This is a genomic window from Lacticaseibacillus rhamnosus (assembly GCF_900636965.1).
In the GTDB taxonomy this organism is placed as follows: Bacteria; Bacillota; Bacilli; order Lactobacillales; family Lactobacillaceae; genus Lacticaseibacillus; species Lacticaseibacillus rhamnosus.
This window is the reverse complement of record NZ_LR134331.1, coordinates 57,672-173,014: the sequence shown is the minus strand read 5'-3', so window position 1 is coordinate 173,014 and position 115,343 is coordinate 57,672. Positions and strand designations below refer to the sequence as shown.

The window sequence follows — 115,343 nt, the reverse complement described above, 5'->3', positions numbered from 1 at the left end:
GCCCATTTAGCAACGCTTGTCACGAATATTCTAAAGCTTAACAAACTACAAACCCAAGTCACGGCACCTGATTACCAAAAATTCGATCTCAGTGCGCAACTGACGCGCTGCTTACTGGATGATGCCAATGCGATTGATGCTAAACAGTTACATCTAACAATTGATTTACCCGACTCACTGCCAATTATCAGTAATCCCCAACTCCTCGAGATCGTTTGGCACAATCTCATCGGCAATGCAATTAAATTCGCACCGCCACGTGGTCACCTGTCGATTCTCGCAAAAGCTGACGATACCACGCTACGTGTCCATATTCACGACGATGGTCAGGGAATTGACGAAAATACGCAGGCACATATTTTCGACAAGTTTTACCAAGGCGATACATCACATGCAAGTGCAGGAAATGGCCTTGGGCTCGCCATTGTGGCGCAGGTTATTCGCTTGCTTAATGCAAAAATCAGTGTCCAAAGTAACCCTCACCAAGGTACTACCTTCACCGTATCTCTTCCGCAAAGTGAAAATTAACAATTCAGCAACATTTCATGAATAATTCAAAAACACGCCCTCCGTATGCTTAAACCATGAGCAGTCGTTAGCCACCCGAAATCGGCTTGGCAAACGCCTATAACAAGATATGGAGGGTTTCTCTTTATGCAAAAAAACAGTTTTATCGCCTATGAATATTTGACCCAGACGGTTTCTCCCAGTATGCAAGCCACCTATGTAGACGGTTATGCAAACTTCGGCTGGCAATTACAGGAGTCAAAAGAAGGACTGCACGGTGTCACTTTAGCATTCAAGCGCGATCGCTCCATTACCCACAAAAGCGAACTTAATCGGCTACAGAAGCAATTTGAACAACAAATGGCTCATGTTGTGCGCTTGGAAAAATCGAAACAATCAAGTGCAACCTCACTGAGCCTGTTGATCGGCATCGTTGGCACAGTATTCATGGCTGGCTCGGTTTTTGCCTGGGAGGCCGCATTGATTTTGCTATCGGTTATGTTAGCTATTCCCGGTTTTCTTGCCTGGGGAAGTGCCTATTTTGCTTACCGCTGGTGGCAGGCCCGCCGTTCGGCAAGAATTGATCCTCTGATTGATCAACAATTTGATGCCATTGCCGAGACAAGCAAGGCCGCTTTTTTACTGCTGAACTAATAATGCGCCCTCCAGATTCCTTTTTGATCGTCACACTAATATTCAGATTAGAGGCTAAAAAGAATGAAACAATCTGCACCCAAGAACCGAAATTTGATTTTTGCTGTATTATTGACAGGTACCCTGATTTCGTCTTTACTGCAAACTGCGCTGACAACCGCATTACCCGATATCATCAAGACTTTCGGCGTAACTGCTAACGCCGGCCAGTGGCTCACCAGCGGCTTTTCCTTGGCCATGGGGATTATGATTCCTGCAACGGCATTTCTGATCAAAAGAATTCCGACCAAGGCCTTGTTCATCGCCAGCATGCTCTTGTTTGCTGGCGGTTCACTGCTGGCTGCACTTGCACCAACTTTTGCCATTTTATTGGCAGGCCGAATTATTCAATCACTCGGAACCGGTATCCTGCTGTCGTTAACGCAAGTCGTCATTTTAACTATTTTCCCCGTTTCGAAACAAGGTGGCATTATGGGCATTTACGGCTTGGCTGCCAGTGCCGCCCCGATTATTGCGCCGACGATTACCGGCCTCTTAATCGATTACATGAGCTGGCGGGTCATATTCTGGGTCGGCGTCATCGTTGCCGTAGCGGATATTATTTTTGCTTTAATCGTTATCAAAGATGTCTTGCCGACCGAAAAGCTGCAATTTGACTGGCAGTCTTTCTTGCTCATCAGTATCGCCTTTACCGGTATTACCGTTGGCTTCGGTAATCTTGGTACCGCACCGTTTCTGAGTTTGGCAATTGCCGCGCCGCTAGCGATAGCAGTTGTGGCCGGGATGGCATTTATCTACCGTGCCTTGCATGTTGATCAACCATTACTTGATTTACACGTCTTTAAAGATCCGGTCTTCCGGACTGCAGTGATTCTAAGCGCGTTAATGTATGCCGTTCTCATGGCGGTTTCCACAGTTTTTCCCATCTACGCACAAACCGTCCATCACCTCTCCGCCACCATGTCTGGCCTGATCATGATGCCCGGTTCGCTTGCCATGGCAATTATGAGCCCGATCACCGGCCGATTATACGATCGTTACGGCATCCGCCCGCTTGCAATTATCGGCGTTCTGCTAGTCCTAATTAGCAGTCTCGGCACCAGCTTTTTGACGACTTCAACTTCAATCATCTATCTGACCGTTGTATGGGCCATGCGAAGTATCGGCTTATCCTGCTTAATGATGCCACTGGTCACCTGGAGTGTCACCCAGCTAACCGGCAAAGCTATTGCCTCGGCATCTGCCGTTTTGACCACCTTACGAACCGTTGCTGGAGCAGTCGGGACATCGGTTAGCGTAGCGTTAATGTCGTTTATCGCCAATCGCGGTGCAGCACAGCAAACTGTGGTGGCATCGGTTGGTGGCGTGAATGCTACTTTTATTAGTATGTCGATCATCGTCGTCTTGATGCTGATCATCATTCTAAAAAGTGTTAAATCTTCTAAAACGCCAGAAGTGGTTGTCGCTGAAGACCAAAAACATTAGTTAATTGGAGGGTTACCATGCAGCGATTACGCCGGTTGTTTCATCGTCATGCCAGTACCCCGGCGGATCGAACCGCACTCATGGGAACTTTGGCTGCGGGTATTAATTTTATTCTTGCACTCGTCAAGTTGGGATTGGGTCTGGTCACCGGTTCTTTATGGCTATTATTGTTTGGCGGCTATTACCTCATCTTATCGCTTGCTCGCTCAAGTTTTCTACACCACTATTCGCGATCTCGTCAATATGATGAGCTACCTGAAACCAAGGTATTTGTTCAAACCGCTGGCCTCGCTTATGTTGTTTTAGGACTGGCCTTTACGATCTGTGCATTCATCATGTATCACGATGGCTATCAGGCACGGTTTGGTAAAATAACCGCCATTACAGTTGCAACCATTGGCTTTTACAAGCTTACCATGGCAATCATCGGCTTCTTACGAGTCCGGCGGCTTCACCATGGCGCGTTATTTTTCCTAAAAACATTTAATCTGGCAGATGGCGCCATGGCCATTGTCTTGACGCAATATGCGTTGTTGTCAGCTCAACAGGAAATGGCGAATCAGGTAACCGGCATTTTCGGAATGGGCGTTGGCAGCTTACTGGTTTTGATCGGTTTGGGAGCATTGATCAGTACCAGATTCACTGATCAAACGCATGATTGATTATCACAATCATGCTGGGTATCACTTAACCGTAAAGCATACAAATAAACAGGTATTGACGGTTGCGCAATGCATCGCCAATACCTGTTTTAGTTTGGTTATTTGTTTGGTTCAGGGTTGCAGTTTATCTCTTGAAAGCAGGAAATAGGATTGCTACAAGCAGACTACCTAACGCAACTAGCCCACCAACAATGTGTTTAGACTGAAGACTATTCGCTCTTTTTTTCACAACAAAAACCTCTTTCTATCTCAAACGGCGACAACTACCCAACGATCTGCCGGGATTATTAAGTATTTAGAACAACTTCATACACCAATACATTGAAACCCACATGCCAGCTTCGAAGATCACGGCGGCTATTATGGTAAAAAGTCCCGTCAACAGCATCGTGACCACGCGTCTTCTTTGCTTCATTCTGAATGTCTCCCTTAATTGGTGGAACCTAGACGAAACCATTTCTTGCCTGCATAAATCACAACAAACGCAAGCACAATACCCCCAACAATTGCCGGTACAATTTGGCTACCAAACAACTGCGGACCTTCATACAGCAACTGATCAGCAGCCTGAGCACCTAAAGCGCCAAAAGTGATGCCAAGCGTGTTCGTGACGATGCCGCGGGTTTTCGTCGCTGGCCTGTTAATGCGATTAGCGACTATTGCGACAACAATCCCCCCTACAATCCCGATCATCATATTCAATCCAGTGGCGATAGTCGTTCACCTCCATTTCTCATTGGTTATCACTAAATATGCCAAGCCATTGTTTATAAGTTGCTAATGAAATGTTGCTATGATGTTAATTTGAAACTTTGGATGGCAGCTGGTCCGACTCGCTCAAATTTGGTAAATATCAGCGCCTAACCGTATTAGCCACGGATGTTAATTTTTGCTACAATTCAACGCGTCCTGATAGCGGTTGCGCCTTGATTGTGCTACACTTTAGTTTCTATCAAACTCGGATAATACGCGGAGGTACTATCACATGAAAATTGTCGTTTTAGCAGGCGGCCGGAGCACGGAACGCAATGTGTCGATTTCCAGCGGCTACCGGATCACGAACGCCTTGCGACAAAAAGGGCAACAGGCCACCTTCATTGACCTGTTTCTTGGCTACGACCTTGAGGGAAAAACGGTTGACCAAGTGTTTGACGATGCCAACACCAGTAAGGATCTGAAAATTTCAGATGCCATTCTGACTGACGCCGACATCAACAAGTTACGGACAGACGGCAGCACGCAACTGTTTGGTCCTAACGTTTTGGCGATCTGCAAGGCTGCAGATATTGTGTTCTTGGCACTGCATGGTGGTGATGGCGAAAATGGTAAGGTTCAGGCAACGTTGGATCTGAACAACGTCAAATATACCGGTTCCGGTCCGCTGGCTTCCGGCATTACCATGAACAAGGTCTTCAGCAAAGAAGTTATGTTATACCACGGCATCCAGACTGCGGCGTTCAAAGAATTCAAACGCAATCAAAATGGTAAACATACGGTACCGTTTGACTTTCCGGTTGTCGTTAAGCCTACATCAGGCGGCTCTAGTGTTGGCACGCACATTGCGCACAATCAAGAGGAACTGGAAAATGGCATTGCAGATGTTTTCCGGTTCGATAACAGCGCGATTGTCGAAGAATTCACCCCTGGCCGCGAATTTTCTTTAGGCGTTGTCAATGGCCGGGCGTTTTCTGCCATTGAGATTAAAGTGCATTCCGGTTGGTACGACTTCAAGCACAAATTCCAAGCGGGCTACACCGACTTCATCACGCCGCCTAAGAATCTGGATGAATCAGTTCATCAAGCAATGAAGGATGTCTCGTTACAAACCATGGACGTTTTGGGATTGCAAAACTATGGGCGGATTGACTTCTTTGCCAACGATAAGGGCGTCTGGGTGATCGAAGCCAACAACCTGCCTGGCATGACACCACTTTCGCTCTTACCACAGGAAGCCGAAGCAGATGGCGTAGAATATGGCGATCTCGTTATGGACATTATCAACGGTAAACTGAAACTTTACGCAGAAGGCATGACGGAAGCCGGCATTATGACCACAGCCAATCACTAGAACAAGTAAACGAAAAGCGTTGCGACTGTCAGCTTTCATCTGACAATTGCAACGCTTTTTCTATGTAGGTGTGTGGTCAGGGCGGTTATGGCACGAAGATCCGTTACCCACATAAAAGAAATATGATGCCTAATGCCAACATTGTGACTTAGGGAACTCAATGGTATCGCCGACCTCCACCGGTTCCGTAATCAGTAGGCTCAGGCACGGCTGATTGTTACTATGATGCGGATGGCGGGCCTTTTCAAGCGCACACACCTTGCCGACTGTTGCGCCATTCAGCCGAACGGGATCACCGGCTCGAATGCGCTCAATCGGCGGAGCAATCGTAATTACAGTACCGCGGCCGGCAATGGTTGCAGCAGTTTGAATGGTGTACATGGCTCAATCCTCCATTAAATCCTGGCAAAAATGGTCAATTTACTTTTTTAAAATCAGTTCATTCAATCCTCTATTCGATCGTACCAGCTTACCGGCTTGGAAAACAAGCAACTGGTTCACAGTTTGAATATCGGCATCGGTCAGAAGCACGGCAAGCTTTCAAAAAATGATACAAGACAAAGGTTAGTTTAAACGATACACTAAAAAGAAAGCTATCCACGAAAATCAATTTTTCACACTAGAAAGTAGGGATACCCTTGAAAAAACCACAGACTTTAAAACCGCATGATCAAGTCGCTATTGTCAGTCTCAGTGCCGGCACACTTGGCGAGGCGTTTGCTGCCCATCAACGAAAACTTGGCATTAAGCGTTTGGAGGATATGGGGCTGACACCTCGGTTTATGCCAAATGCTTTACGCGGACGCGATTATTTAAACGCACACCCGGAAGCCAGAGCCGCAGATTTAAAAACAGCGATGACCGATCCCGACATTAAGGGCATCATTTGTGCCATCGGTGGCGATGATACTTACCGCATTGTTCCTTACCTACTTGACGATCCGACATTTATCAAGTCTGTTCAAACCCAGCCTAAAATTTTTACCGGCTTTTCCGACACCACCATTGACCATCTCATGTTTTATCAGCTAGGCATGACCACTTTTTACGGACCGAACTTCTTGAACGACTTGGCTGAGCTGGATACGCACTTATTGCCATATACTGCTGCCAGCTTCCGGCACTATTTCGAGAATCCGGCAACGACTGCCATCACTTCCAGTCCAACTTGGTACGAAGAGCGGATCGACTTTTCCGCGGATCAATTAGGGGTGCCGCGGAAAGCGCATCCGGAGCAGCATGGCTATTTAGCGCTGCGTGGGCATGGTCAGGTTACCGGAACATTGCTAGGCGGCTGTTTGGATAGCCTTCACGACTTGCTCTACCCGGTGCGTTACGACGATGAGCCGCAAGTTGCCAAAAAGTATCACCTCTTCCCGCAAGATTGGACTGACAAGATTCTCTTCATCGAGACTTCAGAAGATAAAATTTCACCTGCCACCTATCGTGAGTACCTAGGGCATCTGGCTGATCACGGTGTCTTGCAACAAGTGAAGGCCATCTTAGTGGGTAAGCCTCAAAACGAAACCTATTTTGCGGATTATCAGCAGGTGCTCTTGGATGTCACGCAACCTTATCAAACGCCCATTCTCTACAACTTAAACTTCGGCCACGCTTATCCCCGCACCCTTTTGCCATATGGTTTGCAGGCAACCATCGACTTTGATCACCGCCAGCTAACCGTTGACGAGCCTTACTTTAGCAACCCTCTGTAAATTTCGTATCGGCAGCTTAAATGTTACGTACAGGTACCGTAAATCCGGCCATTTTCTGTAAACTATGTGCTATTTTCAAAGTACATGGGAGGGAAAAGATATGGACCAAACGCAAAAATTAAACGCTCCGATCCGCAAACATATTTTTCTGATTGTTGCTGGTATCTTACTTTTATTGTTGGCTGCAGCTGCTGGCTTTGATTGGCAGATTTCTCAAACGATCGGTAACATGAACGATCCGTTTGCCACCCTTTTTCAAGACGTTGGCCTCTGGACTGCGCCACTGATTATTATGTTGAGTTGTAATGTTGTTTGTCACTATGCGCTGCGATCATCGCAACTCGCATGGTACATTCGCGGCTTGATGGTGATCGGTAGTGTCATCTATGCCGGCTGGGAACTGTGGGCTGGTTATCTGAAATACGCGATGACGATGGTGATCACTTCAATCAACGACATCAACGCCGGCAAGCCAATGGGAATGGCCAATTCTGATGGCAGCAAGCTGGCTCTTCCGGGTGGGCTAAGCGTCATCTTGTTCCTAGTGCTCTACGTTGCTGTGTTTGCTGGCAGTCAATACTGGCTTTCACGTAAAAGCGACGAACAGCTTCATTACTTATTAAAAGTGGCGGTAGTTGCCACTTTGGTTTGCATCATGTCCGACCAAATTGTGAACGCCATGAAAACCTTCTGGGGTCGTTTCCGCCCTTACGAATTAAATGGTAACCCGGCTCACTTCACCAGCTGGTTCCAGCCAAATGGTGCTAACGGTCACATGAGTTTTCCGTCCGGCCATACCCAAACCGCGGCGACCATCCTCACGTTGACTTGGTTCGTTGATCGTGACCAGCCGAAGCGTCAACGGTTAGTCTTCTGGCTCACTTTCGCTTACGGTGCTTTGATGGCTTATACGCGGGTCCGGATTCTCGCGCATTTCACCGGTGATGTGACCATGAGTCTGATTCTCACCTGGTCAATGATCTTGATTCTGGGTGCGGTGGCGCAATTGCCATTGGTTGACTGGGAAGCGTTGACAATGCGTTCAAAATCAAAGAAGCTTGATACAGAGCCGGCCGCTTGAAGTTTACTTTATCAGCGTCGGTGGGTGAAACTTAGTGATATGTTTAACCGCAGCCGTTTTTGAGATGGCTGCGGTTTTTTGGTGTTGTGACATTGTGGGTGGAGACTGGAATGCGTTCTATTTGGGAGCTTTGTTTGCCTTTGCGTTCTATAACGCGCTCCCCGGCGCAGAAGTCTGCGTGTAAGGACCTCAGGCGCAATTGCCAAAGCCCGGCCATCACGCCTGAGGTCCTTACACTCCGACTTCTAACCGCGCCGGCTCGCGCTCATAAAAAAATGGCGAGCCGCTTCGACCTTCTGAACGCATACGCGCCGATCGTTACGAACTCACCGTGGTTTGGCACCGAATGGAGTATAGCATGAAATGTGCGGTGATCACAAGCATGATGATTTACTTGTCAAACATTATGGTGATTAGTGCAAGAACAGAAACTGCTAACAAATCGCCATTTATTTTAATTTTTTGCTTTGGTCATCGGTTTTCACCAGCCACCGAATGCAAAATTCCCCGGGTAATAGTCCTGTCTCGAATAACGCGCGCTGCGGATCTTCTCCTTGCCTTGCTGTTTCTGACCTCCTCTGCCACAATCAAACCAAGCGAGGTGGTTATCTTGAACTTTTCAAAACAGCTTCAGCAGATTCGCATCGCACACAGCATGACGCAAGCTGACTTGGCACAACAATTACACGTTTCGCGGCACACGGTATCTAACTGGGAAAATGAACGCAACTTACCGGACTTAGAAACAGTGACTCAAATTGCCCGGATCTTTTCGGTGTCGCTTGATACCCTGATCCTCGACGATTCTGAGTTAAACGAAAAACTTATTAAGGATAGTAAAGTGAGCCGACATCAGCTCGTTATGGCTGTTTTGACAACTGCTGATGCCATGATGGCTGGTATGGCGGCAACGACTATGTTTGGCTTTTTCCCGCGATGGCTTGCAGAGCTCATATGGTGGGTATTCGTTGCTGTCCAATTTAGTTTCAGCTATGCGATAACGCCAAAATCGGTGGATATTTTTGCCGACTGGTCTGTTAGAAGTCGCCGTTTCATGGGTGTCGGTTTCTCTGCACTAGGATTGCTCAATTTACTAACAGGACTCGTCCTCGTCTGGTTTAACGGCATAGACCTTCAATTAATCTTGATCATCATCGCCGGCGCAGGCTTGCTTATCCTAACAAAGCCCATCTGGCCAAAACGCCAGCCTGCAAAATGACTGCGCAAACTTTTCACTTTCGGTAGACCTTTTCCGTCGTCCATTCACCATCCATCTTCTCGAGTGTCACGACGACCTCCTTAGACGGATGGTAATGCTGCTCAATCCGATTTCGCGGGATCACTAGAGCGGCTGTAAAATTCTTGGATGGATTTATGAATCCCATTTGAGTATAGCCGCGATCCTTTAACCGAAAACGATAACCGCTTAAAGCCGCCTGTTCGCCGATCTGTATTGGTCCGGAATAACGATAAACTAAGCCGTCTAACTTAAAGTAGCGCGCATTGTCATCACGCCCAAGATAGACCACTGATGCTATAACTCGGTGACGCGTATACATGGGTAAGCTTGTAAGCGCCGGGTAATCATTTAATGCCCGATACCCTTTAACTTCACTTTCCGGGACGGAGACATAAGTAAATAGAGCCGCTTTCTTAGTGCGGATCTGCGGTGTGATTTTTGCGGCCCATTGATTAAATTGGTAATTAGCCGCATTGTCCCTTTCGCAACCAGCTGTAAACCGTCAAACTCATGCAAATAAGGATAGCAGGTACGATAATCCGCCGCTTCCAGGGATTGGGTACATAAAAAGAAACGAGTAGGAGGCAGAAGATAATGAATAAAATGACAATAATCGCAACAATCAGCCACCCGTTATTCCATTGCTCCGCTGTTTGCCATTGTTTAACAGTAAATACACCAGCTATCATGGCACACCTCCAATCACGCTAGCCTAACCGTCAGCAAGAACTTGCCTTGGATTCTACACGCGAATGGGCGGAATGAAAAGTCTCCGATTACTATTTATATTCAGTCTCTAGAAAACAAAAACGACCGTCTGATCTCCAGACGATCGCTCCTATTATCTTTTTCCATGCCACTTTGATCAACCCTACTTATCGCGGCGATTGGCCACCTGATTCAGGCTGAACGTAATATGTTTCTTGCGGTGGATGATTTCTTCCTGCCGTCCGTGGACCATTGGCCGCTTGTTGGGATTTCCAAGGTAACCGCAGAGCCGCTTGACGACATCGCAGGTAGCCGGGTCGTGGTTGCCGCATTCCGGGCATTCATATCCCTTGGCTGTCGCTGTGAACTCGCCTTTAAAACCGCATTTGAAGCATTGATCAATCGGGGTGTTGGTGCCAAGATAACCGATTTTATCGTATGCATAGTCCCACACCGCTTCCAGTGCCTTAGGATTTTGCTTCAGGTTCGGGTATTCGCAATAGTGGATGAAGCCACCGGCACTGTATTGCGGATAGTCCTTTTCAAAGTCGAGCTTTTCAAATGGTGTGGGTGACTTGCGGACGTCATAGTGGAAACTGTTGGTGTAGTATTCCTTGTCGGTGATGTCCTTGACGATGCCGAACTTCTTAGTGTCTTCGCGGCAGAAGGTGTCAGTCAGTGATTCGCTTGGAGTGCCGTAAACCGAGAAGTGATAGCCGTATTGTTTCTCCCAGGCCTTGCAATGATCATCCAGCGCCTTCACAATCGAAACGGAAAAGGCCTTGGCATCAGGATTCTTCTCCCATGCGGAGCCATAGAAAACCGTTCCGACCTCATACAGACCGATGTAGCCAAGTGATACGGTGGCGCGACCATTTTTGAAAAGATCGTCAATGCTATCGGTATCGGCTAAGCGGTGGCCAAATGCACCATACTTGTAAAGAATCGGGGCACTTTCCGGCGTGGCTTGTTTGGTTCGTTCAATCTTGTAAAGCAAACCTTCCTTGCAGATGCGCATCCGTTCTTCAAAAATCTTCCAAAACTTATCTTTATCGCCTTTGGACTCCATAGCAATCCGCGGTAGGTTAACCGTAATAACGCCGAGATTCATGCGCCCGGCATTGACTTCCTTACCTGTTTTCGGATCAGTCCAGCCTTGCAGGAAACTGCGACAACCCATCGGCGCTTTGAAAGAGCCAGTCAGCCGCTTGATTGTGTCATAGGAAACCACATCAGGATACATCCGCTTGGTGGCGCACTCAATCGCCAACTGTTTGATGTCGTAGTTCGGGTCTTCCGAATTAAGGTTCAAGCCGCGTTTTAACGTGAAGACAAGTTTCGGGAAAATCGCTGTCCGGCGTTCCTTGCCCAGACCCAGAATTCGGATTTTCAAAATATCCTTTTGAATTTCACGTTCAATCCAGCTAGTGCCAAGACCAAAGCCCACGGTCACAAACGGGGTCTGTCCTTGCGTTGAATAAAGGGTGTTAACCTGATATTCCAGCGTTTGCAAGGCATCATAAATATCCTTCTTAGTCTGCTTCACTGCCAACGCTTTGAGGGTGGTGGGATCATCAATCACATCGCCGAATTCACGCAAATGCTTCTGGTAATTTTTCTCGGCAAACGGCGCTAGCACCTGATCTGTCCGGTCACTGGAACAGCCACCATATTGACTGGAGGCCACGTTGGCAATGATTTGTGTCATCTGGGTCACCGCCACCTGAATCGAGTGGGCCGGCTCAACCTCGGCGTTCCCAATGGAGAAGCCGTGATTCAACATATAGTCAAAATCAATCAGGCAACAGTTGGTTTCCGCCATGAACGGGGTATAGTCAAGATCATGCCAATGAATGTCGCCACGCAAATGCGCATTGGCAACGGCTGGCGGCAACATTTTCAAGCCAATCGCTTTAGCCACCGCACCGGCTGTCAAATCACGTTGGGTCGAGAACACCCGACTATCCTTGTTAGCATTCTCGTTGACGACGCTCTTATCGCGATTGACCAGTCGCGCAACATTGTAATTAACGTCTTGCTTCTGTTTGCGCGCTAAATCACGCTTCAGCCGATATTGCGTGTAGGCTTCTGCCCAGTCGTACTTTTCGGCGGCAATGAGTGTCTGCTCGACAACCGTTTGAATTTCGGCAATCTCAACATCATCATGATACCGATCGCGAATCTTAGCCGTAACCGTATCCGTCAAGTGGTCAATGGTTAACACATCGCGCGGTGACAGTTTCGCCACACTTTCTGCCGCTTTGGTTATCGCGGTGCTGATCTTGGTCGCATCAAAATCAACGATCCGCCCATCCCGTTTCTTGATTTGTGTATAAAATTCGATCATGGCTAGTCCTCCTGTACCCTTACTTGCAAAACTTGTAACAATGTATTTAGTATACAAGATTCAGAAGCAAAAGTAACGGAATATCTACCAAATTTTGTGGTTTGTTAAAATAAGCATACACTATATAGTGGTTTTACATCATTTGATTGTTTGCGATTTGTTTTTAAAATAACACCATTTTAGCAGCGAGTTATAACCTCCGCGCATGTTAGCCATTCATTCCTTAGCCATAAAAATAGCTGCTTACCGAGAAAACACTTCTTCACTAAGCAGCTTGTCCTTTTTTAAAGTCGCTTTAGATTCAAGACCTTGATTGCGGCGAAAAATAAGCCACCGCCGATCACCAAGGCCACCACCATTGCAGGCCAGAGTTTAGCAAAATCAGCTGCATCTACCAGAATTTTCATGTTGTCGCTGATCAAACTGATCGGATTCAGATTGTGTCCTTTTTTAATCATCTGGGCCACGTACAGCAACGCCACGATGATCACCGTGAACAACAGGCCACCGTACTGATTAGTTGCCAGCGTCGAACCGAACACAATGAGACTCAAAAAGAAAAACCCGAAGATTACCAGTGGCAGTACTGCTAATAACACATGGGGGCTGTGTGTATCGGGGAAATAATAAGCGGTATAAGCCCAGGTCACCGCAAATGCAAGGCCGATACACCAAAGCCACTGCAATAGGCCAACCACGGATTTGGCAACAATCACCGACCAGCGGGGCAATCCTTTTGTCACCAGATTGATAAGCGTCCCTTGTTGAATCTCCTGACTGACACAGCCGCCCAGCATCAGTGCAAAGACATAAATGCCCATCTGCGTGAGGTTCTTATAATACTGGGTCCAGGAATCTAAGGAAGTCGGCGTCGGTACGGTCACCTTCACGCCACCTAGTCCACTTTTTAATAACTCCGGCAACAATTTTGCCATCAACGGGCTTAGAATGCCGAAAATCAGAAAGACAACCGTCAAAATCAAAAAGCGGTGCGTGCGCCAACTTTCGATCAGTTCCTTCTTGGTAAAAACCATCGCGGCAGTCATTTGATCACCTCCATGAAAACCTGCTCAAGATTCGCTTCCCGCCGTCTAAAGCTGCTGGGTACTAGTTGCGCGGTCAACAACGCCGTCAAAACCCGATCAGCCGTTGCAGCGTAACTTTCCGAGTAAGCAACTGTTACCTCAGATCCACTTGTCCTCACCTGTTTTACGTAACCGTCATGTTGCTGCGATGCTAACAAAGCCGCTGCTTGTTGTGCTCGCGATGGCGTTTCAAACGTTAACTGCAATTGAGGTTTGGCGTATTGTTTTTTTAAGTCGGCCAGCGAGGCACTCACTTGTAGCCGCCCTTGATGCAAAATGCCGACGTGATCACAAATACGTTCCACATCGCTTAAAATATGCGTGGAAAATAAGATCGTTGTCTGTCCGCGCAAACTTGCCAGTAGCGCTAGAAATTCCGTGCGCCCTTGCGGATCAAGGGCGCTAGTCGGCTCATCACAAATCAGCAACTGTGGTGTATTGAGCAGCGCCTGCGCAATACCCAGCCGCTGCCGCATCCCCCGTGAAAAACCGCCAACCCGCTGCTTAACACCCGCCAAACTTACCCGATCCAACATCGAAGACACACGCTTAGTTAACACCGCCCCGCGCAACCCGGTCAGTTCACCGCATAAGCGTAAATACTCCGGCGCCGTCATATAAGGATAAAATGCGGGCACATCCGGTAAATAACCAGTGACGCTATTGGTTGTCGTGTCACCAAAACGAACTGGTTTGCCTGCGACTTCAATCTTCCCCTGATCCGCGCGCACCAAGCCTAAAATGAGCTTCATCGTGGTCGTTTTGCCTGCACCATTTTCACCGACAAAGCCGTAAATAGACCCAGTCGGTAAGGTTAGATTAAGATCCTTAAGCACCTGTTTGCTTCCGAAACGCTTGCTAACATGCTGCAATGTCAAAATGGTCACGACTGATCCTCCCGTCCAAAGACAAAATAAGCAATGGGCCCAATGATCTGAATGAAGATCACAATCACCAGCCATAGTGTACGGTTGCCGATCCGATAATGCGGATGTCTCAACACATGAACCACGGCCGTAATCATTAAGCCAAACTCCAAAATGATTAACGGGACTAAAAACGGCCAATACGTACCAAAAAACGCCCAATTTGTTTGCATTCTAAATCCTCCATGATGTGTCCACCGAAAATGGCTTCGATAAACGCGTTATTTTTGTGTCTTAAGTTGTTCTAATTCCCGTAGCAAAGGTCGAATCCCAGGCCGCTGTCGTAAAGCTGCCAGTGTTGGACTTTCCAAGATAAAAGTAATCACTTGTTGCTTAGCATGACTCGTAGCTCGCGGCATTTGCGGGCCTAAGTCCAACTGATTCAGCCAGGGGTCAATAGCATCAAAATACGCATCGCCATGCAGTGTCCAGGTTAACTCGCCTGTCATCAGAGCCCGCACAAAGCGGCGTAATACTGCTTCGGCATTGTCTGCTTGCACTTGCTGGGCAAAGCTCGTTAACGCAGCCAGCTGAAAGTTCGCCCAAACCGCCGTATTCAGGTGCACCAAATCAAACGCCGCGGCAATGGCTTGGCCGCGCTGATACGTTTTCTTCAACCTCTGGGGATCGTCACCAAGCAACGTCATATAATTCGTCAGCTGACTCATCATGATACTCAAGTCCTGCATCAACCCACTCTGACTCGTCGCAATGGCCCGTTTCAAATCGCCTTTTTGTTGAAACGCTCCGGCAATTAAACTATCTGCCGGTAATTGTTCAGGGACATATTCGCCCAACAACGCCAATACCTCATCAGGCCGTTTGAGTAATAGCAGGCTATAACCTTCCAACTCAACGGCTTTAGCAGTCAACCGCAGATCGCCACTGTTTTGGTGCACACGGACGAATAATTGCTGTGCTTCAGTCACATAAGTTTTCATTTTGGCTGTTTGTGATTCACCAGGTAACAAGTCATAGTTATTCAACAGCAGCAGCCCCATTTGCAAAAGGAACGGATAACACGAATAATAACGACGAATTAAATTACGAATGGACGTCAACACCCGAGCAGGCGGCTGAGTTTCAAATGCCTGCTTCAGTGACGTATAAATACGCCTGATTTCACTTGGCTGCAATTGAGCATCATATGCCATCAATTGATCGATGCTAACATCAAAATAAGCAGCAAGAATTGGCAGCAGCGTAATGTCAGGGTAACTTTGGCCAGTCTCCCACTTTGATACCGAGGCTTTGGAGACCCCGACAAAATCAGCCAACGCCTCTTGTGTCACGCCCTTTTGCTTCCGAAAGGCACTGATGACAGCACCGACATTAATTTCCATTCGGCTTCCTCTTTTCTGTTTCTATAATAATTGTAATGGTCGCATTGGGTTATGTATATCGAGCTTGGGTAAACTTACGGGTATCAAAATCAACTGCTGCGATACAATGATTCTCAATATCTTGTTTATGCGCAAAAATGACTTTGTATATAAGCGTTAATGTAACGCATATATACAAAGTCATTTACTCATTTCCTGGCGCGACAAAGGGTGAACTGTCCACAACATTTTATTCGCTTTCTTGCGGTTTTGATTTTAGACTAAAATGAACGAAAAAAAGGATCATGACAATCGCGAACATTGAAACCATCACTAGCATCGGAATGGTTCCATATACTTGAATCAACATACCGATTAACGGATTGAGCAGCATCGTCACCAAACTAGTAGCAAATGAAAGGCCTGAGATTAAAGTTGCCCGCGCAGAGTCTTTCACCCACAGATTCAACATTTCCAGAACAATCGGATCTAGAATATCCACTGTTATGTACAACAAGCAAACACCTGCAGAGAAGAAATAAATACTTGCTTGCATCTGAAGGATCACCCCCAGCCCTAAAATACCGGCTACGATAAGCGCCAATGTTTTAGAACTGACCTTGGTAAGCCGATAAGCCTGAGCTGCCACCAATCCGCCCACAAAACTAAAGAGCATAAATATCAGTCCATTTGCAGAGGAAGAAAAGCCGAGTTTGGAAAAATACGCCGGCAACATCGCAAAAATGGCATTTACCATTGCAGATATCAAAGCCGTAAAGATAAATAAGGACAGAACATTGGTCGATGCTTTAATTTCCGCAAAAACGGTGAGGATATTCTTAACTTGACTAGGTTCCTTAACTTTTTCAATTGTTGCAGTGACACGTTTATCTTCCCGCACAGAAAAGATAACCAGACCCGCAACTGCCACCATTAACGACTGAAAAAAATACGGTAACACGCGATTAATTGCATATAAAACGCCGCCTAAAAAAGTTGCCGCGCCTACAACAATGGCCCCGATAAACTGTGCCTCACCACGAATCTTTGCGTACTGTTTGGCCAGACCGTCTCTGCGAATGGCTTCAAAGAAAAGCGCCTCATCCGCCCCACTAAGCAAAGCGTTACCCACGCCTTCCAATAAAAAAGCACCTAACAAGGTCGTAAACATAAAATTGTGACCTACCAAACTGGCCGATATCATGACCATAGGCGAAATTGTCAGTAAAACCAAGCCCCAAATAATAACCGCTTTTTTTCGAAAAAGATCGCCTAAAACACCACTCGGCAATTCCGATGCAAACTGCGATAACAAAAATACCGACTGCAAAAGTCCGAATTGTACTAAATTGAATTTTAGAAATTGGACAACAAAGATGATATTGATGATTCTGGTAAATCTAAGTTGCGTGAAGACTGTATACCAATAGTACTTATATCTATTACTTATGGGCCGCCCAAACATATAACACCTCCATAACACCTTTAAGTTTCGAACGCTTTCATTTTAAATTTCGTTCGGTCAAATCCCTAGTCTACAAATGAAAAGAGACGCTGGCTCGCCAATGCTTAAGTCGGACGTATTAGCTGTCATGAGTGCTACCATTTAGCAAACTGCCCGAGCGCAGGGATTTAATGATGGTATCATTTGCTTCTAATAATGTAAATATCAGCTTTTAGACGCAGCCCCTTCTTCTGCTAAGATAAACGGCAATAAACGCAAAAAGACAGGTGCCTTCCTGATAGCCGGAAAGACACTTGCCTTTACAAAAGATAATGCCAGGCTGCACGTTGGCGCCGCCTGTTATCGCACCTCATCACTGCCCATGCTGCTTTTCTTCAATATGCGCCTTGGTCAACGCATAAATCTCCAACACATGGTCATCGACTAAATGATAATAAATCTGCTTGCCGGATCGCTCACCGGCGACTAATCGAGCCTGCTTTAATAACCGTAACTGATGCGACACTGTCGACTGGCCAAGATCCAGCATGGCTGCAAGATCGTTAACGGTAATGGGTCCTTGTGCAATAGCGAGAATAATTCGCATTCGCGTGGGATCGCTCATGGTTTTGAATACATCAAGAACATCTCGTAAATCGGCGTCATCCGGAATTTCACTGTTATTGGCAGCTACCGCATGAACATCATTCGTTGTCATCGCAATGCGCTCCTTATGATACTTAAGCCTCATTTTAGCAGACTTTGGTATTAAAAGCGCAGTTTGTTATGCAACGATTCACCGAGCCGAACCCGTTACCCTAGCTGTGGTTGCACATGCGGTGTTTGTGAATGTGTTCCTTCTTCCGTTAGCAAAAGCCGCAAACCGTTGAGAATCACCATGAGCGTGCTGCCTTCGTGAAGAAAGACGCCCCAGGCAATGTTGGTTAACTGCAGCACATTTAGCGTGACTAAGAGCAACACCACGGCCATTGAAAAGACAAGATTTTCAACGACAATACGGTTCATTTTGGTTGAAACCTGATGGGCAAATGCAAGTCGGGAGAGATCGTTTTTGATCAACACCACATCGGCAACGTCAATGGCGACATCGGTTCCTGAACCCATTGCAATGCCGACTTCTGCGTTTGCCAAAGCCGGCGCATCATTCACGCCATCACCCACCATCGCTATTGGCCGCATTGTTTCCTGCAATTGCTTAACCACCGCTACTTTTTGATCTGGCAGCACGTTGGTCACAACCTGTTTGATGCCTAAATCGGCGGCAACAGCCTCACCGGTTTGTTTCGCATCGCCGGTAATCATAACCGGTTGAATATCATGATGTTTCAAGTAAGCAATGGCCGCTTTAGCACTGCTTTTGGCTTCATCCATCAACGCGATTAGGCCCACCACCGTTTGATCGACTGCCACAAAAATCACGGTTTTCCCTTGCTGCCCCAACGCCATGGCGCGCTGCCGGAAAAGCGCAGGCGCATGCGTAAAACGTTGCGGTTTACCCACTGTATAGGTATGGCCTTGATAATCGGCAGTTAACCCTTTGCCGATTTCGTTGTGAACGGTGTCGATCACCACATCAGTCGCCGGATAATGAGTCACGATCGCATTGGCTAACGGATGGTTACTTTGCTTTTCCATCGCCGTGACAACTGCCATCACCGCTGCTTGATCAACATCGGCAGCAAATTCACTATCAGTCACAGTTGGCGTCCCTTTTGTCAGGGTGCCGGTTTTATCAAACGCAATCGCCTTTAATTGCGTCAGGTTTGCCAAGTACCGGCCGCCTTTGAAAAGCACGCCATGCCGCGCCAGATTCGAAATCCCCGCCAAGGTTGCAGGCACGGCACTGGCTGCCAAGGCACAAGGCGAAACCGCCACCAGAAAAACAATGGTGCGATACACACTCGTCATCCATGGCCAATGGAGTAATAACGGTCCCGCCAGAAACACCAGGGGTAATGCTGCCAAGACGACTTTGACGTAAAGTGGTTCAAAGCGCTGAATCACGCTGGCCATTTTAGTCGGTGTCGCTTGTGCTGTTTGAACCATTTGAATGATCTTGGCAAAAACCGTTTCGTCACTGGCCTTGGTCACCCGCATATCAAAGGTTGACTGGCCGTTAAGCGTCCCACCGAAGACTTCATCGCCGACCTGCTTTTCCCGTGGGATACTCTCCCCGCTGATCGCCGACTCGTCAAGGCTGGCAGTCCCGGCAATAATCACGCCATCTGTCGGCACCTGAGCACCATTGAGAATCTGCAGGCGGTCGCCGATCTTCAATGCGGCAACTGGCACAACTTCAAACTCGCCATCATGCCCATAGCGTCGGGCCTCAAGTGGTGCCATTGCCAAAAGTGCGGTAATCTCTTTGCGACTCTTATTCTCGACATAGTCTTCAAGAAAGTCCGCGCCAGCAAAAATCAGAATCAACATGGCCGCTTCTTCATAACTGCCAATCGCAATCGCGCCGACTGCTGCCAATGCCATTAGAATATGAATGTTCGGCGCAAATCGATGTTGCTTTTTGGAGTCCTGAATCGTTTCAATCACGCCTTCTGCAATCACGTGATAGCCGGCAGCGACTGCAGCAGCAATCAAGAGCCCTGCGCGTGCCAACGGTTGGGTGATGAATAAGCCGCCGATAAAAGCAGCCACACCTAACAAATAAAAGCCAATTGGTTTGTTTGTTATCATCAATAATCCCGCCCTTATATTTAATGTTCATATGAGCATGTGTTCATATAACAACTTGAATATACCGGGTTTGGGTTCGGAAGTCAATTAAAAATGCTTTTTTAAATGTGGCAAAGCATTTGCGCTCACTTTCGATAACGCGCTCCTTGGCGCAGGGACCTGCATGTAAGGACCTTGGTCGCAATGGCCAAAGTCCGGCCATCACGCCCAAGGCCACTTACACTCCGGTCCCTAACCGCACCAGGTCACGCTCACATCATAACGCGCTCCCCGTCGCAGAAGACTGCGTGTAAGGACCTCAGGCACAATGGCCAAAGCCCGGCCATCACGCCTGAGGCCGCTTACACTCCGACTTCTAACCGCGGCGGCTCGCGCTCAGCAAAAAAAGCCATCAGCGCGAGAAAACTCACCTGACAGCTTCTTTAAAATTTTAGTTAATTAAATCGGTTACTTCACTTTATCCCACACGTTCGCAATTACGTTGGTTTGATCACGATCCGGACCAACAGAGAAGGTCAAAAGATCCACTCCGAGCAGCTCGGTGATGCGCTCAACATAATGCCGTGCGTTTTCTGGCAAATCGGCTAGTGTCTTGGCATGGGTGATGTCTTCCTTCCAGCCCGGCAATTCTTCGTAAACCGGCTTGCATTCACTCAGGAACTTCAGCGATGCCGGATAATTTTCAATCCGTTCACCGTCACGCTCATAAGCGACGCAGATCTTAACAGTGTCCAAACCGGTTAGCACGTCAATTGAGTTGAGGCACAAGTCGGTAATCCCGGCAACGCGGCGTGAATGGCGCACAACCACCGCGTCAAACCAACCGATTCGCCGCGGCCGGCCGGTAACGGTCCCAAATTCATGCCCAGCATTCCGGATGAAGTCGCCGGTTTTATCAAGCAATTCTGTCGGGAATGGGCCATCGCCAACACGCGACGTGTATGCCTTGGCAACGCCGACCACGCGATCAATCTTGGAGGCCCCAACGCCAGCACCGACCGTGACACCGCCAGCTGGGTTCGATGAGGTGACAAACGGATACGTTCCTTGATCAATGTCCAGCATGATCCCTTGAGCGCCTTCAAACAACACATGCTCACCTTGATCAATCGCGTCATTTAACACAATCGAGGTATCGCAGACATATTGTTTCAACTGTTGGCCGTAGTTGTAATATTCTTCAAAAATTTCATCAAACGTCATTGGCGTGCTGTTATAGACCTTGACGAATTCTTCGTTCTTAGCTTTCAGGTTTGCCTTCAGCCGTTCTGCGAAGATATCCTTATCCAAAAGGTCCGCCATTCGAATGCCGACCCGGGCAGCTTTGTCCATATAGGCCGGACCGATGCCGCGATTCGTCGTCCCGATCTTATCGGCACCTTTTGCTTCTTCTTGTAATTTATCGAGTTTAATGTGGTAAGGCAAAATAACGTGGGCGCGATCTGAGATTCGTAGATTTTCACCAGTTACCCCTTGTTCGGCAAGTCGAGCCAGTTCGCCGACTAAGCTCTTAGGGTTGACCACAACGCCATTACCGATGACGGATAACTGATGCGGATAAAGAACACCAGACGGAATCAAGCGTAATTTATAGACTTGACCATTGGCATGAATGGTATGGCCTGCATTGTCACCGCCTTGATAACGGCTAACCACCTTGGCGCCTTGGCTCAAGAAATCAGTAATCTTTCCTTTACCTTCGTCGCCCCATTGTGTGCCGACAATAACTACAGTTCCCATTAATTAATCGCTCCTCACGAATTAGTGCGGGATTTTGCCCGCCAATTGGTAGTCTAACAGGATCGCAAGGTGATGACAAGCAAAATACGAACTTTAATAATGGATAAAACCACTATTCGCGAAAAATCCGAACGAAATTATTTATATTTTTAAATTCAGCGGCTCGAAACGAATGATCCCGCCACCGCATAAGGCATATTACGCTTTAACCCGGTCAAATTTTACCGAGCAGCCGTTGCCCGTTATTGACCAAAATATCCTGCGCCATTTCCGGTGACAAAATTTCCGCACCGGTCAGCATTTTACTCGACATGTTCAGCACGGTTGGTAGTGCACGGAACTTTTTAAAATGCGTCATAACCGGATCAAAGTGTTTTAATTTGGTAATCCGGTTTGCCATTTTGGCGCGGTATGTCTCAGGCTCAAACAGTTTCAACATTTGTGCGGCGATCATCGGAGCTGTGTACGGAATATCACTGCCATATAGCACATGGGACTCATCCGCCAGTGTCAGCAACATCGGTAACTGACGTGGGAAAACCGCGCCAGCAGTGTCGAAATAAACATGGCGCAAAATTGCATACATATCGGCGTTGTATTGCTGCTTCACAAAGGCAGCATCACGATCAGCCAAAATACTGAGAAAAGCCCCTGCATGCGGTACAATCAGTTTAATATCCGGATAGCGATCAAAGAAGTGATACCGGATAAGGTTCATAAATGTCATGGTGGTATCCATGAAGAAACCCATCAGCGGTGTGGGCATGTCAATGTTGACGTTCAACGGTCCTTGCGATGGCCGGTTCGGGTGCATGAGGACAATTGCTTTCTTTTGATTAAGGCGTGCATAAATTGGGTCAAAAATCGGCGTGCCGAAATAAAGACCCCGCGTATTGGTTGGCACGGTGAAGCCCAGCGCATCATGGTCTAAGGCAAAGTCAATCTCCTCAAGCGTTTCATTGAGATATGGCAATGGCAAAGAGGCAAAGTAACCTAATTTATCGCGGTGCCGTTGAGTGACTTGCGAACCGGTCTCGTTAGCATCCCTGGCAATCTCAACGGTTTCGTCCTTATCCCCAAAATTGAAATGCGGGGAAGACAACGACAGAATTGAATAACTAATGTGGTTCTTGCGCATGAACCCAAGTGTCAGGTGTTCATCCCATCCCGGCGTCGGCCAGCCGTCCGGATCACCGGGAATGTGCTTTTTAAGTGCCTGTGCGTATTTTTTCGGTAAAAAGTGTGTGTGAAAATCAATTGTGCCATCCATGTTGTTCGTATCTCCTTTAGTTTATCTGTTCTTTTTCCATTGACGATCACGAAAATCGAGCAACCTCAACGCAGGCACTGCGAGGAGACTGCTCGACACCGTTTCCGATGCGATAGCGAAATCAATGGTCTTTTTCCAACTTAAGCCACCTGTTTCTTTTTAGAACACTTGGGGAAAGACCTCAAGCCACATCAATCAACTGATTGCAGCGCTTCTAACATATTCACTTTCTTCAACGAGTAATTGACGAAGAACCCAAGTGCAACGGTGATAATGGTGATCACGATGGTTGGAATAATGAAAGTTGGCGCTGAAAGGGCGGGATTGAACATGACGTTATTTGGCGGAACGACGGTGATAATATACTCATGCAAGAGTTCACCAAAGCCCCAGCCGACGAAGATGCCAATAATCGAAAGCAGGATCGTTTCACGGTAAATATAAAGCGTGACTTCCTTATCATAAAACCCTAGGACCTTGATAGTTGAAAGTTCCCTCATCCGCTCAGCAACGTTAATGTTCGTCAGGTTATACAAGATCACGACGCCGAGAACAGCTGCCAACACAATCAAAACGCCCATAATCTTGTTCAACGATTTCACAACTGTCGTAATTTGATTCCTCAAAGAAGAATTCTGAACCACGCCTTTAACGCCATCTTCTTTCATGAATTGCGCGGCATGGGCCCGGGTATTACTGATAGACCGATCATTTAAGGTAACCAAATGCCCATTGACCTTGTAATTGGTATTAAAGGCCTTTTGGTAAGCTGTTTTGTTCATGAATAAGAAGTGACCCATATACATTTCGGTAATGCCGGTTATCTTGACTTTGCGACGGGTACCATCTGCCTCTTTAACGGTGATCGTATCCCCAACGTCAACATTTAACAGTTTCGCCAGCCGCTCGGAAATAATGCCGCCATTATCTTGAAGGGTCAGTTTATTTTGACGTTTGCGCGTTGCTAAATGAATGTAGCTGTCAAAATTCTTCGTTGACTGCGGCACAATCATGGTGATATCTTGCCGATCATGATTGGCGCCGGCATTTTTGGTGACGGTTTCGTAGTGAACTGATTTCGTCTTCTTAACCGCGTTTTCGTTAAAAAGCTTATCCAGACTTGTTTGTTGATTCTTGGTGATATTGTCTTTTTGTGCCACGATCATATCGTATTTGATAATATCGTTGAACTGCCGATCATTAACCCCGCCGATGCTGTGCTGAACCGCTAAACCGGAAAACAGCAAGGTCACTGATCCGGCAACCCCGAAGATCGTCATAAACATGCGCTTCTTATACCGGAAAATGTTCCGCGCCGTCACTTTATGCGTAAAGCTCATGCGCTTCCAGATAAAGCCGACCCGTTCAAGCAGAATCTTTGAGCCGTTTGCAGGCGGTTTTGGTAAAAGCAGCTGAGCCGGCCGTTCTTTCAGTTCACGCCGGGCAACCCACCATGCAGGCAGAACCGCACTGATCATCGCAAGTAACAACGCCGCGATGCTAATGCCTGGATAGAAATGCAATTCGATTGGCGGAACATTAACCCCGCCATGGTAGGCATTGTACACAATCAATGGCAGTAAGATATGTCCATTGATGATCCCTAATATCGAACCAATTAAGCTGGACAGGAAACCATACACTGTAAACTTTTTGATGACATCATGCCGACTATACCCTAGTGCAACCAATGTACCGGAATTGATACGTTCTTCATCAACGAACCGCGTCATAGTGGTAAAAGTAACCAACGCTGCGACAAAGTACATGAAGAATGGGAAAATATTGGCTAGCGAATCAATGATATTTGAAGTGTTGTCATAAACCATGTAGCCTTGCCCACTTGGAGTTTCACGCCGAGTGTCAACCGTGTACGTAGGTGCTTTAAGATTTTTCAGCGCTTCTTTAGCATCCTCAAGTTTAAGACTGTTACTTTGGATTTCTTTTTCTGCGTTTGGTGCTTGCTGATCATATTCAGCCTGCTTGGTTTTGAGCGTTGCTTCGTTTGAGGCCATTTCTTGCTTAGCTGCCTCAATTTGTTGCTGTCCCGACTGCTGCTGAGTCGCCAATGACTGCTTAGCTTGTTCTAATTCTTGTTGCTTAGCCGCATAGGATTGCTGGCCTTGTTGGAATTGACTCGCGCCAGAATTATATTCTTGGTACTTTTGTTGAAGCTGGTTATTGGCCGTATTCCAGGCTGCAACTTGATTGTTATAGGCCTGTAAATTATTTTGATATTGTTCAAGGCCTTGGTTATACTGCGCGATACCATTTTGATATTGCGCCTGTTTCTGCTGGAATGCTGGCAGCTGAGCGATTTGCGGGTTATTCGCCAGCGCTGCTTCAATTTCTTGTTTAGCGGCAGCCAACTGCGCCTGACTGTTAGCAAGCTGCTGATTGGCAGTATCCAATTGTTGCTTGGCACTGGCAAGATCTTGCTGTTTGGCATCCAGTTGCTGCTGACTGGCTTCAAGTTGTTGTTTGGCACTGGCTAGTTGCGACTCGCTTTGTGAAAGTTGAGTCGCTGCTTGTTGTAACTGTGCTTCCCCGCTGGCAATTTGTGCTTGGCCATTTTTAACGGCCGTATCAAGTTCCTGTTGCTTTGCCGTAATTTGCTGCTTGGCACTGGCTAATTGCTGCTGGCCGGTTGTCAGCTGTTCCTTAGCCGAGTCTAACTGTGCCTTAGCTTCATCAAGCTTTTTTTGACCCGCGTCAATCTTCTTTTGGTATTGCTTTTTGATAGCCGCCAAGCGATCTGTCGGCGCATCTTTCAATCGTTTGTTCAAAGCCGTTTTATGACTTTGAATCCGATCGGTATATTGATCGGAATACGGATCCAGCTTCTGGGTATTTTGATACGTGATCCGCGCCATCATATAAAAGTCGCTATCGAAGTTATTCGCTGTGACGACCCCGTATCCTTTGAGATCACCGCTACCCGAAGTACTGTCGCCTTTGTTAATGGCGGACAGGACTTCAGGCGAATAGACAAACCCGACAATCCTGAATTGCGTCCGCTTAAGCACCTTGCTGCCGGTTTGATCCGCTCGTTGCACAAACTTAATCGTGTCACCTAACTTATATTTGCCTTTGTAGTTAGCATCGATTGCAATTTCATTCGTCTTAGTCGGCATGCGTCCGGAAGCAAGCTTATATTTTGAGATCTTATCCGGTTTTGACATAATCCGAAAACTAGAATGCGTGCCTTTGAGCGTGACATCTTTAAGATAACCGAATTCAACCTGCTTTGCACCAGTTGTCGCCCGAATCGTCTTTTGATCGTGGCTATCCAAACCATCTTCACCAATGACGGTTAAATCGGCCAAATTATATTGTTTAAAATAGGTTGCGCCTGTTGCTCGCATATCCGGACCGGCAACCCATAACCCGACCAAGGCAAATGACCCAAGCATCATCAAAAGCAAGATCGAGAAAAATCGGCCCCATGACGTTGTAAAGGATTTGCGTATATCCTTCCAAAGCATTTTTTTGCTCAAACTGTGTCACCTACCATTTCAATTGTTCGACCGGTGTGGGCTGATCATTGTGATAGTCATCTTTGACCTCGCCATCATGAATCTCAATGACGTGATCGGCCATGGGCTTAATCAACGAGTTATGCGTCACAATAATGACATTCTTATCAGTTTGGTGGGAAAAGTCTTCAAAAAGTTTCAAAATGCTTTTCCCGGTCTTATAATCCAGCGCCCCGGTTGGCTCATCTGCCAATAACAGTGACGGGTTCTTGGCAATCGCCCGCGCAATCGCCACCCGCTGTTGTTCCCCACCAGAAAGCTGAGCTGGGAAGTTATTCATTCTTTTGCCCAACCCGACGTCCACCAACGTCTTTTGCGGATCTAATGCGTCCGGCGCAATTTCGCTGGCTAGTTCAACATTTTCCAGTGCGGTTAAGTTCGGTACCAGGTTGTAGAATTGGAAGACAAACCCAACCTGCTCGCGCCGAAATGTTGTCAACTGCCGCGCATCATATTGAGAAATGTTCTCACCTGCCACTGTGACCTGACCACTGGTGGCTTTATCCATCCCGCCCAGAATATTCAGCAAAGTTGATTTGCCTGCACCTGAAGCCCCTAAAATGACGGTGATCTCACCTGAATTGATTTCAAACGAAACATTATGATTGGCATAAACAGTACTTTCACCTGAGCCATATTGTCTGGTTTCATCTTTTACCGTGATAAATTTTGCCATGCCGATGACCTCCAAAAAATAATTATGAACATCGTGTTAATCATCTTACAAAAATAGCTTAAACCCGTCAGGCTCAGGAAACTATAGGCAATTTTTTCAGATGTGTTCAGTGATATTTCTACGCAGGCCGTTGACATACCGACTCATTCACGTATAAACCAGCATATAGGCAATTTTAAAATGAAGTCGCTCAATAATCTTTGTATTCCCTACCAAAATGGTTTATGATGAACATCGTGTTAATCATCTTTAAAACCAACTTGAATGTTAAACGGTTGTATAAAGGAGCGAGATCATGAAGAAAGCCGAACAAACTGCGCAAACCAAACAGGCCCTCGTTCGTTCTTTGATTGCTGTAGGGCGTAAAAAAACGTTAGCAAAGGTTTCAGTTGCCGATCTCACTAGAGCAAGCGGAATCAGTCGTGGGACTTTCTATTTGCACTATCTCGATAAAGACGATCTGGTGGCTAAAACCGAAGCCGCGTTGCTTAAGGAATTAACCGATTGCCTGGACTTCGGGATGGACACTTCGATGGATCCCAGCACCCTTGCTACCGGCCAGCGATCTCCATTGATGGTCAACATGGTGCATTTAATTAACCAACAGCGCGATCTGTGCCAATTTCTGCTTAGTCCAGCAGGTGATCCAAGCTTTTTAGGCCGAATCGCCAAACTTTTACGGGATAAAATTCTCGGTCACCTCGCTGAATTGAAAGGTGAAGCGCATTTTATCCACGACATCCCCGACCCATACGTCAGTCAGATCATCGTGTATGGCATCATCGATATCATCCAATTGTGGTTAAATGAAACGAACCCGCGCTCGGAAGCAGAGATTGTCGATATTTTGATGAAAACCCGCTTTCTATCGCCGTACCAATTATTGGCGCTGGAAAAATAACCGTTCATTAACGCCGCGTCCATTGGCAGCACCGTTTATTCATGCCATAATGGTTTGCCGGCCTAAGTTGATCGGCAACATTACTACGATGATCCAAGGAGGCTAGCATGAGTGTTGAAGGTAACTACCAAAGTACCCGCGGAGAACTTTCGGAAGCGGAAAAGAAAATTGTCGACTATGTTTTAAACCATACGCAAGACGTGTTGACCATGAGTGTTTATGAATTGGCCAAAGCCGCCGGAACAAGCCCGGCCACTGTCAGTCGGGCAGCCCAGCGTTTGCAATTTAACGGCTATAACGAATTAAAAATGCAATTAGCCGCCGATTTGAATGGCGAAGTCGGCGAAATCAATCATCAGGAAATCCAAAAAAATGAAAGCCTGACAACGATCAAAACCAAGTTGAAAACCAATGCAACCCGCTCTTTAGCCGAAACAGTTGATCAGATTAACGAAAACACGGTTCAAACTATCATTGATTTGATTCACCGTAGTCGCCAAATCCTGCTATTCGGCGTTGGTGCCTCTTATCTATCCGTACAAAACATCGCTCAAAAATGGAGCCGGCTGGGTTATGCTTGCCACTTTAGCGATGACTTAAACCTTTTCCTGCCAGTCGCGGCCACTGCCGATCCGAAGCATACGCTCACGTGGTTCATCTCCAATTCCGGCGAATCACCCGAGGCTGTCTTAGGGGCCAAATTAGCTAAGAAAGCCGGTTTACCGGTAGTCGCCACGACCAAACTTGGCAGTAACGCCCTCACCCATTATGCCAATATCGTGATTCAAACGTCACAACCGATGGAGGCGCCCAATCGTTTTGCCGCGACGCAATCCCTACATGCCCAGTTTATGTTAATTGATATTTTATATTACGCTTACGTTAGCCGTTACTACGATGCCGCTAAGAAGCAAACCGATGATTCCAAGGCGGCAGTCACAGCGTATAAAGAATTCATGCGGCACGGTTTCAAATGATCCTGCCTTTACGTACCGGCCAACGGTGCGTTATTTTTTGCTCCCTTTTGAAACTTTATTTCAAATAATTTAGAAATATGTTGAAATATCATCAAAGATCATGTACGCTAAGTTCACGAAAGGGCTTTCAGATTTTCGCTATTGATCGACACTTGCCCGCAAACCACTAACAGCTTCTGCGGGCGTTTCTTGATGGAGGAATTGGGATGATCGGGTTTTCCTGCTATTTAAATGATTCGGCAACCGAACAGCAAGCGGCTTATCTGAAACAGATGCAGCAAGCCGGATTCACTGGGGTCTTTACCTCATTGCAATTATCCGAAGCCAAACCGGAAATCATCCGCCAGCGTTTGGATCAATTGGTTGCCAATTGCCATCAGCTTGGACTGACAATTATGGCGGATGTCTCTGCTGCAAGTTTGCAACGTTTGGGAATCGCACTGCACGACGGAAAAGCAATTCAAGCGTTGGGATTAGACGGTTTGCGCATTGATGACGGCATCGACATGACCACAGTAGCCGCGTTGTCACACACCATGGCAATTGCGCTCAATGCCAGCACACTTTCCGCTTGCATGATTGATCAGCTTGCCAACGCTAAGGCCAATCTTTGCCATATCGAAGCTTGGCACAACTTTTATCCACGACCGGAAACCGGACTGGATCCGGCATGGTTTGCGCAAAAAAATAAATGGCTGCACGCACTTGGGTTTAAAACCATGGCATTTATTTCCGGCGATGCGCAACAACGCGGACCTTTATTCGCTGGTTTACCAACACTTGAAGCTCACCGTGGCTTACTTCCGCTTGCTGCCTATCTGGAACTCAGGCAACTGGCGATCGATCATGTTTACGTCGGTGATCCGCAACTCAGCCCGCGCAGTATTGCCGCGTTTCAGTCATATGTTCACGATCAGGTACTTTTAATCCAGGTGCAGACTGACGATGAACGCCTTCTCCACCTAACATGGCACAGCCGCCCGGACATCGCGCAAAAAGTCGTGCGTTTGGCCGAGGCACGGCTGGAACACATTTTCGCCACGCCACAACCAGCACAAACCGATCCCCGTCCCCGCGGCAGCATCACACTTGATAATAGTGCGTATGGTCGCTATGCCGGCGAGCTTCAGTTGACACGCTGCGACTTGCCAGCCGACCCGCGGGTGAATGTGATTGGCAAAATTGAACCATCTAATTTACCGTTACTTGACCAAATCGGACCGCATCAGGCGATTCGATTCAAAATATCATGATGTGCGCTGGCTCGCGCTCACACTATAACGCGCTCACAAAGAAAGAGGACCTTAACATGGCGACTATTAACTTAGACCAAATGACCACTGAAACCCGTAATGAAAAGACGATGCAACTCGATACCATGAGTGTTCATGATTTTGTCACGGTCATGAATGCCGAAGATCAAACCGTTGCGCAGAGTGTTAGCCATGCTTTACCTGCGATTGAAGCCGCAATTGAAACGATCACGACTTCTTTCAAACGCGGTGGCCGCCTTTTTTACATCGGTGCCGGAACTAGCGGACGTCTTGGAGTATTGGACGCGGCTGAATGTGTCCCGACTTTTGGCACCGCTCCAGAAATGGTTCAAGGATTGATTGCTGGCGGTATGAAGGCGATGACTGTTGCGGTTGAAGGCGCGGAGGATTCGGTTGCGCTTGGCCAGTCCGACTTAAAGGAGCGGCATTTGACCCAAAATGATACGGTCGTTGGTATTGCCGCCAGTGGCCGGACGCCGTATGTCATTGGCGGGCTAGACTATGCACAATCCATCGGCGCCGCTACTGTCAGCCTAGCCTGCAACCATAACGCCGCGATCAGCCAGCATGCTCAGATTGCCATCGAGGTGCCAGCGGGTCCGGAAGTCTTAACCGGTTCCACCCGCTTGAAAGCTGGCACCGCGCAGAAACTGGTTTTGAACATGCTGTCAACCGGTGCGATGGTGGGCATCGGCAAAGTCTATAAGAATCTTATGGTCGATGTTCAGCCCACCAACGAAAAACTGGTTGTCCGCAGTCAGCGCATTATTCAGCAGGCAACCGGATGCGATGCCAAAACCGCACAAACAGCCTTTGAAGCGGCGAATCGCCATGTCAAATTAGCCATCGTCATGATCTTAACGAATCAACCTAGCACCACCGCTCAAACATTACTCAATCAAGCAAATGGCTTCATTAGTAAAGCCGTTGCGTTAAGTCAGGAGGAAACAGAAGATGGGGCAAGATAAGTATCAAGCAATGGGTGACGGCATCTACGCACAGGTGGGTGGCCCACAAAACGTCGCAAAATTAATCCACTGCATGACCCGAGTTCGGATGACCATTAAAGACGAAGCCAAGGTCAATGTCGCAGGCTTGAAAAAAGTTCCGGGCGTCCTTGGTGTCGTTCAGGAAGAAACCTTACAAGTCATTGTCGGCCCGGGAACCGTTAACAAAGTCGCGCAGGCCATGGTCGCAAAAGTCGGCGTTGGCTTAGGTGATCCTTTCCCGGGAAGTGCTTCGGTTGGCAATGACCATCAAGATAACAAGTCTGCGGTTGAAGCCAAGGCCGCCGAAGTTCATGCCGCTCACAAAGCCGCACTGAAACAAACGTGGTGGCGGGCCGCTTTGAAGCATATCTCCGCCATTTTCATCCCGTTAATTCCGGCATTTGTCGGCGCCGGCTTAATTTCCGGGGTTGCCGGTATTTTGGTCAACATGATGGCCGCTGGTGATCTGCCGAAAAGCTGGACCGAATTCATCACGGTATTAAAGGTTATCAACGGCGGTCTTTTCACTTTCCTAAACATTTATGTTGGGATTAATGCCGCAACGGAATTTGGTGCCACAGCCGGACTAGGCGGGATTGTCGGCGGACTGATTTACCTGCCAGGGGTTGTTGCGCCCGTGACCATCACCAACATCTTCACTCACCAACCGTTAGCAGCTGGCCAAGGCGGCATCATCGGCGTTATCTTCGCAGTTTGGCTGCTTTCACTGGTTGAAAAGCAACTGCATCGCTTCATTCCTGATGCCATCGATATTATTTTCACGCCGATGCTGAGTCTGCTGTCCATCGGGGTGCTGACGATTTTCCTGATTATGCCATTTGCCGGCTGGCTTTCAACGTCACTGGTCGGCTCGATCAACTGGATTCTTCAAGTCGGCGGTCCGTTCTCAGGATTTGTTTTGGGCCTTGCCTTCTTGCCAATGGTCATGCTGGGATTACACCAGATTCTCACGCCAATCCATCTGGAAATGATCAAAAATCTCGGGTTTACCGCCTTGCTACCGATTCTGGCAATGGCAGGCGGCGGCCAAGTCGGTGCTGCGTTAGCCTTGTGGGTCAAATGCCGCAAAAATAAGCAACTCACCCGATTGATTAAAGGTGCCTTGCCAGTCGGAATTCTTGGCGTTGGCGAACCGCTTATTTACGGGGTCAGTCTGCCACTTGGACGGCCATTTATCACCGCTTGTGTGGGCGGCGGCATTGGCGGTGCGGTCATCGGACTGTTTGGCAATGTCGGTGCGATCACCATCGGGCCATCCGGAGCAGCGCTTATCCCGTTGATCGCTAACCACCAGTGGCTGGGTTATGTCTTTGGCCTTTTAGCTTCATACGTGGGCGGATTCATCGCCACCTACTTCTTCGGGGTTCCTAAGAGTGCGATGGTCGCAACCACAGCTGACGGCACGGTCATCGAAACAGCTACCCCGCAACCTGAACCGGTCAACCAACCAGCCGCAACTCCTGTTACCACTCAACCTGGCACCACTGAATTTGTCGCACCGGCCACTGGGCAATTAGAAGCCCTTTCCGCCGTTGAAGATGACGTTTTTTCTCAAAAAATGGTCGGTGATGGCTTCGCAGTTGAACCGACATCCGGGACGATTGTCGCCCCAGTATCCGGCACCATCGTTAGTGTGCTGCCATCCAAGCACGCGTGGACCATGACAACCGCAACCGGCTTGGAAATTCTGGTTCACATGGGCCTAGACACCGTTGAACTCAACGGCGCACCGTTCACCTTCAGCGTTAAGGATCAAGACACGGTCACAGCCGGTCAGCCAATCGCCACCATGGACTTAGCCGCCGTTCAAGCCGCGGGCAAAAAGACAACGGTGATGACCATCATTACCAACATGGATCACGTCGCATCACTAACCGACTTCGCCCCGCGCAACATCACAGCGGGCGATGATGTTCTTGCCGTTACTAGCAAATAGTGGTGTAATCGGTAGAAAAATAAAAAGCATGATTTTCACTTTAACCGTGAAAACCATGCTTTTTTAATTGCCCTACGCTGATATTCAAACCACCAACATCCGCGCCGTTAACAAACTGCCATTAACGGTCAGCATTTTTCAACTGTGCCTCTTGCAGATAAGCAAAAATATGTCCGAATGCAATCTCACGAATCTGTCCATAACGAATGCGAACCGTTTCACCGCTGTCTGGGCCAACCAGATTCAAGTCGAAGTCGGTTTCGTCAACATGTTCCGGATAGCCTAGAAAATGCTCATCACTATCCGCAACCTTGATGCGTACCACCCGTTCAAACCCGGCTGCCTCGGAGATGATCGCCTTAACCAGATTATCGTTAGGGTCGAATTCCCGATCAGCATTTAACACTGGCTGCTGGCTGAAATGATGGGTTTGGTCCCACTGCTCGTAAAAGCCGATCGTCTGCAAATAATCCGATGCGGTGGCCACATTTTGAATACTTGGTAGGGTCATCAGAATGTAGCCGCCAAACTGGCCCGCCATATCCTTGAGGCTGAGGACAACCACATGCTCATTAACCGCTTTGACGCGCCCGACGAAGAATTGATCCTCAGGCCCTTTTGGCACCACCGAAATCAATCGATTCTCCGCCAAAGCATTCTGAAATACCCCTTCAAGTTGACCGTCGTTTTGATACAGCTTGGTCGGGACGTGGTGTAGTTGATCGCGCTTGCGGACTAGCTCGGTTTCCAGCTTCAAATCCAAGCCGTGAAATTCCATCACTAAAATATCGGAAAAGTCGACTTGCAAGGCACGGACATCCGTATAGTTAAACTTGTTGAAAATCGCCATACTAAAGCGATCATCTGCCACCGCGGTGACCCGGCCCTCGAGATAAGCGTCATCGTCAGCAACAACCACCATGATCATCTGCCCGCTTGCTTTTGCCTGCTGCGCCAATTGCCAGATCAAACTCTTGGTGGCGTCAAACTTGTACGGCGTTTCTTTCCCTTGAAGCGTCAAAAAATGCTCCGACTGTGCTAAGTCAATCCGAAAATTCATGTTGTCGAGATCATCCCCGGCAAATTCCACCTGATCAATCGCTGAAAAGGCAATCAAAGCGCAGCCATCCGCAATCCCTGAATCGTTATAAGTTCCCAGAACAACCGCATCGTGACCCAGTACCTGCACATATCCAGTGTAAAAATCATCGGTATCACGCTGGTAAACGTTGATCAGCAGGTGTTCATTGAGTGCTGTCATTAAACTCATTAAAATGGCATCCATGCGGCATCCCTCACTTTCTTGTTCGTCAATGGTCGTTATTTATCCAATCTTTTAAATACAATTTACTGATCCGGGCCATTATAGGCGATATTTGTGAATTTATTGTACGATTTCACAAATAGCAGTTTAACCGTCCCCCGCGGACCAGAACGGTTCTTCTCAATGATGACTTCAACTTCACCAACATTGTCATCACCCTCATCGCCGCTGTCTTGATCTTCATCGTCATCGCCTTCAGCATCACGATAATAATCGTCACGGTATAGGAACGCGACAATATCGGCATCCTGTTCGATGGAGCCGGATTCACGAATATCGCTCAGAACCGGGCGCTTGTCTTGCCGCTGTTCCACGCCACGACTCAACTGCGATAGAGCGATAACGGGCACATGTAATTCTTTGGCCAGTTTCTTAAGCTGTCGTGACACCGCGCTGACTTCCTGTTGACGATTTTCTTGGCCGGAGCCTTCAATCAGCTGCAAATAGTCAATGATGATGAGTCCCAAGTCGCCTTGTTCCCGGGCTAGTCGCCGACACTTAGCACGAATCTCGGCCATCCGGATCCCCGGGGTATCGTCCATATAAATCTTAGCCTTGCTCAGGCTCCCCATTGCAATAATCAGGTTCTGCCATTCTTCTTCATTCAATTGGCCGGTTCGCAAATGATTGGCGTCAATGCTGCCTTCCGAACACAACATCCGGTTGACCAGTTGTTCAGCCCCCATTTCCAAACTGAAAATGGCCACACTCTTGTCCGTTTTCGTCCCGACATTTTGGGCAATATTTAACGCAAAGGCAGTTTTCCCGACAGCTGGACGTGCCGCCAGAATAATCATTTCATCTTCATGCAGGCCGGTTGTAATCTTGTCCAAGTCGCGAAAACCGGTTGGCAAGCCTGTGATGGTTTGGTCGTTTTGATAGAGCTGATCGATCTGCGCCATCGCCTGATTCAAAACATCTTTAATCTGCTTGAACCCTGCCTGATTGCGATTCTCAGAGACGTCCATGATCTGGCGCTCGGCGTCTTCAACTAACCCTTCAACGTCGTCTTGTTCCGTATAACTGCGGCTGGCAATGCTTTGCGCGGTGCTGATGAGCTTACGCAAGGTGCTTTTTTGCTGCACGATTTTAGCATAATACACAACGTTGCTGGCAATCGGCGTCGATGCCACCAAGTCGGTAATGTAGCCAGCTCCGCCAATGTCATCCAACTGATTGTGATTGTCCAGATAATCCGTCACCGTGACCGTATCAATCGCGGTACCATTATCCTGCAAATCCGTCATCGCCTGAAACAACAGCCGATGCGACTTTTTGTAGAAGTCATCTGCCGTCACGTATTCCTGGGCATCCGGCAATGTGTCGGCATTCAGAAAAATACCGCCAAGGACGGCACGTTCCGCTTCATCACTATGCGGCGGCTGCTGTTCAATTAACTGGTTATCCATGCGCGTCCTCCTTCAATTTAATCGGCTCATTTTTAACCGCTTATCCCTAACAGTCTACGTTAAAATGCTGACCGAAACAAGCGTTTGCACATCTGTATCGCTCATCATATGTTGATACATTGGTAGCGGTCATCTAACGCGTTCTCCGGTCCCTAACCGCGCCGGCTCACGCTTCTCCATAACGCGTTCGCCAGCCCAGAAGTCTGCGTGTAAGAACCTCAGTCGCAATGGTCAAAACCCGACCATCACGCCTCAGGCCACTTACACTCCGACTTCTAACCGGGCTGGCTCGCGCTCACCATAACGCGCTCCCTGGCGCAGAAGTCTGCGTGTAAGAACCTCAGTCGCAATGGCCAAAGCCCGGCCATCACGCCTGAGGCCACTTACACTCCGACTTCTAACCGGGCTGGCTCGCGCTCACCATAACGCGCTCCCTGGCGCAGAAGTCTGCGTGTAAGAACCTCAGTCGCAATGGCCAAAGCCCGGCCATCACGCCTGAGGCCACTTACACTCCGACTTCTAACCGCGCCAGCTCGCGCTCACAAAAAAAGAACCGCCGAAGCAGTCCCTTTCTTGCTACAAATTATTTCTGTTCAATCACATGCACGCGAATTCGCGCATCGATGCCGGGAAATAGGTTGACCATCACATTGGTGAATCCTAGCGAACGAATTGGCTGTTTCAAGTCGATTTTGCGCTTATCGACCTTGATCTGATACTGCTTGTCCAAAGCGGTTGCGATTTGCTTACTAGGAATGGAACCGAACAATCGGGAATCCTCACCGGCCTTGCTTTGGATCTGAACAACTGTCTTGTCGTCTTCGATCTTGGCTTTAATTGCTTCAGCTTCGGCCTTCTTCTCGGCTTCTTTCTTTTCTTCAAGCCGTTGCTGGCCACGCAAGGCGCTCATGGCTTGCGGAGTCGCTGCCTTGGCTAAACCCTTGCGAATCAAAAAGTTCTCGGCATACCCGTCAGGCACTTCTTTCACCTGACCGCGATTACCTTTGCCACGAACGTCTTGTGTAAAGATGACTTTCATCACTAATCCCTGCTTTCTATGCGTCTTCGTCTGCTTTCTTAATCTGGGCAAGCAATTCGGTCCGCGTTTCGGCGATGGTTTTGCCTTTGATCTGTGTTGCGGCGTTGCTTAAATGACCGCCGCCGCCCATGGCTTCCATAATAACCTGCACATTGACATCCCCAGTGGAGCGGGCGGAGATGCCGACATCGCCGCTTGGCCGTTTGGTGATGACAAAACTGGCATCGACACCGTTTAGTGACAGCATCGTATCAGCCGCTTGTGCCGCAATAACCGGATCGTAACGCTTGTCCTCTTCCCCAGTACATAGTGCCATATTTGGGGCAATCATTTCAATTGTATCAATCAAATGGTTGCGCTGGATGAAGCTGTCGATATTTTCTTTCAGCAGGTTCTGAGCCAGCATCCCGTCTGCCCCCATGGAGCGCAGATAACTGGCAGCATCAAATGTACGGGTTCCGGTGCGTAAGCTAAACGACTTGGTGTCCACCGTAATCCCGGCCAACATCGCTGTCGCTTCAAGCTTATCCAGACTCGGCACATTGGTTGGCTGATATTCAAACATTTCCGCAATCAGCTCACAAGTCGAACTTGCATACGGTTCGATGTAAACCAACATTGGATTGTCCGGAAATTCCTCACCGCGTCGATGATGATCGATAATCACGGTGCGGGCAGCCAGACGTTTGTACAAATCAGGCGCGGCTGAAATCGATGGCTTGCTATGATCAACCAGAATCAACAAACTCTGATCGGTAGCCTGTGACAATGCTGCTTCCGGCGTCACAATGGCGTTAGCAACTTCCGGATCCTGACCAACCTGACCCATTAAGCGTTCGACATCGGAATGCAGGTGATCCGGGTCAATGACAATGTAACACTCCTTGCCGTTCATCTGGGCAATCCGACGAATCCCCATGGCGGCTCCAACCGCATCCATATCCGGCCGTTTGTGACCAACCACGAAGACTTTATCCGTTTGCTTAAACAGCTCTTGCAAGGCCTGCGCCACCATCCGGGCACGTACCCGCGTCCGCTTCTCCATCGGGTTGGTCTTGCCACCATAGAAGCGCGCCTCGTGTCCTTTTGCCCGCACAACGACCTGATCACCACCGCGGCCCAGCGCCAAGTCTAGGTTGCTTTGCGATGTGACGGCCAATTGTGCCAAATCTTCATCACCATACGCAATCCCGACAGATAGCGTCAATGGATAATTCTGCTTCGAGGTTTCTTCCCGAATCACGTCCAAGATCTTAAACTTATCGCGTTCAACATCACGTAACGATTTGGCATAAGCCAGTAAGAAAAAGCGATCATTGTCAATCCGCTTTAAGAACATCCCAAACTGATTGGCCCAATCTGTCAGTTGATTCGTCACGTAACTATTCAAGTTGGTGACAACCTGATCATCCATCGTCTGGGTGATTTCATCATAGTTATCAATGAAAATCTGGCCAATCGCGATCTTCTCGTCTTCGGCCCGTTCCTCAATCTCGGCATAACGCGTGATATCCATCAGATAAACAACGCCAATGCTCTTTTGGACAATGATTTCGAATTGATGCTGGCCCCATGTCACCATCTTGGTTTCGTTGGTGTCTTCATGGCTGCGAATAAGTTCCGCCAATTCAGCATCGACTTTTTCCAGCGGCTGCCCAAGCACATCCGTATCGCCAAAATACTTCTGCAGAAACGGATTTGTCCACTCGATATTCAAGTCTTCATCATAAATCATGATCCCAATCGGCATTTTAATCAGCGCTTCTTGTTCCCCGCGCTTAATCCGATAACTGAGATCTGAAATATACTGATTCGTATTCTTGGCAATCGTCTCAAGGGCATAAAAAATCGTTGCCACCAGACTGATCAAAATCAGCAGCATCAACAAAGCCAACCAAGGCCGAATCAACGCGCCAATTAAAATACCGATGACTGCCAAAACAACCATCGCAATCGCTGCATACCGCATCCGCATGTCTTCCAGAAACTCAGGCATACGGATCCGTTCAAACAATTTCTTCATATAGAAAAACTCGCTTTCACTTCGCGCAGATACTTAAGGATTTCTTTAGCTATTCTACCATACTGTGCAAGCGGATTCTGGCAGCAAGGAAGTAAAAGAGCACGCAGGAACTGATTCATTTGGGCCTTGACGCTTTAATAGCTGGCTTTTCGCGTTTTCAAAGGGTTTAGGAGAACTTATCCGTTCGTGACAGGCAATTTTTACCAATTTATTACCAACTTTAGCTAGCTAATTTTCAAACATAAGATTACACTGTAAACACGGAATACGACGTAAACAATGATGTATCGCTAACTCCCCCCAAAATTAAGGAGACTTGATCAATGACTATTTTAAAAGTTGAGCATTTGTCAAAAACCTATAAAACCGGTAAACAAGCACTGGTCGACTTGAATTTCGCTGTTCAAGACGGTGAAATTCTTGGTTTTCTTGGACCAAACGGCGCTGGTAAAAGTACAACCATTAACATTATTTCAACGCTACTCAAAGCGGACTCAGGCACGATTGTATATTTCAACAATCCACAAATGCCGCGTAAAGAGGTTAAGCAAAAACTGGGCATCGTCCCCCAAGACATTGCGCTTTATGAGGATATCTCTGCCTACGAAAACGTCAAATTCTTTGCTGCACTTTACGGCGTCCACCGCCAAGAGATGCGTAAAAAGGTCGAAAATGCATTAGCTAAAGTCGGTCTTTTGGAAAGACAAGCTGACAAGCCGGCCACTTTCTCCGGTGGAATGAAACGACGCTTAAATATTGCTTGTGCTATTGCACATGAACCTCAACTCATTATCTTCGATGAACCAACAGTCGGTATTGATCCACAATCACGTAACCACATTCTTGAGTCCATCAAAACATTACGAAACCATGGTGCCACTGTGATTTACGTCACGCATTACATGGAAGAAGTCCAGCAAATCTGTGATCGGGTCATCATCATGGATGGTGGCACGATTCTACTTAATGACCAACTCACCGCTATTTTAAAAAAATTCGGTGATGACAGCTATCAACTCACACTAACCGGACACCCAACTGCAGAAGATGCGGTGATACTAGAGCAAATGGCCGGCATTAATAAAGCCGTATCGGTTGGCCAAAACAGCCTGCTATTAAGCATGGCAAATACCGGTTCCCTTAATCAAGCCCTCACTTTTCTAGCCGAGCATGGACTGGCGCTAACCGATATTTCTAAACAAGAACAGAATCTTGAAAATGTGTTCTTAAATCTCACTGGAAAACAATTACGCGACTAAGAGGAGGTTCGCCATGTTCACAATTATGCGTTTGGATTGCTTGCATCTTCTGAAAAACAAACCGATTATGACCTATCTCTTACTTTACCCGCCTTTGCTAATCTGGGTAACAGGTTTTGTTTTTAACAGCATCTTTGGCGATGATGTGCTGACCTCATATGATTATTATGGTGTCACCATGATGATTTACCTATCCATGGCAACGGTTGTCATTTTGCCAGACATGCTATTCGGTAGTCGTGTAAAAAACGCCAACAATCGTATCATTTATACTCCCATTGCGCGAACAAAAGTTTATCTTTCTAAATTACTAGTTGCTACCGGCTTTTCTTATGGCATATTGGCAGCTTACATGTTACTGTTCAACGCTATCAGATTCGTTAATTTTGGCGGCAGTCAGATTCTTCCGTTGCTATTGCTGGATCTCGCGTTTGTTATTTTCGCAATTACGTTCGGCGGCGCATTCTGCGTCATCTTGCGAAACGAGGATCTCTCAACGAATCTGTTAAACCTTGTCATTAACGTATTTGCTATCGTCTCCGGACTCTTCTTTCCAATGAAAATATTCGGCAAAAAAATTGCAGCAATTGCCGACATGTCACCGATTGCAAAAGTTTCTGACGTCTTCTTTGCAATCATTTACGACCATAACTTTCAGGAGTCGATTACGACATTTGCAATTCTAGTGGCCGGCTCGTGTGTCTTTTTGATCATCATTCATATGCTGTATCGGCCAGAAAAATTTGAGGGATAAAGATGAAACTTTTAATTTTCAAAAATAATACCATGCGTTTCCTGAAAGGACCTGCATATTTGTTCATAGCTGCTCTCGTTCTCATTGTGATGACAGCCGCAACGGCATTTGCAGTGACCATGAAAGCACCCAAAGTTGATGTCGGCGTATCTACCAGTGCCTCGGAACTGCTGCAAGCGGCCCCAATTGAAAAACGGCAGCTAGTGTTCACGAAAGTCACTGATTCCAGCGACATCACCGAGAATCTAATTATGGGAAAATATGATGCCTATGTTTCCAAAAAAGCGGGACATTACACAGTAACCTCCGTTCGCAGCTCAGCTTTGAAGCGACAACTAACTGCCTATTTGAATAACGGCACCTATTCCAAAGTTGCTGGTTCAGGCACTCATCATTTCAAGATCTTCCTGAGTATGTTGGGAATCACTGTCATGATGTTGTCGCTAATTCTGTATAAGTTCTATTTTGACGACTGTGCCGGTATTGACCAGCGCATCTATTTAAGCGGGCTTTCTCATCAAAGCTATTTACTTCAGCACATTATTTTTAATGCAGCCATTCTCATCTGCTTGAGCATACCCATCACGGCGCTTATATTGCCACTATTTGGTATTAAACTCTCCGGTACACTGTTCGCAACGATACCCCTTGTTTGTATCTTCGCATCCACATTTGGCATTATGATCGCGACGCTGACACGTACCAAACAAGGAGCTATGGGCATTGGAACAATTCTAGTCGTCCTTTCATTCATGTTATCAGGCGCCTTGTTCTCAATTAAAAAAGCCACGCTACAGGCCCGCCTTCAATACCTTTTCCCTCAGCATTACATTGCAACTTTGGGAAAATATCTGGATGGCGCTCGCACACTTGGTTCAGCGCTCATCATGCTCCCTATCTTTACTATCATCTGTGTATTCACGGCCTTGATCGCCCAAAAAAAGCGCAGTATTGTCTAGGCGCACGGTCAACCCATACCATCTCCGATCACATCGATTCTGCGGCTGACCTCGCCAGCACCAATAAAGGAAAGTGGTTTGGTTACATATACCTGCTACATCAAATAACCCTGACACTCATCGTACGCTCTGGCTTCACGACCATCTACGTGAACGCGAGTCTTGCTTGATTGTCAGGGTTATATTGGGTATATTTTCACTGATCGGGTCTTAAATTGAAAGAAGGAACATCAACCGTGAAACCTGTCAAACCAACCAAACCGACATTAAGTCATGCCTATATTCTGCAAGTCGCACTGGGGTTGCTAGATCGCGAGGACCTGCAAAAGTTCAGCATGCGAAAATTAGGACAGGAAATGGCCGTTTCGCCAATGGCCGTTTATCGGTATTTTCCTAATCAGGAAGCCCTTTTTGATGGCGTGGTAGAGATGCTTTGGCGAAGCGTATTAACCATTGACCCCGCAACTGCCGATGAACCTTGGCAGCAACAAATCATTCACTTAATGACCCGTTTACGCCAAACCTTGCTAGCGCATCCGCATGTCCTGCCATTAATTTCAAGCCGTCCGTTAGCAACTAGGTCTGAGTTCGCATTAGTCGATAAAATTTTAACAGCCTGGACAAAAAAAGGCTTCAAGATTCAGTCAACTACCGTGTTCCTGATTAATTCGCTCACCGCCTATACTGTTGGCTTTGTTTGGACCGAAGCCGTTAATCCTCAGACTGTAGATAATTCCGAATCGCAAGGACAAGTGACACCACGTCACCCTTCAAAAACACTGCAAACATTCATGCAACCGATAGAAAATCAGAAGTTTACCGACGACGAGCAGTTTTTGATGGGCATTCATGCAATCCTGACTGGATGGGGAAAATAGGCCGTCGCGCTTTTTTCAGCGAGGGAAGACGGATCACAGTTCACACGCTATCAATCATATATCAGACGAAAGCGGCGAATAATTCTTGCATTCCTTGACTGAACACCGAAATTATTCACCGCTTTTTGAGTGCCCGTTAATGGCAGAATTTTAAGCTAATTCTCCCGTTGTGATACAATCTTTTTTTAAACCATCGTTCAGTCAATCAATCGAAATGCCCCATGAACATCATGTTCTCTTTCGGTGTAAATATTGAACTAAAGAGTGAAAGCACAAAAATGGCTCTGACTGCCGCTGCGTCAGAGTGTATCCACAAAATCATATTCAAATTCTATCTATGCCGCGCTGCCGAAGAGATCTGCAAGACTCTTCGGCAGTTTTTGCATGAATTCACTCATGATCTGATTAATGACCACTTGGGCTTCATGATAAGTTGACGCTATACCAATTAATTGTGTCATGAGCCAATCCAAGGCTTGCGAAATGCCGATATCAGGTAGAGCTTTTCCATAGTAGAAGAACAAGTCACCCAGCGTGCGTTCGTCAGTTTCTTCACGTTGACATAAGGCAGGTAGATCATAGCTCATCATGACCATTGCCATATGTGCGCAAAGGCCGTCATAGCCACGTACTTGTGTCGCATCAAAGCGCAGATATTGTTTAGCAACCTTGAAGTAGCCTTCGATTTGCCAGCGTCTGCCGTACATCTGAATGATGCGTTCGGGGCGCAAATTAGTCTTTGTGGTTGCTAAAACCAAGAAGCGACCCTTGGCACCTTTTTTAGTCACGAAAACCAGCTTCATGACCATCTTTGTACCGTCCATATCGTATTGCACAATGGGACTGTACAGATAATGCTGATGCGTTGGCCGTTTACTCTGCTTTAACGTGGCGTAGAGTCGCTTAACATCCATTTCTCGTCCACGATAACGAAAATACACTTTCTCCGTCTGCTTGATCATGCCGATGCCATTGATCCCGCGTTTAAGCAGTTCATGGAATATCTTGGGATAAGCAAACCAGCTATCAAATAAAGCATAATGTGCCTTGGCACCTGCTTTAATCGCCTAATCAACCAGTTCAAGTGCCACTAGGTTCATTTTGCGATGGGCTTGCTGGCATGCTTTGCCGCAAGTGATCGACCATCATAAGGCTTTTGCAGGCCAACTTGGTTCTTTGTCTTGCTTGAGGCCATCAGCGCAAAGTTGAGCGGCAGAAAGGTATTGCCATCACTCCAACCTAGTGTCAAAGCCCGAAGGCCGGTATAGTACCGTTCATGGTCATGATCGAATACTTTGGAGAGTAATTCGGTCTTCTTGGAGAACTCGCGCTTAAATAGTGAGTCGTCAATGACGAAGGCTTGATCACGACCGGCTGCGGCAAATTGATGGAAATATTGAATCAGACGAACCGCTACCAGTAGAACCAGCCGCTGCCAATTGATTCGAGCATCATTCAAGCAATTACGGGCTGTCCGTTTTGAAAAGTTTGGATTGGCTTCAGCTCGATGCAGTGAGTAACGTTGAAAGATGGACAGGATAATCCACTGAAACAAGCTGGCAATCTTGATACCTTTGTGTTTTTGCGCGTTTGCTTGCCGAAGCGCCTCAGAAAGATGGACCAATTTGAAGAAATGTTTTGTTTTGAGCTAAATATTATGGGTTGATTGTTGTATAGTAAACATGGATGTAAAGACTCCGTTGTATGTTGGTTTTGGTCAACTTAATTATACGACGCGGAGTGCTTTGCGTCTTTTTTGGTGTCAAAAAGTCCCGATTTCTCGGGACTTTCTGCGGATATTCAACTTTCACTCTTTAGGTCTTACTCTGTACATTCTTGAATGTACTGAAATGACGATTTCATGTTAGAATTCACTTAACTCGAGTTGCATTAACTTTACCCTTTGCCTCTTTGACGGCGTGTTCCTGATAAATCATCTGAATAGCCGAAGATGCCACTAATCAATGAGCTAAGTCTAAATTGTCATATATTCGATAAGCGGAATCATTTCTGCTTAAAAAAGGGGAGCTAGTATTGTTTGTCTCAAATATCTCTTTCAAAGATTACATTGGTATCATTCACCAATCTATGGTTTTGTTAATGACAATTCCTTTCGAAAAAAGGATGATATTAATTATCAGAATCACCCTAGGCGTTTACGCAAGTTTAATGTTACTGGGTGAAGTGTTTGCTGGAAACATGTTTGATAGACTGTCAACTATTCTGAGTTTTATATTCTTTCTTATATTTGTCTTTTCACCAGCCTCAGTATTAACCATTCTTGGAATATTTTTATATGGATGTCCTGGTTATTCGTCTAGACAAATTCTTTTTTTGTCCTCTCCCAAAATTAAAAAGCTTGCAAAGTTACGGGCACAATACAATATCGAAAAAGTAATTAAACTAGATTTCCCTCAAATTCTCCGTCTAAGAGTCCCCTTTTTAAAACCGCAACGTCATTTAGTTCTTACCCATAGACCAACAAAAAGGCAATTGAGGAAACTTAAAAAGAAATACCCAAACGCAAAAATCAGTTACGTTCATTCCTACCCTCGAAAAAAGAAGGCCGCTGCGTACAGCATGGCCTTCACGTATAAACATTATTTGGTTTTCTTTAAATCAATCCCCTTTTCAAAACAGCCTTATTCAATCATTGATCTAAGCAATGAAAGCAACGCTAAACTTTGGGGTGATATTAAATCTAACAAAAGATATTATCAACGGTTAGTATCCGACAACGTAAGATTTCACGTTAACGCTTCGTTGTGAGACAAGTGATTTTTGAAACCATCGTTCAGTCATCCCTCAAGACTCCTCATGAACATCATGTTTTTTACGGCATAAATATTGAACTAGTAACATAATCACGAAGAAAAGCAGCCCCGTGAACAGATTTCTAATAATCTGCAGCGGAGCCTTTAGGATTATATCAACGCAAAATAGAAATACCGTAAAAACGCAAGTAGCGATGATGTCTTCCCTTAAATCAACGATAAGTATTCATCTCCAAAAAACGTGACACCTAACCCAACCATACTGTGAGACGGACCGATCGAGTTACCTGCTGACAAGCATAATAATAAAGATATATTTTTGTTGTTTCCAACTTAAACTTCTTCAAGATCGAGCCTGTCTTTTCTTCCAAGATGACTAGCCAGTTCAACAACCGCTGGCTCTGTTAAACTGCTTTTTAGGTACCCTTTTTCCCTAACTATCCCTAGTGTAAAATAATTCCATGAAGTTGTGGCATCGTCCAAATAAACGTCGGGTTTTTCCAATTTAACGTTGATTTTCAGAAAAGCCTAGCAAAAATAGCGGTCTCACTGTCAATTTTCCTTCCCAATCGCTGGGCGTTTTTTCACCGGCAAAGACATCCAGACAATTGACAGGACAATCAACCCGCCGCCTAGTATAAACGCCGGCGTCATTTGAATCCGGAAAAAAGGTAATGAGTATACGAGAACAAATACTGGGTTTAGTGCGCGAATTAAATTGGCATCGCGAAATGAGATGAACTTAAGTCCGCGGTAAAACAGCAGCAGTCCCAGAAACCCGGAGCAAAACGCCGAAACCGCAACGGCACCAATACCCACGTTGGGCGAAAAAGCTAACTTGCCACTGCCGGCTGCAACAATGCCGAGTATGATCACTGCGGTTGCTTGGTTGTACAAAAGCAAAATTTTTTCATTGACACGCGCCAATGCTTTTTTCGCCAGCGTGTTGGTTAACGCAAAACTAAACGTGTAGCCAAACGCACAAACCAGTCCGAGCATGTCAGTCATACGCCCGGAGAAATCGGATACCAACGCTGTTCCGGCAATACATAACCCAATCGGCACTATTTCTCGGCGATCAAACCGCTCATGCAACAAGAATACAGACAATAAAATCGCAAAAACAATATAGAAGCGGCCGATCAATCCGACACTCACCGGATCAAGAAAGAAAAGACTCAAATACTGCAAAACAATGCCTAAACAGTTGGTCAGTCCCAATACCCAAATAACGGGACTTTTCACCCATATCAATTTTGTATGGGTTGCACCAATCGTGATAAAAGTCAAACCGAGTGAAACAAGCGCGTTATAAAAACTTGCAGCTAGCGGCGACAGGGTGTTCATCGACCATTTGTTCATCACCGGTGTCACTGCCATCACAGCCACTGACAAAAGATTAAGTAACAAGCCCACGCGCCGCTTACTCATGGGGCCACCCAATGTGCTGAAAAATTTGCCGATAAATATGATCATGAAAAGATTGTTCCGCATCCGGTAATGGTGCAAAGAGTAAACGGCGATCATCGGTTTCAGAAGTCATCGGGATCGCCTCTAAACGTAAAACCTCTGCTTGTACAACTGCCGTTACATGGCCGGTTGGCAAAACATAGTAGCCCAACGACGAAATCGCACTGGGTTCGACGATTGCGCCGGATTCTTCGTAAGACTCACGAACCGCCGCCTGAATAACCGTCTCGCCTGGCTCCAATTTACCACCGGTCAGCTCCCATTTCCGTTTCACATTATGTACCCAAATGAGTCTGCCATGATAAAACTGCAACACCAGCACCGAGTCTGGTCTCTGCGGGATTGGGCCAAAGTAAACGTTTACCATATCAAATCACCTCTTCATTTTTTAAAGTCGGAGTTTGATTGTATCGTTCACAGTCAGGCAGGTCAACAATTTTTATATACCAATTCTAGTCAAAAAGAAAAATCCGTACAGATTCACGCAATCTTAGCTGCGTTGCTACACGGATTTCCCTGATTTTGAAGACACAGTTCACGATCGCGTCAAGTCGCTGCCTTTCACCCAACCGTGCCCGGACACATAGTAAAAAGTCTGCGTGGCCGATCCTTTCAACTTAGCCTTGGCTGTTATCTTACGCGTTACTCGATAATCTTTATGATTGGTCAGGTTGCCGACCTTTTTGAAGCTTGCTGTCGGTGCGTCTGCCGCGAAGGAGCCTTTATAAACTGCGGCGGTGCTTTTCGTTCGATAGGTGCGCGCCTGGTTGAAGATGACTAGCCCCTTGCCATTCAACGTGTATTGGACAACCTGCTGATCGATATTGGCTTGCGTCATATCGACGGCAACAGTGCTGCTGACTGCGAAAAGTGATAAGCCGATCAATGCGATGACGAAACGATGCTTTTTCATGTAACATGCTCCTATACTCGTTTTTCATCAGTATAGTTATTTTAAGAAATCCGTCAATCAATTTGGCAGCATCTTAAGCTTCTAGCAAGAATTAGAGGCGTTATTTACAGAGGACGCTGGCATGTTACGTCTGTTGTCCCCCCGCTGCAAAACAAAAAGCCGTTTGCCTAGTGTTTTGACGTGCACTACGCAAATGGCTTTATTAAACTTATTCGTTATTTCGGTTGAATTAACCCCATGGCATCCATCGTTTCGGCAATTTGCATGGAGTTCCATGCCGCTCCTTTAAGAAGGTTGTCGGAAACATCCCACATGTGGAAGAACCGAGAATTTTCAGCATCCGGGCGAATACGGCCAACGAAGACCTCTTTGCTGCCGACTGCATTCATAGCTTGCGGATAGAGCTGTTGACTTGGATCATCTTGCACCACAACGCCAGGCGCATCGTTTAATGCAGCGCGAATGTCGTCGGCGGTGGCGTTAGCGTCTTCAATTTCAAAATAAACTTCTTCGGAATGGGCAATTGGTACTGGAATCCGAACACAAGTGGCGGTGACTTTGATCGCATCACTGTTCATGTCGCCCGCCATAATCTTTTTGGTTTCGTGAATCATTTTCCACTCTTCATGACTATAGCCGTCTGGTTCGAAGACATCGATTTGAGGCAAGGCGTTGAAAGCAATCGGATAGTGCTTTTTGTCGCTAGCAGTTGGCAGAATTTTAGGCTCTAAGGGTTTATCGTCCAAAGCAGCCTGGGTTTCATCAAACAGTTCATTCATGGCTGACTGTCCGGCGCCGGAAACTGCCTGATAGGTTGAAACAACGACTTGTTTCAAGCCGAATGCTTTGCGGATCGGCTCAAGTGCGGTCACCATTTGAATCGTCGAACAGTTCGGATTCGCGATGATGCCGTGGTGGGTGCGCAGGGCTTCCGGATTGACTTCGGGGACAACCAGCGGAATATCGGGTTCCATACGAAAAGCGCTGGTGTTATCAACGACCACGGCGCCGGCTTTAACAGCTGCAGGGGCAAAACGTTTGGAAACCGAGCCGCCTGCTGAAAATAATGCAATATCAATCCCCTTGAACGCATCATCAGTTGTTTCATGAACTGTTAACGTCCCGTCACGAAAAGGTACCGTCTTACCTTCTGACCGTTTGCTGGCCAAGGCAAGGACTGACGCAATTGGCAGCTTGCTTTCTGCGACCATCTTCAACATCCGGGTTCCGACCGCGCCGGTTGCCCCTACAACTGCTACGTGATAACCACTCATGATTGATTTATGCTCCTTCTATTAATGTGTCTGCCAAATCTCGATGCGGCAATGAGTCAATGAACTGCTCATAAGCCGCCTGCTCGCCAGTGGGTTGGAAAGTTGCTTGTGTCAGTTTACCACTTTCAAGCGCTTCATCCGGTACGGTGATTGTCGCCGTCACGGTTGCGTTCCCGATGAGTTCGATCCAGTAACGCCCATGGTCATGATGAACCATCGTCTTCACCATGCCGCCTGGATTATACACGGTATTCACGCACTCAAACGCCGCCTCCTGGGGATGAGTCAGAATAAACGCTAAGGTCGTTGCGGACATCCCGGTGCCACATGCATTGGTGAACCCGACGCCGCGTTCATAAGTCCGGGCAAACAAGGTGTCCTTACCTAAGATTTCGGCAAACGTTACGTTAACCCCTTCCGGAAAATACGGATTTTTGGCATTTAACATTTTGCCAATTCGCTCCAGATCAGGACTGACCAGTTCTTCTTTAGACACAAATGCAATTAAGTGCGGGTTGGGTACTGCCACTGCGGTAAACTTCAAACTAGGATGGATAGCCGGCAAGACAGTGTCAACGATGCGGTCAACGCCAAGATTGGCAAATGGCAAGTCAGCAGCGGCAAAACTGACTGGCGAAATTTCAACTGAATATGCCGGAACACCGGAAGCTAATGGCGACTGTTTTGCAACGGCCAGGTCGGCAAAATCCGTGTGCACCTTGAATGCTGATTGACCGGTTTTTTCACTTAGATAGCGGGCAACTGTCCGTAAACCATTGCCACACAATTTAGCCAGGCTGCCGTCCGTATTCACCACCGTCATTTTCCCAGCAGTCCCGGGCGCATCCGTTATTGCCAAAACGCCATCTGCTCCGCCTAACCAGCCAGTTTGGCGATTCGTCACCTGCTTGGTAAAAGCTGCCAGTTGGCTTGTGCTCAATGGCTGTTTCAATTGCGTTTCATCTAATAAAAAGAAACTATTTTCAGAGCCATGAACTTTTTGTAATGTCACCATACTCACTGCACCTCCAAACGCTGATTGATCGGAATGAAAAAGGCGTTATAGATGGCCTTGACTGCTCGATTCGCCGATTCCCGCGATGTGCCAAGCATCAATGAAATCTGGGAGGCCCCTTCATTAATCATCGACACATGCACGCCGGCGCTCGCTAGCGGCTGCAAAATCGTCTGAATCAATCCGGTTCGTTGTGCCATCCCTTCACCTACCACCATGATAATCGCATAATCGTCAATCCACTTCAAAACGTCCGGGTGTACAACTTCCTGAATTTCAGCACAAATGGCCTTACGTTTCGCCTCTGTGAGCTGCCGATCATCCAAAATAATGGTCAAATCGTCAATCCCGCTTGGCATATGCTCATAACTGATGCCATGTCGCGCCAAAACCTGCAGCAGCTTGAGCGTAAATCCGACTTCCTTATTGAGTAAATAACGATGCAGATAGATCGCGCCAAAATGTTGTGAGCTGACAATGCCGGTAATCGCATGTTTCGGCACAAAATGTTGTTCCGGGACAATCATCGTCCCAGGGGCAGAAGGATGATTCGTATTTTTTAAATTAATCGGAATCTGTCCCGCAATGGCCGGTAGAATCGCTTCATCATGAAAAACGCCAAAGCCGCCATATGACAACTCCCGCATTTCCCGATACGTCATTTCTTGAATCATCTGCGGATTTGCCACCACCCGTGGATCAGCAGCCGCAACGCCATCTACATCGGTGAAGTTTTCATACAGGTCGGCATGAAACCCGTTTGCTAAAATCGCACCGGTAATATCCGAGCCGCCACGTGAAAAAGTAGCAATATCACCATCACTGGTATAGCCATAAAATCCCGGTACCACCAGCACACCCAGTGGCCGCCGAAATGCCGCCAAACGATCGTAAGTTTCACGTGAAACCTCAGCATCATTGGGATGATCAGTTACAACAATTCCTAAAGTTTTCGGTTCACCATACGTGGCTTCGATACCTTCGTGGTTCAAAACTGCCGTCATGAGAAAAGCATTTAATTTTTCGCCTCGTGCCTTGAAGCCAGCCATTAGGTAGTCGGCATTTTTAAAGCTGGTATTCGGTAACTGGTATAGTTCATTTTCGATTTTTTCCATAACTTGCGCGTCAAGGTTGAACGCCGTGGCAATGGCCTGATACCGAGCCACAATTTCAGCAACGATTGCAGCCGTTTCACCCTGCTGCAACACCGCTTGGGCGTACTTGATTAGCAGGTCTGTCACCTTGACATCGCCGGGATGCCGTTTACCAGGCGCACTGGTTACGATAACCTGCCGATCCGGATTCGCCTTCATAATCGCCACAACCTTGGCAAACTGCGCTCCATCTGCTAATGACGAACCGCCAAATTTTACGACACGCACGATAAACTGCCTCCCTAACCCCATTTTCCAGTGTATCCTTGACGCCAACAACCTTGCCAATCACCAACCGACAGCGATTGCGTAAGTGATTTTCATCTGGCATCAACAGACGGCAATGCAAATGAGAACTCTGTCATTTTATTCTGTACTTTAACAGACTCCCAGAGAAACACAAGCCCCCACCATCCCGCCAAAACAGCATTTTTTGACGCCATTGCATAGTAATAATGAGCTTAAAAATGTTTTTAATTTTTTGCTAGGTATTGGGGTGGCGGATTGAAAGTGGGTTGTTGGGAATCAGGCTTTCAAGATGGTTCTTTGGAATACAGTCACACTGTTCGCGCTGAAGAAATAGAAAGTAAGCGTCAGCCACCATGTTTGAGGCTCTTATATTTGGTCTCTGAGTAAGAGATACTCTCGCTCACCATAACGCGCGTTCCGCTGAGCAGGCATGTAAGGACCTTGGTCGCAATGGCCAAGAGCGGGCCATCACCGTCTAAGGGCACTAGTTCGCTTTTACTCCCATAACGCGCTCCCGAGCGCAGGAGTCTGCGTGTAAGGACCTTGGGCGCAATGACCAAGCCCGGGTCATTGCGCCCAAGGCCACTTACACTCCGACTCCTAACCGCGCTGGCTCGCGCTCACAAAAATTTGACGCGTACCGTTTTTTATTATAATGTGGTGTCAAACAGATAGAGGTTGCAGCCAACATGACTAACCGAATCGAGCGAGATCCTTCGTGGTGACATTCGGTGAAAGGGGCGGTTGCCGAAATGGGTGATCCGGGATCGGTGAGCCTGTTGGGCCAGGGTTAAATAAATCCTGTACTGTCGCTTAGGTATCTAAGCGGGGCGCTATCATTCAAGTAGATTGCAAGTTGGGATCTTTTTGTTTGACGCGCGGCCAAACAAAAGGGTCCCTTTTCGTTTGCCGTTGCCCTGCCATCACTCGGGAGGATGAACTGAATGAATTTTGCCACAAATCACGAAGGTCAATTAACGATTGGCGGGGTTGTTGCCAGTCAACTTGTCCACACTTTTCAAACGCCGCTTTATGTTTATGACGTTGGCGCCATTCGCCATCAGATTCGGGCGTTCAAGCAGGTTTTTGAAACTGCGGGGGTTGCATACGCCGTTAGTTACGCTTCCAAGGCGTTTGCTACCATCGCGATGTACGAGGTCGCCAAAGCCGAAGCCATTCATGTCGATGTTGTTTCCGGTGGCGAGTTATACACGGCTCAAGCAGCGGGCTTCCCTATGGACAAAGTCAGTTTCCACGGTAACAACAAAAGCAAAGCCGAACTGGAACAAGCTTTAGACGCCGGGGTTGGCACGATCATCGTTGATAATTTTCACGAGTTGGACCTGCTTGACGAGTTGCTAAAGGCGGCCGTGGGCAAGCAAAACGTCTTGATCCGGGTGGCACCGGGGATTAGTGCTCATACACACGCTTATGATCAAACCGGCCAAACCGATAGTAAATTTGGCTTTGATCTTGAAAGCGGGCAAGCCGATGAAGCAGCCAAGCGTATTCTGGCGGATGATCATCTTAATTTGCTGGGTATTCACGCCCACATTGGCTCCCAGATTTTTGAAGTCGCCGGGTTTGAAGCCGTCACCCAAAAGCTGCTGGCAGTCCTTGATCATTGGCACCAGCAATTCGGCTTTATTCCTAAAGTCCTCAATGTCGGCGGCGGCTTTGGGATTGCGTATACCAAGCAGGATGATCCGCTACCACCAGAAGCTTTCGTGCAGGCGATTGTGACCACCTTGAAAACCCAAAGCCACGGTTTTAACTGGCCATTGCCTGCCGTTTGGATTGAGCCGGGCCGCTCGATTGTCGGTCCTGCCGGCTACAGTCTGTACACGGTCGGCAGCCGCAAAGATGTCCCGGGCTTGCGGCCTTACGTTGCGGTTGATGGCGGCATGGGCGACAATATCCGCCCTGCCCTTTATCAGGCTCAATACACTGCTGTGGTTGCGGATCACCCGACTGCCCAGCCCACAGAACGTGTCCATTTAGTCGGAAAGTATTGCGAATCCGGCGACATTTTGATTGATGATGCCCCGCTGCCGGCCACACACCCAGGCGATGTGGTTGCCGTGTTCGACACTGGCGCATATGGCTACTCGATGGCGTCCAACTACAATCGCAACCCGCGTCCAGCCGTTGTTTTTGTCGAAAATGGCCAAGCACAGCTAGTGGTCACGCGTGAAACTTACGCCGATTTAATTCAACACGATCAGCACTACACCGCCCCAAGTCAATCAGCGCCGACATCAACCGCCACTACTGTCGCAAAAAAATAGGAGGCCATCATGGCACAACTCGATACCGAAAAAATCATTTCAACCATCGCAAACAGCAAGAAAACCACGCCAGTCAAAGTGTATCTCAAAGGGAAATTAGCCGACTTGCATTTCCCTAAAAGTGTTCATGCATTTATTGGCAAACACACGGGCACTGTCATCGGTGACTGGGCAGAGATTCAGCCCGTTTTAAAAACCGCTAAACTGGATGATTACTATGTCGAGGCTGCCGGTCGTAACACCGGGGTGCCATTATTGGACATCAAAACAACCAATGCCCGTATCGAGCCTGGTGCGATCATTCGCGATCAGGTGCTGATTGGTGACAATGCGGTGATCATGATGGGCGCGATTATTAACATCGGCGCGGAAATCGGTGCCGGAACCATGATTGACATGGGGGCCGTGCTTGGCGGCCGCGCCATTGTCGGCAAACATTGCCATATCGGCGCGGGCACAGTGCTTGCTGGCGTGGTGGAACCACCGTCAGCTAAGCCAGTGACAATCGGTGATCACGTGATGACCGGTGCCAATGCCGTTGTGCTTGAAGGCGTGACCGTGGGCGAAGGGGCTGTCATTGCTGCGGGCGCTGTTGTCATTAATGACGTTCCTGCCCATACAGTCGTCGCCGGTGTCCCAGCCAAGGTGATTAAAAAAGTCAACGATCAAACGGAAGCTAAGACGGTGCTGCTTGATGAACTCAGAAAGTTGTGACATTTAATGAAGGAAGCCGAACTCATTGCTATTCGCCGCCAGCTCCACCAAATCCCGGAATTAGCGCTGCAGGAAAAAGAAACCCACGCTTTCCTGCTCAAAACCATCCAAAGTTTTCCGCAGACTTTTCTCACCATCCGCACCTTACCGAAGTTGCCAACCGCCATTCTAGTCAAAGTCACTGGCTCCGATCCGCAACGCACGATCGGTTATCGCGCCGATATGGATGCGTTACCGGTCACCGAAGCAACCGGTTTGCCGTTTGCCTCGCATCACCTGGGGATTGCGCATGCATGTGGTCACGATATGCATATGACCGTGGCACTTGGCATTCTCAGTTATTTTGCCGTTCATCAGCCAAAGGATCATCTGATTTTCTTCTTCCAGCCGGCTGAAGAAAGCAAGAATGGCGGTAAACTGGCTTATGACATGGGCGCTTTCACCGGTGAGTGGCAGATTGATGAATTTTATGGCCTGCATGATCGGCCTGACCTGCCTGCTGGTACGATTAGCACGCGGCTCGGAACGCTTTTTGCCGGCACCACTGAGATTAACGTTGATTTAATCGGTAAAAGCGGCCATGCAGCGTTACCGCAAAATGCTAACGATATGATCGTCGCAGCGGCCAGTTTCATCAGCCAAATCCAAACGGTTGTCGCTCGCAATGTCGGCCCCACAGACAGCGCCGTGATCACATTCGGCCTCATGCGCGCCGGAACCATCCGCAACGTGATTGCCGGCAGCGCCCATCTAGAAGGCACCTTGCGTGGCTTCACGCAAAAGCAAATTAATTTCTTGCAACAGCGAATTCGGGATATCGGTCAAGGCATCGCGGCTAGTTTCAACTGCGAAGTCAAAGTTGATTTGAATCAAGGCGGTTATTATCCCGTCGAAAATAATCCGCACCTGACAAAAGATTTCATTGATTTCATGCAAGCCGACCCAGCCGTGACCTTTGTGCCAACCGATCCAGTCATGACCGGTGAGGACTTTGGTTATCTATTAAACAAAATTCCTGGCACCATGTTTTGGCTAGGCGTGAATGATCCGGATTCGCAGTTGCACGCCGCTGACTTTTTACCAGATGAAGCAGCTCTAGCGCCAGGTGTGACGGCTATCATTCATTTTCTGACGCATCGGATGGCGGAAGCGGCTTGAGGGTCTTGATTGATAGTGTGCAAGGGCAGTCACGGATTTTTTGGTGATGGCTTGCCAGTTGGATTCAGCATAATGCGTTCGCTGGCGCAGAAGTCTGCGTGTAAGGACCTGGGTCGCAATGGTCAAAACCCGACCATCACGGCTAAGGCCGCTTACACTCCGACTTCTAATCGTGCCGGCTCGCGCTCACTTTAACGCGCTCCCCGGCGCAGAAGTCTGCGTATAAGGACCTTAAGCGCAATGGCCAAGACCGGGCCATCACGCTTAAGGCCGCTTACACTCCGACTTCTAACCGCGCCGGCTCGCGCTCAGGGGGGTTTTTAAATGCAAAGAGCAGAATTAATCACCGCGATTGTGACACCGTTTAACGACCGCGATGAAATTGACTATGATAGTATGCAACGGTTAGTCGATCATCTCATTGATCAAGGTACTGACGGGTTTGTGGTTGGGGCTACGACGGGTGAAGGGCCTACGTTGAGTCATGATGAAAAGATCACCCTTTACACCCGTTTTGTGGCCATGGTTCACGGGCGCGCACTCGTGATTGCCAATTCGGGGTCTAACAACACCCGCGAAACCACTGATTTTACGCATGAAGTCGGTGGAATTGCCGGAATTGATGCTACTTTGGTTGTGGTTCCGTATTACAACAAACCGGATCAAAATGGCATGATCGCGCACTATACCACGGTTGCGGCAAGTGCGCAAAAACCGATCATTATTTACAACATTCCAGGACGGACCGGCGTGGACATGTTACCGGAAACTGTGGCAACGCTGGCACAAAACCCCATGATTCAAGGGATCAAGCAGTGCGGCAGTTTGGCAGCACTCAGCGATATCATCGACCGAACCAAACATGATGCCTTCAACGTCTGGACCGGCGAAGATGCTCAAGCGCTGACGATCAAAACACTGGGCGGGATGGGCGTTATTTCAGTTGCCTCCCACCTATATGCCCACAGCATCCGGGAAATGTATCGTGCGCTTGATCGCGGTGACGTCACCACTGTAGCCGCATTACAACGGCAACTGTTACCGAAAATGGCCGCGTTATTCCATTTTCCATCCCCAGCGCCTACCAAAGCCGCACTTAATGCTTTGGGATTCAAAGTCGGCAGCCCGCGTTTACCGCTACTGCCATTAACAGCGGCACAACAACAAGAATTAGCCCATCTATTAGGGGTTTCGGAACTATCAGCAATTGAAGCGGAGGTGCTTGCATGATTCACGTTCTTGTCGCCGGTTTTCGCGGTGCCATGGGTCAAAAAACAGTCAAAATGGTCCAGTCACAAAAAGATTTCGCATTAAGTGCCGTTTTTGATCCCAAAGCAACTGCCGCTGATGCCCAAAAATATGGACTACCAGCTGATACAAAAGTGCTCACGAGCTATGATCAGCTCAATCCCGACATTGCCGATGTGTGGGTTGATTTTACCAACCCCACTGCCGTCGCTGCCAACATTGAAGCTGCGATCAAAGCTGGCATTCACCCAGTCGTTGGCACAAGCGGCATGACGCAAGCCGATCAAAACCGCTTAATCGAACTCGCCCAAGCCCGTCAGCTCGGCGGTCTAATCGCCCCAAACTTCGGCCTTTCCGCGGTTCTCTTAATGAAGTTCGCACAGGAAGCCGCCGCCTACTTCCCTGATGCCGAAATCATCGAAATGCACCATCAGGATAAGGCCGACGCTCCATCAGGCACCGCCATCGCCACTGCGCACAAAATCGCCGCCGGACGCACCCAAAAGCCCTTGTCCACCATCGACAACGACGCCCGTGGCCAACGCATTGATGACGTCCCGGTCCACGCCATCCGCTTACCAGGTTACATCGCCCACGAACAAGTCCTCTTCGGCGGTCCCGGTGAAGCCCTCACCATCCGCCAAGACTCCTTCGATCGCCAAAGCTTCATGCAAGGAGTCGCCGTTGCCATTCGCAAGGTTCAGGCAGCGGATCATTTGGTTGTGGGGTTGGAAAATTTCCTGTAGACAAAAAGAACGCGCTGACATACCTTTAAAAAAGCTGGGTCAGCGCGTTTTGTTTTATCAAAAGACGTCTCAGGATCACATTTTGTACCTGTCACTTGATAAACTATGTACCCGGGTTGGCAGTCGCTATCCCTGCTAGTTATTCCTTTGGCCGCGTCTCTGCCAGTTGTTTCAGCACTTCCTTCAAAGTAGGCGCCTCGGAATCTTTTTTTGAAATTTGCGCTAAATTATCAGGCTTAATGGCGATCGGCCACTCAATCCCCAAATCAGGATCCAGAGGTGTTAGTGCCACACCGCTCATCCCCTTTTCCCATTCGTTGTCGAAGAAGTAAAGATATTCCGTATCATCGGCAACCGCCTGAAACCCATTACAAACGCCTTGAGGAACAAAAACCTGCACACCGGGCGTTAAACGAACCGTGACAACGGAACCCAAAGTAGGACTGTCCCGTCTTGTATCCACATAGGCACCAAATGCTTCTCCATGGGCAACCGTGACGAGCTTCGACATCGCTTCACCATGCAACCCTCTAACAGCCCCGCGCTTAGTCCGGGTCAAATTGACCTGTTTCCAAGCCATATTAGGGTTTACTAACACTTGCGAATGCTGGCTCTGGCGAAACAGCTCTCGAACCGTTCCGCGCTCATCCGTCACCATCTTCACATGAATAATCTTCAACCCATCAATTTCGGATGATGCGGATGAAAAAGGAACAACTTCTAATGTCATAAGCAATCCACTCCCTTTTTAATGTATTAATAGCGCAAACCGCTCTTACTTACAAGAGCAACTATATGTTTTAATTCGGCTAACACCTTGATACAAAAAAACTGCACAGATGGTCATGGCATGGGAAAGAACGATAAACATGACTGTTAAAAAGCGCCGTCACGGAAATTCAACTATGATTACAGTTTCCGCGTCATTTAATATTGGTAGAAATGTTGAATATTAGCCTATCATTGCCGAAAATGGTGTCATCAGTCTGTTGTCCGTTAAGCATAGTATCTTCGAGAGTAATTCCGACTACGATTTACGTAAAGCAATGATGGAAGAAAGCATCGACGATAATGGCATTTTAGTGGAACGTCTGGGATGAATAACGAGAATCAAAACCCCCTTTTAGAATCGAGTTATCTATTCGCAAGATAAGTGGTTACACCATTTTGACTGGCTTGATCAGTTGTGACTATATTGCACGTTCAGGCAGCGGATCATTTGGTTGTGGGTTTGGAAAAATTTCCTGTAAACAAAAAGAACGCGCTGACTTGGCCTAGAGAGGCTGGTCAGCGCTTTTTTGGTACCACTTGCGCAACCTATCTCCTAGTCATCAGGAGTACCTATTGTTCACGTTTCCGATGGCAGGATTGTATGAACATCAACATTCAGTTCCTTCAAAGCATCAACATTCTTTTTGAAAAGTGCTTCATCAACTATTCGAGTGCCTAATAAGAATACTTTGAGATTCTCATTATTTTGCTTATTTTGGGGATCTAGCCGATAACTCAAAACTAGCTTCAAAAAAGCAACATGATGACGAACATAAAGAACGTAATGATCTACCTTGGATAAATCCAGCGACTGCAGGAGATACGCAGCTGATGACAAATCGTCTTGACTCAAAAAAGAAGCAGCAACATTGTACAAAATGTTGACGAGCAGTTCATCGTACGTGGCCAAGTGAAACTCACGAAAAGAAGTCAACATCTTCTTCCAAAGTCGCAAGTTAACTTCACCGGGTAGTGATGAGGCAAGATTACCAAAAACAACATACTCAAAACTAAACCATTTCCCTGGCTGCAACAAATAATCTTGTACATAATCACAATCTTCGGCTGACAAAAGGGGATCTTCACCTGCCAATTCCTTCACACAACTTTCAAGAATCAACAAGATCAAGCGAACAGGTGCAGTCATAGGGTGCGCTTGTTCAAATGCGGCTGAAAATGCCCTTAAACCGGCGATGTCAAGTTGATCGTAATATTCAGATATATTCTTGAGAATACTGGAAATTGATTCATCCTGACCATTGATAAGTAAACAAAACTCTTCAGGTGTTGTAAAAGTCGGCTGAAGGATCTGAAGTAAATTGCGGACAGTAATGTCATCATGATCGCGTTCGAAGTGCGAAATAGTTGATTGATGCAAATTTCCTCGCACTTGTTCGATTCCTAATTCTCGTCGTTTACGAATCTCTCGAAAATAAGCCCCAACGTTATCATTCTGCATCAGTCATCACGACTCCTCCTAAAATTAGAACTGTTGTTAACTAAATAAATATGATTCTTGTCATATTCTTTGCTGATGGGTTTTTGGTGAGATGTATGCTGTTAATATTAGCATAGTCATACATCAATTAAACATGTGTTATCAGTCACTTTTGCAAATGGTAGCAACCTTTCACCAAACTTATCGTCACGGCTTATCAACGTTGCAAGGTATGTATACCATTACTTTGAGCCTCGCTATGTAACGCATTTTGTTTGGAGGGGACTTATATGCTTTTGGCTATCCACGATCTGACATTTCGATTCCGCGGAAAAACAATCTTTCAACACGCAACGATGCATCTGAAACAACCCGGCGTTTACAGCTTAGTCGCCCCAAATGGCTACGGTAAAACAACCTTACTGAACTTACTCACCGGCTTATTACAACCGCAATCAGGCTTAATCCAGTTGCTGGACAAACCGATAACAAGCCAGTTGATTTTTCAAAAAGTTGCCTATCTCCAAGACAACTCGGTTCTTTATCCCTATTTGACCGGGCAACAACATTTAGATTTCTTAACAGCAGTTCATCGGCTGAATCCCCGGTCTGTTGCTGCCATTGCTGATCAGCTGCAAACGACCGATTTCTTAAACCAACGTGTGGGCAAATATTCTTTAGGGATGAAACAAAGACTACTCCTGGTGATGGCTTTGGTGGTTAAGCCTACCATTCTCTTACTCGATGAACCGCTAAATGGGTTGGATCCTACTAGCCTACAACTGGTCCGTGAAGTCATTCTTACCCTTGCGCACCAAGATGTCGCTGTCTTGATTTCGTCACATAACTTGGATGAATTGATGAAAGTGACGCAGCATTATTTCTTCATTACAGGACAACAAATTCATGAAGAAGTACTGGGGCCAAATGACTCTGCAGAAGCACGCTATAATGCGCTCTTTGCAACATCTCGATGAAACAGGCACTGTTCGTTCTTGAATGGCGACGCTTAAAAGCAAGTTTTGTCCTGAGCTTGGCGCTTGGTCTCGCCGTCATCATTGCCGTTGCTTTCTTCTTAATGAGTCGTGTCCGGCAACATCAAACGTATCAAACATTAAACGTACAAATAGAAACGAAACAAGCCGCATTAAGTCGGGTTGATGGCAATTGGCGCTATATTGCTACCCATCCCGATGAAACCAGCCCGGATCAAGTCGCACAGGCAAAACTAAAAGTGCGCCATGCTCGTCACTTAGCGCGTTTATACACCCAACAGGAACAATTTCTGAGCCGTCATGACAATCGCAACTATTTGAAAACCAGCTTAGCAGTCTTTCACCAGGAAGCGTTGTTAAAGAAGCTTAGCCCAGATGACTTTAGCGCCGATCTTATTTTCAATCGGCAGCAGGCAATATTTTTCCGGAAATTAGTAGCTACTCATCAAGGATATGAGATCAATGGCAGTGCAACGCTTCCTGCTATTTTCCTAACCGACTTTAGTCACTTGATCAAACATTGGGCCGTTCTCTTACTGATGGTAATGATTCTGTCAACAACTTGGACTTTGTCATGGGTGGGTAACCAACACAAATGGGTCACTTTAAATCAGCCTAATCATCGGAACTGGCTAGCCATGAATTTTCTGGTTATTCTGATGACTTGGCTGGTGATGCTATTCATAATGCTTGGTCTTGGTCTACTCATCAGTAAACTCTGGGGACGCCCTCTTATCAGTGGCACTCACAGTTGGCAAAATACGGCCACTGATCATGCGCAACCTCTAAAAACCCTGCTCCAAGAAAATATCATGATGTCTATTGTACACTTTGCCATTCTTTATTTTACTTGGCAACTTCTTAGTATGCTTGCTGCCCGAGTTCGGAGGTGATTCGATGTTTTTTCATTATTTGAAATTTGAATTGACCAAACGCAATCAACGCTGGTGGGTTTGGCTACTCGTTGCCATCCTGACCGGAATTGGCGTTACCGGTAATTTCCAACAAAAAGCAGCACAAAATGAATTTATCCAGAAATATCGTCAGGAACTCATTCATCAAGGTGCAAGCCAAGCTAACGGACCAACCGCTCTGAAGATTGAACTGCAACAACTCAACCGTTCACCAGCAGCTTATAATCATTGGTTTGCTGCGGAATTACCCGTTTTAAGCGGCCAACGCCCAGCAACGAACAATAATGCTGGCGCCAATTATCGAATCGCGGTTTTGAATGGTTCAGCCAAACCAGATTATTTGGATGCAGTTAACCGAACGGAACACCAAAATGAACTTCTTGCTCAGCACAAACTTAGTAGCTACTATCCTCAGGGCCTGCTATTTACTGATCAAGAACTGCAAACAATGCCAGCTGAAACCGCAAAACTTGTCCGCGAGTGGTTTCCGACCTTTTATGTTCGTGGGTTTGATTACCTGCAATATTTATTCCAACAAAATATTCCGTTTTATTTACTACTCATCGGCATTATCGTCTCAGGTGGCCTTTTCGCCAAAGAATTAGCACACCAACGCGCACACGCCAATTGGTTAAGGCTACAAGGTGAAGGCTGGGGCACACAGATCGCTGTCCAATTTTTGACAATCGGTTTGACGACAGTGGAGATTGTCCTCCTGCCGCTTCTGCTCACAACACTAGTGACAGGTTGCCTAAATGGTTTTGGCAGTTTACAATTCCCAGTAATAAATGTCACCTATCAGAATACCTTGAATAGTTTTGCCGAGGACTTTACTACCAGCGGCCAACTCATCTTCCACTCAATTGCACTACTATTGCTTTTAATTGCGTTAGTGACAGCGTTCAATATTGTGACAGCGCTAATCGCTAAAAATGCATGGATAACGACTACTATCGTCTTGTTGGTCACAGCCAGTGCATTGATAATGCCGCCAATTCCGTGGTTGCCATTAAGTTTCTTCAATGTTTGGAAGATTGCAAGTGGCACCATTGCTCAATCTACGGCGTTACCTGAAATGCAACTTGCGTCAGGCATACGGGTTATCATGGTTTGGCTACTCGGTCTGCTAGCAGCAGCGGCAATTGGCTCGCTGAATTTCAGCCATCACTCTAGCTTTAAGGCATCTAGTAAGGCCGATGCTCCTGAAAACGAACGATCTTATTGACGGTTCACTGTCAAAAGCGATGTCAAAGGAAATATTGTTCTTTAATAGCTATCTACTTGTGATGCAAATTTCCACTGTTTTGAAGTCGTGGATCGCGTCTGCCTCCCATTGGTAAAAGAACTCACATAAGCAGCCATTGCAGACCTGTTAAAAATGCGATGGCCACTTTTGAGTTATTTTGAAGACAAATATCAGCCACAGAAAATCCCTCTAAATATTTATGATATGATTAGAAAAAGATGGCCTTCATAGTCAAAGTTCAACTATAATTAGCCACATACCATAAATCCACGCCACTTGGAGGGATCACTGTGAAAAAAGCAGTCACTATATTCGCCATTCTTTTGGGCATCAGTCTTTTCGCCCCTCAGCAAGCAGCGCACGCACAAACGCAATCGCCACAAGCAACCAAAGTGCAAGTAACCACTGTTCATGACGCTCTTAAGTTAACTTTTCAAGTCAAACCCAACACTAAATACTCGCTAAAAGACCTGAATAACCAGCAATTAGCCAGCGGTAAAGCAAAAAAGAAAACTGTGACGCTGAAAAAGCTTCACGCTACATCGACAAAATTAGTTTTAAAAACAACATCCCGCCAGCGCACAAGTAAAAAAGTCATCGCTGTTCCATCCACATATCCTATTGCGCACAGTGCCATGACTAGCAAGCCCGTCGCGATCGGTCGCAAAGTTGCTTACTACGGGCATAACAAACAACTATTATTCACGATTAAGTCCACCTACTTGCCAAACATGCCCGAAAATAAAACCGGGATCTCGCTAACTTTCCATAATAACCATTACGCCATTCCGCTTAGGTTTTCACCGAGTTACTTCACCGCCTCCGCGAATAATCAGAAAGTTGCCATTGAAACACCATCAAACCTACCTGTTATCAACACGAGCGAGGAAAAGACGATCAATCTCATACTCGATGTACCTAAGGGAAAAGCTGCTGACGGCGTGCTCGTATTTAGTAATGCCGATTTAACTTTACCTATCAATTTCTTCTTTTAACCGCACGATCACCCTTGCGCTTCATGAGGCTCGTTATTTTCACCACCACCCAAACTCCGCGCTAATTGTGCAAAGCTGGCCTGTGCAAACCGCTGGATTTCTTCTGGGGATTCCGGATGTGCTTGGACTAGCCAAAGCCGCAAAATATTGGTGAGGCCTCCAAGTGCAAAGGCCATGATGTAGTTGACCTCTTGATCCGTACCTTGCGGATGCCACGGCGCCGGAAAGTCACGATAATGTGCGACTGCATTTTGTTGCCAGACGCCATTCAACCGATCGAACAGACCTTGTCGAATCAACAACCGGACAAGGTCTTTTTGTTGCCACCAAAATGTGAAAAAGTTTTGCATCGTGGTGGCAAAACTAATCGGGGTTTGATCGCGGGTGGCCGCTTTTAAACTTTTGAAATAATCATCTGCTAGTTGGCGGCACAGATAATCAATTAAATCATCCTTAGTTTTAAACGCACGATAAAAAGTTCTTCTTGATAAATCCGCCGTTTGGACAATTTCCGTAATCGAAATATCTTCAATCGCCTCATCCTTCATCAACGTCACTAATGCATCCACTAACCATTGTTTTGATTGGCGCGCCATGCGTTGTTTTCCATTCATGTCCACCGTCTCCTAACTGACACAAACACCACCAATTTGTAGCACTTGTCACCAAACCCTTGTTGCTTATCTTTAGCCCCAGTATACTCAAAGTGCTTTCGAAAGTCACACATGTGTCACGTGTACACAAATGTAGCAGATGAAAGGATCTGATGCAATGACGCGCTTGACTAAAGTACTTTGTTTTATTGGCCTGACGATTGCCATGTTTATGGGGACGTTGGACACGACTATTGTGAATATTGCGATTCCCAAAATTATGACCGAGCTTCACGGTTCACTTGCGAACACCAGTTGGGTCATGACGATTTACACACTTGCCATGTCGGTTTTTATGATTACGGCTTCCAAAATAGCGGATCGTTATGGTCGTAAAAAAATCATGTTACTGGGTCTGGCTCTGTTTGGAGGCTTCTCTGCCGCCTGCATGACCGCTCCCTCGCTACCCGTACTCATTACATTCCGCTTTTTTCAAGGTCTTGGCGGAGCCATCATCACGCCAATCGTGTTACCGATGGGCATCGAAGTCTACGGAAAAGAAAAAATCAATCAGGTCGCTGCGTTGGTCGGTGCTGTCACTGCGCTGGCAGCTGCCGGCGGACCGCCCATTGGTGGCATCATTTTACAAATAGCTTCTTGGCGGTGGATTTTTGGGATTAATATTCCGCTAGCCATTCTCGCATTTTTGCTGGTTACTGTGTGCGCAAAAGAATCGTATGATGAATCACTTGCCGGCCGGATTGATCTTCCGGGGTTACTGTTACTGACAGCTGCACTTGGAGGCGTCACGTTTGGGCTGTTGGAAGGTCGCCAATACGGGTGGACTTCACCACTGATTTTGACCAGTTTAATTGGCGGTGGAGTAGCACTTATTGTCTTCATCATGACTGAAAAAGTGGTTCGGCATCCGTTACTGGAGCTTAATCTTTTCCGGGAAAAAACGCTTAGTGCATCCAGTGTGATTTACTTCATGACCGGTTTCGCCTTAGTTGCACCAAGCTTAATCCTGAATTATTTTCTGCAAGACGTCTTAGGAGATAGTCCCTTACACGCTGCTTTGATCATTATCCCGGTTTCACTGACCATCATGATTGCCATGCCGCTTGCGACTCGACTGCTTGCCAAAGTCGGCGCGATTCCGGTCACACTCACCGGTATGCTGGTGATGGCAGCCAGTCTCTTCCTGCTTTCGCTCATTAAAACCGACACAGCCACCGCACTCATCGTCGTACTGCTCATCATCAATGGGATGGGTTTTGGCTTCGCTTCGGTCTCGTTGGTCGCCTCGGTTCGCTACCTGCCCAAAAACAAAAGCGGCATCGGCTCCGGAATCGTCAACGCTGCCCGCCAAATCGGCACCTGCCTAGGCATCGCCGTCCTGGTAACGGTGCTGGATACCAATATCGACACAGCTAAGACCCAGATTCACCATGCCAGCGATCAAATCGTAACGGAAAAAGTGCTCTCACCTTACGTCAAAAGCGTGGCCCACCAGCAATTAGCGAAAGTTTTCGCCGGCTCATCCACGCCGACAACTCATCAGCAACAAAAAATGAAACAAGCCGTTGCTCAAGCAGCAAAAGTGAAAACCAATCTACCCAAATCCGCGGCAGGAACTGATCTAAGGCGACTATATGATACCAGTTCCGCGTTACGCCACGCTAATATCAAGGTCACAACTGGGTTAACCGCTTTAACGAAAATGATGCAACAAAGCCACTCACCCCTGTCAGTGAGTGTCACCAAGCTGGCCACCGGTGCCATGACCATCAACACGAACCAGACCATCTTTTTAAACGGCATCAAACAAATTGCACAGAAGCAAACGCTGCAAAAGACTTTTCAAGCAATAACGGGCCGTAAAAATACCCAGTTGTCACGCGCGTTTAGTCACACTTATCTTGTGGGTGCTCTAATTGTCTTATGCCTCGCTCCTGTATCGCTCTGGACGGATCGGCGGCAACCGAGTACCACGAACATCTAAAACAAAACGGTTTCCATTAACACCCAAGCGAAAATTAAAATCCTTGACATTTTTCCGGTAAGGCTCTAATATTCAAATCAATCATTAATATTTCGTCCATGAAAAACCGTTGATGTGGAGATCAAGATCATTGTGCGCGCACAGAGAGTTGCCGTTGCTGAGAGTGCAATCGAACGCAGATGATTAAATGGACCACGGAGGGTTCTCCCGAAAGTTCGCGAGTACGGGGAAACGTCAGGCATACGTCAGTTGTCGGAGGGATGTTGGTCCCTCGCTAAGCGTGATCAATCGGACTCTTTTTAGACAATTAAGTTAGACTATTTGTCGAAGACTCGAGCGATCAAACTAAGGTGGCACCGCGGAAAATCCGTCCTTAACTAGAGTTCTTAGTTATGGACGGATTTTTTTGCTACTGCAAGCATGTTATGAAGAAGCACCTCACCGCGTCAGCAACAACCACTCATCTCAACAATCAAAGGAGGTCCCCCAAAAATGAAACAAACCAAGGAAATCAAACGATGGCCATTTTCACTTAGCCTTTTTTCTCAACAACCAAGTCGCTATAACAACCAAATTTGGAGGGATCGCCATGATCAAACAAGCTATTGAAAAAGTCGTCAACCATGAAGATTTAACGTTTGAAGAAAGCCAAGCTGTTTTGGATGAAATTATGAACGGCGAGGCGTCTGAAGTGCAAACTGCCAGTCTACTAACCGCGCTAACGGCTAAGCGACCGACGATTGATGAAATTGCCGGTGCAGCAGCTTCTATGCGGCGGCACGCACTCGCTTTTCCGGAAACCAAGGATGTTTTGGAAATTGTCGGAACCGGTGGCGATCATGCCAACACCTTTAATATTTCTACCACCAGCGCCATTGTTGTTGCGGCGACTGGAACGCCTGTTGCCAAACACGGTAATCGCGCGGCTTCATCCAAGAGCGGTGCCGCCGATGTACTTGAGGCTTTGGGCTTGGATATCAACGAAACGCCGGCTGTCAGTTATCAAAGCCTGCAGGAAAACAATTTAGCTTTTCTGTTCGCGCAGGAATATCACAAGTTGATGAAGTATGTCGCTCCCGTTAGAAAGCAGCTTGGTTTCCGAACTATTTTCAACATTCTCGGTCCGCTGGCAAATCCGGCTCACCCAACGCGCCAACTGCTTGGTGTCTACGATGAAACTTTGCTTGAGCCGTTAGCCAACGTCCTGAAAAAGCTCGGCGTCACCAATGCGCTGGTTGTTCATGGTCGTGACGGCCTTGATGAAATGACAACTGCCGCGGAAACAGCCGTGGTTGAACTAAGCGCTGGCCAACTCACCCAATACACGGTGACGCCGGAACAATTCGGCTTCAATCGCAGTCAGCGCGCCGATCTGGTCGGTGGCACGCCTGAAGAAAATGCGCAAATCACGCAAAATATTCTCGCCGGCAAGCACGGACCGCAACGTGACATTGTCTTACTAAACGCCGGTGCTGCCCTGCATCTGGCTCATCCGGAACTGAGCATTCAAGACGGCATCGCTCTCGCTGCGGAAACGATTGACGCTGGGAAGGCACGTGAAGAATTAAATCACCTGCGCGCCTTTTCTGCCAAACGTAAGGATGTGGTGGCATGATCTTAGATGATCTCGTGGCAGCAACCAAAATCCGCCTTGCTCGCCACCAACAACGCCAATCCTTAACTGAACTCAAACGCATCGTTGCCCATCAACCACCCACCACAAAATCAGACTTCCTCACCATCTTAAAGCAGCCTGGTTTACACGTTATCGCCGAGGTCAAAAAAGCTTCGCCATCAAAAGGAACGATCGTGGCGGATTTTCCTTATATGGCGATTGCTCAAGCTTACGAACAAGCCGGCGTCGATGCTATTTCCGTCCTCACTGAACCTGATTACTTCAACGGCCATCTTCGCTATTTAAAGACGATCAGCCAACAAGTCTCAGTGCCCACACTGCGTAAAGATTTTACGATTGATCCCTATATGATTTACGAAGCCAAGGCAAATGGTGCGTCCATTATTTTACTCATTGTTGCCATCTTAACTGATCAACAATTACGCACCTTCCGCCAACTCGCGGAGAATCTCGGCATGCAAGCCATTGTTGAAGCCTACACCGCCGAAGAAGTGACCCGTGCTTTGCAATCAGGCGCAAAAATCATCGGCACTAACAACCGGAATTTGAAAAATTTTCAGGTTGATTTTACAAACAGTCTGAAACTACGCGCCATGGTTCCTGACTCGATTCCTGTTATCGCCGAAAGCGGGATCCAAACGCAACAAGATGTCGAAAAGTTAGCTGCAGCCGGTTTCAACGCCGTCTTAATCGGTGAAACCCTCATGCGCTCCAAGCACAAGCGGGAATTAATTACGGCATTCAGGGGGATTTGAAAAATGGTAAAAGTGAAAATCTGCGGCTTAATGCATCCCGAAGATATTTTAGCCATCAATGCTGCTCAAGCGGATTTCGCCGGGTTCGTTTTTGCTTCCGGACGGCATCACGTCACCCTGGAGCAGGCAGTGGCTTTACGCAAGTTACTCCATCCCGATATTCAACCAGTGGGCGTTTTCGTTCATGAATCGGTCGCCGATATTCTGGCGATTTATCAAGCCGGCGCCATTGAAATTGCGCAGCTGCATCGAACAAGTACACCAACCGAAATTAAGCAGCTGCAACACGCTGGCCTGCAAGTCATCCAGGTCTTTGAACGCCAGGCAATTGACTTAACTTCGCCGGCTGATTATCTCATGGTCGACAGCGGAAAAGGTAGTGGCCAACTGCTCAATCTAGCGGCTATTCCACACATCACGCGACCACTGATTCTAGCCGGTGGTCTGACGCCGGAAAACGTTGCCCGTGCCATTCAAGTCGTCCACCCTACTATCGTTGACGTGTCCAGCGGCGTTGAAACTGCCGGTCACAAAGATGCGCATAAAATTCATCAATTTACTCAAAACGCAAAAGAGGAAATCATTTATGAAAACACTAAATGAAACTGCTCAACCTACAAACCGCGCCGGCCGCTATGGCAACGACTTTGGCGGCCAGTATATCCCGGAAACCTTAATGACCGAACTCGAAAAAATCACCGCGGCTTTCAACACTTTAAAAGACGACCCGCAATTCAAAGCCGAACTCAACGATTTGTTAGTCAATTATGCTAACCGACCATCGCTACTGTATTACGCCAAAAACATGACCGAAGACTTAGGCGGGGCCAAGATCTATCTCAAACGTGAGGATCTCAATCATACTGGTGCCCATAAAATCAACAATGTTATCGGACAAGCCTTACTCGCCAAGCATCTAGGCAAAATCCGGTTAATTGCCGAAACCGGCGCTGGCCAACACGGTGTTGCCACCGCAACGATTGCCGCTTTGATGGGCATGGAATGTGAAATTTTCATGGGAAAAGAAGACACTGACCGCCAAAAGTTAAATGTTTATCGCATGACCTTGCTCGGCGCCAAAGTCCATTCTGTCACCAGCGGCTCGATGGTGCTTAAAGACGCGGTCAACGCTGCCCTTCAGGAATGGGCCAGTCGCAGCGATGACACCTTTTATGTGCTTGGTTCAGCCGTGGGTCCAGCACCATTTCCGGAGATGGTCAAACATTTTCAAAGCGTCATTTCCATTGAATCCAAGCAACAACTGCAGGCTAAAGCAGGACAGCTGCCGGACATGATCGTAGCCTGTGTCGGCGGCGGCAGTAACGCCATTGGCAGTTTTGCCGCATACATTGATGAGCCTTCTGTACAACTGGTCGGCGTTGAAGCCGCTGGCAAAGGTGTTGATACGGCGCGAACCGCTGCTACGATCGAACGCGGCAGTGTCGGTATTTTCCACGGCATGAAATCCTTATTCATGCAAAACGAAGATGGACAAATCGATCCGGTTTACTCCATCTCTGCTGGTCTTGACTACCCCGGCGTTGGCCCGGAACACGCCGCCCTCGCCGAAGCAGGCCGTGCCCAATATGTTGGGATCACCGATGACGAAGCAGTTCAGGCATTTGAATACATCGCGAGACAAGAAGGCATTGTCGCGGCGATCGAAAGCTGCCACGCCATTGCTTACGTTGAAAAAATTGCCCCAACCATGGCCAAGGACCAAATCATCATCTGCACCTTATCCGGCCGCGGCGATAAAGATGTTGCTAGCATTGCCAAATACAAAGGAGTTGACGTTGATGAGTAATTTAGCTGCCATCTTCAAAAATCATAAAGCTTTCATCCCTTTTGTCGTTGCGGACGACCCGGACTTGGATACCACTGTCAAAAACATTGTTGCCCTTGCACATGGCGGCGCGGATATTGTCGAATTGGGTATCCCCTTTTCTGACCCGGTTGCGGATGGGCCAGTGATTCAGGCTGCGGACCTGCGCGCATTTGCTGCCAACGTGCGCACCAAAACCGTTTTTGAAATCGTTGAAGCAGCGCGGAAGAAAACCGCAGTGCCGATCGTGTTTCTGACTTACTTAAACATCGTCTTTAAGTACGGCTACGATACCTTTTTGAAGCGTTGCGCCGAGCTAAAGGTTAGCGGTCTGGTGATCCCCGATCTGCCATACGAAAGTCGCGCTGAAATTGTGCCGTTTGCAGAAAAGTATGGCATTGATATTATCCCGTTAATCACACCGACTTCTGGCCACCGGATCGAAAAAATTGCCAAAAGTGCTTCTGGTTTCATCTACGTGGTTTCCTCTGTGGGCATCACCGGTGAACGGGACGAATTTTTCACCGGTCTAAAAACGTTGGTTACGGAAATCAAACGCTACACTGATGTGCCAACAGCAATCGGCTTCGGTATCCATACCCCGCAACAAGCCCAAACCATGGCGTCGATTGCGGATGGCGTCATTATCGGCAGCGCCATCGTGGACATTGTCGCCAAGGAAGCGCAAAACGCCCCCGCTGCGATTGAGCAGTTTACAAAGGCGATTCGGGCAGCGGTTGATACGCAAAAGCAAACCGAGTCTGTCGTTAGTAGGAATGCTTAAATGTTGTCTGATTTAAGTAGACTTGATCCGTAAAGTAGCCACTGGCCAAAAAGATCGCAATACTCTCAAACCGAGTACTGCGATCTTTTTCATTTTTATTGATTTACGTTCTAAGCAACCGCTTCTTAAGCATTCAGTTAAAGCAACAAAAGAGGGCGGAACGTAATATCAATCGACAATAAAGCATCTTGCTAAACCAAAGTGGCACAGTAAGACGAACATTCCTCACTTCTTGTTTTTCTTAACATTTTCGATTAGCCAAAATATTCCCGAAAAAATAGCAGGGATGGCGATCACCGGTAAAAAATAAGCACTGTTGCTGTAAAACGAAGCCCAAAAAAGCACTACCCCATAAATAACAAACACGAATACCCAAATAACTTTTCTAAGCAGTGTCATGTTCCATCCTCCTCGCCATAAATTGAGATGGACCCATTAATCGGTAAATAAAAGCATTCTGATAATATAACGACTCGAATGCAAAGTAAAGGAGAAAGACCTAGGAGGACTGTAAGAGTCATTCAATCTCCTCTTTGAGCTTAATCTCAGTCTATAGGATTTCCAGGTAATCATTCAACACGCTTCACTTAATAATGATGGCTAAGAGTTGCCATAAAACTTGACCCAATCGGATTTAAACTTACTTAACTCCGATGCTGATCAGGGAAAATCTTCTGGAAGTTCATCGCCGCCCCAATTAGATTGGCATCATTATGAAAATGGCAGCATTTGACAACAGGCATGATTTCCTCAATGCCTTCTTTTTTTAGTTGCTCAAATAATCGCCCTGAAAGTTCAGCTGCTAATGTTGGCCGCCGAGAGATGCCGCCGCCTAAAACAATCATTTCCGGGTCGAATAGAACTTGAAGATTATAGAGGTTTTTTGCTATGGTCTGATACATTTCATCCAACGCCGATTTTGCAAGTGTGTCCCCATTTTCGCTTAACTCATAGAGCATTTTTCCATCAACCGTACGATTGACTTGTTCAGAATAAGCTTGTGCGACTTTGACCAAGGTTCCGGTTTGACTAAAGATTTGCTGACTCTGACTTTTCAGCAGGCCGATTTCTCCACCAAACAGATGACTTCCTTTATACAGTTGTCGATTAACAAAAAGTGCGCCGCCGACTCCGGTACCCAGAACAACAAAGACAATATTTTGTGCTTCTCTGCCGACACCTAGTTCTACTTCGGCTATCCCTGCACAGTTGGCATCATTCTCGATTGTCACCGGCAAGCCGAGATGTTGTTCGAGTTCATCAAAGATCGGCCGTTGATGGATGTAGGGCACGGCGCTGATGCCTAGTATTTTCCGCTTTTCTTGGTCAACTGCTCCTGGTGCACTGATTGCAATGCCTGTTAGCGGGCGCTTGGCATCGCGGATAATTTCGGCCATATTTCTTAGTAATTCATCAAATGTGACAGGTGTTGGAAAAGCGTTGACTGGGCTTAACTGCTGATGCTCCCAAATGCCGTGCTTAACCGTGGTTCCGCCTATATCAAATACCCCTAGACTCATTGGTCACCTCTAAAATCCATTGTTTTCACTGACCTGCCCCATCCAGCGGCCACTTTTCTTCATTGATCGTTGGCCTGTCGCTAAATCCAGCCGATAAAACCCATAGCGATTCTTATAGCCATTTAACCACGACCAGCAATCCACGAACGTCCAAGCATGATACCCAAAGCAGTTGCTGCCTTCGCGAATACCTTGGTGCAAGTAGTTTAAGTGTTCTTTCATAAATGCGATGCGATAGTCGTCTTGAATCTCGCCATTGTCCGCCATAAAAGCTTCTTCGTTTGCGACCCCCATACCATTTTCGCTCACGTACCATGGCATGTTGTGATAGTCGTTTTTCATCATCATGGCGACATCGTAAAGCGCTTTGGGATAGATTTCCCAGCCGCGATGAGGATTGATCTTTTTGGCGGGCCAATCATACGGCTGATAAAAGTCGGCCGGCATTTGCGCAGGCGTTTTGGGAGCTGTTGGTGCCTGAACTCGGCGCGGTTGGTAATAATTTAAGCCGATGAAATCCACGATATGGTCTTTAATCAGTGCCTGATCTTCGGGTTTCGTCACTGGCAGCAATTCATTTTCACTTAACAACGCAACTAGCTCATCCGGAATGGTCCCCAAAACTGCGGGATCCAGGAAACTACGCGTGTTCAGGAGATCCGAGCGCCTAGCTGCCAACATGTCCGCAGTTGCTTCACTTTTGGGATATGTCGGTGAAATATTCAAAATGATTCCGATCTCACCAGACGGCAGCGCGTTTCTAAACTTCGCGACTGCTGCTTTATGTGCAAGCAAGGTATGATAAGCCACCTGGACAGCCCGCTTAAAATCGACTACTGCTGGGTAGTGATACTGATGCAGGTAGCCGCATTCCACATGGACAAGCGGCTCGTTAAAGGTCGTCCATTTTTTAACCAGATCACCGAACAACTCAAATGATGTCTGGGCGTAAAAGGCAAAGGCGGCAATGGCTTCCCGACTTTCCCAGCCACCACGCGCCATCAACCACATCGGCATGTCAAAATGAAACAGGTTGATGATCGGTTCGACCCCATGATCACGCATGGCGGTAAAATACTGCCGGTAAAACGCGACTGCTTGTGGGTTGACCGTCTTTCCATCTGGCAAGAGACGGGCCCAGGAAATCGATGTTCTGACTGAATTCAACCCGATTTCCTGCATGCGTTGACAATCCTTTAAATACTGGCCGTAAACATCAGATGTGATCGCTGGTCCTTGTTGCTGGTGAAACTTCTCCGGTGCGGTTTGAAACCAGTAATCCCAGGTGGTGGCTGATTTTCCGAAATTTAAACTCTGGCCTTCTGTTTGCGGTGCCGACATTGCAGCGCCCCACAAAAAGTTCTCGGGAAATTTCTTCATGCTTCCTCCGTTACTTGTGTAAAATTTGTTCCGACGCCAACCATTGAGAAACGGCATCGGCATATAAATGGATATAGCGCTCATAAACCATATCCAACTGAATCAAAATCGGAATTTGTGGTGAGATATTGCCTAAAGCCTCTTCTTTGGTCAAACTGGCAGCAATAAGCGTCACGTCTGCATGGGTAACAAGTTGTGAATAACGATTAGACGTAATCAATAGAATCGGTACCTGCCGCTGCTTGGCAATTTTCATCGCTTTCAGCAACTCTTCGTCATCCCCACGTAAACTAGCCACCATGATTAACTCATCTTGGTTCGCAAAATTGGCGGACATCAAAATCGAATTTTCATCAGTAATCACACGGACATACTTGCCGACTCGGGAAAACTTGAACTGGAAATCGGCGCCAGCGTAAGAATTGAAGCCTTTACCAAAAAAATGAATGATTCTATGTTGATGCAGCCGTTCACAAAAAGCATCAATGACTGCTTGTGAATAATGACTGTCACTGCGGGTTGCAAGCGAATGATAGGCTGCCGTGATTTTTGAGGATACGGATAAATCAGTCGTTTCCTGATTTAAAGACAGCTTGTAAAGAAAGACCAACTCTTTGTAATTACTCAAACCGATCTTCTTGCAAAACCGCGTAATAGAAGCTTTTGATACCGCTAAGTGCGCAGATGATTTATCAATGGTCATCGCCGGTTGTTTACTCAAATGGTAGTCGGCGATCACCTGTTCCACAGCAGTGAAGTTCAACCGACACGACTCGATTAAAATAAAAATATCTTCTGGCATTCGTTTTCTCCTCATTCAACGATATGGACCGTTTTAATTTCACCCGGTTTAAAGGTGCCTAGGAGAATCGTATCATCTTCTTGGGTTTCAGCGACAGCATGACCCCTTAGATCTACAAACGTATACCGCACATTACGCAAGCCTTTGATACTGCCGCCGTCCACTTCCCGGTTAAGATCCGGATTATAAACCCGAATATCAAAGCCCGGTTCGTCGTTACTTTTGCGTAATGAGCTGAAAACCAGCGTCTCACTGTCAAGCGTCATTCCTTTTGGTGTTGGCACTTGATGGTCTAAGGGATTCGAGACAAAATACTTAAGCGTTGTGGTAAAGCGATTCAGGTCTTGGATCTGGTAATGCGGGTTGCTGATCGCATAGTCGAGATAATCTTTTGCCAAGCTTGCTGGCTGAAAATCGTGATCTAACTGCAGTGCGAATTTGAAGCGCATTTTCTTTTGCAACTGACTATCTGGTGTCGGAATGGCTTTAAACTCATTGCCTGAAGCCACCCCTGGCCGTCTTAGCAGATCCGGCCGGCCGAGATAACCGACCGAGCGAAACAGCGTCAAGGCTATCGTTTGAAACTTTTCCCCGATGAATTGATACTCTTTGATCCCTTTGCTAAAAACTGTCCAGCTGGTTGTCGCATCATGACTGTTTACATACGTCAGCATTGGGAAAATTGCCGTTGGTTCTTCCCGCCAGCCCAGTTGTTGCCAATCGTCAATATGAGGATCCTCAACCGCTCGCTTCACCGTACCAAACGGCGTGTCCGAGTATGAAAAGGCATTCTGATTCGGTGTCTCAATCAACACCCGCATCCGGTGATCACACGCACGATTGTCGAGCTCCAAATGAAATTGAAGCTGGCGACTGCCTTTTAATAGTTCAATCGTCAATTCATAAGGGATTGCCTGGGTTCGCTTTTTAGCTTGGCGTTCCTTTAGGTCTTTGGCAACTTGCCACTCACCGGTCATAATGAGTTTTTCCATTAGTTGGTTGCGGATCGTGTGACAAGTAGCACCATTCAAATTGAGCCGATACCGATCATCCACATAAGGCGGCGAATAATCATAGGTATCGCCTTCATCCCCGCTATCTTCAAACGCCAAAAAGTTCTGATAAGCGGCTTTGCGTTTGCGGTCGATTAAGGATAGTTCGCCTGCCTCAAAGGTCACCTGATACGCCTCATTTTCAATTGAAACAGCCGCGGTTTCAGCTAGCAGTTTATTAGCGGATATGCGAGTTTTTTCAACCACTTGATACGCTACAAAACTAAGCGGCGGCACTTCTGCTTCAATCAATAATTCATGAACGAAATAAGCGTTGGCTGGTGCATCCGCCACTTCTTTTCGGCGAATGGAACGATTCGATTCTTTGCGTGTTTGTAAACATTCGACCGGAACCGTCACGCCGTCTTTTTCAAGTGCGATCGCGGCAAAGTGAGTCGATACCTCACATTTTATGACCTTTTTAGTCGTCCACGGCAAGGTATTAAAAATCACCAATTCGCCTTCGGATACCTGAACTCGCGATTCGGAAATTTTTCTGGTCAGGTAATCCACTAATGAGTAAGAAAGCTGATCTGCTTCAACATAGCGCGCGGTGATGATCAGATTCGTTTTGTCGCTATTACACCCGCCGGCAGAGTCATGTGCGTGGTTTTTATTCAGCAATTTCCAGATTCGATCTAGCAAACCTTGCTTATAAGGGATTCCGCATTTTTCTGCCATCACCATCAGCGGCTCCACTTGATAAATCATGCGCCGTTCCACTTTATCATTTAAGTATTTATGATCGTAACGAGAAGAGTAAATGGAACGATGGATCTTGGAGACTGCACTAGAAATAAATTCGCCGGTGATTGTTGGTAGCTCGTTTTCTTTAATTGCCTCAAAAAACCCGGGGTAATTGCTTTCTTCTAGCTCTGTATCAGGAAGCACTTGGCGATACAGGTTCATGCGATCGCGCAGATTGAAATCAATGTACCGTTGATCGCCGCCGACCGGTAACAGTAAATCCGCACCCGTAGCACCGGCCGCAATCGTTTTGACGAGGGCAGGCGCATCATCAGAATAAATCAGACCAACGCCCACAAAATAGCCGTCTTTGATATTCGCAGTTAAGACTTGGGAACCATCCTCTGCCTGCCAGTAAAATTCACGCTGCGTTGTTACATCGTCAGGCACCCCGCGCCAAAAGACTGCTTGCTGAATGCCAACCCCATTGTAGATTTTGGGCATGTCTTTACTTTGCCCAAAAGAATCCGGCAAATAGCCAACATTCATGCAGCCGCCTAATGATTCTGCTAACGTCATGCCCAGGTTCAGATTTCTGACAATCGATTCACCGCGAACGATTAATTCATCGGTTTGCGTATACCAAGGGCCAATAGCGAGTTTGCCGCTTTTGACTAACTTCATTAGCCGCTCTTTTTGTTCTGGAAAACTGGTTAAATAATCATCAAGAATACTCATCTGCCCATCCAGCAAATAGTAACTGATTTGCTGTTGCTCTAAGGCTTGCATGACTTCATCCAAATGATAAGCCAGCTGCACCAGTGACTCGTTGGCAGTGAAATACCATTCAAAGTCCCAGTGGGTGTGATGGATGACATGAACTTTTCTTTTCACTTCTGCATTAACCCCTAAATTCGATTTGATCAATGATTGCTGTCAGCTTTTCTGGATCATCCTGTGTCAGGACTCCTTCTCTAAAGTCTGGGTCAATCAACTTTCTGGCTATCAGGCTGAGCAACTTCAAATGTTCGGTGGCCCCTTGTTCCGGAATGGTCAACCCAAAAGCCACCTTTACTGGCTTTTGATCTAATGCTTGCCACGGAATTGCCTGCTTAAATTTGATTAAGAATAACCCCGGTTTCTTATTGACGCTGCTTTTGCAATGAGGAATGGCGATATGATCTTTAAAGCCGGTGGTTGCTTCCTTTTCACGAGCTTTTAACCCCTCAAAATAGGCTGTTTCATCGGAGACAAAGCCTGCATTATAAGCAAATTGGGCGAGGCTTTTGAAGGCTTCTTCCTGGGTTGTTGCTGTTTCATCAAATAAAATATGGTGACGATTAAAAACTTCTTTATTCACTTTTCTACCTACCTGTTCATTTGTCGGTTTCAACGGTTAGCATTACTTTTCGGGTTCAACAGCGAGCCCTGCCACTGTTTGTTTGCGGGTGAAGCCGATTAACAGTGCGGCGGTCAGGATTCCTGCACAGACACATAAAATCCAGGTAATAAACGGTAGCGGCTGTTCAATATAACCAATAAAAGTTCCTAGTGGCGAGCCGATACCGCCGTAAAATTTACACCCTGTCGCAGCTACTAGACCACCGGCAACCGCTGAACCAACCACGTTAGAAAAGATCATTCTGACTGGATCGGCCGCGACAAACGGGATTGCGCCTTCAGTGACACCGACAATTCCCATCCCAAAAGCAGCACTGGCGGCGATTTTTTCATCCTTGGTGAATTTCTTTTTGAATAAGATGGTGGCCAGCCAAACTCCCAGTGGCGCAACGGAAATTGCTGCTTGGGTCGCGGTTCCAGGAACAAAATTGGCCCCGTTAATCCCATACTTGGTCAACGTATCCGTGAAAATCGCGGTTCCAAAGACCAAAGCCGTTTTATTGATCGGTCCACCTAAATCAAACCCGATCATTGCCCCGCAGATAGCGCCAATCAAAATCGGCGCTCCGGAATAGTTGTTATTGAGATCCGTCAAACCTTTATACATCGCATCCATGCCAACCGCGATCGGGTTCCCGATGACATAAAGAACAATCAACATAATGACCGCGGTGGCGATAAACGGAATGATCATGATTGGCACAATCGGCACCAGCAGTTTTGGCCATTTCACTTTTTTCAAGCCCTTCACCATGTAACCTACAATAAAGGCAACAATGATGGCGCCAATAAAACCGCCGCCCGCCTTCGTATTCAGAAACTCGGGATCATTGACCAAATAAGCGCCAATCATCGCCGGGGCAATCGCTGGTTTGTCAGCAATAGAATTCGCGACAAACCCGGCAAACAACGGAATCATCAACTTAAAGCCGATTTGCCCCACATAGAACAACTTGGCCATCAAGAATCCCATTTGCGTTTTATTGTCAAAGCCCCACTTAACAATTCGGCCTAAATCGTCTCTTTGAAAGGCGTACAGATTAGCAATCGTCAAAAGCAACCCGGCTGCAATCACCATGGGCACCATGTATGAAATGCCGCTCATAATATGCGTGAAAAAGTTGACCTTATCTTTATCGTTACCTACCTGAATCTTGCCAACCTTCGCACCTTTTTTTCCAAAAATTTTGGCTTCTTCAAACGCCTGATTGATCAATGCCTCCGAATCTTCAATCGCTTGGTTTGATTTGGTAACGAAAAGCCGCTTACCGGTAAAGCGAATCGGATCAATTTTAATATCCGAGGCGACAATGACCATGTCTGCCTGCTCAATATCTTGCTTCGTCAACACGTTCTCAGCACCGATTGCCCCATTGGTTTCGACTTTGATCTCATAGCCCATTTTCTTCGCCGCTTGCTCCAGTGATTCCGCAGCCATATACGTATGCGCAATCCCCGCTGCACAAGCCGTCACGGCAACAATCTTCTTCTCCATATTGCTGGACCCCTTATCTATTTATTTTCAATATGAAGACTAACGGAATAGCAAGGGTAATAAAAGCGTTTTCGCACATTTGGGTACTAGTACCAGCATTCCGAATGTTGGTGATACTTATTTCAAGTAAGATGAACCGCCTGTGCTTATAACGCGTTCACCGGTAACTCGGTTTGGATCGCTTGACTACGCAAAAAATTAAGGATACCCTAAAAATATTCTTTTGTTGTTAAGCTATCTTCTCTATTCAAATTCTATTCAGAGGTGAATCCAATTAAACAACTACATAAATTTTCAAAGCTATTAGGACCTATCCTAATCGTTTATGGCATTGCACTTGCTTGGTCATTGTCATCACAGCTGATTCCTTTTTTGATCGGTCTGTTCGACATCGACATAGATGAAACCAACATCCCGATGTCTTTGAACCTGCTCTTTTTATACGCTGAAGCTATCGGCATTATCGGCATGGCCATCTATTATCGCAGTGATCGTACATTGCTGCCTTTTTCCCGTCAAAATGCCGTTAGAGACTATGCTTTAGGCTTACTTTTTGGCCTGCTCATGTTCAGCCTTATCTGGGGCATCATCGCACTGCTTGGTGGTTACCATGTGCTGGCGACTTTTCAGTGGCCAAATTTGCTGTGGCTTGTGCTTTTCTTCTTCGGCTATGCGATTCAATCAATGTTCGAGGAATTGCTTTGTCGGGGATATATAATGGGCTACTGGCTTAAGCAAAATCGTGTCGGGCTGGCGGTTTTGTTGAACGCCATCTTTTTCACGCTTTTGCATCTTGCCAATCCCGGCTATAATTTTTCCGCCGCCACCGGCTTGTTTTTCTTTGCCATTGCAATGTCACAATTTCGCTTGCTGACAGGCAATATCTGGCTGTGCGGTGCCTTTCACGCCATATGGAATTTCGCGGAAGGTCCCATCTTTGGCACAACCGTTTCCGGGCTATCTGGTGAAAAGTTCGTCCTCGAGTCCCTCCCGACAACGACATCGCAGTCACTGACCGGCAGCGTTTTTGGACTTGAAGCTAGTGCGGCGTCAAATATTGTCCATATATTGCTGGTGGTCTTACTGGGGATTATCCTTATCTTCTGGCAAAAACGACGCACGCATCCGGTTTTATCGGCGAACTAGTACCGTTTAACGGTTATTTTCAATATTTGATTGTTCTGTGAGATTACAGCAACACCCGATCGAAAGGTAGGCCCAAACATGTTATTACACATCGCTTCGATAATTTTCGGCATTGCAACTTCGGCTTTTTTCCTCTATTTTCTCGTAAAGAAGCCTTCTAATTTAAAAGCAGTCCGCAGCTTCCTGTATCTCTATGTGACCACAGGTGGACTCTTAGCAATTTTTGCTTGGTATTTCCTGCCAAGTAGCCAAAAATATTTTTCCGCCTTCACTTTGGGTTTAATGATAGCCGTTGGTGCCTATTATTTCGGCATGAAAAAACACATGACTAGTCATGACTGATAACAACAATAAAGGATCGCAGCTTTCACAGTTGCGATCCTTTGTTTTGACACTATTATTCGGCTAAAGACTTTTAAATTACCAAACAAAATCTTCCATATCCTCAGCATTCAAAATCGTCACTTGCTTCCCAGTTCGCTGAATCAATTTTTCATCAGCTAACCGTTTTAACGTGCGCGAAACCGTTTCTGGGGTTGTGCCGAGATAATCGGCTAGCTGCGTCCATGCCATCGGTACCGTCACTGTGTCTTTTCCAGCGGCAGTGCGCAAATCCAGTAGGTAGTGAGTTAAGCGTACATTGATGGAATCGTTGCCGAGATAGCCCGCTTGCTTTTCCAATGCCTGCATTTTACGGGCGTTTTCTGTGAGTAATTGCAAGCTGATTTGTGGTTGTTGCATGAGTAACTGTTGAAAATCGGCAGCGCTAATGGTGCAAACAGTGGCGGTCGTCAGCGCTTCGGTATAGACATTCGGATTAGCAATATTCAACAAGCCGGCTTCCCCTTCATAATCGCCGAGGCCGTCAACGCGCAGTAATTGTTCTTTACCATTTGTCGCCAATTGATAAGTTTTGAGTTTTCCCTGTGCAACCACTAACAAATGAGCAGCAGTGTTAGGACTGATCAGAACCGTTCCTTTTTGCACCTGATGCTCGTGGGTCAACGCATCAATCGCAGTGCGGGCTTCATCAGTTAGATTTTTAAATAACGGTACGACCGCCGTACAACTATGCGCCATTTTTATCCCCCTTACAGACAGGCTCTCTCGTCAATCGATCGTTTAATGTTGCTCAGTCATCGTCCTCTTCAAGCAAGGTCCGCCCCGCCGTCACCTCACGACCGAGACGCGTTTGCAAGTGCAGGATACTTTGCTCATGCCAGCGCTGCAATTGTAACATATCCGCTGCCAACACTGCCTTGTTCTCTTTATTGGCTAGCGGAATCGCCCGACTGACGAACAGCTGGCAAGTATCCAGATCATTAACCACAGCATCCAGTTTCATATCATTGGTCCAAAAACGAAACGCGGGATCTTCTTGCAACATCGTGTACTCGCTAAACTCCGCGGTTGTCGTGGGAAAATCTTCTCCTTGCGCCGCTAAGTCTGCCACTAACACCGTCAGATGCTGCTGCGCTTGTGTTGCCAATTGCGTTAACAATTCGCGATCCCCGTCACTGCTTGGTCCACTCAACGTTTGGGAAAATTGGGCCAGTTTACGTTGCAAGACTGCTAAATTTGCTAGTACATGTCCGCTCATCGCCCCAGCTGTCGGTACATGATGATCATGGTCGACTTGTTTAGCTGCCGCTGCTTGACGGGCTTTTACTGTTTCTTCGTCAATAGTGTGCATGCCTGGTGTTATGCTCATGCTCATAATTTCCTCCTTGAAAATGCGTTTGCCGCGCTAGAAGCCTGTGTAAAGGTCTTGGATGTATGAAGCCCTGATCACACTCGGCTTAAAATTGTGTTCGATGTCGCAGCAACCTGCACATAAGGACCTTTCGCGCAATGGTCATAGCTCGGTCATCACGTTCAAGGCCGCTTACACTCCGATTGCTAAGCGCTCCTGCTCACGCTCTATGCTTCTTGACTGCGAACGTTCACAACGGTGTAGCCCAAGTCCGTAATGGTTTTTTTCAACGCATCGGCATTGGTCACGGCTGGATCAATCTGGGCTTTGACCTTGCTGCTGTTAAATAAGGCTTTGACGGTTTTGACGCCGGCTTGTTGGCCTAGTGCCCCTTCGATTTTCTGTAGGCAGCTCGGGCAGGTTAAACCATCTAATTGATAAACTAATTTTGTCATGTTAAAGATCCTTTCGTTTTTATTTATTCTCATTATTAACCGTTTGCGGATGATGTACCTTGATGGCCGTCAAGTTTTGCCATTTTCTTGGTGTGTGTCGTAATCTCAAGGCGTTTGCAATGACCAGCAGGATGGAAATTTCATGGAATAACATCCCGCTAGCCATGTCGACCAATCCAATCAATAAGCCACTTAACAACAACGCCACCGTGCCAATTGCAATGACAAGGTTCTGCTTGATGTTGCGATTCATCCGCTTGGCTAAGTCGAAAAGCACGCCGAGATTCGTGAGACGGCTGTTGGTCAAAATAACGTCTGCCGTGTCAATTGCAACATCCATGCCGGAACCCATTGCAACGCCAACATCTGCTTGTGCCAAGGCGGGGCCGTCATTGATGCCATCGCCGACAAACATAACTTTTTCACCGCGGGCTTGTGCTGCTTTGATCGCTTTCACCTTATCTGCCGGCAGTAAACCACCGCGAGTCTGACTCACCGGTAGTGCCGACATCATGTGTTCAACCGCTGCCTGCGAGTCGCCTGAAAGCACCATTGTCTTCTTGCCACTTGCTTTTAAGGTGCTCAGCATGGTTGGCGTTTCCGTCCGCAACTGATCGCGCAAGCCATAAGCTGCCACGAGTTTGTCGTCAATGGTTACCAAGACCAAGGTTGCACCACTGGCCACGATTTGCTGAACAGCGGCCTGCTGGTCAGCTGTTAGCGGCTGGTGCAAAACCTTTTGATTGCCGACACTGATCGCGTGTCCGGCGATTCGGGCGTTCACCCCAACTCCGCGAGTGACTTTGACATCGGTTGGCTTTTGCATGGTCTTTGCCTGAAGATCGGCAACAAGTGCCTGTCCCAGTGGATGCGCCGTTGCTTTTTCAACCGCTGTGACCGTGGCTGCAACCCGTTGCTGATCAGCGGTCCAGTACTTAGCTGTTGCCACACGGATCTTGCCTTGTGTCAGCGTTCCGGTTTTATCAAACATCACCGTGTCGATTTGATCCAACTTGGTCGCCACATCGCCGCCTTTGATTAAAATGCCATGTTTGGCACCAAATCCTAGGCCGACCACATTGCTAACCGGAGCGCCAATGACCAATGCGCCGGGGCAACCCAGTACCAAAATCGTAATTGCCAGCCGGACATTTTGGCTAATCAATCCCACCAGCAAAGCGATGACTAATACCAGCGGCGTGTACCAACGGGCAAATTTCTGGATGAAGGTTGCCACAGGCGATTGGGCGTCCTGCGCATCTTCAATTAAATCGATAATCTGCTGATAAACCGTGTTGTAGCCGGTTTTTTCAACTTCAATGTCAACCGTGCCATCGCTCACCTGCGTACCGGAGTATACTGTGGCGCCAACCTGCTTGCGTTTGGCATCCGGTTCGCCGGTGATCGCGGCTTCCACAATGTTTGCCTGGCCGCTAATCACCTGCCCGTCAGCCGGTACCGTTTCGCCAGCCAACACCCGCACTTGATCGCCAACCGCTAACTTCCCCACCGGAATGGTCGTCCCATCCAGCAGCCTGGCCGTTTTCGGTGCTGCGGCAGCCAAGCCTTGGATCGCCGAGCGCGTTTTGGCTAAACTACGCTGTTCCAGCCAGTCGCCGAACAAAAATAGAAAACTAACAACCGCACTTTCAATCGGCTCGCCAATCATCACCGCGCCCACTAGAGCAATTGTCACCAATAGCTCAATACTAATCTGCTTATAACGCAGCGCTTCCCAGGCATTCACCGCAATCGGCAGCCCGGCCACCAGACTCGCCAACACCAGCAACCATGCCTGACTGAAAATCAATCCCGCCGCAGTCAAAACACCGCCGATCACCATCGCTTCTTGTTTATGTGTTTGAATAAAACGCATCGCTGATCCCTCCCATTCGAGACCAGTGTACTGAGGAATCATTATTGCCACCTTGACCGCAATCAACTTTTCAATCAAAACAGGGGAACTTTCTTGAGCTTTTTTTAATCATTTCATAAGATACAATTGGAAAGTTGAGCAGATAGAACGCATTTTCGCTTTATTAAAAAACGATTAACGTCATGTGTTATTATAGAAGCAACCAAACAAAGGAGGACGCGTCAGATGCCAGAAGAACAACCAATGGTCCTGTTCAAGGACGTTGAAAAAGTCTATCGAGGCGGGAATGTCGCGGTCGAACATATTAACCTTGAAATTAATAAGGGTGAATTTGTATGTCTTATCGGGACATCCGGTTCCGGGAAGACAACGACCATGCGGATGATCAACCGGATGTTGGAACCCAGCGGCGGTCAAATCCTGTTTAACGGTAAAGACATTCACAAAATCGATGCCGTAAAATTGCGGCGTCAAATCGGTTATGTCATTCAAAATATCGGCCTCATGCCACACATGACCATTTATGAAAACATCACGATCGTTCCTAAATTATTAAAGTGGCCTGAAGAAAAGCGCCGGGAAAAGGCCAAAGAACTGGTTGATCTCGTCGAATTACCCGAAGATTATCTGGATCGTTACCCATCAGAGCTTTCCGGTGGGCAACAACAACGGATCGGGGTTATCCGCGCGCTTGCTGCCAATCAGGATCTGATCTTAATGGACGAACCTTATGGCGCCTTGGACCCGATTACCCGTGAAGCACTGCAGGAATTAATTAAAAATCTGCAGGAAAAGCTCGGTAAGACCGTTGTTTTCGTGACCCACGATATGGACGAAGCGCTCAAACTCGCCACCAAAATTGTTGTCATGGATCACGGTCACATTATCCAAAACGCCACCCCAACCGAACTACTGACCCATCCCGCCAACAAGTTTGTTGAAAACTTAGTCGGTCAGGATCGCCTGGTTCAAGCGCGGGCGGACGTCACCACTGTTGAACAGATCATGTTGAAGAATCCGGCTGCCATCACACCTGGCAAGTCTTTGGCTGAAGCGATTTCCCTCATGCGCAAACGCCGCGTTGATACGCTGCTGGTCACCGATGACGAGGATCACCTCAAAGGCTTCATCGATCTGGAATCGCTGGAAACCCGTTACCAAAGCGCCACCAGCGTTAGCGACATCACCAAGTCCAGCATTTTCTACGTGAAAAAAGATGCCCTACTGCGCGACACGGCTGACCGCATTCTTAAGCGCGGATTTAAGTATGTGCCTGTGGTCGACAATGATCAGAAACTGGTCGGCATTGTCACCCGTGCTTCACTTGTTGATGTCGTTTATGACACCATTTGGGGCGACAATGAAGATGATCAAGACAGTGCTGCGGCCAAGAATAACGATCAGTCAGCCGCATCGTCGACGACCACCACTTCGGCAACTGAAGATACCCGAGACGCACCTAAGGAGGTGTGACCATGTTTGCATTTCTAAACGCACATGGCAGTGAACTGATTACCAAAACTTGGGAACAGCTTTACATCTCGGCAATTGCACTTGGACTCGGAGTCATTGTTGCCGTTCCACTTGGCATTCTGCTGACCCGTTTTCCTAAGACGGCTAAAGTCGTGATCGGCCTTGCCAGCATGTTACAGACGGTGCCTTCGTTGGCTTTGCTGGCATTAATGATTCCTTTATTCGGGATTGGGAAAGTACCTGCCATCGTCGCATTGTTCATCTATTCATTGCTGCCAATTTTGCGTAACACTTACATCGGCATGGAAGATGTTGATCCCGTGTTGATGGACGCTGCTAAGGGAATGGGCATGACCGCCATGCAATCCATTCGCCAAGTCGAAGTGCCGCTAGCCATGCCAGTCATTATGGCAGGAATTCGCTTGTCTGCCATTTATGTCATCGCATGGGCAACCCTAGCATCGTATATCGGTGCTGGCGGGCTTGGGGACTTGATCTTTAATGGTCTGAATCTCTTCCAGCCGGATCTCATCATCGGCGGGACCATTCCTGTAACCATTTTGGCACTGATTGTTGATTGGCTGTTGGGGCGGTTGGAATACCACCTAACACCTGTCAGCGAGCGCGCTTAGGAGGTGGCAAGATGAAGACATTCAGAAAACTACTCCTGACCCTATTGCTGATTCCGGTGCTGCTATTAGGTGGTTGCGGCTTCCCTGGCCTTGGCGGTTCCGGTAATGACGGTACCGTCCGAATCGCCTCCCAAACAAGTACCGAGTCACAGATTATGGCGAATATCATTGCCGAATTAATCAACCACGAACTCGGCTACAAGACGACTTTGGTGAACAACCTTGGTTCCGGGACGGTGGTTCACCAAGCGATGATTCGTAATGATGCTGATATCAGTGCGACTCGATACACCGGCACCGATATCACCGGCACATTAGGCATGAACCCTGTCAAAAGTCCTTCCAAAGCGATGACCATCGTCAAGCGTGAATTCAAAAAACGCTATGACCAAACCTGGTATCCGTCTTATGGCTTCTCTGACACCTATGCTTTCATGGTTACCCAAGAAGAAGCCAAGAAGGATAACCTCAATAACATTTCCGACCTAAAGAAAGTCGCATCACAGTACAACGCCGGGGTTGATTCCAGCTGGATGAACCGTAAAGGCGATGGCTACAGCGACTTCACCAAAGCATATGGTTTTGATTTCAAACGCGTTTATCCAATGCAAATCGGTTTGGTTTACGACGCGGTTGAAGCCAACCGGATGCAGACGGTTCTCGGGTATTCTACGGACGGTCGCATTCGCAGTTACAATTTGAAGATTCTAAAGGATGATAAAAAGTTCTTCCCGCCTTATCAGTGTTCATTAGTGGTTAACAACAGTCTTTTGAAGAAATATCCAAAATTAAAACCGCTGTTACATCGTTTAGACGGCAAGATCAATCTGAAAACCATGCAGGAACTGAACTATCAAGTCGACGATCAATTACTTGAACCGAATGTGGTCGCTCAGAAGTTTCTGGCTAAACACAATTATTTCAAAGGAAGTGACGACTAATGGCTAACATGGATACTTGGCAGCAATTTTGGTATTACCTTGCCAATAACGGTTCGTACGTGCTCAGTCAATTTGCTCGCCATTTTCTGATTTCCATTTATGGTGTGCTGATTGCGGCTGTGATCGGGATTCCGGTTGGCTTGGCAATTGCCCGCCACCGCACCTTGAGTAACACGGTGATCGGCATTGCCAACGTGATTCAAACGATTCCTAGTTTGGCAATGTTGTCCATCATCATGCTCGGGCTTGGTCTTGGCGTGAACACCGTCATCGTAACGGTCTTTCTCTACTCCTTGTTGCCGATCATCAAGAACACTTACACCGGCATGCAGAATGTCGACAAGAACCTGATGGATGCCGCCAAAGGAATGGGCATGACCCGCTGGCAATCACTGTACATGGTTGAAATTCCGTTGAGCATGTCAGTCATCATGGCCGGGATTCGTAACGCGCTGGTCGTTGCCATTGGGATTACGGCAATCGGTGCCTTCGTGGGTGCCGGCGGTCTGGGCGATATCATCGTCCGCGGCACCAATGCAACCAATGGCGGTGCGATCATTCTCGCCGGGGCATTGCCAACCGCTTTAATGGCGATTATCTCCGACCTGGCGTTAGGCTTTTTGGAACGCCGATTGGAACCAAAAGGAAAATCTGCTTCATAATTGAAAACGAGCAAACAGTAAAAAGGCGACTTACCCGAGTCGTCTTTTTTCATGTTCAAAATTTTTTACTGCCCGGCGCGTGATTCATCCATACTTCTTCAACTTTTGGTCCATATTCGCCATGCTTTACGCTTCTGTTAACGAATCACCATGTTTTCGTTTCATTTTCGTTGTGAAAAGACCTCACAAATGCGGCAAATCAATCACATCTCCTTACTAGACTGACTGTTAATCGCTGTTATTAAAGAATGTCAGCCAGTCGAAGGGAGTTTTGCATATGGTCTTTACATTTTTAGCGGTTGCCGCGGGGTTGTTGACTAGCAGCGGATCGGCCGCAACAACCGTCAATCCCACCACCGAGCTAAACCAGCATGTTCAACAGGTTGTCACGTCAGTATCGACTGTTGCGCCACGCCACCTGCCCCGTCTGTTTCACGAAGAGCCAGCCAGCCTACCTGAGCAGAATCTGGAACAAAAGGTCAAAACAAGTCGGCCAAAAACGACTAAATACAGCAAGTAACGTTATTGAATTGCGTGATCAACAACTGATCACAGTAGCTACTTAGCACCATCGCCAAGCGTCAGGAAACTTTGCCGAATCAAAACCAAATACAGAAAGCACTTGATCTTTCGTTATTGGATCTTGATTCGGTTTTTCAAGGTAACTGACTTTTGGCTTTTTATATGATTTGTCATGCTCGTCACTTATTCATTTTTAAAAGGTTGTCCATCAGGTGCTGACGAATAAACACGAACATTAAAACGTTTTTTAATGTAATTGTCCTTTATTTACCCGAATAACTGCGCTAAACTGGTTCCATTCGCTAAAAGAGGAGGCAAAACATGACTTATCCCAGTTTACGTGCACGGATCAAAGTCGAATGGAAGAGTTATCTTGTCGCAGCATTGTTCACCGTCATCGCTGAATATATCGGAACGGTGAAACTCAAGGTCGGTCCCGGCATGATCATTTTATTCCCGGTTTTCTATGCCATTATTCTTGGTATGCTCAGTGGGCCGCAAGTGATGCGATGGTTTGACAATCGCCATGTTAAAGCTGCTTCCAAATTGGTTATCGTTGGTATTTGCCCGTTTGTCGTTAACTTAGGGATTACTGCCGGCGCAAATATGGACATGATCTTACATGCTGGTCCGGCATTGCTGGTGCATGGCTTCGGTAATCTGCTTGGGATCTTCTTCGGCCTACCACTGGCAATGTTGCTGGGGCTGCACCGTGAGGCAATTGGCGCAACAAGTTCACTGAATCGCGAATATCACCTTGCCTTAATCAATTCGGCTTATGGTTCGGATTCTGACGAAGCAAGCGGCAGTATGGCGATTTACATCGTTGGCGGTATTCTTGGCACGATTTATTTCGGCATGATGGCAACTGCTTTGGGACTGACGGGTTGGTTTGATCCTAAGGCGTTGGGGATGTCGACAGGCGTTGGAGCCGGCATTTTCATGGCCTCTGCCAGTGCCAGCCTTGCGCAACTATTCCCGCATGACGCCAACACTATCACCGCCATGGCTTCAGCCGCCAACACCATCGCCGGCATCACCGGGATTTATATCACCATGTTTCTCGCCATCCCGCTAACCGACAAGCTCTACAATCTTTTCGATAAAATGTTCGCCAGTCGCCGCGCTAAAACGGCAACCGCTTTGAAAGGACGGATTAAGTAATGCGTTTACGTGAATGGTTATTTCTCCTCAGCGTTTGTGGGGTCGGGACGCTGCTAGCTAACTGGATCGGATCCGGCGTCAGCATCGCTAAAAGCCTCCCCGGCGTGATCATTTTGATCGCCATTACCATGGTAGCTGTGGTCTTAGCTAAAATTGTGCCATTCAAGTTGCCGATTATTGCGTACTGTTCCATTTTAGGCCTACTCGTTGCCTCACCATTTTCGCCGATTGCAGCGGTTGTGATTAGTTCTACCAAAGTCATTGCGTTTGCCGCGCCATTTACCGTTGTTGGCTCGTTTGCCGGCATTGCAATTTCGGATAAGCTGGGCACATTTGTCCATCAAGGCTGGAAGTACATCATTGTCGGAGTTGCCGTCATGACCGGAACATTTGTCGGTTCACTCCTGTGGGATACGCTCACGTTGAAACTGACAGGGGTGATTTAAGTGACGAGCACATTGATTCAGGATACCTTAACCATGACCGCACCTGGTGAGATCAAGCCGCATCAGGACATTTTAATCCGCGACGATAAAATCGCGCAGGTCAGTGACCATGGGACGATAACCGTCCAAGCAGATGAAACCATTGATGGCACGCACCGGCTATTCATGCCCGGCTTGATCGACAGTCACTTACATACCGGCCAACAACTCTTACGTGGCCGCGTGCTGGACACGAAAGGCATTATCTGGCAAAAAGTCATGCTGCCATTTGAAGCCAACATGACGGCGGAAACCATGACGCTTAATGCCCAGTTAACCGCCCTTGAAATGATCACCAGCGGCACCACCGGTTTCGTTGAGTCAGGCAGTTATCACATGGCCGCAGCCGGCACCGTTTACGCGAAAAGTGGTCTACGCGGCGCCCTTGCCTACTCAACGATGGACGATCCGACGTTACCGGCAACTATTAACATGGACGCCAAAACCGCCATCGCCCACACCGATGCCTTGTATGATCAATTCCACGGCCGCAATCATTTGCAAGTTTATTACTCATTACGCGCCTTAAATAATTGTTCCGATACATTGGTCGATCTAGCTGCCCAGCGTGCCGAGGATCGTCAGACTTTTCTTGAAGCGCATATGAACGAGTATCCTCAAGAAGTCGCCGGTATTTTAGCGCGTTGCGGTGAGCGGCCATATGTCTACCTTGCAAAACGCGGCGCCTTAAGCGATCATTTTCTAGGAGCACATAGTCTGTTTCTTGACGACACAGAAAAAATGCTCATCGAAACCCATCACGTCAAGCTCAGTCACAGTCCGTTCAGTAACGCCGGAAAAGGCATCCCTGCCACGCCTGAATTATTACATGCAGGTGTTTCAATTGGTTTGGGTACCGATGGCGCTGCGCATGGCGGTCTGAGTCTGTGGCAGGAAATGAAGATTTTCCGCTCCGTTATGACCCTGCATTATGGCACCTTGCAACATCAGCCTGCTGTCATGCCTGCCCCGACAATTATGTCCATGGTCTTGGATGGCGGCGCGGCGGCCCTGAATCTATCCGGTCATCTGGGCCGAATCGCACCGGGTTACCAGGCTGATATCATCGGGTTAAACATTGATAGCCCCCACCTTTGGCCAACCGGCAACTGGAATAACACGTTGCTTGAAAGCGTCAATGCTAATGATGTCGCGGATTCGATGGTTGCCGGCAAATGGCTGATGCGGAACCGAGAAGTGTTAACATTAGACGTAGAAAGGATTAAAGCTGCGTGTGCGCGGCGTTACCCAACATTATGGCAATCATCATCATCGCAATTGGCAACATCTTAATCGGCGGCCTCGTCGGTATGACTGGCGTGGCTGGTTTTTTACTCCCCATTCTATACACCGCGGGACTTGGCTATAGCACTACGGAAGGTCTGGCCTTTAGTTTCCTGGCTTTCATTATTTCCGGCTGGTTGGGCTCGCGTCATTATCAACATGAAGGGCTCATGGATCGCCGGGTCGCTTATCTACTCAGCGGCGGCAGCTTTGTCGGGGCAATTATTGGCGTACGCCTTAATCTATTACTGCCAACCAGCTGGGTACAATTCTTACTTTATCTGGTCGTCCTGCTATCCGGCATTGCTATTTTGATCCAACAACGCCACCCGCCAAAACCCGGCGTTGATCACTTGAATCAACCGGTTTTGCTCGTCATCCTAGGCGTTGTCACTGGATTGATTTGTGCCCTTTCCGGAGCAGGCGGCCCGGTACTGGTCATGCCGCTACTCGTTTTACTCGGCTGCGAACCGCATGCAGCAGTTGGCATCGCCTTGCTAAACTCGGTCTTCATCAGCTTACCGGCCGCAGTCGGCTACCTCAGCCAAGTCCAATTCATGACCACCTTACCGCTACTGGCAATGATCATCGTGACACACGGTATTGGCGTCATCGTAGGCAGTCGCATCGGCCCGAAAATCGATGGGCGCTTATTGAAAAACGGTACCGCGATTTTTTCGATTATTCTCGGCTGTATTAAATTGTGGCCGTAAGAAATGTAGTCTCGAATAAAGCGTTGTTTTTTCAACGCTTTTTTGTATGGGCGCAAACTGACCTCTGCGCCATTAAACGAGTTTTTAGTTTGGTATCAATAACACACCATGCCAGTATTAATTATTTTTTGAATATGCACTTGACATGAATATTCTCAAAAACTAATATATGTGAATGAACGTTCATTCCTAAAGGAGAAAATATCATGACAGCCATTCCATTACCAAGTCCGATTATCGCGCAGGCGGTGAAGCTCTTCGCTGAGCGTGGATACGCCGAAACGAATCTGCCGTCGATTGCCAAAGCAGCAAAAGTCGCGGTAGGCACTATTTATCGGCATTTTAAAAGCAAAGAAGATATCCTTAATACCGCCTTTACCGATATTATGAACTTCTTCCACGACTCCCTGGCAACCGCGGCAAACTGCCAACCGGATGATCCGGAGACCACTTTCAGTCGCTTATTCGATGCGGCGACCGCGTCCATGGAGCAATATCCGACAGAATTGCATTTTATTCAACAAAATGTTTTCAACGAGGCACTTAACGCTGAGAGTCGTGCTGCGCGTGGCCGGGTGATTATACTCATCAATAACATGTTGCTGGAAGGCCAGGAGCGCGGCGTGATTGTCAAAGCCGACGTTCGGACGCAGCTGGCAATTTTGTACGGCAGCATTGTCAGCATGATCGACATCGTCTGGGCCCAACAGCAACTTGAAGGTCATGTCTCGAATCAGAAACCATTAGCCGCGGACTTGAAAAATCAAGTCTGGAATGGCCTCACAAGTGAAAGAAGGGTGTTTAATTGAAAAAGCTTCACGACCGCCATATCCCCTCACTTATCTTCTGGCTTGTCGTGATTTTGGTGGCACTTTTAACCATGCCCGACGTATCCGGCATTGTTCGTGATAAAGGCGCCTTATCGCTACCCAAAAGCGAAGAAAGCCAAATTGCCGCGACAATTGAGAAAAAAGCCAACCATAATCAAAAGGTGCGCTCATTTGCCCTTGTCTTCAGTAACGGCGACGACAAGCTTTCGACAACGCAAAAACGCGCGATCAATCAAACTTTAGCCAAACTCAAGGACTCCAAAGCCGTTAAAATCATCAACGTCACTAAGTCATCCGATAATGCCGAAACCAAAAAGCAGCTTGATGCCAAGGATGGCACGACCCAAATGGCATTGGTTGACGTTAAAGCGAAAGGTCAGGTTGGTCCGCAGACGCGCGATCTCGAACGACAAATCAAAACCAGCCATGTGAAAACCTACGTGACTGGCAGCGATGTCCTTAATGATGATTTTGCGAGCGTGACCGAAAAAGGCATTCAAAAAACCGAGATTATCGCGGCTATCTTCATTTTCATTGTGTTAATTATCGTTTTCCGTTCGCCAATTGTTCCGTTAGTGTCATTACTAACCGTGGCGATTTCTTTCTTAACATCACTGAACATCATCATGACCTTGGCAGACAAGGTTAACTTCCCGATCTCCAATTTCACCCAAGTCTTTCTGGTTGTGGTTTTGTTCGGGATTGGGACAGATTACAATATTCTTCTATACGATGACTTCAAAGCAGCACTGTCGCAAGGCATTCCCAAGACCAAAGCAGCAAGAATCGCCCGTCGTTTTGGTGGTCGAACGATTCTATATTCCGGGCTGTCGGTTCTGATCGGGTTCTCCGTGCTCGGCCTTGCCAACTTCAAGTTCTACCGGTCCGCAGTTGGGGTTGCGATCGGCGTGCTCATTCTTTTGACCGTTTTGCTAACCTTAAACATGTTCTTCATGGCAACCATGGGTGAAAAGCTATTCTGGCCAAGTAAGAACCTCAACGGCCACAGCACAAGCAGACTTTGGCATGGCCTTTCCAAGCTTGCCATCGCGCGGCCGCTCATCACGCTGGGCGTCATCGGCATTATCGCCATTCCGTTTCTGTTGAACGTCAACCAGACGCTGAACTTTAACAACGCCGATGAATTACCGGAAACCCTCCAATCCAAAGTCGGCTACCGCTTGATTCAGGATCATTATTCAAAAGGCATGGCTTCACCGACAACCATCTATATTCAAAGCAAGCAGGCGCTGAACACCCAAACCACCTTGGGCACCATTGACGACCTGACCAACTACCTACAAAAAGAAAAAGGCGTCAAAACCGTTGCTTCAGTAACCCAGCCCGGCGGTAGTCAGATTAAATCGTTGTATCTAAACGATCAGCTGAAAACCATCACTGCCGGCTTAACTCAAAGTGTTAAAGGCTTGAAGCAAGTCCAGGCTGGTCTCAACGATGCCAATACCCAAATCAAAAATGCCAATGTTGCCGGAAGTACCCAACAGGTTCAGACACTGGCAAACGGTACCACAACGCTTTCTTCCGGTGCTTCCAGTCTCAACAGCGGGATAAGCCAGTACACGTCAGGGGTAACATCCCTAAACAGCGGCCTTGGCCAATTGAATGATCAAATGCCGGCTCTCAGCTCAGGTGTCAACACCTTGAGCACCGGTTCGACGCAACTAGCTAAAGGCATGAACACCTTAAATAGCAATAGCACGGTGCTTGCTAACGGCATGAGTCAACTTAGCAGCAAATCCGGTGAATTAACCACTGGTATGGCAACTCTCAATGATCAGCTTCAAGGCGTAGCAGGGATTGCCAAAGATATCATCGCTAAAATCAATGGTCTAACCAGCGCCGATCGGTTAACCCAGCCGATTTTAAATGAAATCAATCAATTCTCTACCGATGTTCAAAAACTAAATGACGGCACTGCTGCGATGGGTAACGGGCTCAAACAGCTAAACGCGGGTACAACTGCGCTAAACAGCGGTATTGGCACCCTCACGAACGGCACTCAACAACTAAACAGTGGGATTAACTCATTGAACAGCCAGGTACCATCCTTGGTTTCCGGGGTCAACCAGCTCAGTTCCGGATCCGCTAAGCTCGCCGCACAAAACGGTACCCTCACGAATGGCGCCGCGCAAATTGCCAGTGGTGCTGATCAAGTCAACACCGGCGTCCAAACGCTGAATACGAAAGTCAAAGCCATCTCGCAACAAGTAACCGCCATGCAAAGTGGCCTTACTTCCGCCGATCAAGCCCTCGGCACGATTGCAGACGGCAGTACCAGTATGAAACAATATCTGACCGAACTGCAGCATTCCTATTTGGGGAAGAAGTTCTACATCCCCAATGAAACTTTGAAAAGTAAAACCTTTAAGCCAGCCTTATCGACTTACATGTCAGACGGCAATAAAATCACCAAATTAACGGTTGTGTTAAAAGGCGATCCAAGTACCGATGCTGCCGCCCAACAAATCAGAGCGATCAAAACCGATCTGACGGCCAAACTGAAGCATACACCGCTTGATGACGCCACCATTGCCATTGGTGGTCAAACTTCACAAACAGCGGATCTTCAAGACCTGGCAAATGGTGACTTTGAACGAACCGCCGCCATCATGATCATCGGCATCGGCATTGCGCTGATCGTCGTGACGCGTTCGTTAATTCAACCTATCAGCATCATTTCAACGTTACTCATGGCGTATGTCACCTCACTGGGTCTGACTAAGCTATTCTCAACCTATGTGCTTGGCCGGGATATGCTAACCTGGAACACACCATTCTTCACCTTCATCATGCTTGTCGCGTTAGGGGTAGATTACAGTATCTTCCTCATGGTTCGCTACCGTGACAATGCCTTGGAAGGTGGCACGATGACACAACGCATCACCAAAGCCGCCAGTGTCATTGGCGCAGTCGTCATCTCGGCAGCGATCATCCTAAGCGGTACGTTCGCAGCGATGATTCCATCTGGCATTACCACTTTGATTCAGGTTGCGCTGGCTGTCATCATTGGTCTCATCCTGCTCGTCTTCCTACTCCCGCTGGTTATGTCCAGTGTGATCAGTATGACTGACAGACAAATGAAGCAAAACAATCATCCTGAGGGTCCCGGACCGCATGCTGATCCTTCACCAAAAACACCTGCCCCAACCACGCCTAAACAAGCAGCTAAGCCCAATCGCTCAGGAATGCATTCTCGCGCGTGAACCAGTGCATTTTGTCAGCTATAACATTTGCAAATAAAACTGATGGTCCTTATCGCCAGCAGCAATAAAAACACCTGTCGTTTCATCAATGCGACAGGTGTTTTTTTCGTCCCTGAAAACAGGCGGGCACCGATTGCCCTATTTTGGAACAAGTCAACTCATAACATGCAAAAGGCAATGTGTTGCTCGGTCTTACTTCACAAATTGCTGGATAACTGTTGTTTCATGAAAATAAAAGAAGAGTCCGGAAACGAGCACACTCGCCAAAATACGAATGACCCATTGCAACTTGGAGACTCGCTCAGGCAAAAATTCATTCTTCTCAATGCGCCAATCGATGTCCAGCTCAAACATCAAAAACACAATAACGCCCATATTAAAAGCGTACACAGTACCATATAAGTCCCGCAAATCCATTGCATAAAACACCGCGGATACAATGAATCCAAGCGGGACTGCTATCAAAACTGCATGGGCTAGGCAATAGAGATGATAGGGGATACCCAATTCTTCATCTTTTCGAAATCCATTGCGAACAAATTTCCGGAAACGCTCTTTTTCTGTCATGACTCACATACCGCCTTCCAAGTTTGTTTTCTCCAATATAACCTGAAAGACTCAATAGCATGCGGTTAAAAAATAAACGTATGGTTTTTGCCGATTAACGTTGTTTTTTGGCATTTTTGGAACACTTATCATGGAAAGCTCAACGTGAATGTCGTACAAACTCCCAAAATTCCGTAGGCTGACCAATCAATAAATGGTTAACCAAATCGAGATAACCACCGCTGTTAGCCTAATTTTCACTTTTTTCAGTGAAAATTTGCTTTTGAAAATCGTTTAGTGACTGAACAACAGCAACGTCCAGCCCCTTTTTTAAAGAGTAACTTAAGAAAACCATCGCGATTGCCACATATAGTTCAATCAAGTAAGCAACTGGAAAAGCCGTCACAGCGCCTTTGGAAAGCTCATAGTCGATATAGCGAGCGAATTTCGCATGGAAAATCTTCTGAAATGATGCACTTAGATCACTTTCGGGTGTGTGTACACGTAGTAAGTCACTAATAGGTTTGGCGTTGGTGGATAAATATTTGGCGATCAAGACTAACGTATCCGCAATGTTTGTCTGATGAATTCTGCGTTGTAGATAAGCTGCTAGTGCCGAAGAAAACGCATGATTAACCTTGCTAAGAAGCGCGTATTTATCCCCCCAGTTTACAATTCAAGTGCAACACCCTGACGACTAGACCATAAAGGCCATGAAGACCTATTCTTGTTAGTGCTAGCTAAACAAGAAAGCAGGAATCTTCATGACCCACTCTCAGACTAACACCCACAAGCATTACCAACAACTCAGTTTTAGCGACCGTGCTACAATTCAGGCCCTTCAGGCTGCTGGTGACACCGCGACCGTGATTGCACAGAAGCTTCATCGCAGTAAAGCGACAATCTCACGAGAAATCACGCGTGGATCTGTAACTCAGCTCGACTCGAAGCGTCACTCGCATCAAGTCTATCTTGCGGAAACTGCCCAAGCCATGCACGACCGTAAACGCGATAGAACCGGTCACTACGCCTTTCTTAAGACCGGCCGTGCGTTCTTCAAGGCTCTCGCCAGGGAGCTTACTCGTAAGCCGCGCGTACACAGCGTTGATAGCTTCGTACACTTCTATCGCGACCAGGGCAAGGCTTGCCCTTCAACGACAACTGTGTATCGCTACATCGACGCCGGGCTGCTTGAGCTAGACAACATGACACTTCCCAAGAAGCTCCGACGCCGCATCAAAGGCTATAAGAACGCCCACAAGCGCAAGAATAAGAAGATATACGGCGACTCAATCGAGTTGCGTCCTGCGGCCGTGAATGACCGCACAGGCGTGGGACATTGGGAAGGCGACTTGGTCAAAGGTATTCGCTTAGCTGATGAGCCAGCATTAATGACGCTCACAGAACGGTACAGCCGGACTGAGATCATCGTCAAGATTCCTGACTATCATGCGGGCACCTGCCTTAAAGCCTTGCAGGACACGATCGACGACTACGGGGCCAAGGAATTTGAGAGTATCACTTTTGACAATGGTTCCGAGTTTGCCAAGTTATCAGAGATTGTTGGAACCCAGATTTACTTCGCACATCCGTACTCGCCTTGGGAGCGTGGCACAAACGAGAACGCCAATGGACTGCTTAGGGAATTCTTCCCGAAAGGGAAGTCTCTCAGAGCAGTTACCCTGGTTGAAATTCAAGCAGTCCAATCCGCACTGAACCATCGTCCCAGACGTATTCTGAACTATCTTCGCCCATGCGATTACTACCGATGCATGGCGTAACAGCCTAGACCACTATCAAGAATTCGTTATCATCGTTGCACTTGACTTGAAAATTGAGGGCGCGTATTTATCCATATAATGACGATAAAAAGTTGTTCGACTGATTTTTGCTGCAGAACAGATCTTATTTATTGTGATTGTTTCAAAAGGCTCAGCAGCCAGTACTTTGAAAAAAGCCTGCTGGATGGTTTGATCCGTTTCCTGAAATTTACTCATCAAGATCACCTTCTTTTTTAGCGTGACCTTTTTTGGCCCAACTTTCAAGTTAAAGTAACATTCCTGCCCATTTTGATACTTCTTTTTCTTAATATAGGCCACTAGACTAAGGGCATTAATACTTGGAAACATAATAAGTTTATTTATTAAGGAGATCGTTCAGATGTCAAAAAAGAAAACAATTTGTTTCTATGCTATGACCGCGATTTTGTTTGCCTTGATTTTTATAGTCGCAGTTTTCTTGAGGGTCAAGACTTTTGAATATATCATCCTGCTTATCCTGATTGCCGGTTTAATTTATCTGAAACAATCACAACGAATAGTACGGCTTTGGCAAATCTCTTTAATCTCCATCGGTTTGTTCTTCATTGCCTGTCTAACAACCGCTTTGACTCGGCCAAATCTAAAGGTTTCATTGTCTGGCAATCTTATTAATAACGCTTTTCAGATGATTAATCGCCACTATGAGTCACAACATGGCGAGTCGTTTATCATTAAAAAAATGGAGACACCATCTAATTACCACTTCCAGGATTGGCAACCACCTAAGACCTATCGAAATCAAGAAGTTCATCTCAAGCATGCACGTGCTTACTTACTTTCAAAAAAGCAGCCCGATGCATCAAAAAAAGTCGTTTATCAAATTCACGGTGGTGGTTATCTAAGCGGCTTTAGTAACACTTATAACCAAGCCGCTCTGCGTTACTCACAATCGGATCATCACGCGACCGTTTTTTCATTAGATTATCGCACTGCGCCAAAGTATCGGTTCCCTGCAGCATTGAACGATGCCATTGACGGCTATCGTTGGTTGCTGCAGCACGGCTATCAGCCTCAAAACATTATAATTGCTGGTGACTCTTCAGGTGCCGGTCTTTCACTTGCATTAACCCTATACCTCCGTGATCATAAGCTTGCATTACCTCGAGCACTCGTTTTGGCCTCGCCTTGGACTGATTTAACCGCAAGTGGCAGCTCGTATCATACGAAAGTTACCAGCGATCCTTTATTTGGTTCATCGACAATCAAGACTGCTCCTAAATATCCGGTTCCCATTACTTACGCCGGTTCACACAATTTGAAAGACCCTTATTTATCACCTGCTTTTGGGAACTTTAAGGGCCTTCCTCCCATGCTCATCCAAACGGGTAGTCATGAGCTGCTACTGAGTGACAGTACGACAGTCGTCAAAAAAGCGCGCGCTGCTCATGTTCAGGTTAAGTTTGTCGAATTTAGTGGTATGTACCATATTTTCTATATTTCCACCCCACAAATTCCAGAGGCTCAGCGCGCTTGGCAAAACATTACTTCCTTTATTGCTAAGCATTCATGACCGTTACGCTGTATAACCAGAAAACGTATCAAACGCTAAAAAAGCGCAAATAAACCCTGCCACCTACAATCCAACTACAGTATGTTCAAAATAAGGCTATTGATGGCATCAGTTTAATCGTCCACATTTCAGTTTACGTTGGGGGCAATGGTATGTATCTTTCAGACAAAACCCACTTCAGCAAACTGCTTTCATTCACCGTGCTTCTCCTCATTTTGGTCCTATGAAACTGCTTGCGTTTGCGCGGATTTTTGGAATCTGCTATCGTCATCAGTGACCTGATACTGCATCAGATTAATTGATAGAAACGAAGGCAACCTTATGACGAATTCACCTGTTTCACACCGTACGCAATTAGCCATTTTATCTGCCGGCTTGCTGACTTTTGTCGGTATTCTGGTGGAAACTTCTATGAACGTCACTTTTCCAACCTTGATCAAAACCCTCCATGTATCGTTATCAACCGTTCAGTGGCTGACCTCAGGCTATCTTCTGATGGTAACGCTGGTCATGAGTACCACCGCTTTCTTATTGCGGCGCTTCAACACGCGTTTATTATTCCGGGCAGCCATTTGCTGTGCGCTCGCGGGGACGCTGCTGTGTATCTGGGCACCGAATTTTCCGATTCTGTTTGCTGGTCGGCTGCTGCAGGCACTTGCTACCGGGGTTTCCACGCCGTTAATGTTCCACCTTATCCTGACCACGATTCCTCAAGCACATCTTGGCATTTATGTCGGCATGGCCAGCGTGGTCACCTCGCTGGCACCGGCTTTGGGCCCGACATATGGCGGTTTGCTAACTTACTACGCGTCATGGCGGATGATTTTCTGGCTTGTCATGCCCATCATCTTACTTGTCTGGTTCATGGGTGAAGCAACGATTCGGGTCAAAGCACACTCAACCTCTGATCGCTTCGATTTCCTCGGATTCCTCTTGCTGGCGCTGGGTCTCTTTTCACTGATCGAAGTGCTGGATCAGTTCACGGCGGCCGGTGTGACCGGTGCCTTCTGGGCCTATGTCATCGCGCTTATAATTGCCATCATCGGGATGGGCCGCCACTTAAAACACACCCATTCGCCATTGCTTAATTTTTCGCTATTCAAAAATGCCGGCATTCGTGCCCGCGCGATTAACTTCTTCATCCTGCAATTCAGCAACATCGGTATTGCATTTGTCATCCCGATCTTTGCCGAAAATGTCTTGCATACCAACGCTTCAGTGGCTGGCTTGTTACTACTGCCCGGTTCACTGATCGGGGCCGCGGTTTCACCGATTGGCGGTGCGCTTTACGATCGTTTTGGCGCCCGCCGCTTGCTACTCACCAGTAATGCCGCAATGTTTGTCGGCGCCGTTTTACTTGGCAGCTTCACTCACCAGTTGAACATTCCCTTAATTGTCGGTTTTTATATCATCTTCCGAGCGGGCTTCAATCTGGGCTTTGGCAACACCATGTCCGACGCCAGCACTATGGTATCCGGATCAGCTAAAGCAGACATTAACGCTTTGTTCAACACCCTTCAGCAATACGCCGGATCACTGGGAACAGCCAGCTTGTCAGCCATCATCACGTTTCAAAATCGCCTATCACCATCTGGCGCCGATGCAACCGGCAGTCAAATTGACTTCATGCTGCTCGCGGTACTCGCCGTGTTAACGTTTATGGTTCAATGGCGGTTACACGCTTCAAAATGATATCACCCGAATGTTTGGCTAAAGTTATTCATATGTACTTATGAAACGCATGCCATGTAAATCATGGATTGCGTTTTTTTAATGTCAAAAAAATAGATCCTTTGAGGCAAACTCCCTCTAGGATCTTATTTTTATCCGCGTACTAATTTATATGCTTGTTGCTAGCAAGGTTATCGCCTCGTTTACACACTAACGTTAGGCTTAACCCGGCAATTCTGCTAAATTTTCTGTTGAACCTCATCAACGTGAACAATCAGCAGGCGGGTTAGCCAGGGAAACTTTTCCTTCTTGGCTGCAAACGCCGGGCCTTGATCGACAAATCGGCCAGTACCAAACACATGGAAACCGGCGCCGGGTCCAACTGTTCCTTCAACTTCCTTGGAACCAAACGTTAAAAGAACATGGTTATCCTTAGCAAAGTCGCCTTCGATACTGTGCATACCGGCTGCAGGAATATAGAGTTCATCGTCTTTGCGGCTGACATAAGACATCCAGGTATTGACCACGTGAGCCGGGTTGCCGTTGATGGTAACAATCGTAACAGGACCTTCGTGCTTCAACACTTCGAGGAACTTTTCATTCATCGTCTGATCTTCTTTCTTTTCATTCTTGATACGAATGCGGACGCTGCTCATAGGTCGCGCCCACGCACGTTTCTATTGGCAGGATAACATAAAAAATTATGTCTAAGTATGCTCTTTTTTGTGCGATCTTGCCTTTGACTCTGCCTCGAGTCCCATCATTTTGTGCTATAACTGACCATCAACTAACACGTGTATCGTCAATAAGCTGGTACTGCTTCAAAAACTTTTTCTTTGAAACCACCCGATGATTGGTGATATCTAAGTAATCACCTGGATAGCCCATGACATACATGCCATACCCGGCAAAGCCGCCGCCGATCGTGCCGACAGCTCCTATCTTTAAATTAGTGTCCAGCGATGGCTTCAGACCACTCATCAAAATCCGCAGATGATTATCCAACCAATACAAGTAATTCGCTTCAAACGCTTCACGAACCCAATCTGGCTGGGGCGTTGTTTTGCCTATTTCCCAAATATCAGCAGGTTCACCTTTGTATAAAGCCTTCATCATTCTCACCTCATGACTTTCGAATGTTGACTGAGAGCTTTTATTTCTGCCTCTGCTAGCAACGCTATTTAACGCTCTCAAATATAGACTACGCAACAATGAACATTTTCCCCTTTATAATACCCGCAAACCGGCACGCGGTGTCATCTAACAAATAAACGTCGGGTTTTGGCCGATTAACGTCATTTTAGCGATTAATGTTGCTACTCTTTGCCACCATCACTTCCTAAAAACGCCTGAAAAGCGGACTCAAACCGTCTCATTTTCCAGACATTTTTCAACGTGTTGATCATGATTAAAATAGATTCTTCAAGCAACGGTATTTATAGAATCGGCGCCACTCCATCAAAGGTATAACTGCCATCGATGACCGTCACCTTGACGTGATGAGTCCCGGCCGCCAAGTCGGTCACCACCGTATTCGGTTGCTTGGCCAACGCAGTCAACGGCACCACTTCCTGTATCCGCCCGTCAACGGCCAGCTGCAAGCGACTTGCGTGTGCTTGCATCCCAAAGAGCACAAAACCGGTTCCTTCAACATCAAAGTCAACGGTAGCGCCTTTTTCGCCAATTGACTGCGAGCGTTCCCACGCATGCGGAAAACGTGCAGCAAGGCGTTCCCACTGATCATTACTAAACGTTAGGCTGGCATCTAAGTCATCGCGGCGATGTCCTAATACCGCTGGTGCTGACGTACTCGTGACCGTCAAAGCCTGAATCACCGTCTTGAAATAGCCGGTGCCGACTTTGACTTGCCCCGCCAAACCCGGTTGATCACTTGGATCGTCATAAGTTACATAAGTCTGGCCATCGACTTGCACCGTCACATGGCGATCTGTTGCTTCAACAATAAGTTCGTGACTCACTTTGGCATCGAAAACCGGCACATCAAGTGTGGCTGCCAAAACACCGCGAACATAAAAGCGTAACTTTCCGCCAATTGTCAGCGTAGCCACATATGGCGCCGAGAATAAACTGCCTTCAAAATCGTCCACACTCCGCACGCCAAGGCCAATATAGTTGGCACTGACAGTATTTTGCCGGGTTGTCGTGTCAAACGTAAACTTCAACGCAGCCGCATAGTTTAACCAACGAATATCGCCAACGGTAAAGTTCGGATCGGTTTGCGTTTCCCAAGCCAATGCCCGCGACTGCTCGGTAATCTTTTGTTGTAACCCGCGTTTACCGTCCTGCTCAACTACTTCAAACGCGCCATCCATGTCGGTTGTATATTTCGGGGTGCCGCCACGGCGCGTGAGATAATCAGCCGGCATATCGGCATAGGTGTAATCATCGTGGAAAAGAACGTGATTTTCCGGATCCTGTTGCAGTGGCTGATCAGGCTTAACATCAGGATTAGGTAATAAGGCTTGTGGCTGGAAATCCGCGGTGGTTGCACTGATGATCGCCCGCGGTTCAATCGTGACCGTTACATTTCCATTGACCGGCGTCAGCGTGGTTGTCTTTTCGCGATCGTGAATTTTACCGGCTTTATCGGCCCAAGTCTGCCATACGTGTAGCGGTTTGGTCGCAGCAGCCAGATTCTTAACCGCAATCTGATAGGTTTGGGGGGCACTGGTGTCGTTTATTAGCACCACCGTGTAATCCGCTTCATCCGGGGCAACTAAAGTCATGGCACTGGCAGCTCCAAACGCCTGCGTCAGATTTTCAGTACCCGCCACTTCACTTACCGTGGCACTCGGAACATACCGCCAGTTTTTTGCGGCTGTTTGATCGCGCCATCCCGTCACGGCAAAATCGGTGAAGTGATGCATGACCGCCAAAGCCACCGTATCTTGCTGAAAGTAACCCGACCACGGCGTATCCATTTCAAGTAATTGCTTTCCCGGATATTTTGCGCCGGGATATAAGCCGCCAATCGCTGGTTGAAAAATGTATAAACTTCGGCGCGAGCGGGCATAACTTTTAACTAGGCGATTGGCAACATCCAAAGCACTCATAGGACCGCCTATGCCAATGCCAGTTGTATCCTGCGTCCTAAGCGTGCCGAATGTGACCGGCGCAATGCCTTCACTGTACCAGACTTCCTTATGCAGCTGATCGGCAATCTTCGTAAATGGTTTGTCCGGACCGTCATCGGTGTTGTAATGGTAGCCAACTGCCGGAATCACCGCTTGTAACTCAGGATCGTTAAGCAATGCTGTCCCCATATCGGTTCCATAATTTTGATCTGACGTTATCAACTTAATTGCATGATAATCTGCTACTGGAAAACCTTCAGGGAAATCAGCTTGATCGGTTTTCAGCCGGTTAGCAAACCATTTAAGATAGCGATACATCGGGTGTTTGGTCTCGTTACGGTCGGGATCAATGTAATCAAAAAGATAACCATATGCCTGCCAAGCCGCAATCACCGTTTGCTTGTAATACTGATACATGGCTTCAAAAGCTTCTGTCGGCACCTTTTCATCAGGATCATCGGACTTCACCTGGCGCCAACTTGGCCGTAAAAATCCAGGCTCTGCCCAGCGTAACATGCAGGTTTTCAAGTCCGGCTGAATCTTTTTGGCATCAGCAATGAGCTGAAACCCCATGCCCCGTGCCACATTAGCCGGTTCGTCCGCAGCGCGCTGAGGAGCCGGTTCGGTGCCGCATGATGTATTCGAGTCGCTGCCAAGTTCTACTTTTAGCATGCGCATTAAAGGGTGTTGTCCGCCGAATAAGTGTTGCAGCACTTGCTGATAGACTTGGGGGTGTTCCCACTTATAGTCCATTAATAACCTTGATGTATTGTTGCAGCTTAGAAGTCCAAACCCTTTAATTGTGTTGGCTTCGTTTTGCTCTAACTGCAACTGACTACCATCAATCGTCAACGTATGCATGTTATTGCATCCTCACTTTCTTATTGCCCGACTAACGATCAACACCGCTGCCGGTTGCCATGACCGCCTGCACGTCTGCATCCGTAATCAAATTCAGATCGCCGCTGATCGTCAATTTCAACACACTGGCCGAAATTGCATAATTAATCTTGGCCTGCGCATCAAAGTCATGCAGAGTGGCGTGCATCAAACCTGCCCCAAACGCATCACCTGACGCCACGCCTTCCATCACATGCATATGGAAAGTTGGCCCTTGGTATGTTTTGCCATCTTCAGCCAAAAGTCCTGTCCACCAGCTATCTTCAACCGAGTGGATATTCCGCACAACACTGGCCACGGTTTTAACATTCGGCCACTGCTTCATCACCTGCAACATGCCGGCTTTGAAACTATCGATCTGATCAATCCCGGTCGCCATATTACCATCAAATGCTTTAATGCCTAAGGTTGCTTCAAAATCTTCATCATTAGCCAAAACAATCGTGATATAAGGCATAACCTTGGCAAAGAATGCCTGAGCTTCTGCAGGCGACCACATTTTACCGCGATAATTCATGTCGCAAACAACGGTAATATCATGTGCGGCACAGTATTTAACGGCTGATTCAATGGCGGTCTGCATATGTTTGCCGATCGCCGGGGTAATTCCGGAAAAATAAAAATAGGCCACGTCTTTAAGCAGACTGGCCCAATCAAATTCATCAGCTTCAGCGGTCGCAAAAGAACTGCCGGCACGATCGTACACGACATTCGTGTTGCGCACACTGGCCCCTTTTTCAAAGAAATAAATCCCTAAACGCGGCCCACCGCGCAAGATCTTATGTGTATCTACGCCCAGACCACGAATAGTGTTGCGCGCAGTGTCGCCTAATGCATTATCAGGCAGCTTGGTGACATACTGCGCCTCGTCGCCAAGCAATGCCAAAGAAACCGCCACATTAGCTTCAGAGCCACCATAATTAGCCTCGAAGCCAGACGCTTGAAGAATACGTTGATGATCATACGGCTTTAACCGTAGCATCATCTCGCCGAATGTTAATACTTTTGTCATCTGTAAGCCTTCCTTTCGTTGGGCACGATCGCGCTTACAGTGAACAAAATCTGACAACAGCGTCACCTTAGTCAGGCTGATGGCTTGGCGCTGCTTTTCCTTCAAAATAGTTAGGATAGGCACTTAAAACTGCCTTAACATCGTCATCAATCGCTAACAAATGATCCGCAACCAAATGACTGGCTAACTCAGCATCTTTAGCCTTGACTGCATCGACAATTGCCTGATGTTCCGTGATAATGTTATGCCATTTCAAGCCGCTAACTTCCAACCGTAAGTATCGGTAGCGATTAAATTGCAAATTCATTTGCTGTACCCAAGCCCAGACAAACTGCTTATGATCGGCCATATAAAATATTTCATGAAAGTCGTGATCAAGATCAAAAAAATGATCGTAATCCCGAGAATGCTCATAAACACCCTGCAACGCAATTTGCTGTTCCAATTTAGCAATTTGATCTGGCGTCATGACATCAACTGCGTCCGCCACAATCGTCCTTTCCAAATTGACCCGGGCAAACCGGCCTTGATACATTTCATCCAGATTGATCTTTGATACATAAGTACCGCTTTGAGGAATGACATTAAATAGTCCTTCCCGCCGTAAGCGGATAATGGCCTCCCGGATCGGGGTCGCACCGATCTTGAGTTGCGCGCTCAATTCAGTCTTGTCGACTTTTTCCCCGGGGGTCAGCTGCATGCTGAGAATCATCTCCTTGATAGCGTTATATGCTTCATCTTGATAATTCGATATTTGCATGGGCGTCACCCTTCCTTCTTTTTCACCTGATTAACTGATTGTATAACATCCCCAGCCTTTCGAGAAAGATGCTGCTTGAGACGTTTAAATTATAAAACTTTTTGATAGGTGTTGACACCGTTTTCGGTAAGCGCTATCATGCCCTTGTAAGGATATACTAATATATCAGTTAGCCGAGTGTCAATGTTTTCGCGCGTTTAGTTTAAAAAATACGCCTTTAACATTAACTGACTGGTTGTATATCTACCATTAAGGTCACAACTGGTTGCAGTTTGTGACCAATCAGGTTTTAAGTGGCATAAGCTGATTGGCAAGGAGGCGGGTGTGTCAAAATTCAGGTTCCGGCATTTATGCATTTGTTTTACCTATTTATTTTTAAATGCACTTACTTAATTTCATGGGAGTGAAAAAAATGGCAAATGATGTTAAGAACGATCCTAAAGCGGTCAAAACGACGGTTGGGGTTGTTACCAACGCAAAGATTCAAGATTCACAGCAGCCAAAGATGCCACTTGGTGTTGCAACCGCAATGTTCCTCGCGCCACTTTGCTGGTACGGGCCAATCGGTTCAACCCGAAGCGTTTTAATTCCACAACTATTTAGTCAAATTGATTCGGCACACAAGGTTTGGGCTGTCGGCATTCTGGCAACCGTTGCGTCTATCACCGGTGCGATTGCCAACTTATTGTTTGGTGCTTTTTCTGATGTGACGCGAACCCGTTTTGGTAAGCGGAAACCTTATATTGTCCTTGGTACCATAGCAATCGCGCTTTCACTGGTCGCCATTGCTAATACGACTTCAATTACTGCTATCATCTTTATCTGGATCATCGCGGCGGCGGCCGAAAACGCGATTGCCGCAGCGATTTATCCGCAAATATCGGATCGGGTTGCACCTAAATGGCGTGGCACTGTTTCAACCTTTTACGGCGTTGGTTTCACGATCGCGCAACAAGGTTTTGCTCTGTTAGCCGCTCAATTCCTTGGCAATGTTAAATTCGGTATTTATGTCATGGCAAGCATGACCGTTGTGTTGGCCATTATCCACGTTCTGTTGATCAACGAAAAGAGCAACCTGGACGAACCAAAGATCAAGCTCGACAAAGAATCACTCAAGAAGTACTTCTTCTTCCCAACCCATGATGCGCGCGACTTTTATCTCGCCTTGTCAGGTAAGTTCCTGATGGTTGTCGGTTCTACGATTGTTACCACATTCCTTTTGTTCATCTTCACCGACTATATTGGCCAAAGCACCAAACAAGCTGGCGGTTCCATCTCTGTATTTTCAACCATCATGTTAGTCATTGGTGTCTTCTTCGCTTTAGTTGGCGGTCCACTTGCCGATAAAATGAAGCGGGTTAAGGGTCCGGTTGTTATCGCAACATTCGCCTTAGCCGTAGCTGCTTTGTTCCCATTGTTTGTCAAAGAAGCTTGGGCAATGTTTGCCTACGCTGTTATCGCTGCTTTTGGTAATGGCTTGTACAACTCAGTCGATGGCGCGTTGAACATGGATGTGCTGCCATCTTCTGATACTGCTGGTAAAGACTTAGGACTGATCAACTTAGCAAACACGTTGGGCCAGATGCTTGGTGCGATGGTTGCTTCTGCTATTGTTGAAGGCTTCGGTTATCAGGCAGTCTTCATCTTCGCGGTTGCAATGGAAATCATCGGTGGCTTCTTGATTGCCGCCATCAAACGTGTTCGTTAATTTGTTGAAATTATATTTGTCACTTGACGTAAGAAAGGACGCTTAACATGACCACAACTGAAAAAGGCTTATACCCGACGGAATTTTGGACGGTAACGGCTGGCGATCTGGCACAAAAGCGTGACCATCTGGCAACTCCAAAACCAGAAACGACACCCGGCGATGCAGCCAAGATCGTGATTGATCCTGCTGACCGGCATCAGGAATGGATCGGCGCAGGTGCCGCCATCACCGATGCAGCAGCATCACTTATCTGGAAGCAGAGCAAGGAACAACGCAGTGCCTTGCTACATGAAATGTTTGACCCAGAAGAAGGTCATTTCTCGACCATCCGTATTCCATTAGGATCCTGCGAACCAGCCAGTCAACCTTATTACACTTATGATGATGTGCCATTTGGCGAGCATGATGCATCCTTATCTAAGTTTTCTGTTGGTGAAGGTGAACCCGGAGCGCCTGATGCAACCAAAGATCTTAAATATCTGATTCCGGTTGTTCAGGAAATTCTGGCGATTAACCCAGCCGTTAAGATTATGGCTTCACCATGGTCTGCTCCCGCTTGGATGAAGAGTACCGGCGAACTAAAAATGGGCGGCCACTTACGTTTTGGCGAATATACCAACAATGGCTATGCAATTAAGGACACGTTCGAAGGCGTTTACGCGCAATACTTTGTTCGTTACCTTGAAGAATATCGCAAGTATGGCATTCCGATTTACGCCATCACGATCCAAAACGAACCTTCCAATGCAGCTGCATGGCCAGCCATGATCTGGAAGATTCCGGAACTGGCACACTTTGGCTACAAGTTCCTTCGCCCGGCTTTGGACAAGACCTTCCCTGATACCAAGATTTACTTCTGGGATGGCAGTTTAAACGTCCTTGATGTCATCGACAAGCCACTAAGCGAGTTGGTGACCCCTGATGAAGCGGCTGCATTTGATGGTTTTGCCTTCCATACCTACGATGGTCCTTACACCAACTTGTTTAAAGGCAGTCGCCTGAATCCAAACTGGAAACTCGCCATGACCGAACGCCGCTGCATGATCGAAGAAACACCAGAAGATGCTTCTCATATTATGTTTGGCTTGATCGGTAATTGGCTCGTGCGTCAAGGCTTGAACATGATTGATCTTTGGAACATTGCCTTGGACGAACGGGGCTTGCCAAACCAGGTAGGGTCAACTGGCCGTCGCGGGGTTGTCACCATTGATCACACAACCGGTAAAGTTCAACGTAACCTGGAATACTACATGCTGCGTAACTTCAACCAAGATGTTGTTCCGGGATCTATTGTGATTGGCTCCACCAACTACACGCAAGATGGCTACACCGGTGGCTTAGGCTCCGTTGCCTTTCTTGCTCCCGATGGCGCCATTGCTGCTCACCTCTACAACCCATCCGGCAAGCCGTTGGACGCCGCCGTTACCATCAACAATGACGGCCCGGTTACTTGGCAGCATGTTACCGTTCCGGCATGGGGAACCGTAACGCTTCATAAGGCATTTGGTCCCGTCAATGAAAGTGCGCCGCGTCAGGATGAAGACTTCAAGCTGAATCCTTATCCGGCAAATCTGATGGACGACTGGGCACCGGGCAAAGGTGTGAATGCTAACAAGAAATAACGTCGGAAAAGTCGGAATCAAACAACGCGGATAACTGTTGTTGATTCGACTTTTTCTTTTTTAATGGTTCAGAGCCTATACAGAAATATTTTTTGAATTAAAATGTTAAAAGTATTCTGATAGCGCTTTCCATTTTAACCCGCACGTGCTATATTAAGTGTGTGAAACTGATATATTAATATATAAGGAGGTTCATCATTTTGGTTAAGCTAACCGACGATTATCAAGCAAAGGCTGCTGACTTCAAAGCGGCTGGTATCGCTGTTCCGCAATTCGACCAAGAACAAATGAAACAGACAACTGAGGCCAATCCTGTATGGGTTCACTTCGGCGGCGGCAATCTTTTCCGCTGCTTTCATGCAAAGATTGCGCAGGACTTGCTCAATAATGGCAGCTTAAAGTCTGGTGTGGTTGTTGCCGAAACTTATGATGGCGATGTGCCTGCCGATATCTACAAGCCATATAACGATCGCGTGTTGCAAGTGGTTATGCAACCAGACGGCACACTTGATAAGACACTGATCGCCAGTGTTGCCGAAGCGATTTACTACAACAAGACCAATCCTGAAGGCTGGGAACATTTAAAAGAAATCTTCACGAAGCCTTCACTGCAACTCGTTACGATGTCCATTACCGAAAAAGGCTATCAACTGACTGACATCAACGGCAAACTGACACCAGCTGCCGAAGCTGATATCGCAGGTAAGCCAGATGATGCGACGACCAACATGGGTGCCATTGCGCGCCTACTTTTGGCACGTTACGAAGCCGGTGCCAAGCCAATTGCCATGGTCAGCACCGACAACTTCTCTGAAAACGGCAAACGTTATGAAAACGGCATTTTGACAATTGCCAAGGGCTGGGCTAAACACGGGACCGTCACCCAAGGCTTCATCGATTATCTGACCGATCCTAAGCAAGTCAGCTTCCCATGGTCCATGATTGATCGGATCACACCGAACCCGGCGCAAAACGTTGCCGACAAACTTAAGGCAGAAGGTTTTGAAGACACCACCATCGTGCACACACCTAAGCACACCAATATTGCGCCATTTGGTAATACGGAAGAAACCCACTACCTCGTCATTGAAGACAGCTTCCCAAATGGTCGTCCGGCGCTGGAAAATGCCGGTGTCATCCTCACCGATCGCGACACCGTTAACGATGCCGATCAGATGAAGGTCACCGCTTGCTTGAATCCATTGCACACGGCTTTGGCTATTTATGGTAACCTCCTTGGCTACACGTCAATTGCTGCTGAAGTTGAAAATCCTAATTTGCTCACTTTGATCAAGTACCTTGGCTATAAAGAAGATCTGCCAGTTGTGAAGGATCCTAAGATTATCGATCCTAAGAAGTTTCTGGATCAGCTGGTCACCAAGCGCTTGCCAAACAAGAATATTCCCGATACCCCGCAACGGATTGCCAGCGACACTTCACAGAAATTGCCAATTCGTTATGGCGTGACGATCCAGCACTACTTAGACAAGGATCCTGAAAGCGTTAAGCAGCTTAAGGCAATTCCGCTCATTCTTGCCGGATGGTGCCGTTACCTGATGGCAGTGGATGATAAAGGTAACGACTTCACCCCAAGCCGCGACCCATTATTGGATCAGTTGCAGCCATATGTTGCCGACATCAAGTTAGGTAGCGATGCCGATGTCCACACCGCACTCAAGCCAATCTTGAGCAATGCCCAGATCTTTGGCCACGACCTTTATCAAATCGGTTTGGCTGACCAAGTAGAAGCCGACTTCAAGAAACTCATTGCCGGCCCAGGTGCAGTGACTAAGACCCTTGAACAATTTCGTCAAGATCATGAAAAGGAGCTTTAATTTATGTCAGATTTAAAAATGGGTTTTCGCTGGTTCGGCGAAAAAGATGACCCCATCACCTTACAGCAAATTCGTCAGATTCCCGGTACGCAACAAGTTGTCGGTGCGCTTTTCGATGTTCCGGTAGGTGAAGTTTGGCCCAAGGAAAAAATTGCCGCACTGAAGAAACAAGTTGAAGATGCCGGCTTAAAACTGGAAGTCATCGAATCCGTCAACATTCACGATGACATTAAGATTGGCCTGCCATCACGTGACAAGTATATCGAAAACTACAAGGAAACCATCAAGAACCTTTCTGAATATGGGATCAAGGTCATTTGCTACAACTTCATGCCGATCTTTGACTGGCTGCGGACCAATCTCCACTATCAGCTAGAAGACGGTAGCAATGTCATGGCTTTTCAACATCAATATCTAAAAGACGATCCGCACGATATTATCGATTCGGTTCGTAACAACTCAGAAGGCTATGTTCTTCCTGGCTGGGAACCGGAACGTCTGGCTGAAATCGAACGCTTATTCAAAGCTTATGCTGACGTTGATGCCGCTAAATTACGCGAAAACATGAAGTACTTCCTCGATGCCATCATTCCAACCTGTGAAAAGTATGATGTTCGCATGGCCATGCACCCGGATGATCCGCCGCGCGAGCTCTTTGGCTTGCCGCGAGTTTACAAGAACGCCGAAGACATGCGGATTATTGAAAGCATGCATGAATCTCGGTACAATGGGTTTACCATCTGCACCGGTTCCTTAGGCGAAAATCCAAACAACGATGTACCAGCCATCATCCGTGAATTTGTCAAAAAAGATCGGGCACCTTTTATCCACGCCCGTAACATCGAGTTCATCAACAAAGAAGGCGACTTCCACGAATCCGATCACCTTTCCAAGGATGGTTCGCTGGATATGTACGAAATCATGAAGGCCTTGCACGACCTTGATTACGATGGCTACATCCGTCCTGACCACGGCCGTAACATCTGGGGCGAAAATGGCCGCCCTGGCTATGGTTTATACGATCGTGCTTTAGGCATCACCTATCTAAACGGCCTCTGGGAAGCATTAGAAAAAGGGAGCGCAAAGTAATGGCTTTTTTGGACGATGATTTTCTCTTAACCAATGAGCCGGCTAAGCAACTATTTCATCAATATGCTGCTGACCTGCCGATTATTGATTTTCACTGTCATCTTAACCCGCAGGAAATCTATGAAAATCGTAACTTCAAGAACATCACCCGCATTTGGTTAAACGAAGGCACATACGGCGATCACTACAAGTGGCGCCTGGAACGGGCTAATGGTGTCCCTGAAGAACTCATCACTGGCGATGGCGATGACTACGAGAAGTTTGTCGCCTGGTGCAAAACCATGGAAAATGCTTGGGGCAACCCTGTGTTTGAATGGACTCATCTCGAACTGCGCCGTTTCTTCGGCAGTGATCTGGTATTGAGTCGTGACACCGCCAAAAAAGTCTGGGATCTCACCAACGCCAAACTGGCTACCCCTGAGTTTACGCCGCGCGCGTTGATTCGGCGCAGTCA

General features: G+C 47.3%; 99 protein-coding genes, 3 pseudogenes and 1 riboswitch (2 of these 103 cut by a window edge). Of the genes and pseudogenes, 54 read left to right on the top strand and 48 right to left on the bottom strand.

The genetic code is table 11. The features are described from left to right. The 4 genes from EL173_RS00810 to EL173_RS00795 all read left to right on the top strand — a co-directional run. Positions 1–528 carry the final stretch of a HAMP domain-containing sensor histidine kinase gene (locus EL173_RS00810; protein ID WP_005690180.1) on the top strand. Its footprint begins 540 nt before the window's first position, so only the last 528 of its 1,068 coding nucleotides appear in the window; its start codon lies off the left edge, out of view; the stop codon is at positions 526–528. A gap of 126 nt (positions 529–654) precedes the next feature. Next, positions 655–1,161, top strand: a complete 507-nt coding sequence (locus tag EL173_RS00805; RefSeq protein WP_005710980.1) for a hypothetical protein — start codon at positions 655–657, stop codon at positions 1,159–1,161. A 63-nt stretch (positions 1,162–1,224) separates the two neighbouring features. Continuing rightward, a complete protein-coding gene (locus EL173_RS00800; RefSeq protein ID WP_005690182.1) occupies positions 1,225–2,646 on the top strand; it encodes a DHA2 family efflux MFS transporter permease subunit in 1,422 nt (473 codons plus the stop codon). Positions 2,647–2,663: 17 nt separating this feature from the next. Further along, a complete protein-coding gene (locus EL173_RS00795) occupies positions 2,664–3,308 on the top strand; it encodes a hypothetical protein (RefSeq protein ID WP_014571031.1) in 645 nt (214 codons plus the stop codon). A 429-nt stretch (positions 3,309–3,737) separates the two neighbouring features. On the opposite strand, the gene EL173_RS00790 is transcribed toward EL173_RS00795, so the two are convergent. After that, the gene (locus EL173_RS00790) at positions 3,738–4,004 is read right to left on the bottom strand and encodes a hypothetical protein (RefSeq protein ID WP_005690184.1); all 267 of its coding nucleotides are present in this window, start codon (positions 4,002–4,004) and stop codon (positions 3,738–3,740) included. 289 nt (positions 4,005–4,293) lie between these two features. On the opposite strand from EL173_RS00790, the gene EL173_RS00785 reads away from it, so the two are divergent. After that, positions 4,294–5,376 (top strand): D-alanine--D-alanine ligase family protein, encoded by a 1,083-nt coding sequence (locus EL173_RS00785; RefSeq protein WP_005690186.1) that lies wholly within the window; start codon positions 4,294–4,296, stop codon positions 5,374–5,376. A gap of 129 nt (positions 5,377–5,505) precedes the next feature. Here EL173_RS00785 and EL173_RS00780 read toward each other — a convergent pair whose 3' ends face one another. Beyond that, positions 5,506–5,757 (bottom strand): hypothetical protein, encoded by a 252-nt coding sequence (locus tag EL173_RS00780; RefSeq protein WP_005690188.1) that lies wholly within the window; start codon positions 5,755–5,757, stop codon positions 5,506–5,508. A gap of 257 nt (positions 5,758–6,014) precedes the next feature. Between EL173_RS00780 and EL173_RS00775 the strand changes: the two genes are divergently transcribed. The 3 genes from EL173_RS00775 (at position 6,015) to EL173_RS00755 (ending at position 9,391) form a co-directional block, all read left to right on the top strand. Continuing rightward, entirely contained in the window at positions 6,015–7,091 is a 1,077-nt protein-coding gene (locus tag EL173_RS00775) for a S66 family peptidase (protein WP_005690190.1), read from the top strand. A gap of 100 nt (positions 7,092–7,191) precedes the next feature. After that, positions 7,192–8,172, top strand: coding sequence for a phosphatase PAP2 family protein (locus tag EL173_RS00770; RefSeq protein ID WP_014571029.1), 981 nt, complete (start codon positions 7,192–7,194; stop codon positions 8,170–8,172). Between the two features lie 610 nt (positions 8,173–8,782). Then, the gene (locus tag EL173_RS00755; protein WP_014571028.1) at positions 8,783–9,391 is read left to right on the top strand and encodes a helix-turn-helix transcriptional regulator; all 609 of its coding nucleotides are present in this window, start codon (positions 8,783–8,785) and stop codon (positions 9,389–9,391) included. Between the two features lie 13 nt (positions 9,392–9,404). Here the strand turns inward: EL173_RS00755 and EL173_RS15370 are convergent. The 13 genes and pseudogenes from EL173_RS15370 to EL173_RS00690 form a co-directional block, all read right to left on the bottom strand. Next, positions 9,405–10,101: pseudogene (locus tag EL173_RS15370) on the bottom strand (hypothetical protein). Between the two features lie 182 nt (positions 10,102–10,283). Then, positions 10,284–12,467 carry an anaerobic ribonucleoside-triphosphate reductase gene (gene nrdD / locus EL173_RS00745; RefSeq protein WP_005690201.1) on the bottom strand — a complete coding sequence of 728 codons (2,184 nt, stop codon included), beginning with the start codon at positions 12,465–12,467 and terminating at the stop codon, positions 10,284–10,286. A gap of 284 nt (positions 12,468–12,751) precedes the next feature. Continuing rightward, positions 12,752–13,513, bottom strand: a complete 762-nt coding sequence (locus EL173_RS00740) for an ABC transporter permease (RefSeq protein ID WP_005690203.1) — start codon at positions 13,511–13,513, stop codon at positions 12,752–12,754. Then, positions 13,510–14,439: an ABC transporter ATP-binding protein gene (locus EL173_RS00735; RefSeq protein WP_005690205.1), complete on the bottom strand. Its 930-nt coding sequence runs from the start codon at positions 14,437–14,439 to the stop codon at positions 13,510–13,512. Before EL173_RS00735 ends, EL173_RS00740 begins: the two co-directional genes overlap by 4 nt. Beyond that, complete coding sequence (locus tag EL173_RS00730) at positions 14,436–14,651, bottom strand: PLDc N-terminal domain-containing protein (RefSeq protein WP_005690207.1); 216 nt, start codon at positions 14,649–14,651, stop codon at positions 14,436–14,438. Before EL173_RS00730 ends, EL173_RS00735 begins: the two co-directional genes overlap by 4 nt. A 48-nt stretch (positions 14,652–14,699) precedes the next feature. Further along, the gene (locus tag EL173_RS00725; RefSeq protein WP_005690209.1) at positions 14,700–15,821 is read right to left on the bottom strand and encodes a helix-turn-helix domain-containing protein; all 1,122 of its coding nucleotides are present in this window, start codon (positions 15,819–15,821) and stop codon (positions 14,700–14,702) included. A 229-nt stretch (positions 15,822–16,050) separates the two neighbouring features. After that, positions 16,051–17,265 (bottom strand): MFS transporter, encoded by a 1,215-nt coding sequence (locus tag EL173_RS00720; protein ID WP_005690211.1) that lies wholly within the window; start codon positions 17,263–17,265, stop codon positions 16,051–16,053. 352 nt (positions 17,266–17,617) lie between these two features. Then, on the bottom strand, positions 17,618–17,962 hold the full coding sequence (locus tag EL173_RS00715) for an ArsR/SmtB family transcription factor (protein ID WP_005707044.1): 345 nt from the start codon (positions 17,960–17,962) through the stop codon (positions 17,618–17,620). 95 nt (positions 17,963–18,057) lie between these two features. Continuing rightward, positions 18,058–19,956, bottom strand: coding sequence for a heavy metal translocating P-type ATPase (locus tag EL173_RS00710; protein ID WP_019728316.1), 1,899 nt, complete (start codon positions 19,954–19,956; stop codon positions 18,058–18,060). A gap of 447 nt (positions 19,957–20,403) precedes the next feature. Continuing rightward, positions 20,404–21,696: an adenylosuccinate synthase gene (locus EL173_RS00705; RefSeq protein WP_005687058.1), complete on the bottom strand. Its 1,293-nt coding sequence runs from the start codon at positions 21,694–21,696 to the stop codon at positions 20,404–20,406. A 214-nt stretch (positions 21,697–21,910) separates the two neighbouring features. After that, the gene (locus tag EL173_RS00700; protein ID WP_005690217.1) at positions 21,911–22,966 is read right to left on the bottom strand and encodes an amidohydrolase family protein; all 1,056 of its coding nucleotides are present in this window, start codon (positions 22,964–22,966) and stop codon (positions 21,911–21,913) included. A gap of 191 nt (positions 22,967–23,157) precedes the next feature. Then, positions 23,158–26,463 carry an FtsX-like permease family protein gene (locus tag EL173_RS00695; RefSeq protein WP_015764200.1) on the bottom strand — a complete coding sequence of 1,102 codons (3,306 nt, stop codon included), beginning with the start codon at positions 26,461–26,463 and terminating at the stop codon, positions 23,158–23,160. Positions 26,464–26,473: 10 nt separating this feature from the next. After that, complete coding sequence (locus EL173_RS00690; protein WP_005690219.1) at positions 26,474–27,178, bottom strand: ABC transporter ATP-binding protein; 705 nt, start codon at positions 27,176–27,178, stop codon at positions 26,474–26,476. A gap of 295 nt (positions 27,179–27,473) precedes the next feature. Here EL173_RS00690 and EL173_RS00685 point away from each other — a divergent pair, with 295 nt between their 5' ends. From EL173_RS00685 to EL173_RS00665, 5 genes are all read left to right on the top strand, one after another. Continuing rightward, positions 27,474–28,079: a TetR/AcrR family transcriptional regulator gene (locus EL173_RS00685; RefSeq protein ID WP_005690220.1), complete on the top strand. Its 606-nt coding sequence runs from the start codon at positions 27,474–27,476 to the stop codon at positions 28,077–28,079. 107 nt (positions 28,080–28,186) lie between these two features. Beyond that, positions 28,187–29,056 carry a MurR/RpiR family transcriptional regulator gene (locus EL173_RS00680; RefSeq protein WP_005690222.1) on the top strand — a complete coding sequence of 290 codons (870 nt, stop codon included), beginning with the start codon at positions 28,187–28,189 and terminating at the stop codon, positions 29,054–29,056. A gap of 206 nt (positions 29,057–29,262) precedes the next feature. Next, a complete protein-coding gene (locus EL173_RS00675; RefSeq protein WP_005690223.1) occupies positions 29,263–30,309 on the top strand; it encodes a DUF871 domain-containing protein in 1,047 nt (348 codons plus the stop codon). A 56-nt stretch (positions 30,310–30,365) separates the two neighbouring features. Next, positions 30,366–31,298 carry an N-acetylmuramic acid 6-phosphate etherase gene (murQ, locus tag EL173_RS00670; RefSeq protein WP_014571026.1) on the top strand — a complete coding sequence of 311 codons (933 nt, stop codon included), beginning with the start codon at positions 30,366–30,368 and terminating at the stop codon, positions 31,296–31,298. Then, on the top strand, positions 31,285–33,276 hold the full coding sequence (locus tag EL173_RS00665) for a glucose PTS transporter subunit IIA (RefSeq protein WP_014571025.1): 1,992 nt from the start codon (positions 31,285–31,287) through the stop codon (positions 33,274–33,276). Before murQ ends, EL173_RS00665 begins: the two co-directional genes overlap by 14 nt. A 121-nt stretch (positions 33,277–33,397) precedes the next feature. Here EL173_RS00665 and EL173_RS00660 read toward each other — a convergent pair whose 3' ends face one another. The 4 genes from EL173_RS00660 to EL173_RS00645 form a co-directional block, all read right to left on the bottom strand. Continuing rightward, the gene (locus EL173_RS00660; RefSeq protein ID WP_005687040.1) at positions 33,398–34,561 is read right to left on the bottom strand and encodes a hypothetical protein; all 1,164 of its coding nucleotides are present in this window, start codon (positions 34,559–34,561) and stop codon (positions 33,398–33,400) included. Positions 34,562–34,623: 62 nt separating this feature from the next. Next, positions 34,624–36,009 (bottom strand): replicative DNA helicase, encoded by a 1,386-nt coding sequence (gene dnaB / locus EL173_RS00655; protein WP_005690229.1) that lies wholly within the window; start codon positions 36,007–36,009, stop codon positions 34,624–34,626. A 583-nt stretch (positions 36,010–36,592) separates the two neighbouring features. After that, the gene (gene rplI, locus EL173_RS00650; RefSeq protein ID WP_005687035.1) at positions 36,593–37,048 is read right to left on the bottom strand and encodes a 50S ribosomal protein L9; all 456 of its coding nucleotides are present in this window, start codon (positions 37,046–37,048) and stop codon (positions 36,593–36,595) included. A gap of 16 nt (positions 37,049–37,064) precedes the next feature. Continuing rightward, entirely contained in the window at positions 37,065–39,071 is a 2,007-nt protein-coding gene (locus EL173_RS00645; protein WP_005687033.1) for a DHH family phosphoesterase, read from the bottom strand. 323 nt (positions 39,072–39,394) lie between these two features. Here EL173_RS00645 and EL173_RS00640 point away from each other — a divergent pair, with 323 nt between their 5' ends. The 4 genes from EL173_RS00640 (at position 39,395) to EL173_RS00625 (ending at position 42,921) form a co-directional block, all read left to right on the top strand. Beyond that, positions 39,395–40,330: an ABC transporter ATP-binding protein gene (locus EL173_RS00640; protein WP_005690231.1), complete on the top strand. Its 936-nt coding sequence runs from the start codon at positions 39,395–39,397 to the stop codon at positions 40,328–40,330. Positions 40,331–40,343: 13 nt separating this feature from the next. After that, a complete protein-coding gene (locus EL173_RS00635) occupies positions 40,344–41,084 on the top strand; it encodes an ABC transporter permease (protein ID WP_005690233.1) in 741 nt (246 codons plus the stop codon). Between the two features lie 2 nt (positions 41,085–41,086). Then, on the top strand, positions 41,087–42,043 hold the full coding sequence (locus tag EL173_RS00630; RefSeq protein WP_005690235.1) for an ABC transporter permease: 957 nt from the start codon (positions 41,087–41,089) through the stop codon (positions 42,041–42,043). A 236-nt stretch (positions 42,044–42,279) separates the two neighbouring features. Continuing rightward, a complete protein-coding gene (locus tag EL173_RS00625; protein WP_005690237.1) occupies positions 42,280–42,921 on the top strand; it encodes a TetR/AcrR family transcriptional regulator in 642 nt (213 codons plus the stop codon). 335 nt (positions 42,922–43,256) lie between these two features. Here EL173_RS00625 and EL173_RS00620 read toward each other — a convergent pair. The 7 genes and pseudogenes from EL173_RS00620 to EL173_RS00585 all read right to left on the bottom strand — a co-directional run bounded on the left by EL173_RS00620 (position 43,257) and on the right by EL173_RS00585 (position 51,749). Continuing rightward, positions 43,257–44,545, bottom strand: a pseudogene (locus tag EL173_RS00620) (IS4 family transposase). A gap of 1,702 nt (positions 44,546–46,247) precedes the next feature. Then, positions 46,248–47,126 carry a DMT family transporter gene (locus EL173_RS00610; RefSeq protein WP_005690244.1) on the bottom strand — a complete coding sequence of 293 codons (879 nt, stop codon included), beginning with the start codon at positions 47,124–47,126 and terminating at the stop codon, positions 46,248–46,250. Continuing rightward, positions 47,119–47,532 carry an NUDIX domain-containing protein gene (locus tag EL173_RS00605; protein ID WP_005690246.1) on the bottom strand — a complete coding sequence of 138 codons (414 nt, stop codon included), beginning with the start codon at positions 47,530–47,532 and terminating at the stop codon, positions 47,119–47,121. The genes EL173_RS00610 and EL173_RS00605 overlap by 8 nt, the downstream gene beginning before the upstream one ends. Before the next feature lie 168 nt (positions 47,533–47,700). Next, positions 47,701–48,078: a hypothetical protein gene (locus tag EL173_RS00600; protein ID WP_019728262.1), complete on the bottom strand. Its 378-nt coding sequence runs from the start codon at positions 48,076–48,078 to the stop codon at positions 47,701–47,703. A gap of 215 nt (positions 48,079–48,293) precedes the next feature. Further along, on the bottom strand, positions 48,294–49,352 hold the full coding sequence (locus EL173_RS00595; protein WP_005690249.1) for an aspartate-semialdehyde dehydrogenase: 1,059 nt from the start codon (positions 49,350–49,352) through the stop codon (positions 48,294–48,296). Between the two features lie 7 nt (positions 49,353–49,359). Then, positions 49,360–50,367, bottom strand: coding sequence for a diaminopimelate epimerase (gene dapF, locus EL173_RS00590; protein WP_005690250.1), 1,008 nt, complete (start codon positions 50,365–50,367; stop codon positions 49,360–49,362). 2 nt (positions 50,368–50,369) lie between these two features. Further along, on the bottom strand, positions 50,370–51,749 hold the full coding sequence (locus tag EL173_RS00585; RefSeq protein ID WP_014571022.1) for an aspartate kinase: 1,380 nt from the start codon (positions 51,747–51,749) through the stop codon (positions 50,370–50,372). Between the two features lie 685 nt (positions 51,750–52,434). Continuing rightward, positions 52,435–52,614: riboswitch (Lysine riboswitch) on the top strand. Between the two features lie 100 nt (positions 52,615–52,714). Here EL173_RS00585 and lysA point away from each other — a divergent pair. The 5 genes from lysA to dapB all read left to right on the top strand — a co-directional run bounded on the left by lysA (position 52,715) and on the right by dapB (position 57,924). After that, positions 52,715–54,058: a diaminopimelate decarboxylase gene (gene lysA / locus EL173_RS00575; RefSeq protein WP_005690253.1), complete on the top strand. Its 1,344-nt coding sequence runs from the start codon at positions 52,715–52,717 to the stop codon at positions 54,056–54,058. A 9-nt stretch (positions 54,059–54,067) separates the two neighbouring features. Next, a complete protein-coding gene (dapD, locus tag EL173_RS00570) occupies positions 54,068–54,772 on the top strand; it encodes a 2,3,4,5-tetrahydropyridine-2,6-dicarboxylate N-acetyltransferase (RefSeq protein ID WP_005690255.1) in 705 nt (234 codons plus the stop codon). 6 nt (positions 54,773–54,778) lie between these two features. Next, positions 54,779–55,930 carry an N-acetyldiaminopimelate deacetylase gene (locus EL173_RS00565; protein WP_005690257.1) on the top strand — a complete coding sequence of 384 codons (1,152 nt, stop codon included), beginning with the start codon at positions 54,779–54,781 and terminating at the stop codon, positions 55,928–55,930. Positions 55,931–56,254: 324 nt separating this feature from the next. After that, the gene (gene dapA, locus EL173_RS00550; RefSeq protein ID WP_005690261.1) at positions 56,255–57,160 is read left to right on the top strand and encodes a 4-hydroxy-tetrahydrodipicolinate synthase; all 906 of its coding nucleotides are present in this window, start codon (positions 56,255–56,257) and stop codon (positions 57,158–57,160) included. Beyond that, on the top strand, positions 57,157–57,924 hold the full coding sequence (gene dapB, locus EL173_RS00545) for a 4-hydroxy-tetrahydrodipicolinate reductase (protein ID WP_005690262.1): 768 nt from the start codon (positions 57,157–57,159) through the stop codon (positions 57,922–57,924). The genes dapA and dapB overlap by 4 nt, the downstream gene beginning before the upstream one ends. A gap of 139 nt (positions 57,925–58,063) precedes the next feature. Here the strand turns inward: dapB and EL173_RS00540 are convergent, their stop codons facing one another. After that, positions 58,064–58,654, bottom strand: coding sequence for a dTDP-4-dehydrorhamnose 3,5-epimerase family protein (locus EL173_RS00540; RefSeq protein ID WP_005690264.1), 591 nt, complete (start codon positions 58,652–58,654; stop codon positions 58,064–58,066). A gap of 139 nt (positions 58,655–58,793) precedes the next feature. Here EL173_RS00540 and EL173_RS15240 point away from each other — a divergent pair. Continuing rightward, positions 58,794–59,024, top strand: a pseudogene (locus tag EL173_RS15240) (AbrB family transcriptional regulator). Between the two features lie 248 nt (positions 59,025–59,272). Here EL173_RS15240 and EL173_RS00530 read toward each other — a convergent pair. After that, positions 59,273–60,154 carry a helix-turn-helix domain-containing protein gene (locus EL173_RS00530; protein WP_005690265.1) on the bottom strand — a complete coding sequence of 294 codons (882 nt, stop codon included), beginning with the start codon at positions 60,152–60,154 and terminating at the stop codon, positions 59,273–59,275. Positions 60,155–60,423: 269 nt separating this feature from the next. Between EL173_RS00530 and EL173_RS00525 the strand changes: the two genes are divergently transcribed. The 4 genes from EL173_RS00525 (at position 60,424) to EL173_RS00510 (ending at position 64,283) form a co-directional block, all read left to right on the top strand. Next, positions 60,424–61,110 (top strand): ATP-binding cassette domain-containing protein, encoded by a 687-nt coding sequence (locus EL173_RS00525; RefSeq protein WP_005690266.1) that lies wholly within the window; start codon positions 60,424–60,426, stop codon positions 61,108–61,110. Beyond that, positions 61,107–62,021, top strand: a complete 915-nt coding sequence (locus tag EL173_RS00520; protein WP_005690267.1) for a hypothetical protein — start codon at positions 61,107–61,109, stop codon at positions 62,019–62,021. Before EL173_RS00525 ends, EL173_RS00520 begins: the two co-directional genes overlap by 4 nt. A gap of 4 nt (positions 62,022–62,025) precedes the next feature. After that, a complete protein-coding gene (locus tag EL173_RS00515; RefSeq protein ID WP_005690268.1) occupies positions 62,026–63,267 on the top strand; it encodes a hypothetical protein in 1,242 nt (413 codons plus the stop codon). A gap of 311 nt (positions 63,268–63,578) precedes the next feature. After that, positions 63,579–64,283, top strand: coding sequence for a hypothetical protein (locus tag EL173_RS00510; protein WP_005690269.1), 705 nt, complete (start codon positions 63,579–63,581; stop codon positions 64,281–64,283). Between the two features lie 8 nt (positions 64,284–64,291). Here EL173_RS00510 and EL173_RS00505 read toward each other — a convergent pair whose 3' ends face one another. Continuing rightward, positions 64,292–64,897, bottom strand: coding sequence for a TetR/AcrR family transcriptional regulator (locus EL173_RS00505; RefSeq protein WP_005690270.1), 606 nt, complete (start codon positions 64,895–64,897; stop codon positions 64,292–64,294). Between the two features lie 157 nt (positions 64,898–65,054). Between EL173_RS00505 and EL173_RS00500 the strand changes: the two genes are divergently transcribed. The 6 genes from EL173_RS00500 (at position 65,055) to trpA (ending at position 71,881) form a co-directional block, all read left to right on the top strand. Beyond that, on the top strand, positions 65,055–66,881 hold the full coding sequence (locus EL173_RS00500) for an MFS transporter (protein WP_019728548.1): 1,827 nt from the start codon (positions 65,055–65,057) through the stop codon (positions 66,879–66,881). Positions 66,882–67,470: 589 nt separating this feature from the next. Beyond that, the gene (trpD, locus tag EL173_RS00495; RefSeq protein ID WP_005690272.1) at positions 67,471–68,496 is read left to right on the top strand and encodes an anthranilate phosphoribosyltransferase; all 1,026 of its coding nucleotides are present in this window, start codon (positions 67,471–67,473) and stop codon (positions 68,494–68,496) included. After that, positions 68,493–69,272 carry an indole-3-glycerol phosphate synthase TrpC gene (gene trpC / locus EL173_RS00490; protein ID WP_005690273.1) on the top strand — a complete coding sequence of 260 codons (780 nt, stop codon included), beginning with the start codon at positions 68,493–68,495 and terminating at the stop codon, positions 69,270–69,272. The genes trpD and trpC overlap by 4 nt, the downstream gene beginning before the upstream one ends. 3 nt (positions 69,273–69,275) lie before the next feature. Beyond that, a complete protein-coding gene (locus EL173_RS00485; RefSeq protein ID WP_005690274.1) occupies positions 69,276–69,875 on the top strand; it encodes a phosphoribosylanthranilate isomerase in 600 nt (199 codons plus the stop codon). Beyond that, on the top strand, positions 69,859–71,079 hold the full coding sequence (gene trpB / locus EL173_RS00480; RefSeq protein ID WP_012807345.1) for a tryptophan synthase subunit beta: 1,221 nt from the start codon (positions 69,859–69,861) through the stop codon (positions 71,077–71,079). Before EL173_RS00485 ends, trpB begins: the two co-directional genes overlap by 17 nt. Then, positions 71,072–71,881, top strand: a complete 810-nt coding sequence (gene trpA / locus EL173_RS00475) for a tryptophan synthase subunit alpha (RefSeq protein WP_005690276.1) — start codon at positions 71,072–71,074, stop codon at positions 71,879–71,881. Before trpB ends, trpA begins: the two co-directional genes overlap by 8 nt. 225 nt (positions 71,882–72,106) lie before the next feature. Here trpA and EL173_RS15025 read toward each other — a convergent pair whose 3' ends face one another. The 7 genes from EL173_RS15025 to EL173_RS00445 form a co-directional block, all read right to left on the bottom strand. Next, entirely contained in the window at positions 72,107–72,280 is a 174-nt protein-coding gene (locus tag EL173_RS15025) for a hypothetical protein (protein WP_005690278.1), read from the bottom strand. A 245-nt stretch (positions 72,281–72,525) separates the two neighbouring features. Next, positions 72,526–73,401, bottom strand: coding sequence for an ROK family protein (locus tag EL173_RS00470; RefSeq protein WP_005690279.1), 876 nt, complete (start codon positions 73,399–73,401; stop codon positions 72,526–72,528). 9 nt (positions 73,402–73,410) lie between these two features. Then, a complete protein-coding gene (locus tag EL173_RS00465) occupies positions 73,411–74,781 on the bottom strand; it encodes a glycoside hydrolase family 1 protein (protein WP_019728572.1) in 1,371 nt (456 codons plus the stop codon). 10 nt (positions 74,782–74,791) lie between these two features. Beyond that, positions 74,792–75,583 (bottom strand): MurR/RpiR family transcriptional regulator, encoded by a 792-nt coding sequence (locus EL173_RS00460; protein WP_012807342.1) that lies wholly within the window; start codon positions 75,581–75,583, stop codon positions 74,792–74,794. 11 nt (positions 75,584–75,594) lie between these two features. After that, positions 75,595–78,216 carry a glycoside hydrolase family 38 N-terminal domain-containing protein gene (locus tag EL173_RS00455; RefSeq protein ID WP_012807341.1) on the bottom strand — a complete coding sequence of 874 codons (2,622 nt, stop codon included), beginning with the start codon at positions 78,214–78,216 and terminating at the stop codon, positions 75,595–75,597. A gap of 7 nt (positions 78,217–78,223) precedes the next feature. Further along, positions 78,224–78,682, bottom strand: a complete 459-nt coding sequence (locus EL173_RS00450) for a PTS sugar transporter subunit IIA (RefSeq protein ID WP_012807340.1) — start codon at positions 78,680–78,682, stop codon at positions 78,224–78,226. A 42-nt stretch (positions 78,683–78,724) separates the two neighbouring features. Then, entirely contained in the window at positions 78,725–80,218 is a 1,494-nt protein-coding gene (locus EL173_RS00445) for a PTS fructose transporter subunit IIC (protein WP_005690286.1), read from the bottom strand. 264 nt (positions 80,219–80,482) lie between these two features. Between EL173_RS00445 and EL173_RS00440 the strand changes: the two genes are divergently transcribed. Both EL173_RS00440 and EL173_RS00435 read left to right on the top strand, forming a co-directional pair. Continuing rightward, positions 80,483–81,364: a CPBP family intramembrane glutamic endopeptidase gene (locus EL173_RS00440; protein ID WP_005690287.1), complete on the top strand. Its 882-nt coding sequence runs from the start codon at positions 80,483–80,485 to the stop codon at positions 81,362–81,364. Positions 81,365–81,442: 78 nt separating this feature from the next. Continuing rightward, positions 81,443–81,706, top strand: a complete 264-nt coding sequence (locus EL173_RS00435; protein WP_005690288.1) for a hypothetical protein — start codon at positions 81,443–81,445, stop codon at positions 81,704–81,706. Between the two features lie 78 nt (positions 81,707–81,784). On the opposite strand, the gene EL173_RS00430 is transcribed toward EL173_RS00435, so the two are convergent. The 4 genes from EL173_RS00430 to EL173_RS00415 all read right to left on the bottom strand — a co-directional run bounded on the left by EL173_RS00430 (position 81,785) and on the right by EL173_RS00415 (position 85,388). Further along, on the bottom strand, positions 81,785–82,444 hold the full coding sequence (locus tag EL173_RS00430) for a Crp/Fnr family transcriptional regulator (RefSeq protein ID WP_005690290.1): 660 nt from the start codon (positions 82,442–82,444) through the stop codon (positions 81,785–81,787). 52 nt (positions 82,445–82,496) lie between these two features. Beyond that, positions 82,497–83,075, bottom strand: coding sequence for a ferritin family protein (locus tag EL173_RS00425; protein WP_012807338.1), 579 nt, complete (start codon positions 83,073–83,075; stop codon positions 82,497–82,499). Between the two features lie 209 nt (positions 83,076–83,284). Beyond that, positions 83,285–83,512: a heavy-metal-associated domain-containing protein gene (locus tag EL173_RS00420; RefSeq protein WP_005716410.1), complete on the bottom strand. Its 228-nt coding sequence runs from the start codon at positions 83,510–83,512 to the stop codon at positions 83,285–83,287. Between the two features lie 19 nt (positions 83,513–83,531). Beyond that, on the bottom strand, positions 83,532–85,388 hold the full coding sequence (locus EL173_RS00415) for a heavy metal translocating P-type ATPase (protein ID WP_012807337.1): 1,857 nt from the start codon (positions 85,386–85,388) through the stop codon (positions 83,532–83,534). A 225-nt stretch (positions 85,389–85,613) separates the two neighbouring features. Here EL173_RS00415 and EL173_RS00410 point away from each other — a divergent pair, with 225 nt between their 5' ends. From EL173_RS00410 to EL173_RS00360, 11 genes are all read left to right on the top strand, one after another. Then, the gene (locus EL173_RS00410; RefSeq protein ID WP_005687389.1) at positions 85,614–86,861 is read left to right on the top strand and encodes a betaine/proline/choline family ABC transporter ATP-binding protein; all 1,248 of its coding nucleotides are present in this window, start codon (positions 85,614–85,616) and stop codon (positions 86,859–86,861) included. Positions 86,862–86,863: 2 nt separating this feature from the next. Then, positions 86,864–87,493, top strand: a complete 630-nt coding sequence (locus EL173_RS00405; RefSeq protein WP_005687392.1) for an ABC transporter permease — start codon at positions 86,864–86,866, stop codon at positions 87,491–87,493. An 11-nt stretch (positions 87,494–87,504) separates the two neighbouring features. Next, positions 87,505–88,434, top strand: a complete 930-nt coding sequence (locus EL173_RS00400; RefSeq protein ID WP_005687394.1) for an osmoprotectant ABC transporter substrate-binding protein — start codon at positions 87,505–87,507, stop codon at positions 88,432–88,434. Next, positions 88,434–89,096 (top strand): ABC transporter permease, encoded by a 663-nt coding sequence (locus EL173_RS00395; RefSeq protein ID WP_005687395.1) that lies wholly within the window; start codon positions 88,434–88,436, stop codon positions 89,094–89,096. The genes EL173_RS00400 and EL173_RS00395 overlap by 1 nt, the downstream gene beginning before the upstream one ends. A 277-nt stretch (positions 89,097–89,373) precedes the next feature. Continuing rightward, positions 89,374–89,616 (top strand): hypothetical protein, encoded by a 243-nt coding sequence (locus EL173_RS00390; RefSeq protein ID WP_005690295.1) that lies wholly within the window; start codon positions 89,374–89,376, stop codon positions 89,614–89,616. Between the two features lie 323 nt (positions 89,617–89,939). Continuing rightward, entirely contained in the window at positions 89,940–90,782 is an 843-nt protein-coding gene (locus EL173_RS00385) for a DUF3100 domain-containing protein (RefSeq protein WP_005690298.1), read from the top strand. Further along, positions 90,782–91,228: a hypothetical protein gene (locus EL173_RS00380; protein ID WP_005690299.1), complete on the top strand. Its 447-nt coding sequence runs from the start codon at positions 90,782–90,784 to the stop codon at positions 91,226–91,228. The genes EL173_RS00385 and EL173_RS00380 overlap by 1 nt, the downstream gene beginning before the upstream one ends. Beyond that, on the top strand, positions 91,229–92,560 hold the full coding sequence (locus EL173_RS00375) for an amidohydrolase family protein (protein ID WP_005690300.1): 1,332 nt from the start codon (positions 91,229–91,231) through the stop codon (positions 92,558–92,560). It abuts the gene before it with no gap. Beyond that, positions 92,524–93,264 (top strand): sulfite exporter TauE/SafE family protein, encoded by a 741-nt coding sequence (locus tag EL173_RS00370; protein WP_005690301.1) that lies wholly within the window; start codon positions 92,524–92,526, stop codon positions 93,262–93,264. Before EL173_RS00375 ends, EL173_RS00370 begins: the two co-directional genes overlap by 37 nt. A 206-nt stretch (positions 93,265–93,470) precedes the next feature. Continuing rightward, positions 93,471–94,073: a TetR/AcrR family transcriptional regulator gene (locus EL173_RS00365; RefSeq protein ID WP_005690302.1), complete on the top strand. Its 603-nt coding sequence runs from the start codon at positions 93,471–93,473 to the stop codon at positions 94,071–94,073. After that, a complete protein-coding gene (locus EL173_RS00360) occupies positions 94,070–97,318 on the top strand; it encodes an MMPL/RND family transporter (RefSeq protein ID WP_005690303.1) in 3,249 nt (1,082 codons plus the stop codon). The genes EL173_RS00365 and EL173_RS00360 overlap by 4 nt, the downstream gene beginning before the upstream one ends. Before the next feature lie 192 nt (positions 97,319–97,510). Here EL173_RS00360 and EL173_RS00355 read toward each other — a convergent pair whose 3' ends face one another. Both EL173_RS00355 and EL173_RS00350 read right to left on the bottom strand, forming a co-directional pair. Further along, complete coding sequence (locus EL173_RS00355; RefSeq protein WP_005687577.1) at positions 97,511–97,885, bottom strand: hypothetical protein; 375 nt, start codon at positions 97,883–97,885, stop codon at positions 97,511–97,513. A gap of 229 nt (positions 97,886–98,114) precedes the next feature. Beyond that, positions 98,115–98,420 (bottom strand): hypothetical protein, encoded by a 306-nt coding sequence (locus EL173_RS00350; RefSeq protein ID WP_019728576.1) that lies wholly within the window; start codon positions 98,418–98,420, stop codon positions 98,115–98,117. A 208-nt stretch (positions 98,421–98,628) separates the two neighbouring features. Between EL173_RS00350 and EL173_RS00345 the strand changes: the two genes are divergently transcribed. Beyond that, a complete protein-coding gene (locus tag EL173_RS00345; RefSeq protein WP_019728331.1) occupies positions 98,629–99,645 on the top strand; it encodes an IS30 family transposase in 1,017 nt (338 codons plus the stop codon). 15 nt (positions 99,646–99,660) lie between these two features. Here the strand turns inward: EL173_RS00345 and EL173_RS15235 are convergent, their stop codons facing one another. Then, positions 99,661–99,861, bottom strand: coding sequence for a TetR/AcrR family transcriptional regulator (locus tag EL173_RS15235; RefSeq protein ID WP_201793814.1), 201 nt, complete (start codon positions 99,859–99,861; stop codon positions 99,661–99,663). 163 nt (positions 99,862–100,024) lie between these two features. On the opposite strand from EL173_RS15235, the gene EL173_RS00335 reads away from it, so the two are divergent. Beyond that, positions 100,025–101,194, top strand: coding sequence for an alpha/beta hydrolase (locus EL173_RS00335; protein WP_005690309.1), 1,170 nt, complete (start codon positions 100,025–100,027; stop codon positions 101,192–101,194). 321 nt (positions 101,195–101,515) lie between these two features. Further along, positions 101,516–102,886: an MFS transporter gene (locus EL173_RS00330; RefSeq protein WP_005690311.1), complete on the top strand. Its 1,371-nt coding sequence runs from the start codon at positions 101,516–101,518 to the stop codon at positions 102,884–102,886. Between the two features lie 218 nt (positions 102,887–103,104). Here the strand turns inward: EL173_RS00330 and EL173_RS00325 are convergent, their stop codons facing one another. From EL173_RS00325 to EL173_RS00305, 5 genes are all read right to left on the bottom strand, one after another. Next, entirely contained in the window at positions 103,105–103,470 is a 366-nt protein-coding gene (locus tag EL173_RS00325) for a pyridoxamine 5'-phosphate oxidase family protein (RefSeq protein ID WP_012807334.1), read from the bottom strand. Between the two features lie 178 nt (positions 103,471–103,648). After that, positions 103,649–103,978 carry a hypothetical protein gene (locus EL173_RS00320; RefSeq protein ID WP_012807333.1) on the bottom strand — a complete coding sequence of 110 codons (330 nt, stop codon included), beginning with the start codon at positions 103,976–103,978 and terminating at the stop codon, positions 103,649–103,651. A 323-nt stretch (positions 103,979–104,301) separates the two neighbouring features. Beyond that, positions 104,302–106,821, bottom strand: a complete 2,520-nt coding sequence (locus tag EL173_RS00315; RefSeq protein ID WP_019728571.1) for a glycoside hydrolase family 30 protein — start codon at positions 106,819–106,821, stop codon at positions 104,302–104,304. A 31-nt stretch (positions 106,822–106,852) separates the two neighbouring features. Then, the gene (locus EL173_RS00310; protein WP_005690317.1) at positions 106,853–107,872 is read right to left on the bottom strand and encodes a sugar kinase; all 1,020 of its coding nucleotides are present in this window, start codon (positions 107,870–107,872) and stop codon (positions 106,853–106,855) included. A 67-nt stretch (positions 107,873–107,939) separates the two neighbouring features. Continuing rightward, complete coding sequence (locus EL173_RS00305; RefSeq protein ID WP_005690318.1) at positions 107,940–108,632, bottom strand: GntR family transcriptional regulator; 693 nt, start codon at positions 108,630–108,632, stop codon at positions 107,940–107,942. 412 nt (positions 108,633–109,044) lie between these two features. Here EL173_RS00305 and EL173_RS00300 point away from each other — a divergent pair, with 412 nt between their 5' ends. The 5 genes from EL173_RS00300 to uxaC all read left to right on the top strand — a co-directional run. Continuing rightward, on the top strand, positions 109,045–110,340 hold the full coding sequence (locus EL173_RS00300; RefSeq protein WP_012807331.1) for an MFS transporter: 1,296 nt from the start codon (positions 109,045–109,047) through the stop codon (positions 110,338–110,340). Between the two features lie 47 nt (positions 110,341–110,387). After that, the gene (locus tag EL173_RS00295) at positions 110,388–111,965 is read left to right on the top strand and encodes a glycoside hydrolase family 30 protein (protein ID WP_005690320.1); all 1,578 of its coding nucleotides are present in this window, start codon (positions 110,388–110,390) and stop codon (positions 111,963–111,965) included. 200 nt (positions 111,966–112,165) lie between these two features. Then, a complete protein-coding gene (locus EL173_RS00290; RefSeq protein ID WP_005690321.1) occupies positions 112,166–113,800 on the top strand; it encodes a mannitol dehydrogenase family protein in 1,635 nt (544 codons plus the stop codon). 3 nt (positions 113,801–113,803) lie between these two features. After that, a complete protein-coding gene (gene uxuA, locus EL173_RS00285) occupies positions 113,804–114,889 on the top strand; it encodes a mannonate dehydratase (protein ID WP_005690322.1) in 1,086 nt (361 codons plus the stop codon). Continuing rightward, positions 114,889–115,343, top strand: partial view of a glucuronate isomerase gene (uxaC, locus tag EL173_RS00280; RefSeq protein ID WP_005690323.1) — the 5' portion only. Its footprint extends 979 nt past the window's final position; only the first 455 of its 1,434 coding nucleotides appear in the window; the start codon lies at positions 114,889–114,891; its stop codon lies beyond the right edge, outside the window. The genes uxuA and uxaC overlap by 1 nt, the downstream gene beginning before the upstream one ends.

Coding starts and splice junctions, on each gene's coding strand:
- EL173_RS00805 (WP_005710980.1), top strand. CDS start 655: ATGCAAAAAAACAGTTTTATCGCCTATGAATATTTGACCCAGACGGTT.
- EL173_RS00800 (WP_005690182.1), top strand. CDS start 1,225: ATGAAACAATCTGCACCCAAGAACCGAAATTTGATTTTTGCTGTATTA.
- EL173_RS00795 (WP_014571031.1), top strand. CDS start 2,664: ATGCAGCGATTACGCCGGTTGTTTCATCGTCATGCCAGTACCCCGGCG.
- EL173_RS00790 (WP_005690184.1), bottom strand. CDS start 4,004: ATGATGATCGGGATTGTAGGGGGGATTGTTGTCGCAATAGTCGCTAAT.
- EL173_RS00785 (WP_005690186.1), top strand. CDS start 4,294: ATGAAAATTGTCGTTTTAGCAGGCGGCCGGAGCACGGAACGCAATGTG.
- EL173_RS00780 (WP_005690188.1), bottom strand. CDS start 5,757: ATGTACACCATTCAAACTGCTGCAACCATTGCCGGCCGCGGTACTGTA.
- EL173_RS00770 (WP_014571029.1), top strand. CDS start 7,192: ATGGACCAAACGCAAAAATTAAACGCTCCGATCCGCAAACATATTTTT.
- nrdD (WP_005690201.1), bottom strand. CDS start 12,467: ATGATCGAATTTTATACACAAATCAAGAAACGGGATGGGCGGATCGTT.
- EL173_RS00740 (WP_005690203.1), bottom strand. CDS start 13,513: ATGACTGCCGCGATGGTTTTTACCAAGAAGGAACTGATCGAAAGTTGG.
- EL173_RS00730 (WP_005690207.1), bottom strand. CDS start 14,651: ATGCAAACAAATTGGGCGTTTTTTGGTACGTATTGGCCGTTTTTAGTC.
- EL173_RS00725 (WP_005690209.1), bottom strand. CDS start 15,821: ATGGAAATTAATGTCGGTGCTGTCATCAGTGCCTTTCGGAAGCAAAAG.
- EL173_RS00720 (WP_005690211.1), bottom strand. CDS start 17,265: ATGTTTGGGCGGCCCATAAGTAATAGATATAAGTACTATTGGTATACA.
- EL173_RS00715 (WP_005707044.1), bottom strand. CDS start 17,962: ATGACAACGAATGATGTTCATGCGGTAGCTGCCAATAACAGTGAAATT.
- EL173_RS00710 (WP_019728316.1), bottom strand. CDS start 19,956: ATGATAACAAACAAACCAATTGGCTTTTATTTGTTAGGTGTGGCTGCT.
- EL173_RS00705 (WP_005687058.1), bottom strand. CDS start 21,696: ATGGGAACTGTAGTTATTGTCGGCACACAATGGGGCGACGAAGGTAAA.
- EL173_RS00700 (WP_005690217.1), bottom strand. CDS start 22,966: ATGGATGGCACAATTGATTTTCACACACACTTTTTACCGAAAAAATAC.
- EL173_RS00690 (WP_005690219.1), bottom strand. CDS start 27,178: ATGGCAAAATTTATCACGGTAAAAGATGAAACCAGACAATATGGCTCA.
- EL173_RS00685 (WP_005690220.1), top strand. CDS start 27,474: ATGAAGAAAGCCGAACAAACTGCGCAAACCAAACAGGCCCTCGTTCGT.
- EL173_RS00680 (WP_005690222.1), top strand. CDS start 28,187: ATGAGTGTTGAAGGTAACTACCAAAGTACCCGCGGAGAACTTTCGGAA.
- EL173_RS00675 (WP_005690223.1), top strand. CDS start 29,263: ATGATCGGGTTTTCCTGCTATTTAAATGATTCGGCAACCGAACAGCAA.
- murQ (WP_014571026.1), top strand. CDS start 30,366: ATGGCGACTATTAACTTAGACCAAATGACCACTGAAACCCGTAATGAA.
- EL173_RS00665 (WP_014571025.1), top strand. CDS start 31,285: ATGGGGCAAGATAAGTATCAAGCAATGGGTGACGGCATCTACGCACAG.
- EL173_RS00660 (WP_005687040.1), bottom strand. CDS start 34,561: ATGGATGCCATTTTAATGAGTTTAATGACAGCACTCAATGAACACCTG.
- dnaB (WP_005690229.1), bottom strand. CDS start 36,009: ATGGATAACCAGTTAATTGAACAGCAGCCGCCGCATAGTGATGAAGCG.
- rplI (WP_005687035.1), bottom strand. CDS start 37,048: ATGAAAGTCATCTTTACACAAGACGTTCGTGGCAAAGGTAATCGCGGT.
- EL173_RS00645 (WP_005687033.1), bottom strand. CDS start 39,071: ATGAAGAAATTGTTTGAACGGATCCGTATGCCTGAGTTTCTGGAAGAC.
- EL173_RS00640 (WP_005690231.1), top strand. CDS start 39,395: ATGACTATTTTAAAAGTTGAGCATTTGTCAAAAACCTATAAAACCGGT.
- EL173_RS00635 (WP_005690233.1), top strand. CDS start 40,344: ATGTTCACAATTATGCGTTTGGATTGCTTGCATCTTCTGAAAAACAAA.
- EL173_RS00630 (WP_005690235.1), top strand. CDS start 41,087: ATGAAACTTTTAATTTTCAAAAATAATACCATGCGTTTCCTGAAAGGA.
- EL173_RS00610 (WP_005690244.1), bottom strand. CDS start 47,126: ATGAGTAAGCGGCGCGTGGGCTTGTTACTTAATCTTTTGTCAGTGGCT.
- EL173_RS00605 (WP_005690246.1), bottom strand. CDS start 47,532: ATGGTAAACGTTTACTTTGGCCCAATCCCGCAGAGACCAGACTCGGTG.
- EL173_RS00600 (WP_019728262.1), bottom strand. CDS start 48,078: ATGAAAAAGCATCGTTTCGTCATCGCATTGATCGGCTTATCACTTTTC.
- EL173_RS00595 (WP_005690249.1), bottom strand. CDS start 49,352: ATGAGTGGTTATCACGTAGCAGTTGTAGGGGCAACCGGCGCGGTCGGA.
- dapF (WP_005690250.1), bottom strand. CDS start 50,367: ATGGTGACATTACAAAAAGTTCATGGCTCTGAAAATAGTTTCTTTTTA.
- lysA (WP_005690253.1), top strand. CDS start 52,715: ATGAATTTTGCCACAAATCACGAAGGTCAATTAACGATTGGCGGGGTT.
- dapD (WP_005690255.1), top strand. CDS start 54,068: ATGGCACAACTCGATACCGAAAAAATCATTTCAACCATCGCAAACAGC.
- EL173_RS00565 (WP_005690257.1), top strand. CDS start 54,779: ATGAAGGAAGCCGAACTCATTGCTATTCGCCGCCAGCTCCACCAAATC.
- dapA (WP_005690261.1), top strand. CDS start 56,255: ATGCAAAGAGCAGAATTAATCACCGCGATTGTGACACCGTTTAACGAC.
- dapB (WP_005690262.1), top strand. CDS start 57,157: ATGATTCACGTTCTTGTCGCCGGTTTTCGCGGTGCCATGGGTCAAAAA.
- EL173_RS00540 (WP_005690264.1), bottom strand. CDS start 58,654: ATGACATTAGAAGTTGTTCCTTTTTCATCCGCATCATCCGAAATTGAT.
- EL173_RS00530 (WP_005690265.1), bottom strand. CDS start 60,154: ATGCAGAATGATAACGTTGGGGCTTATTTTCGAGAGATTCGTAAACGA.
- EL173_RS00525 (WP_005690266.1), top strand. CDS start 60,424: ATGCTTTTGGCTATCCACGATCTGACATTTCGATTCCGCGGAAAAACA.
- EL173_RS00520 (WP_005690267.1), top strand. CDS start 61,107: ATGAAACAGGCACTGTTCGTTCTTGAATGGCGACGCTTAAAAGCAAGT.
- EL173_RS00515 (WP_005690268.1), top strand. CDS start 62,026: ATGTTTTTTCATTATTTGAAATTTGAATTGACCAAACGCAATCAACGC.
- EL173_RS00505 (WP_005690270.1), bottom strand. CDS start 64,897: ATGAATGGAAAACAACGCATGGCGCGCCAATCAAAACAATGGTTAGTG.
- EL173_RS00500 (WP_019728548.1), top strand. CDS start 65,055: ATGACGCGCTTGACTAAAGTACTTTGTTTTATTGGCCTGACGATTGCC.
- trpD (WP_005690272.1), top strand. CDS start 67,471: ATGATCAAACAAGCTATTGAAAAAGTCGTCAACCATGAAGATTTAACG.
- trpC (WP_005690273.1), top strand. CDS start 68,493: ATGATCTTAGATGATCTCGTGGCAGCAACCAAAATCCGCCTTGCTCGC.
- EL173_RS00485 (WP_005690274.1), top strand. CDS start 69,276: ATGGTAAAAGTGAAAATCTGCGGCTTAATGCATCCCGAAGATATTTTA.
- trpB (WP_012807345.1), top strand. CDS start 69,859: ATGAAAACACTAAATGAAACTGCTCAACCTACAAACCGCGCCGGCCGC.
- trpA (WP_005690276.1), top strand. CDS start 71,072: ATGAGTAATTTAGCTGCCATCTTCAAAAATCATAAAGCTTTCATCCCT.
- EL173_RS15025 (WP_005690278.1), bottom strand. CDS start 72,280: ATGACACTGCTTAGAAAAGTTATTTGGGTATTCGTGTTTGTTATTTAT.
- EL173_RS00470 (WP_005690279.1), bottom strand. CDS start 73,401: ATGAGTCTAGGGGTATTTGATATAGGCGGAACCACGGTTAAGCACGGC.
- EL173_RS00465 (WP_019728572.1), bottom strand. CDS start 74,781: ATGAAGAAATTTCCCGAGAACTTTTTGTGGGGCGCTGCAATGTCGGCA.
- EL173_RS00460 (WP_012807342.1), bottom strand. CDS start 75,583: ATGCCAGAAGATATTTTTATTTTAATCGAGTCGTGTCGGTTGAACTTC.
- EL173_RS00445 (WP_005690286.1), bottom strand. CDS start 80,218: ATGGAGAAGAAGATTGTTGCCGTGACGGCTTGTGCAGCGGGGATTGCG.
- EL173_RS00435 (WP_005690288.1), top strand. CDS start 81,443: ATGTTATTACACATCGCTTCGATAATTTTCGGCATTGCAACTTCGGCT.
- EL173_RS00430 (WP_005690290.1), bottom strand. CDS start 82,444: ATGGCGCATAGTTGTACGGCGGTCGTACCGTTATTTAAAAATCTAACT.
- EL173_RS00425 (WP_012807338.1), bottom strand. CDS start 83,075: ATGAGCATAACACCAGGCATGCACACTATTGACGAAGAAACAGTAAAA.
- EL173_RS00420 (WP_005716410.1), bottom strand. CDS start 83,512: ATGACAAAATTAGTTTATCAATTAGATGGTTTAACCTGCCCGAGCTGC.
- EL173_RS00415 (WP_012807337.1), bottom strand. CDS start 85,388: ATGCGTTTTATTCAAACACATAAACAAGAAGCGATGGTGATCGGCGGT.
- EL173_RS00410 (WP_005687389.1), top strand. CDS start 85,614: ATGCCAGAAGAACAACCAATGGTCCTGTTCAAGGACGTTGAAAAAGTC.
- EL173_RS00405 (WP_005687392.1), top strand. CDS start 86,864: ATGTTTGCATTTCTAAACGCACATGGCAGTGAACTGATTACCAAAACT.
- EL173_RS00400 (WP_005687394.1), top strand. CDS start 87,505: ATGAAGACATTCAGAAAACTACTCCTGACCCTATTGCTGATTCCGGTG.
- EL173_RS00395 (WP_005687395.1), top strand. CDS start 88,434: ATGGCTAACATGGATACTTGGCAGCAATTTTGGTATTACCTTGCCAAT.
- EL173_RS00390 (WP_005690295.1), top strand. CDS start 89,374: ATGGTCTTTACATTTTTAGCGGTTGCCGCGGGGTTGTTGACTAGCAGC.
- EL173_RS00385 (WP_005690298.1), top strand. CDS start 89,940: ATGACTTATCCCAGTTTACGTGCACGGATCAAAGTCGAATGGAAGAGT.
- EL173_RS00380 (WP_005690299.1), top strand. CDS start 90,782: ATGCGTTTACGTGAATGGTTATTTCTCCTCAGCGTTTGTGGGGTCGGG.
- EL173_RS00370 (WP_005690301.1), top strand. CDS start 92,524: ATGGCAATCATCATCATCGCAATTGGCAACATCTTAATCGGCGGCCTC.
- EL173_RS00365 (WP_005690302.1), top strand. CDS start 93,471: ATGACAGCCATTCCATTACCAAGTCCGATTATCGCGCAGGCGGTGAAG.
- EL173_RS00355 (WP_005687577.1), bottom strand. CDS start 97,885: ATGACAGAAAAAGAGCGTTTCCGGAAATTTGTTCGCAATGGATTTCGA.
- EL173_RS00345 (WP_019728331.1), top strand. CDS start 98,629: ATGACCCACTCTCAGACTAACACCCACAAGCATTACCAACAACTCAGT.
- EL173_RS15235 (WP_201793814.1), bottom strand. CDS start 99,861: ATGAGTAAATTTCAGGAAACGGATCAAACCATCCAGCAGGCTTTTTTC.
- EL173_RS00335 (WP_005690309.1), top strand. CDS start 100,025: ATGTCAAAAAAGAAAACAATTTGTTTCTATGCTATGACCGCGATTTTG.
- EL173_RS00330 (WP_005690311.1), top strand. CDS start 101,516: ATGACGAATTCACCTGTTTCACACCGTACGCAATTAGCCATTTTATCT.
- EL173_RS00325 (WP_012807334.1), bottom strand. CDS start 103,470: ATGAATGAAAAGTTCCTCGAAGTGTTGAAGCACGAAGGTCCTGTTACG.
- EL173_RS00320 (WP_012807333.1), bottom strand. CDS start 103,978: ATGAAGGCTTTATACAAAGGTGAACCTGCTGATATTTGGGAAATAGGC.
- EL173_RS00315 (WP_019728571.1), bottom strand. CDS start 106,821: ATGCATACGTTGACGATTGATGGTAGTCAGTTGCAGTTAGAGCAAAAC.
- EL173_RS00310 (WP_005690317.1), bottom strand. CDS start 107,872: ATGACAAAAGTATTAACATTCGGCGAGATGATGCTACGGTTAAAGCCG.
- EL173_RS00305 (WP_005690318.1), bottom strand. CDS start 108,632: ATGCAAATATCGAATTATCAAGATGAAGCATATAACGCTATCAAGGAG.
- EL173_RS00300 (WP_012807331.1), top strand. CDS start 109,045: ATGGCAAATGATGTTAAGAACGATCCTAAAGCGGTCAAAACGACGGTT.
- EL173_RS00295 (WP_005690320.1), top strand. CDS start 110,388: ATGACCACAACTGAAAAAGGCTTATACCCGACGGAATTTTGGACGGTA.
- uxuA (WP_005690322.1), top strand. CDS start 113,804: ATGTCAGATTTAAAAATGGGTTTTCGCTGGTTCGGCGAAAAAGATGAC.